The 112,197-nt window shown below is 57.9% G+C and carries 122 protein-coding genes (2 of these 122 only partly in view); 45 read left to right on the plus strand and 77 right to left on the minus strand.

Features of this window, described 5'->3' with window-relative positions; all coding sequences use genetic code 11:
• The 7 genes from recF to ACR0IY_RS18770 form a co-directional block, all read right to left on the minus strand.
• Positions 1-36 carry the beginning of a DNA replication/repair protein RecF gene (recF, locus tag ACR0IY_RS18740; protein WP_480676011.1) on the minus strand. The gene continues 1,062 nt to the left of window position 1, outside the view, so only the first 36 of its 1,098 coding nucleotides appear in the window; the start codon lies at positions 34-36; its stop codon lies off the left edge, out of view.
• Positions 37-75: 39 nt separating this feature from the next.
• Positions 76-1,197 (minus strand): DNA polymerase III subunit beta, encoded by a 1,122-nt coding sequence (dnaN, locus tag ACR0IY_RS18745; RefSeq protein ID WP_480676013.1) that lies wholly within the window; start codon positions 1,195-1,197, stop codon positions 76-78.
• Between the two features lie 229 nt (positions 1,198-1,426).
• Positions 1,427-2,824 (minus strand): chromosomal replication initiator protein DnaA, encoded by a 1,398-nt coding sequence (gene dnaA / locus ACR0IY_RS18750; protein ID WP_480676015.1) that lies wholly within the window; start codon positions 2,822-2,824, stop codon positions 1,427-1,429.
• A 553-nt stretch (positions 2,825-3,377) separates the two neighbouring features.
• Complete coding sequence (rpsT, locus tag ACR0IY_RS18755) at positions 3,378-3,641, minus strand: 30S ribosomal protein S20 (RefSeq protein WP_170430656.1); 264 nt, start codon at positions 3,639-3,641, stop codon at positions 3,378-3,380.
• Positions 3,642-3,878: 237 nt separating this feature from the next.
• Positions 3,879-4,655: an enoyl-CoA hydratase gene (locus ACR0IY_RS18760; protein WP_480676017.1), complete on the minus strand. Its 777-nt coding sequence runs from the start codon at positions 4,653-4,655 to the stop codon at positions 3,879-3,881.
• 66 nt (positions 4,656-4,721) lie between these two features.
• Positions 4,722-5,573 (minus strand): bifunctional DNA-formamidopyrimidine glycosylase/DNA-(apurinic or apyrimidinic site) lyase, encoded by an 852-nt coding sequence (gene mutM / locus ACR0IY_RS18765; protein WP_480676019.1) that lies wholly within the window; start codon positions 5,571-5,573, stop codon positions 4,722-4,724.
• Positions 5,531-6,235: a hypothetical protein gene (locus ACR0IY_RS18770; RefSeq protein WP_480676021.1), complete on the minus strand. Its 705-nt coding sequence runs from the start codon at positions 6,233-6,235 to the stop codon at positions 5,531-5,533. The genes mutM and ACR0IY_RS18770 overlap by 43 nt, the downstream gene beginning before the upstream one ends.
• 135 nt (positions 6,236-6,370) lie before the next feature.
• On the opposite strand from ACR0IY_RS18770, the gene ubiE reads away from it, so the two are divergent.
• Together ubiE and ubiB are read left to right on the plus strand one after the other, a co-directional pair.
• Positions 6,371-7,123 carry a bifunctional demethylmenaquinone methyltransferase/2-methoxy-6-polyprenyl-1,4-benzoquinol methylase UbiE gene (gene ubiE / locus ACR0IY_RS18775; protein WP_480676023.1) on the plus strand — a complete coding sequence of 251 codons (753 nt, stop codon included), beginning with the start codon at positions 6,371-6,373 and terminating at the stop codon, positions 7,121-7,123.
• A 3-nt stretch (positions 7,124-7,126) separates the two neighbouring features.
• On the plus strand, positions 7,127-8,656 hold the full coding sequence (gene ubiB, locus ACR0IY_RS18780) for a 2-polyprenylphenol 6-hydroxylase (protein WP_480676025.1): 1,530 nt from the start codon (positions 7,127-7,129) through the stop codon (positions 8,654-8,656).
• A 75-nt stretch (positions 8,657-8,731) separates the two neighbouring features.
• Here the strand turns inward: ubiB and ACR0IY_RS18785 are convergent, their stop codons facing one another.
• Positions 8,732-9,907: an acetyl-CoA C-acyltransferase family protein gene (locus tag ACR0IY_RS18785; RefSeq protein ID WP_480676027.1), complete on the minus strand. Its 1,176-nt coding sequence runs from the start codon at positions 9,905-9,907 to the stop codon at positions 8,732-8,734.
• A gap of 118 nt (positions 9,908-10,025) precedes the next feature.
• Here ACR0IY_RS18785 and ACR0IY_RS18790 point away from each other — a divergent pair, with 118 nt between their 5' ends.
• The 4 genes from ACR0IY_RS18790 (at position 10,026) to ACR0IY_RS18805 (ending at position 13,831) form a co-directional block, all read left to right on the plus strand.
• Positions 10,026-10,589, plus strand: a complete 564-nt coding sequence (locus ACR0IY_RS18790; RefSeq protein ID WP_480676029.1) for a helix-turn-helix domain-containing protein — start codon at positions 10,026-10,028, stop codon at positions 10,587-10,589.
• Between the two features lie 100 nt (positions 10,590-10,689).
• Positions 10,690-11,874 carry a glycine C-acetyltransferase gene (locus ACR0IY_RS18795; protein ID WP_480676031.1) on the plus strand — a complete coding sequence of 395 codons (1,185 nt, stop codon included), beginning with the start codon at positions 10,690-10,692 and terminating at the stop codon, positions 11,872-11,874.
• Positions 11,875-11,888: 14 nt separating this feature from the next.
• Positions 11,889-12,917, plus strand: coding sequence for an L-threonine 3-dehydrogenase (gene tdh, locus ACR0IY_RS18800; RefSeq protein ID WP_480676240.1), 1,029 nt, complete (start codon positions 11,889-11,891; stop codon positions 12,915-12,917).
• A gap of 86 nt (positions 12,918-13,003) precedes the next feature.
• Positions 13,004-13,831: an alpha/beta hydrolase gene (locus tag ACR0IY_RS18805; protein WP_480676033.1), complete on the plus strand. Its 828-nt coding sequence runs from the start codon at positions 13,004-13,006 to the stop codon at positions 13,829-13,831.
• A 209-nt stretch (positions 13,832-14,040) separates the two neighbouring features.
• On the opposite strand, the gene ACR0IY_RS18810 is transcribed toward ACR0IY_RS18805, so the two are convergent.
• A complete protein-coding gene (locus ACR0IY_RS18810; RefSeq protein ID WP_480676035.1) occupies positions 14,041-14,259 on the minus strand; it encodes a GDCCVxC domain-containing (seleno)protein in 219 nt (72 codons plus the stop codon).
• Positions 14,260-14,263: 4 nt separating this feature from the next.
• Complete coding sequence (locus ACR0IY_RS18815; RefSeq protein ID WP_170447553.1) at positions 14,264-14,587, minus strand: hypothetical protein; 324 nt, start codon at positions 14,585-14,587, stop codon at positions 14,264-14,266.
• 98 nt (positions 14,588-14,685) lie between these two features.
• On the opposite strand from ACR0IY_RS18815, the gene ACR0IY_RS18820 reads away from it, so the two are divergent.
• The 3 genes from ACR0IY_RS18820 (at position 14,686) to ACR0IY_RS18830 (ending at position 16,871) form a co-directional block, all read left to right on the plus strand.
• Positions 14,686-15,075: a MerR family transcriptional regulator gene (locus ACR0IY_RS18820; RefSeq protein ID WP_170637988.1), complete on the plus strand. Its 390-nt coding sequence runs from the start codon at positions 14,686-14,688 to the stop codon at positions 15,073-15,075.
• A 503-nt stretch (positions 15,076-15,578) separates the two neighbouring features.
• Positions 15,579-15,785, plus strand: coding sequence for a cold-shock protein (locus ACR0IY_RS18825; protein ID WP_170430361.1), 207 nt, complete (start codon positions 15,579-15,581; stop codon positions 15,783-15,785).
• Between the two features lie 72 nt (positions 15,786-15,857).
• The gene (locus tag ACR0IY_RS18830; protein ID WP_480676038.1) at positions 15,858-16,871 is read left to right on the plus strand and encodes a fatty acid desaturase; all 1,014 of its coding nucleotides are present in this window, start codon (positions 15,858-15,860) and stop codon (positions 16,869-16,871) included.
• On the opposite strand, the gene ACR0IY_RS18835 is transcribed toward ACR0IY_RS18830, so the two are convergent.
• From ACR0IY_RS18835 to ACR0IY_RS18885, 11 genes are all read right to left on the minus strand, one after another.
• Positions 16,863-17,111 (minus strand): ParB N-terminal domain-containing protein, encoded by a 249-nt coding sequence (locus ACR0IY_RS18835; protein ID WP_170712027.1) that lies wholly within the window; start codon positions 17,109-17,111, stop codon positions 16,863-16,865. The genes ACR0IY_RS18830 and ACR0IY_RS18835 overlap by 9 nt on opposite strands.
• 74 nt (positions 17,112-17,185) lie before the next feature.
• Positions 17,186-17,875, minus strand: a complete 690-nt coding sequence (locus ACR0IY_RS18840) for a hypothetical protein (RefSeq protein ID WP_170485440.1) — start codon at positions 17,873-17,875, stop codon at positions 17,186-17,188.
• The gene (locus ACR0IY_RS18845) at positions 17,875-18,012 is read right to left on the minus strand and encodes a hypothetical protein (RefSeq protein ID WP_170712025.1); all 138 of its coding nucleotides are present in this window, start codon (positions 18,010-18,012) and stop codon (positions 17,875-17,877) included. Before ACR0IY_RS18845 ends, ACR0IY_RS18840 begins: the two co-directional genes overlap by 1 nt.
• Positions 18,013-19,514: 1,502 nt before the next feature.
• A complete protein-coding gene (locus ACR0IY_RS18850; protein WP_480676041.1) occupies positions 19,515-20,147 on the minus strand; it encodes a tyrosine-type recombinase/integrase in 633 nt (210 codons plus the stop codon).
• A gap of 557 nt (positions 20,148-20,704) precedes the next feature.
• Positions 20,705-21,277 carry a hypothetical protein gene (locus ACR0IY_RS18855; protein WP_480676043.1) on the minus strand — a complete coding sequence of 191 codons (573 nt, stop codon included), beginning with the start codon at positions 21,275-21,277 and terminating at the stop codon, positions 20,705-20,707.
• A gap of 378 nt (positions 21,278-21,655) precedes the next feature.
• A complete protein-coding gene (locus tag ACR0IY_RS18860; protein WP_480676045.1) occupies positions 21,656-22,777 on the minus strand; it encodes an alanine/ornithine racemase family PLP-dependent enzyme in 1,122 nt (373 codons plus the stop codon).
• Positions 22,774-24,117, minus strand: coding sequence for an N-acetyltransferase DgcN family protein (locus tag ACR0IY_RS18865; protein WP_480676047.1), 1,344 nt, complete (start codon positions 24,115-24,117; stop codon positions 22,774-22,776). Before ACR0IY_RS18865 ends, ACR0IY_RS18860 begins: the two co-directional genes overlap by 4 nt.
• On the minus strand, positions 24,066-24,920 hold the full coding sequence (locus ACR0IY_RS18870; protein ID WP_480676049.1) for a hypothetical protein: 855 nt from the start codon (positions 24,918-24,920) through the stop codon (positions 24,066-24,068). The genes ACR0IY_RS18865 and ACR0IY_RS18870 overlap by 52 nt, the downstream gene beginning before the upstream one ends.
• Positions 24,910-25,263, minus strand: a complete 354-nt coding sequence (locus ACR0IY_RS18875; RefSeq protein WP_170694906.1) for a hypothetical protein — start codon at positions 25,261-25,263, stop codon at positions 24,910-24,912. The genes ACR0IY_RS18870 and ACR0IY_RS18875 overlap by 11 nt, the downstream gene beginning before the upstream one ends.
• Positions 25,264-25,266: 3 nt before the next feature.
• Positions 25,267-25,575 (minus strand): hypothetical protein, encoded by a 309-nt coding sequence (locus tag ACR0IY_RS18880; RefSeq protein WP_170336653.1) that lies wholly within the window; start codon positions 25,573-25,575, stop codon positions 25,267-25,269.
• A 445-nt stretch (positions 25,576-26,020) separates the two neighbouring features.
• Positions 26,021-26,773, minus strand: coding sequence for a Crp/Fnr family transcriptional regulator (locus ACR0IY_RS18885; protein WP_480676051.1), 753 nt, complete (start codon positions 26,771-26,773; stop codon positions 26,021-26,023).
• Positions 26,774-26,908: 135 nt separating this feature from the next.
• On the opposite strand from ACR0IY_RS18885, the gene ACR0IY_RS18890 reads away from it, so the two are divergent.
• The gene (locus tag ACR0IY_RS18890) at positions 26,909-27,142 is read left to right on the plus strand and encodes a hypothetical protein (RefSeq protein WP_480676053.1); all 234 of its coding nucleotides are present in this window, start codon (positions 26,909-26,911) and stop codon (positions 27,140-27,142) included.
• A 605-nt stretch (positions 27,143-27,747) separates the two neighbouring features.
• Here ACR0IY_RS18890 and infB read toward each other — a convergent pair.
• From infB to pip, 6 genes are all read right to left on the minus strand, one after another.
• A complete protein-coding gene (infB, locus tag ACR0IY_RS18895) occupies positions 27,748-30,222 on the minus strand; it encodes a translation initiation factor IF-2 (RefSeq protein ID WP_480676055.1) in 2,475 nt (824 codons plus the stop codon).
• 8 nt (positions 30,223-30,230) lie between these two features.
• Positions 30,231-30,854: an RNA-binding protein gene (locus tag ACR0IY_RS18900; protein WP_480676057.1), complete on the minus strand. Its 624-nt coding sequence runs from the start codon at positions 30,852-30,854 to the stop codon at positions 30,231-30,233.
• Positions 30,855-30,876: 22 nt separating this feature from the next.
• Complete coding sequence (gene nusA / locus ACR0IY_RS18905; RefSeq protein WP_480676059.1) at positions 30,877-32,490, minus strand: transcription termination factor NusA; 1,614 nt, start codon at positions 32,488-32,490, stop codon at positions 30,877-30,879.
• Positions 32,490-33,080 carry a ribosome maturation factor RimP gene (gene rimP, locus ACR0IY_RS18910; protein WP_152459779.1) on the minus strand — a complete coding sequence of 197 codons (591 nt, stop codon included), beginning with the start codon at positions 33,078-33,080 and terminating at the stop codon, positions 32,490-32,492. The genes nusA and rimP overlap by 1 nt, the downstream gene beginning before the upstream one ends.
• 158 nt (positions 33,081-33,238) lie before the next feature.
• Positions 33,239-34,060 carry an ABC transporter substrate-binding protein gene (locus ACR0IY_RS18915; RefSeq protein WP_480676061.1) on the minus strand — a complete coding sequence of 274 codons (822 nt, stop codon included), beginning with the start codon at positions 34,058-34,060 and terminating at the stop codon, positions 33,239-33,241.
• A complete protein-coding gene (pip, locus tag ACR0IY_RS18920; RefSeq protein WP_480676063.1) occupies positions 34,057-35,034 on the minus strand; it encodes a prolyl aminopeptidase in 978 nt (325 codons plus the stop codon). The genes ACR0IY_RS18915 and pip overlap by 4 nt, the downstream gene beginning before the upstream one ends.
• A 48-nt stretch (positions 35,035-35,082) precedes the next feature.
• Between pip and ubiG the strand changes: the two genes are divergently transcribed.
• On the plus strand, positions 35,083-35,829 hold the full coding sequence (gene ubiG, locus ACR0IY_RS18925) for a bifunctional 2-polyprenyl-6-hydroxyphenol methylase/3-demethylubiquinol 3-O-methyltransferase UbiG (RefSeq protein ID WP_480676065.1): 747 nt from the start codon (positions 35,083-35,085) through the stop codon (positions 35,827-35,829).
• Positions 35,830-35,842: 13 nt separating this feature from the next.
• A complete protein-coding gene (locus ACR0IY_RS18930; protein WP_480676067.1) occupies positions 35,843-36,166 on the plus strand; it encodes a hypothetical protein in 324 nt (107 codons plus the stop codon).
• A 62-nt stretch (positions 36,167-36,228) separates the two neighbouring features.
• Here ACR0IY_RS18930 and ACR0IY_RS18935 read toward each other — a convergent pair whose 3' ends face one another.
• Genes ACR0IY_RS18935 through ACR0IY_RS18950 form a run of 4 tightly spaced genes read right to left on the minus strand, consistent with a single transcriptional unit; the run spans position 36,229 to position 38,537 of the window.
• Positions 36,229-36,669 carry a MarR family winged helix-turn-helix transcriptional regulator gene (locus ACR0IY_RS18935; RefSeq protein WP_366553783.1) on the minus strand — a complete coding sequence of 147 codons (441 nt, stop codon included), beginning with the start codon at positions 36,667-36,669 and terminating at the stop codon, positions 36,229-36,231.
• Positions 36,670-36,683: 14 nt separating this feature from the next.
• The gene (locus ACR0IY_RS18940) at positions 36,684-37,514 is read right to left on the minus strand and encodes a carbon-nitrogen hydrolase family protein (protein ID WP_480676069.1); all 831 of its coding nucleotides are present in this window, start codon (positions 37,512-37,514) and stop codon (positions 36,684-36,686) included.
• A complete protein-coding gene (gene grxC, locus ACR0IY_RS18945; RefSeq protein WP_480676071.1) occupies positions 37,514-37,771 on the minus strand; it encodes a glutaredoxin 3 in 258 nt (85 codons plus the stop codon). Before grxC ends, ACR0IY_RS18940 begins: the two co-directional genes overlap by 1 nt.
• Before the next feature lie 37 nt (positions 37,772-37,808).
• The gene (locus ACR0IY_RS18950) at positions 37,809-38,537 is read right to left on the minus strand and encodes a ComF family protein (protein ID WP_480676073.1); all 729 of its coding nucleotides are present in this window, start codon (positions 38,535-38,537) and stop codon (positions 37,809-37,811) included.
• 16 nt (positions 38,538-38,553) lie between these two features.
• Here ACR0IY_RS18950 and ACR0IY_RS18955 point away from each other — a divergent pair, with 16 nt between their 5' ends.
• Positions 38,554-39,384, plus strand: a complete 831-nt coding sequence (locus tag ACR0IY_RS18955) for a methyltransferase domain-containing protein (RefSeq protein WP_480676075.1) — start codon at positions 38,554-38,556, stop codon at positions 39,382-39,384.
• A 56-nt stretch (positions 39,385-39,440) separates the two neighbouring features.
• Positions 39,441-40,490: a ferrochelatase gene (gene hemH, locus ACR0IY_RS18960; RefSeq protein WP_480676077.1), complete on the plus strand. Its 1,050-nt coding sequence runs from the start codon at positions 39,441-39,443 to the stop codon at positions 40,488-40,490.
• Between the two features lie 90 nt (positions 40,491-40,580).
• Here the strand turns inward: hemH and ACR0IY_RS18965 are convergent, their stop codons facing one another.
• Positions 40,581-40,763: a hypothetical protein gene (locus ACR0IY_RS18965; RefSeq protein ID WP_010442520.1), complete on the minus strand. Its 183-nt coding sequence runs from the start codon at positions 40,761-40,763 to the stop codon at positions 40,581-40,583.
• 140 nt (positions 40,764-40,903) lie between these two features.
• The gene (locus tag ACR0IY_RS18970; RefSeq protein WP_480676079.1) at positions 40,904-41,503 is read right to left on the minus strand and encodes a L,D-transpeptidase; all 600 of its coding nucleotides are present in this window, start codon (positions 41,501-41,503) and stop codon (positions 40,904-40,906) included.
• Between the two features lie 169 nt (positions 41,504-41,672).
• Here ACR0IY_RS18970 and dalA point away from each other — a divergent pair, with 169 nt between their 5' ends.
• Entirely contained in the window at positions 41,673-42,188 is a 516-nt protein-coding gene (gene dalA / locus ACR0IY_RS18975; protein ID WP_480676081.1) for a divisome-associated lipoprotein DalA, read from the plus strand.
• 61 nt (positions 42,189-42,249) lie between these two features.
• Here the strand turns inward: dalA and ACR0IY_RS18980 are convergent, their stop codons facing one another.
• The 7 genes from ACR0IY_RS18980 to ACR0IY_RS19010 form a co-directional block, all read right to left on the minus strand.
• On the minus strand, positions 42,250-42,714 hold the full coding sequence (locus tag ACR0IY_RS18980; protein ID WP_480676083.1) for a PTS sugar transporter subunit IIA: 465 nt from the start codon (positions 42,712-42,714) through the stop codon (positions 42,250-42,252).
• 60 nt (positions 42,715-42,774) lie between these two features.
• A complete protein-coding gene (gene hpf / locus ACR0IY_RS18985; RefSeq protein ID WP_480676085.1) occupies positions 42,775-43,338 on the minus strand; it encodes a ribosome hibernation-promoting factor, HPF/YfiA family in 564 nt (187 codons plus the stop codon).
• Between the two features lie 252 nt (positions 43,339-43,590).
• Positions 43,591-44,349 carry an LPS export ABC transporter ATP-binding protein gene (gene lptB, locus ACR0IY_RS18990; RefSeq protein WP_480676087.1) on the minus strand — a complete coding sequence of 253 codons (759 nt, stop codon included), beginning with the start codon at positions 44,347-44,349 and terminating at the stop codon, positions 43,591-43,593.
• The gene (locus ACR0IY_RS18995) at positions 44,349-44,801 is read right to left on the minus strand and encodes an LptA/OstA family protein (RefSeq protein WP_480676089.1); all 453 of its coding nucleotides are present in this window, start codon (positions 44,799-44,801) and stop codon (positions 44,349-44,351) included. The genes lptB and ACR0IY_RS18995 overlap by 1 nt, the downstream gene beginning before the upstream one ends.
• A 42-nt stretch (positions 44,802-44,843) precedes the next feature.
• Positions 44,844-45,443, minus strand: coding sequence for an LPS export ABC transporter periplasmic protein LptC (locus ACR0IY_RS19000; protein WP_480676091.1), 600 nt, complete (start codon positions 45,441-45,443; stop codon positions 44,844-44,846).
• Between the two features lie 15 nt (positions 45,444-45,458).
• Positions 45,459-46,421, minus strand: a complete 963-nt coding sequence (locus ACR0IY_RS19005; RefSeq protein ID WP_480676093.1) for a KpsF/GutQ family sugar-phosphate isomerase — start codon at positions 46,419-46,421, stop codon at positions 45,459-45,461.
• Positions 46,418-47,032 (minus strand): ribonuclease D, encoded by a 615-nt coding sequence (locus tag ACR0IY_RS19010; protein WP_480676095.1) that lies wholly within the window; start codon positions 47,030-47,032, stop codon positions 46,418-46,420. Before ACR0IY_RS19010 ends, ACR0IY_RS19005 begins: the two co-directional genes overlap by 4 nt.
• A 202-nt stretch (positions 47,033-47,234) precedes the next feature.
• Between ACR0IY_RS19010 and ACR0IY_RS19015 the strand changes: the two genes are divergently transcribed.
• The 7 genes from ACR0IY_RS19015 to ACR0IY_RS19045 all read left to right on the plus strand — a co-directional run bounded on the left by ACR0IY_RS19015 (position 47,235) and on the right by ACR0IY_RS19045 (position 54,034).
• Complete coding sequence (locus tag ACR0IY_RS19015; RefSeq protein ID WP_480676097.1) at positions 47,235-48,467, plus strand: MFS transporter; 1,233 nt, start codon at positions 47,235-47,237, stop codon at positions 48,465-48,467.
• Positions 48,468-48,501: 34 nt separating this feature from the next.
• Complete coding sequence (locus ACR0IY_RS19020; RefSeq protein ID WP_480676099.1) at positions 48,502-48,930, plus strand: Lrp/AsnC family transcriptional regulator; 429 nt, start codon at positions 48,502-48,504, stop codon at positions 48,928-48,930.
• 73 nt (positions 48,931-49,003) lie between these two features.
• Complete coding sequence (locus tag ACR0IY_RS19025; RefSeq protein ID WP_480676101.1) at positions 49,004-49,699, plus strand: lytic transglycosylase domain-containing protein; 696 nt, start codon at positions 49,004-49,006, stop codon at positions 49,697-49,699.
• 9 nt (positions 49,700-49,708) lie between these two features.
• Complete coding sequence (gene flhA, locus ACR0IY_RS19030) at positions 49,709-51,796, plus strand: flagellar biosynthesis protein FlhA (protein ID WP_480676103.1); 2,088 nt, start codon at positions 49,709-49,711, stop codon at positions 51,794-51,796.
• Positions 51,793-52,566, plus strand: a complete 774-nt coding sequence (locus ACR0IY_RS19035; protein ID WP_480676105.1) for a flagellar biosynthetic protein FliR — start codon at positions 51,793-51,795, stop codon at positions 52,564-52,566. The genes flhA and ACR0IY_RS19035 overlap by 4 nt, the downstream gene beginning before the upstream one ends.
• Complete coding sequence (flhB, locus tag ACR0IY_RS19040) at positions 52,563-53,651, plus strand: flagellar type III secretion system protein FlhB (protein ID WP_480676107.1); 1,089 nt, start codon at positions 52,563-52,565, stop codon at positions 53,649-53,651. Before ACR0IY_RS19035 ends, flhB begins: the two co-directional genes overlap by 4 nt.
• Entirely contained in the window at positions 53,648-54,034 is a 387-nt protein-coding gene (locus ACR0IY_RS19045; protein ID WP_480676109.1) for a hypothetical protein, read from the plus strand. The genes flhB and ACR0IY_RS19045 overlap by 4 nt, the downstream gene beginning before the upstream one ends.
• A 29-nt stretch (positions 54,035-54,063) precedes the next feature.
• On the opposite strand, the gene ACR0IY_RS19050 is transcribed toward ACR0IY_RS19045, so the two are convergent.
• The 9 genes from ACR0IY_RS19050 to ACR0IY_RS19090 are packed head-to-tail and all read right to left on the minus strand — an operon-like array spanning position 54,064 to position 58,612.
• Positions 54,064-54,570 carry a flagellar basal body-associated protein FliL gene (locus tag ACR0IY_RS19050; protein ID WP_480676111.1) on the minus strand — a complete coding sequence of 169 codons (507 nt, stop codon included), beginning with the start codon at positions 54,568-54,570 and terminating at the stop codon, positions 54,064-54,066.
• 12 nt (positions 54,571-54,582) lie between these two features.
• Positions 54,583-55,314, minus strand: coding sequence for a flagellar basal body L-ring protein FlgH (gene flgH / locus ACR0IY_RS19055; protein WP_480676242.1), 732 nt, complete (start codon positions 55,312-55,314; stop codon positions 54,583-54,585).
• A complete protein-coding gene (gene flgA, locus ACR0IY_RS19060) occupies positions 55,314-55,730 on the minus strand; it encodes a flagellar basal body P-ring formation chaperone FlgA (RefSeq protein ID WP_480676113.1) in 417 nt (138 codons plus the stop codon). Before flgA ends, flgH begins: the two co-directional genes overlap by 1 nt.
• Positions 55,730-56,515 carry a flagellar basal-body rod protein FlgG gene (flgG, locus tag ACR0IY_RS19065; RefSeq protein WP_480676115.1) on the minus strand — a complete coding sequence of 262 codons (786 nt, stop codon included), beginning with the start codon at positions 56,513-56,515 and terminating at the stop codon, positions 55,730-55,732. Before flgG ends, flgA begins: the two co-directional genes overlap by 1 nt.
• A 22-nt stretch (positions 56,516-56,537) precedes the next feature.
• Positions 56,538-57,248, minus strand: coding sequence for a flagellar hook-basal body complex protein (locus tag ACR0IY_RS19070; RefSeq protein ID WP_480676117.1), 711 nt, complete (start codon positions 57,246-57,248; stop codon positions 56,538-56,540).
• Positions 57,248-57,520: a flagellar biosynthetic protein FliQ gene (locus tag ACR0IY_RS19075; protein WP_170491292.1), complete on the minus strand. Its 273-nt coding sequence runs from the start codon at positions 57,518-57,520 to the stop codon at positions 57,248-57,250. The genes ACR0IY_RS19070 and ACR0IY_RS19075 overlap by 1 nt, the downstream gene beginning before the upstream one ends.
• A gap of 4 nt (positions 57,521-57,524) precedes the next feature.
• Positions 57,525-57,815, minus strand: coding sequence for a flagellar hook-basal body complex protein FliE (gene fliE, locus ACR0IY_RS19080; RefSeq protein ID WP_480676120.1), 291 nt, complete (start codon positions 57,813-57,815; stop codon positions 57,525-57,527).
• An 11-nt stretch (positions 57,816-57,826) separates the two neighbouring features.
• Positions 57,827-58,213 carry a flagellar basal body rod protein FlgC gene (gene flgC / locus ACR0IY_RS19085; protein WP_480676122.1) on the minus strand — a complete coding sequence of 129 codons (387 nt, stop codon included), beginning with the start codon at positions 58,211-58,213 and terminating at the stop codon, positions 57,827-57,829.
• A gap of 12 nt (positions 58,214-58,225) precedes the next feature.
• Positions 58,226-58,612 (minus strand): FlgB family protein, encoded by a 387-nt coding sequence (locus ACR0IY_RS19090; RefSeq protein WP_480676124.1) that lies wholly within the window; start codon positions 58,610-58,612, stop codon positions 58,226-58,228.
• A gap of 105 nt (positions 58,613-58,717) precedes the next feature.
• Here ACR0IY_RS19090 and ACR0IY_RS19095 point away from each other — a divergent pair, with 105 nt between their 5' ends.
• From ACR0IY_RS19095 to ACR0IY_RS19120, 6 genes are all read left to right on the plus strand, one after another.
• Positions 58,718-60,037, plus strand: a complete 1,320-nt coding sequence (locus ACR0IY_RS19095; RefSeq protein WP_480676244.1) for a FliI/YscN family ATPase — start codon at positions 58,718-58,720, stop codon at positions 60,035-60,037.
• Positions 60,038-60,122: 85 nt separating this feature from the next.
• Positions 60,123-60,959, plus strand: a complete 837-nt coding sequence (locus tag ACR0IY_RS19100) for a flagellar motor protein MotB (protein ID WP_480676126.1) — start codon at positions 60,123-60,125, stop codon at positions 60,957-60,959.
• A gap of 98 nt (positions 60,960-61,057) precedes the next feature.
• Entirely contained in the window at positions 61,058-62,353 is a 1,296-nt protein-coding gene (locus ACR0IY_RS19105; protein WP_480676127.1) for a flagellar hook protein FlgE, read from the plus strand.
• A gap of 32 nt (positions 62,354-62,385) precedes the next feature.
• A complete protein-coding gene (gene flgK, locus ACR0IY_RS19110; protein ID WP_480676129.1) occupies positions 62,386-63,837 on the plus strand; it encodes a flagellar hook-associated protein FlgK in 1,452 nt (483 codons plus the stop codon).
• Positions 63,837-64,847: a flagellin gene (locus ACR0IY_RS19115; RefSeq protein ID WP_480676130.1), complete on the plus strand. Its 1,011-nt coding sequence runs from the start codon at positions 63,837-63,839 to the stop codon at positions 64,845-64,847. Before flgK ends, ACR0IY_RS19115 begins: the two co-directional genes overlap by 1 nt.
• A complete protein-coding gene (locus ACR0IY_RS19120) occupies positions 64,844-65,935 on the plus strand; it encodes a flagellar basal body P-ring protein FlgI (RefSeq protein WP_480676132.1) in 1,092 nt (363 codons plus the stop codon). Before ACR0IY_RS19115 ends, ACR0IY_RS19120 begins: the two co-directional genes overlap by 4 nt.
• Positions 65,936-65,974: 39 nt before the next feature.
• Here the strand turns inward: ACR0IY_RS19120 and ACR0IY_RS19125 are convergent, their stop codons facing one another.
• The 7 genes from ACR0IY_RS19125 to ACR0IY_RS19155 form a co-directional block, all read right to left on the minus strand.
• Positions 65,975-66,619 carry a DUF1523 family protein gene (locus tag ACR0IY_RS19125; protein WP_480676134.1) on the minus strand — a complete coding sequence of 215 codons (645 nt, stop codon included), beginning with the start codon at positions 66,617-66,619 and terminating at the stop codon, positions 65,975-65,977.
• Positions 66,620-66,630: 11 nt separating this feature from the next.
• A complete protein-coding gene (locus ACR0IY_RS19130) occupies positions 66,631-66,897 on the minus strand; it encodes a hypothetical protein (protein WP_480676136.1) in 267 nt (88 codons plus the stop codon).
• Positions 66,898-68,235: a DUF6638 family protein gene (locus tag ACR0IY_RS19135; RefSeq protein WP_480676138.1), complete on the minus strand. Its 1,338-nt coding sequence runs from the start codon at positions 68,233-68,235 to the stop codon at positions 66,898-66,900.
• Between the two features lie 255 nt (positions 68,236-68,490).
• Positions 68,491-70,419, minus strand: coding sequence for an AAA family ATPase (locus ACR0IY_RS19140; RefSeq protein ID WP_480676141.1), 1,929 nt, complete (start codon positions 70,417-70,419; stop codon positions 68,491-68,493).
• Positions 70,420-70,441: 22 nt separating this feature from the next.
• Positions 70,442-71,566, minus strand: coding sequence for a hypothetical protein (locus ACR0IY_RS19145; protein ID WP_480676143.1), 1,125 nt, complete (start codon positions 71,564-71,566; stop codon positions 70,442-70,444).
• On the minus strand, positions 71,563-71,883 hold the full coding sequence (locus ACR0IY_RS19150) for a hypothetical protein (RefSeq protein WP_480676145.1): 321 nt from the start codon (positions 71,881-71,883) through the stop codon (positions 71,563-71,565). Before ACR0IY_RS19150 ends, ACR0IY_RS19145 begins: the two co-directional genes overlap by 4 nt.
• Entirely contained in the window at positions 71,884-72,963 is a 1,080-nt protein-coding gene (locus ACR0IY_RS19155; RefSeq protein ID WP_480676147.1) for a hypothetical protein, read from the minus strand.
• 248 nt (positions 72,964-73,211) lie between these two features.
• On the opposite strand from ACR0IY_RS19155, the gene ACR0IY_RS19160 reads away from it, so the two are divergent.
• Positions 73,212-74,687, plus strand: coding sequence for an NAD-dependent succinate-semialdehyde dehydrogenase (locus ACR0IY_RS19160; RefSeq protein ID WP_480676149.1), 1,476 nt, complete (start codon positions 73,212-73,214; stop codon positions 74,685-74,687).
• Between the two features lie 438 nt (positions 74,688-75,125).
• Positions 75,126-75,863: a hypothetical protein gene (locus ACR0IY_RS19165; RefSeq protein ID WP_480676151.1), complete on the plus strand. Its 738-nt coding sequence runs from the start codon at positions 75,126-75,128 to the stop codon at positions 75,861-75,863.
• Between the two features lie 214 nt (positions 75,864-76,077).
• Here ACR0IY_RS19165 and ACR0IY_RS19170 read toward each other — a convergent pair whose 3' ends face one another.
• The 6 genes from ACR0IY_RS19170 to ACR0IY_RS19195 all read right to left on the minus strand — a co-directional run bounded on the left by ACR0IY_RS19170 (position 76,078) and on the right by ACR0IY_RS19195 (position 82,288).
• Entirely contained in the window at positions 76,078-76,545 is a 468-nt protein-coding gene (locus ACR0IY_RS19170) for an Hsp20 family protein (protein WP_480676153.1), read from the minus strand.
• Between the two features lie 122 nt (positions 76,546-76,667).
• Complete coding sequence (locus ACR0IY_RS19175; protein WP_480676155.1) at positions 76,668-77,480, minus strand: trypsin-like serine peptidase; 813 nt, start codon at positions 77,478-77,480, stop codon at positions 76,668-76,670.
• Entirely contained in the window at positions 77,477-78,268 is a 792-nt protein-coding gene (locus ACR0IY_RS19180) for a trypsin-like serine peptidase (RefSeq protein ID WP_480676157.1), read from the minus strand. Before ACR0IY_RS19180 ends, ACR0IY_RS19175 begins: the two co-directional genes overlap by 4 nt.
• A 118-nt stretch (positions 78,269-78,386) precedes the next feature.
• Entirely contained in the window at positions 78,387-79,709 is a 1,323-nt protein-coding gene (gene glcF, locus ACR0IY_RS19185; RefSeq protein WP_480676159.1) for a glycolate oxidase subunit GlcF, read from the minus strand.
• A 4-nt stretch (positions 79,710-79,713) separates the two neighbouring features.
• A complete protein-coding gene (locus ACR0IY_RS19190) occupies positions 79,714-80,814 on the minus strand; it encodes an FAD-binding protein (RefSeq protein ID WP_480676161.1) in 1,101 nt (366 codons plus the stop codon).
• 25 nt (positions 80,815-80,839) lie between these two features.
• The gene (locus ACR0IY_RS19195) at positions 80,840-82,288 is read right to left on the minus strand and encodes an FAD-linked oxidase C-terminal domain-containing protein (RefSeq protein ID WP_480676163.1); all 1,449 of its coding nucleotides are present in this window, start codon (positions 82,286-82,288) and stop codon (positions 80,840-80,842) included.
• Positions 82,289-82,370: 82 nt separating this feature from the next.
• Between ACR0IY_RS19195 and ACR0IY_RS19200 the strand changes: the two genes are divergently transcribed.
• Complete coding sequence (locus ACR0IY_RS19200) at positions 82,371-83,081, plus strand: DUF599 domain-containing protein (RefSeq protein ID WP_480676165.1); 711 nt, start codon at positions 82,371-82,373, stop codon at positions 83,079-83,081.
• Between the two features lie 35 nt (positions 83,082-83,116).
• Complete coding sequence (locus tag ACR0IY_RS19205; protein WP_480676246.1) at positions 83,117-83,464, plus strand: hypothetical protein; 348 nt, start codon at positions 83,117-83,119, stop codon at positions 83,462-83,464.
• A gap of 2 nt (positions 83,465-83,466) precedes the next feature.
• Here ACR0IY_RS19205 and ACR0IY_RS19210 read toward each other — a convergent pair whose 3' ends face one another.
• From ACR0IY_RS19210 to ACR0IY_RS19225, 4 genes are all read right to left on the minus strand, one after another.
• On the minus strand, positions 83,467-83,952 hold the full coding sequence (locus tag ACR0IY_RS19210; protein WP_480676167.1) for a flavodoxin family protein: 486 nt from the start codon (positions 83,950-83,952) through the stop codon (positions 83,467-83,469).
• 1 nt (position 83,953) lies between these two features.
• Positions 83,954-84,424 (minus strand): 23S rRNA (pseudouridine(1915)-N(3))-methyltransferase RlmH, encoded by a 471-nt coding sequence (gene rlmH / locus ACR0IY_RS19215; RefSeq protein WP_480676169.1) that lies wholly within the window; start codon positions 84,422-84,424, stop codon positions 83,954-83,956.
• A gap of 44 nt (positions 84,425-84,468) precedes the next feature.
• Positions 84,469-84,831 carry a ribosome silencing factor gene (rsfS, locus tag ACR0IY_RS19220; RefSeq protein WP_480676171.1) on the minus strand — a complete coding sequence of 121 codons (363 nt, stop codon included), beginning with the start codon at positions 84,829-84,831 and terminating at the stop codon, positions 84,469-84,471.
• Positions 84,832-84,992: 161 nt separating this feature from the next.
• Positions 84,993-86,345, minus strand: coding sequence for a mechanosensitive ion channel family protein (locus ACR0IY_RS19225; protein ID WP_480676173.1), 1,353 nt, complete (start codon positions 86,343-86,345; stop codon positions 84,993-84,995).
• A gap of 90 nt (positions 86,346-86,435) precedes the next feature.
• Between ACR0IY_RS19225 and ACR0IY_RS19230 the strand changes: the two genes are divergently transcribed.
• The 7 genes from ACR0IY_RS19230 to ACR0IY_RS19260 all read left to right on the plus strand — a co-directional run bounded on the left by ACR0IY_RS19230 (position 86,436) and on the right by ACR0IY_RS19260 (position 92,390).
• Positions 86,436-86,534: an isopropylmalate isomerase gene (locus tag ACR0IY_RS19230; protein WP_480676175.1), complete on the plus strand. Its 99-nt coding sequence runs from the start codon at positions 86,436-86,438 to the stop codon at positions 86,532-86,534.
• A gap of 52 nt (positions 86,535-86,586) precedes the next feature.
• The gene (gene leuC / locus ACR0IY_RS19235) at positions 86,587-87,990 is read left to right on the plus strand and encodes a 3-isopropylmalate dehydratase large subunit (protein WP_480676177.1); all 1,404 of its coding nucleotides are present in this window, start codon (positions 86,587-86,589) and stop codon (positions 87,988-87,990) included.
• A gap of 37 nt (positions 87,991-88,027) precedes the next feature.
• Positions 88,028-88,600 (plus strand): HdeD family acid-resistance protein, encoded by a 573-nt coding sequence (locus ACR0IY_RS19240; RefSeq protein ID WP_480676179.1) that lies wholly within the window; start codon positions 88,028-88,030, stop codon positions 88,598-88,600.
• Between the two features lie 42 nt (positions 88,601-88,642).
• On the plus strand, positions 88,643-89,248 hold the full coding sequence (gene leuD, locus ACR0IY_RS19245) for a 3-isopropylmalate dehydratase small subunit (protein WP_480676180.1): 606 nt from the start codon (positions 88,643-88,645) through the stop codon (positions 89,246-89,248).
• A 332-nt stretch (positions 89,249-89,580) separates the two neighbouring features.
• Positions 89,581-90,411: a hypothetical protein gene (locus ACR0IY_RS19250; protein ID WP_480676182.1), complete on the plus strand. Its 831-nt coding sequence runs from the start codon at positions 89,581-89,583 to the stop codon at positions 90,409-90,411.
• Positions 90,408-91,439: an endonuclease/exonuclease/phosphatase family protein gene (locus tag ACR0IY_RS19255; protein WP_480676184.1), complete on the plus strand. Its 1,032-nt coding sequence runs from the start codon at positions 90,408-90,410 to the stop codon at positions 91,437-91,439. The genes ACR0IY_RS19250 and ACR0IY_RS19255 overlap by 4 nt, the downstream gene beginning before the upstream one ends.
• A 57-nt stretch (positions 91,440-91,496) precedes the next feature.
• Positions 91,497-92,390: a LysR family transcriptional regulator gene (locus ACR0IY_RS19260; protein ID WP_480676186.1), complete on the plus strand. Its 894-nt coding sequence runs from the start codon at positions 91,497-91,499 to the stop codon at positions 92,388-92,390.
• Here the strand turns inward: ACR0IY_RS19260 and ACR0IY_RS19265 are convergent.
• A complete protein-coding gene (locus tag ACR0IY_RS19265; protein WP_480676188.1) occupies positions 92,387-92,914 on the minus strand; it encodes a redoxin domain-containing protein in 528 nt (175 codons plus the stop codon). The genes ACR0IY_RS19260 and ACR0IY_RS19265 overlap by 4 nt on opposite strands.
• A gap of 91 nt (positions 92,915-93,005) precedes the next feature.
• Between ACR0IY_RS19265 and leuB the strand changes: the two genes are divergently transcribed.
• On the plus strand, positions 93,006-94,109 hold the full coding sequence (gene leuB / locus ACR0IY_RS19270; RefSeq protein WP_480676191.1) for a 3-isopropylmalate dehydrogenase: 1,104 nt from the start codon (positions 93,006-93,008) through the stop codon (positions 94,107-94,109).
• Between the two features lie 59 nt (positions 94,110-94,168).
• On the opposite strand, the gene ACR0IY_RS19275 is transcribed toward leuB, so the two are convergent.
• Entirely contained in the window at positions 94,169-96,355 is a 2,187-nt protein-coding gene (locus tag ACR0IY_RS19275) for a transglycosylase domain-containing protein (protein ID WP_480676193.1), read from the minus strand.
• Positions 96,356-96,612: 257 nt separating this feature from the next.
• Here ACR0IY_RS19275 and ACR0IY_RS19280 point away from each other — a divergent pair, with 257 nt between their 5' ends.
• Together ACR0IY_RS19280 and ACR0IY_RS19285 are read left to right on the plus strand one after the other, a co-directional pair.
• A complete protein-coding gene (locus ACR0IY_RS19280) occupies positions 96,613-96,951 on the plus strand; it encodes a P-II family nitrogen regulator (protein ID WP_480676195.1) in 339 nt (112 codons plus the stop codon).
• Between the two features lie 33 nt (positions 96,952-96,984).
• Positions 96,985-98,310, plus strand: coding sequence for an ammonium transporter (locus ACR0IY_RS19285; protein WP_480676197.1), 1,326 nt, complete (start codon positions 96,985-96,987; stop codon positions 98,308-98,310).
• A gap of 110 nt (positions 98,311-98,420) precedes the next feature.
• Here ACR0IY_RS19285 and ACR0IY_RS19290 read toward each other — a convergent pair whose 3' ends face one another.
• The 3 genes from ACR0IY_RS19290 to ACR0IY_RS19300 all read right to left on the minus strand — a co-directional run bounded on the left by ACR0IY_RS19290 (position 98,421) and on the right by ACR0IY_RS19300 (position 101,166).
• On the minus strand, positions 98,421-99,605 hold the full coding sequence (locus ACR0IY_RS19290; RefSeq protein WP_480676199.1) for an amino acid aminotransferase: 1,185 nt from the start codon (positions 99,603-99,605) through the stop codon (positions 98,421-98,423).
• On the minus strand, positions 99,605-100,459 hold the full coding sequence (gene sseA, locus ACR0IY_RS19295) for a 3-mercaptopyruvate sulfurtransferase (protein WP_480676201.1): 855 nt from the start codon (positions 100,457-100,459) through the stop codon (positions 99,605-99,607). The genes ACR0IY_RS19290 and sseA overlap by 1 nt, the downstream gene beginning before the upstream one ends.
• A gap of 143 nt (positions 100,460-100,602) precedes the next feature.
• Positions 100,603-101,166, minus strand: a complete 564-nt coding sequence (locus tag ACR0IY_RS19300; protein ID WP_480676248.1) for a helix-turn-helix domain-containing protein — start codon at positions 101,164-101,166, stop codon at positions 100,603-100,605.
• A gap of 106 nt (positions 101,167-101,272) precedes the next feature.
• On the opposite strand from ACR0IY_RS19300, the gene ilvD reads away from it, so the two are divergent.
• Positions 101,273-103,105 carry a dihydroxy-acid dehydratase gene (gene ilvD / locus ACR0IY_RS19305; RefSeq protein WP_480676203.1) on the plus strand — a complete coding sequence of 611 codons (1,833 nt, stop codon included), beginning with the start codon at positions 101,273-101,275 and terminating at the stop codon, positions 103,103-103,105.
• A gap of 179 nt (positions 103,106-103,284) precedes the next feature.
• Here ilvD and ACR0IY_RS19310 read toward each other — a convergent pair whose 3' ends face one another.
• Entirely contained in the window at positions 103,285-104,103 is an 819-nt protein-coding gene (locus ACR0IY_RS19310; protein ID WP_480676205.1) for a sulfotransferase family protein, read from the minus strand.
• 142 nt (positions 104,104-104,245) lie between these two features.
• Here ACR0IY_RS19310 and ACR0IY_RS19315 point away from each other — a divergent pair, with 142 nt between their 5' ends.
• The gene (locus tag ACR0IY_RS19315; protein WP_480676207.1) at positions 104,246-105,823 is read left to right on the plus strand and encodes a DUF5928 domain-containing protein; all 1,578 of its coding nucleotides are present in this window, start codon (positions 104,246-104,248) and stop codon (positions 105,821-105,823) included.
• Positions 105,824-105,859: 36 nt separating this feature from the next.
• Here the strand turns inward: ACR0IY_RS19315 and amaB are convergent, their stop codons facing one another.
• From amaB to ACR0IY_RS19340, 5 genes are all read right to left on the minus strand, one after another.
• Complete coding sequence (gene amaB / locus ACR0IY_RS19320; protein WP_480676251.1) at positions 105,860-107,356, minus strand: L-piperidine-6-carboxylate dehydrogenase; 1,497 nt, start codon at positions 107,354-107,356, stop codon at positions 105,860-105,862.
• Positions 107,357-107,374: 18 nt separating this feature from the next.
• Positions 107,375-108,481: a saccharopine dehydrogenase family protein gene (locus tag ACR0IY_RS19325; protein ID WP_480676209.1), complete on the minus strand. Its 1,107-nt coding sequence runs from the start codon at positions 108,479-108,481 to the stop codon at positions 107,375-107,377.
• Positions 108,482-108,953: 472 nt separating this feature from the next.
• Positions 108,954-109,304 carry a hypothetical protein gene (locus ACR0IY_RS19330; RefSeq protein WP_480676211.1) on the minus strand — a complete coding sequence of 117 codons (351 nt, stop codon included), beginning with the start codon at positions 109,302-109,304 and terminating at the stop codon, positions 108,954-108,956.
• Between the two features lie 33 nt (positions 109,305-109,337).
• Entirely contained in the window at positions 109,338-109,643 is a 306-nt protein-coding gene (locus tag ACR0IY_RS19335) for a hypothetical protein (RefSeq protein WP_480676213.1), read from the minus strand.
• 270 nt (positions 109,644-109,913) lie between these two features.
• The gene (locus ACR0IY_RS19340) at positions 109,914-110,204 is read right to left on the minus strand and encodes a hypothetical protein (protein WP_480676215.1); all 291 of its coding nucleotides are present in this window, start codon (positions 110,202-110,204) and stop codon (positions 109,914-109,916) included.
• 348 nt (positions 110,205-110,552) lie between these two features.
• On the opposite strand from ACR0IY_RS19340, the gene ACR0IY_RS19345 reads away from it, so the two are divergent.
• Positions 110,553-112,197, plus strand: partial view of a YjbH domain-containing protein gene (locus ACR0IY_RS19345; RefSeq protein WP_480676217.1) — the 5' portion only. The gene runs 428 nt beyond the window's last position; only the first 1,645 of its 2,073 coding nucleotides appear in the window; the start codon lies at positions 110,553-110,555; the stop codon falls past the right edge of the window.

The raw sequence follows: 112,197 nt of genomic DNA on the forward strand, positions 1-112,197 counted from the left end.
ATGCGAGACCGTAAGTTCGGTCAGGGCCAAAGTCATGACCCCTTCCTTTCGTTAGAAACCACCCCGCGGGGTCGATCAGACACGCATCGGCATGACAACATAGACCGCGCTTTGGTCATTGCCTTCACGCATCAGCGTCGGATCTCCGGCCGAATTGAACAGGAACACCGCGTTCTCGCGATCCACCTGAGACGCAATTTCGAGCAGGTATTTGGCGTTGAACCCTATCTCAAGCCGTTCATCCCCATAGGCCACGGCAAGTTCTTCTTCGGCCGCGCCACTGTCGGGTGCATTGACCGAAAGGACCAGCTTATCCGCGTCCAGCTGCAGCTTTACCGCGCGCGAGCGTTCTGACGAAACCGTCGCCACCCGGTCAACCGCCTGTGCGAATTCTGCGGCATCCACTTCCAACTGGCGCGTGTTGCCCTGCGGAATGACCCGCGTGTAATCAGGGAAAGTGCCGTCGATCACTTTCGAAGTCAGTGTGATATCAGGCGTTGCAAAGCGGACTTTGGTTTCGCTGACGGACACCGCGATATCCATCTCGTCATCATCCAGCAGCTTGCGCAGCTCGCCCACGGTTTTACGCGGCACGATCACGCCCGGCATATCCGCGGCGCCATCGGGCAGGTCCGCATCAATACGAGCCAAACGGTGACCGTCGGTCGCCACACAGCGCAGCACTTTGCCGCCTTCGGACCCATCGGCCACGTGCATATACACACCGTTCAGGTAATAACGGGTTTCTTCGGTCGAGATGGCAAACTTCGATTTATCGAACAGCCGCCGCAACAACGCGGCCGAAGCGGTGAAATTCGACTGATACTCAGAAGACGCCATCACCGGGAAATCCTCTTTCGGCAGCGTCGCCAGCGAGAAGTTCGACCGGCCCGCCTCCACTGTCAGGCGCCCCGCTGCACTGTCGGCAGTCAGGGTCACCAATGCCCCGTCCGGCAGTTTGCGCACAATCTCGTGCAGCGTCGTCGCGGCGACCGTCGTCGCCCCTGCTTTTTCAACCTGCGCCGGGGCCTTGTCGACCACTTCGATATCAAGATCGGTAGCGCGGAACTGGGCTTGATCGCCTTCGGCCTCGATCAGCACATTGGCAAGTATGGGAATAGTGTTGCGCCGTTCTACAACGGATTGGGCCTGCGAAACGGCCTTGAGAAGGGTGCCGCGTTCGATGCTGATCTTCATACCCTCAATTCCTCTGACTTGCGTGCCGAAAATGGGCGGGACTGGCACGTTAGCGGTTCCACCCTGAGGCACAAGGATTTTTTACGGATTTCTGGGTCGGAATGCTCAAACCGTCAAGGGGCGCGTGGCCCGCCGGGCACAGTTCATTTCCGACCGTGGACTATTGCGCACAAGAAAACGCCCCGGTCGTGAGGCACCGGGGCGTTTTCAAAGCAACTGGGGATGAAGTTCAGGCCTCAAGCGACCGGCGCAGCATCTCTACGTCTTCCGCAATCTGGCCGTCCGTGGTTTTCAACTCTTCGATGCGTTTGACACCGTGCATAACCGTGGTGTGGTCACGTCCGCCAAAACGTCGGCCAATCTCGGGCAGGGACCGGCTGGTCAATTGCTTGCACAGATACATCGCCACCTGACGCGGGCGGGCATAAGACCGCAGACGTTTGGGGCCAATAATGTCCGACAGGCGGATGTTGTAATAGTCCGAGACCTTGCGCTGGATTTCCTCGACGGTGATTTTGCGCTCGGAGGCGCGCAGCACGTCGGCCAGACAATCCTGTGTTAGTTCCATGTCGATCTCACGCCCCACCAGCGAGGCAAAGGCGAACAGACGGGTCAGCGCGCCTTCAAGCACGCGCACGTTTGTCGAAATACGGTGCGCGAGGAACTCCAGGACGCCGTCGGCAATCGTCAGATCGGGATAGGTGCTGCTGTATTGCTGCACTTTGTTTTGCAGAATGCCCAGACGCAGTTCGTAGTCGGTCGGGTGCAGGTCGACGACCAGACCACATTGCAGGCGCGATTTCACGCGGTCTTCCAGATCCTTGATCTCACCCGGGGCGCGGTCGGCTGAAATGATGATCTGTTTGTTCTGATCCACCAGTGCGTTGAACGTGTGGAAAAACTCTTCCTGCGTCGAATCCTTGCCTGCGATGAACTGCACGTCATCCACCATCAGCACATCGACCGAGCGGAACAAATGTTTGAAATCCATCATCCGGCGTTCGCGCAGCGCCTGAACAAAACGGTACATGAATTGCTCTGCCGACAGGTACAGCACATTCAGGTCCGGGCGTTTGGTCTTCAGCTCCCACGCGATTGCGTGCATCAGGTGCGTTTTACCAAGGCCGACACCACCATAGAGAACCAGGGGGTTGAAGGTGACAGGGCCACCTTCCGAAACGCGGCGTGCCGCGGCATGGGCCAGTTCGTTCGGCTTGCCGACCACAAAGCTGTCAAAAGTGAACCGGGCGTCCAAAGGCGCGGCTTGCAAGGATTCTAGCGCATCATTTGCAGGTTCGGCCTGCTGTGGCACCGGCTGGGGCTTGGAATAGTCCTGCGTAATTGCAGGTTCAACATCGGCCTCGTTTGACGGGCGCACTGGTGAATTCGCCGCAACGCGAAATGCCAGACGCTGCACCGGTTCCCCTGCAGTGTTCATCTCGTATAAAATGAGATCCGCAAAGTTTTGGCTCACGTAGTTGCCCATAAAGTTCGTCGGCACCGAGAACACCGCAACACCATCCTGCAGCTCTTGGAATTCAAGAGGTTCGATCCAGGTGGTGTAGTTGTTCTTGCCGATCGCCTTGAGCAGTTTGTTACGCAGTAGTCCCCATTTTTCTTGTGTCATTAAGCGCCTCACGCATCCCATTCTTTATTGGCCTGATCAGCCTTATTACTCTGTCCCGGTTTCCCGGTTTTAGGGACTCACACGCAAAAGGGTATCCTCTCGCCAAACCATATAAGGCTGGCGGGTCTGTCCCCGAAAGTCAGCACGGCCTGGCCATCGGACGCCACAAAAAAGACGTCCCTTAAACCGGGTTGCGCATCGCAATCATTTTTTTTCGACAGGGCACAGGTCGTCGGTTGCCCGAGACCTATAGCAGATCAACAAACCGGTGTTGCCCGGTTGCCGACATTCGTTTCGTGACCGTCCTGATGCCCGTCAGTATGATCGCCGAAACAGCCTGTCCCCCCATGCGAGTGAATCGCTGACTTAGTGGTAACAAGAGGCTAAGGCGCACGGCAACGAAACTCTGATATTGACTCGGGTTCTGAGCCGAAAGAATCTCTCGGTTTCGTGAAGGCGAGGTATTCTGGCAACAGCAAGAAGGGCGCCGCTTGGTGCGACGCCCTTCAAAATAGATCAGCTTTGCTTACGTGACCAAGGGTCAAACGGCTGCTTAGCCCAGCGCCTTCACGCGGGACGACAGACGCGACATTTTGCGGGCTGCAGTGTTCTTGTGGAAAACACCTTTGGTGACGCCGCGCATCAGTTCGGGTTGAGCTGCACGCAGGGCTGCGGTTGCGGCTTCTTTGTCGCCGGATGCGATCGCTTCTTCAACTTTGCGCAGGTAGGTACGGATGCGCGAACGGCGGGCTTTGTTGACTGCGAAACGCTTTTCGTTCTGACGTGCGCGTTTCTTTGCCTGGGGCGAATTTGCCATGTGTCTTTGACCTTTTTCGGTACGGTTATCTAAACGAGCGCGCCACGGACAATCCGCACCTGATCAAAAATCACGAATGTGAATCGGGCCAAGCGGGCCGCACGCGCATATATTGCGGGGCTACTTATCCAAGATTGCAGGCTTTGCCAAGCCGATTCGTGCGCGACGCATACCGGCCATGAAAAAGGCGGGCCAAGCCCGCCTGTTCCGATTCTCGATCTGTATCGAGTACGTGGCTTACTTATCGCGGAACTGGGCCGAACGTTTTTCCAGAAAGGCGGCCATGCCTTCCTTCTGATCTTCGGTTGCGAACATCGAATGGAAGACGCGCCGTTCGAACAGCATGCCCTCGCTCAGCGGCAGTTCATAGCTTCGGTTGACAGCCTCTTTCGCTGCCATCGCGCTCAGCTGCGATTTCTCGGCGATCTTCTGGGCCGCGCCGATGGCCTCTTCGGTCAGCTTCTTGGCAGGTACGACCCGGCTGACCAGCCCGGCGCGTTCGGCTTCCTCGGCATCCATGAAGCGCCCAGTCAGGTTCATATCCATCGATTTGGACTTTCCAACAAACCGGGTCAGACGCTGCGTACCGCCAAGACCTGCAATAACGCCCAGATTAATCTCGGGCTGGCCAAACTTGGCCGTATCCGCAGCAATGATGAAATCACAGAGCATGGCCAGTTCGCAGCCTCCGCCCAGCGCATAGCCCGCAACCGCGGCAATGATCGGTTTGCGAATTGCGCTTATCCGGTCATTGGCATCGCCAAACAGGTTCTGGCTGTAGACATCGACAAAGCTCATCTCGGACATCTCCTTGATGTCCGCGCCGGCGGCAAACGCCTTGTCCGAGCCAGTAATGATAATGCAACGCACCTTGTCGTTGTCGTCCGCCTCTTCCAGCGCCACGCAGAGTTCACCCATTAACTGGGTGTTCAGTGCATTCATCGCATCTGGTCTATCAAGTTTAATAAGGGCGACGTGGTCTTCGATTTCGACGATGATCGTCTCAAAAGCCATGAGGTCTAAGCTTCCGGTTGTTCCGTTCAGGTACGATTCCTTACCACGCGAAAAACTTGGATCAAGCTATCTTTGGCATTGCGCGCAGTAGAACGATGAGCGACCGGACTGGGTGATTCTTTTAATGACATGGCCGCACCCTTGGGTTCTGCACAGTTCTCCCTCGCGGCCATAAACGTCAAAGCTGTGCTGAAAATATCCAAGTTCTCCATCGGCTTGGCGGAAATCGCGCAGGGATGACCCGCCAGCCTCGATGGCCTCTTGCAACACCTGTCGGATAATCGGAACCAGGGCCGAAACTCGGGCCGCAGAAATTTTTCCGGCCTTGCGGCGTGGCGACACGCCGGCGCGATAAAGCGCCTCGCAGACATAGATATTGCCCAATCCGGCAACGATTCCCTGATCCAGAAGTGCCGATTTGACAGGCGTGTTCTTGCCCTTGAACGCATCTACTAGGTGCTGTTCGTGAAAATCATTGCCCAAAGGCTCGGGCCCCAGAACCGACAGCAGCTTGTGCTCATCGGCCGTTACGGTCGGCAGCAGATCCATTGCCCCGAAACGACGCGGATCGTTGAAGGTGACGCGGGCACCGTTGGCCATGTGAAACACGACATGGTCATGTTTTTCCGGCATCGGGTGCTCATGCGCGAACTGCCCCAGCGGATCACCGGATACGGTCATGCGCCCGGACATGCCCAGATGGATCAGCAGAGTTTCACCGCTGCTCAAATCTGCAAGAATGTATTTCGACCGCCTCCGCAGGCGATCCACGCGCTGCCCGGTCAGCCTGTCGGCCATCCGATCAGGAAACGGCCAGCGCAGATCAGGGCGCTTCACATCCGCGCGTTCGATCACCACACCCTCCATCGCGGGGGTTAACCCGCGGCGGACCGTTTCGACTTCGGGAAGTTCCGGCATGCGCTCTCCTGATTTGCTGCAAGGGCACCTTCCAGTGCCTGCACCATTTCATCATGTCCGGTTACATATTTCAGAATCCGCGCCGTCTTCCCATCTGAAAAACGCAGAATATATCTCCCGTCGTTCCTGAGGCTGATCCTGGTGAGTTTCGTGAGGTCAAAATACCGTCGCTGGAACAGCGGCCCCATCGTCACAAGCTCGGACCCGTCGATTGAGGTGGAATTAGCCAGATGAAAGATCAGCGTATAAGCGACCAACGCCATGACGCCCACCTTGATAAAGACCACCATCTCCGCGTCCAGTGACGGAAAAAGCTCGTCTGTCTGTGCCAGTTCCGGTTGGACAAAGCTGATGTAAAACAACGCAACCGATAACACCGCCGTCAGAATGATGACACCGGGCGTCGCACGAAAGGTCAGTCGCGTCAAAGATTGCTGCGCAGGCCGTTCGCTGCCCGCCCGCGAGATTGAGGACGTAAGCAGATCATTCGGGAGATGACCGATGGCTGCGTCCAGCTTGTCGCCAATCCCTTTGGCCTGCCGCACGTTACGGATCGTGCGTAAAACGGCCGCGATCCGCCACCCGATGAAGACAAGGGTCAGAACTAACGAGACTAAGATTGCAAAGATCAAAAAATAGGGCATGCCGGAAGAACCGCTCATTAACGTATATCGGTAGTCCTATTCAGAGACTGAGGAATTTCTGTGACGCGTCATGGCCCCTGCTACCTTTTCGCGCGATTGTCTTCCCAGCAATCAGGCCTATAAGGATGGGCAACACACACAGAGGCGTCCCACATGTCCGACACCAACGACAACACCACCCATTTCGGGTTTGAAACCGTGCGCGAGGCCGACAAGGCCGGTCGCGTGCAGGGCGTGTTCAACTCGGTCGCCTCCAAATACGATGTGATGAACGATGTCATGTCGATGGGCATCCACCGGGTCTGGAAAGATGCGATGATGGACTGGCTGGCCCCGCGTCCCGGTCAGCGCCTGTTGGACGTGGCAGGCGGCACTGGCGATATCTCGTTCCGCTTCCTCAAGCGCGCTGGCCACGGTCATGCCACTGTACTGGACCTGACCGAGCCCATGCTGGTTGAGGGCCGCCAGCGCGCCGAGGCCGACCAGATGGCCGACAGCCTGAACTGGGTGGTAGGGGACGCGATGGCGTTGCCGTTCGAGGCCAACACGTTTGACGTTTACACCATTTCGTTCGGCATCCGGAATGTGACCCGCCCGCAAGAGGCCCTGAACGAGGCATATCGCGTGTTGAAACCCGGTGGTCGCCTGATGGTGCTGGAATTCAGCCAACTGCCCAATGACGGGCTACAGAAACTCTATGACCTCTACAGCTTCAATGTCATCCCGCGCATGGGCAAGCTGATCGCCAACGACTACGACAGCTATCAGTATCTGGTGGAATCGATCCGCAAATTCCCCGATCAGGACACATTCCTGAACATGGTTCGCACCGCCGGGTTTGAAAACGCCAAATACCGCAACCTCAGCATGGGCATCGCCGCGCTGCATTCCGGCTGGAAGATCTGACCTATGCGTGGACCCCACAACATCATCCGCCTGATCCGCACAGGCGCCACGTTTGAACGCACGGGCGCCATGAATGTGGTGCTGGATGCGTTTGAGGCCCCACGCGCGCTGCGCTTTGTCGCCCACGCGCTTGGAAAACCGTTCCAATGGCTGGGCTACAAGGGCGACCCTGAGATGCCTCCAGCCACCCGTGCACTGACGGCATTGGGTCCGGCCTATATCAAATTCGGTCAGATTCTCTCGACCCGACCCGACGTGGTGGGCGAAGATCTGGCGGCCCAACTGCGCGTACTGCAAGACAAACTACCGCCCTTTTCCCGCGCCGAGGCACTGGCCGAGGTTGAAAAAGAACTCGGCCAGCCAGTCGATGAGGTTTTCGCAGAATTCAGCGAACCGATCGCTGCAGCCTCGATCGCACAGGTGCACAAGGCCCGCAGGGTCAGCACCGGCGAATATGTCGCCGTAAAGGTCCTGCGACCGGGCATCGAGAAAGCGTTCCATAAAGACGTAGACGCCTTCTATTTCGCCGCCCGCATCGTCGATCTGTTTGCCCCCGGCGCCCGTCGCTTGCGGCCAATGGATGTGATCGAACATTTCGACGGCGTGGTCCGTGGCGAACTGGATCTGCGGCTGGAAAGTGCTGCCGCCTCGGAATACGCGGCCAACACCAAGGATGACGACGGCTTTTGGCTGCCACCGGTCGTGTGGTCTTTGTCAGCGCGGCGGGTGATGACGCTCAGTTGGGCCGATGGCATCCCACTGGGAGACAACGCCGCACTGGATGCAGCCGGTCACAATCGATCTGATCTCGCCGAACGGGTTCTGCGTCTGTTTCTGCTGCACGCCCTGCGCGATGGCTATTTTCACGCGGACATGCATCAGGGCAACCTGAAAGTCGCCGCGAACGGCGATGTCATCGCCTATGACTACGGCATCATGGGCCATATCGACGAATACACGCGCCGGGTTTATGCCGAAATTCTTTTCGGCTTTATCCGCCGCGACTACAAACGTGTAGCCGAGGTGCATTTCGAGGCCGGTTACGTGCCCGCAAACCAGGATGTCGACGAATTCGCCCGCGCCCTGCGCGCGGTCGGAGAGCCGATCTTCGGTATGGACGCCACCCATATTTCGATGGGCCGTTTGCTGAGCTACCTGTTCGAAGTCACCGAGCGCTTTGGCATGGAAACCCGAACCGAGCTGATCCTGCTGCAACGCACCATGGTGGTGGTCGAAGGCGTCGCGCGCTCGTTAGACCCTCATACGAATATCTGGGAAGTCGCGCGTCCCGTTGTCGAGGATTATATCAAGCAATCCATTGGCCCACGCGCGGCACTGCGCGATTTCGGCAAAACCGCCATGGTACTTGCCCGGTTTGGCCCGCGTCTGCCGGCCCTGGTGGAAAACGCACTGATCGCTCAGACGCAAAAGGAAGAACCTCCCAGCAACGGGCTGATCTCGAAAATCCTGCCTGCAGCCTTGGGCGCTGCGGCTGGCGCAGCAGTCGCCGTCATGATCATGTCACTATACTAACGCAAGTCCGCCTGCTTCATCTGGTCAAAAAGTGTCGGCGCGATGGGGGGCAGCCCGCCCCCCGCCAACCTCAGGTCAAAGCCGCTCGATGGCGATGGCAATGCCCTGACCGCCACCAATACACATGGTGATCAGGCCTTTGGACCCGCCGGTGCGTTCCAGTTCGTGTAAGGTCTTCACGGTGATAATCGCCCCGGTGGCTCCCACCGGGTGCCCCAGCGCAATCGCCCCGCCATTCGGGTTCACCTTGGCACCATCCAGTCCAAGCTCCTGATTTACCGCCAGCGCCTGCGACGCGAACGCCTCATTGCTTTCGATCACGTCAAAATCTTCCACCGACAGGCCGGTCTTTTTCAGCAGGTTCTGAACAGCGGGAACCGGTCCGATGCCCATAACTTCGGGGCGCACCCCGGCATGTGCATAGCCCAGGATACGCGCCCTTGGCTTCAGCCCGGCCTTCGCGGCCGCATCCGCCGTCGCCAGAACCATGGCCGCCGCCCCGTCATTGATCCCCGAGGCGTTGCCCGCAGTCACACGACCGTCTTTCCGGAAGGCGGGTCGCAACCCGGCCAACGCCTCGGTGGTGGTGGCCTTGGGGTGCTCATCAACCTTGAAATCCACCATGTCGCGCTTGACCTTGACCTGTACCGGCACGATCTGGCTCTCGAAAAACCCCGCCTCGATGGCCGCTGCGGCGCGGGTCTGGCTGGTCATGGCGAAATCGTCCATCTGTTCGCGCGTGATCTGATGCTCATCGGCGACATTCTCGGCCGTGATGCCCATGTGACCGGTGCCAAACGGACAGTTGAGAGCGCCCAGCATCATGTCCAGCGATTTTACATCCCCCATTTTCGCCCCCCAACGCGCCTGCGGGACGATATAGGGGCTGCGCGACATGCTTTCCGCGCCACCGGCAACGGCAAATTCCGCGTCGCCCAGCATCAGCGACTGTACAGCTGACACGATCGCCTGAGCACCCGACCCGCACAGCCGATTCACATTCATTGCAGGGGTTTCAATCGGAAGGCCCGCCTGTACTGCAGCGGCGCGGGACAGATACATATCGCGCGGTTCGGTATTGATCACGTTGCCGAACACCACAGTTCCAATCTGCCCTGCTTCAACGCCCGAACGCTCCAGTGCAGCTTGGGTCACCACGGTTGCCAGATCGATGGGCGTTGTGGAGGCCAGCGCTCCGCCAAATGTTCCGATTGCGGTACGGGCTCCGCCCAACAATACGATATCGGTCATGTCACTCTCCATTGGGATTTGGCTGCAGTATGCACCGACGTACGTACCCGTGTCCCGTAAGACGTCCCGTCACAGTTGGAATTGACAACAGTGCGCCGAACACGCAAGGAATTCCGTCATGACGGACAACACTGACGATATTCTGACACGCCTGCCCGCCCGCCTGAAGGAAGCACGCCGGGCCAAGGGCCTGTCGCTCGAAGCCGTGGCCAATCTCAGCGGGGTATCCCGCTCGATGGTCAGCCAGATCGAACGGGGCGAATCCAGCCCGACCATCTCGACTTTGTGGAACCTGACACGGGCCTTGCAGGTGGATTTTGCCGGCCTACTGGAAGAGGCCAAAACCACCGATCAGGTAGAAGTGCTGCGCAATACCGAAGTGCCCAGCATCGACAACATGGGCCAGAACTGCCGTATCCGCATCCTGTCCCCGCCCGAAGAGGCCGGCGGGCACGAGGTTTACGATATCCAGTTTGATACGGATGGCGCCCTCAACAGCCAGCCCCATGCCCGCGGCGCGCGGGAGCAGCTGACCGTGCTGGAAGGCACAGTGCGTGTAACATCCGGCACCGCTTCTCGCGACCTGCAACAGGGAGATACCGCGCGCTATGCGGCGGACGTGGCGCATTCGATCATCGCTACCAGCCCGGCTCGTGTCTTTCTGATCGTAAAGAACGCCTGACGTCCACTTTTGCGGAATTTCATCTTTTATATTGTAATTCCCCAATTCGGGAATTACATCCGTTATGTTAGAAACGCGACTCGCATAAACGGAGACCGCCATGGCAGATGCATTCCTGTCCCACGTAACGGACACCCTCGCGCAGATCGAATCCGAGGGTTTGTATAAACGTGAACGAATGATCACCTCGCCTCAGGGCGGTGAGATAACGGTGGGCGGCAACCGGGTGATCAACCTGTGCGCCAACAACTATCTGGGTCTGGCCGACCACCCCGCGCTGATCGAAGCTGCCAAGGGTGCGATGGAGCCCAAAGGCTTTGGCATGGCCTCTGTCCGGTTTATCTGCGGGACGCAGGATATTCACCGCGAGTTGGAACAGAAGTTGGCCCAATTCCTGAACAAGGACGACGCGATCCTGTTTGCGGCTTGCTTCGACGCGAATGGCGGATTGTTTGAGCCTTTGTTAGGGCCTGAAGACGCCATTATCTCGGACAGTCTGAACCATGCCTCGATTATCGACGGGGTGCGGCTGTGCAAGGCGAAACGCTATCGCTATCTGAACAATGACATGAACGACCTCGAAGCCTGGCTGAAACAGGCACGCGAGGATGGCGCGCGTCATATCATGATCGCCACCGACGGAGTGTTTTCCATGGACGGCTATCTGGCCAACCTGCCGAAAATCCGCGAACTGGCTGATAAATACGACGCCATCGTTATGGTGGATGACTGTCACGCCACCGGCTTCATGGGGCCGAACGGTGCAGGCACGCCGGATCACTTCAGTGTCGATGTAGACATTTTGACGGGGACACTGGGCAAGGCACTCGGTGGAGCAATCGGAGGTTACATCGCCGGGCCGCAGCCGGTGATCGATCTGCTGCGGCAGCGGGCGAGGCCCTATCTGTTCTCAAACTCGCTGCCACCGTCCATCGTTGCCGCAGGTCTCGAAGCCATTCGTCTGGTCGAAGAGGGCAACATGCTGCGCGCCCAACTGTTCGGCAACGCGAAATACTGGCGCGCCGGATTGGAAAACCTGGGCTTTGAATTGCTGCCCGGCGAACACCCGATCATCCCGGTGATGCTCGGTGAGGCGACGCTGGCGCAAGATATGGCCTCAAAGCTGTTTGATGAGGGCGTCTATGTTTCGGGCTTCTTCTTTCCCGTCGTCCCGCGCGGTCAGGCGCGGATTCGAACACAGATGAATGCGGCTCTAACAAAGGACGAATTGGATCGTGCACTGACGGCCTTTGGTAAAGTCGGCAAGGAATTGGGAGTGATCTGATGCGACCCAACACGATGAAAGCCCTTGAGAAATCCAAACCCGAGGAAGGTCTGTGGATGGTGCAAGCCCCGGTGCCGGAAATCGGCCCGGAAGAGGTTCTGATCCGCATCAACAAGACCGGCATCTGTGGCACTGATATTCATATCTGGAACTGGGATGAGTGGGCCGCCGCCACGGTGCCGATCCCGATGATCACCGGGCACGAATTTGCCGGCGAAATCGTCGAAATCGGCCGCAATGTGACCGGGCTGGAAATCGGTCAGCGCTGTTCAGGTGAGGGCCATCTGATCGGAACCGAAAGTCGTCAAAGCCGCGCGGGGAAATTCCATCTTGATCCCGGCACGCGGGGCATCGGCGTCAACGAACAGGGGGCCTTTGCCCAATACTTGAAACTGCCCGCCTTCAACGTGGTACCTCTGCCGGATGACGTTCCTGACGAGATCGGAGCCATCCTCGATCCCTTGGGTAACGCCGTGCACACAGCACTGAGTTTCGACCTGCTAGGCGAGGACGTGCTGATCACCGGTGCAGGTCCCATCGGCATCATGGCCGCCGCCGTCGCACGTCATGCCGGAGCCCGGCACGTGGTGATTACCGACATCAACCCGGATCGTCTGAAACTTGCCGAACATGTTGTTCCCAACGTGCGCGCCGTCGATGTGTCCAAAGAAGACCTTCAGGACGTCATCACCGAGCTTGGCATGAAAGAAGGCTTTGACGTGGGGCTGGAAATGTCCGGTTCGCAAATCGCGCTGGACCAGATGGTCGAGGCACTGGTGATGGGCGGCAAGATCGCTCTGCTGGGGATTCCGCCCGGAAAATCTCCGGTCGACTGGTCCCGCATCGTTTTCAAGGCCATCACCATCAAGGGCGTCTACGGCCGCGAGATGTTCGAGACCTGGTACAAGATGATCGCCATGTTGCAGAACGGCCTGGATGTCAGCCGGGTGATCACGCACCAGATGAATGTCGATGATTTTGCTGATGGCTTCGCCGCGATGAAGTCGGGCCAGTCGGGCAAAGTAGTTCTGGATTGGACCTGAAACTCTGGCGTTGCGCAGATTCAGACTCTAAACATGAGAGAACTCAAGCCATCAGAGCACTGGTAGACACCAGGCAGGAGTAAGCGATGCTGTACCGGGGTTTCTCTCAGGAAGAGTTGGAGCAGGAGTATTCACCCCGGTCGATGATCGGCGGCGACCTGACCCCCTATCTGGATAGCTACGCCGCCCTCAGCGCGCAACACCGCGCCCAGATGGAGATAATCGAGAACCTGTCTTACGGTGACCGTTTGGGTCAGGTTCTGGATTTCTTTCCCGCTAAGGGCTCGGGCGCACCGTTGCACGTTTTTATTCACGGCGGTTACTGGCAGGCGCTCAGCCAACGCGAGTCGGCGATGATGGCTCCGGCTCTGGTTGAGGCCGAACAGTCCTTTGCCACACTGAACTACACGCTGGCCCCCGAGGCGCGGATTGGCGACATGATAGAGGAATGCCGCGACGCCCTGCTGTGGTTGGCCGAGAATGCTCGTGATCTGGGTTTCGACCCGTCGCGGGTCACACTGTCCGGGCACAGCGCCGGGGCCCAACTGGCGGCCATGGTCATGGCGACCTCGGCCGATGCGCTTGCGCGGGCGGGATTACGCGTGCGCGACGTGATCCTGATCAGCGGGGTCTATGATCTGGAACCGATCAGCCTGACCGCAGTCAATGACCCGCTTCAGCTAACCCCAGTCGAGGTTCACGACCTGTCCCCCATCCTGCACCTCCCCGCCCCCGGCCCGCGGTACTACGTGACCGTGGCCGAACGCGACACGCCCGAGTTCATCCGCCAGAGCAGGGACTACGCGGAGTTGCTGCGAAAAGGTGGTCATGCGGTCAGCTTCGACCTGCGGAAGGGGATGCAGCATTTCGATATTATCATGCATACGGCGACGTTTTTGGCAGGATCGAAATAGAGCAGATCATTTGCTGCAACGCCAAGAACGTCTGGTTCGAGCCCAACCTGTACCCTGGATTTTATTGCTGCATGCGCTTGCAGCAGTAACGACACTGCAACTGCCGAATACCTTGTGCGGCCAAGCAGCAAAAAAACTGTCATTCATGCAAATAGCAGCGATGCTCGCGGCGGCGGCTCACAGTTCGCTCAACAAAACCGTCCTTCACTTCATCCGCAACAGCTATCGCCTAGCTGAATTGGTGGACACGGGAGCGTGGCATATGAACAGTAAACACAACAGTCGCCTTCCAACGGCTTCAAAACTGTTTTGCACGACTTGCATTCATAGAACCACTGGCAAGCATCCGTTGGCATTTGCTCGGTTTCACTGTGGCCGCACTTCGGGCAAATCAGGGTGCTTTCTAGGACTACAGTTTGTTTTGTCATAGTCTCACATCTGCATGATCAGGTAATCGTTAATCCATGCCTCGTTAAACACAACGACCCAACCCACGCCGGTGATTAGAGTCGTTCCTGCAAGCCACCATTTCAACGTCGGCAAGGAACCGCGCCGATAAGATACCATCCATGATATCACGACGAGCGCCGTTGACATCGTCAGCACATAGTAACTCGCTGCGGCAACCTTCCCAAAGATTGCCAACCAACTGCCACCCAGCCCCAGTAACATCATCGTCATGGGCAAAACGCAGCAAGTCGCGACGCCAAGCGCTGATAGCGATCCCAAATAGCTGAGGCTAAGGTACTTCTGCATTCTGTTTCCCTGATGGACTACGTCGCGCGGAGTTGTAGAGACAACAACCTCTCGTTTAACTTCTGTAGCCACTACAGGATCAAGACAGGAAATCTCACATGTTTGCGATTGGGGAGGCATCCCGGCAAAGCGGTGTCGGAATTGATACTATCCGCTACTACGAACGCGAAGGGATCGTGCCGAAACCAGAAAGGGCATCGAATAATCGACGCATGTACTCCGCGCACGATGTTGGACGGCTTCGTTTTCTAAGGAAGTGCCGAGACATGGGTTTTTCGCTTGCCGATGCAAAGGTGCTTCTCAACCTATCCGAAGGTGATAGCGAGGATTGCCAATCCGTTAAGGAACTGGCCGAGCTTCATATCTCCAATGTGCGTATGAAGATAATCGAACTTAAGCGATTGGAGGCCGCCCTGAATGAACTTACGGCCAACTGTAACATCGGGAACGTTTCTTGCCCGATGCTTGCGCAGATACGGACCTACTAATGGCACTTTGAGGCTCGCAGTCGCCCTATGCCAACGCAGCATGACCCAAGATTCGGGCCGCGCAGAATCTACCGTTCGTTAGAGAGGTCAACTCGTTGATTTAGCAATGTTTCAATCACTCAATGAACATTTGTGCCTTGCCGCGGTGTTCTTGAAGCACGCGGCGATTTCGGACAGTGAGCCCTACCTGCCGTGCCTGAGCAATCAATTTGCTGCATACGCATTCGGCAGGTTTTATCGGAAGCCGACCTCTGATTTCCGAACCACAGAGCAATGGTTCTGCTTATCTTTGTCCCAAATTGGGCTGGGCAGACTTAGATCTTCTGTTGCTTTCCGTTGTATCAAGGCTTGTATCGTGTGTACTCGAAGTCCATATACACAGGGCTTACGTTTTTCTTTTTCGACCTGCTGTCTCCCAAACTCGGCGTTCAGTCTTTCGATTCAGACCGACCACGCCGAGTCGCCGCAATAATGCGGGCGGCAAGTATTAGGAGACTTCCACCATGGCAAATGGCACAGTAAAATGGTTCAACTCGACCAAAGGTTTTGGCTTTATCGAACCTGAAGATGGCAAGCGCGATGTGTTCGTGCATATCTCAGCACTTGAGCGTTCCGGCATCAGCGAATTGAAGGACGGCCAGAAGGTCACTTTTGACGTCGAAGCTGGCCGTGACGGGCGCGACAGCGCCGCCAATCTGGCACTGGCCTGACCTTTTACGGGCACCCTTATGGGGTGCCCGTTTGCACAATGGGCTGCTAAAAGCCCTTGGAGAACAAGTCAGTTGCAACAGCAGGAATTGACCCGGGCGCTCGCGCAATACCGTGTGCCCGATACGAAGCGTAGCGTTATTGAACTGACAATCACTGTCATCCCCTTTTTCGCGCTATGGGGCGCAGCGTGGTTTGCGCTATCCCTTAGTATCTGGGTCACTGTTCTATTGGCCATCCTGAACGCCGCATTTCTGGTGCGTATCTTCATCATCATGCATGATTGTGGTCACGGATCTTTCTTTAGAAGCCGCACCGTTTGCAATTGGACCGGCCGGGTTCTGGGTGTTCTTGCCCTGACACCCTATGACGTCTGGCGGCAAAGCCATGCGATTCACCACGCTTCAACCGGTAACCTTGATCGGCGTGGTATGGGTGACATTCCTACATTGACCATTGAGGAATACCTGAAACGGAATTGGTTCGGGCGTGCCGCTTACAGGTTAATCCGGAACCCCTTCTTCCTGTTCTGTATCGTACCGGTGTACACGTTCTTTTTTCAAAATCGCTTGCCCTTTGGTTTCATGCGGTCAGGCTGGCTGTATTGGGCAAGTGCGATGGGAACAAACGCTGCAATTGCAGGGGTATTGGCCCTAGTTTTTTGGGCCGGAGGCATTGAGGTTTTAGCGTATGTTTTCCTACCAACCATGATTGTCGCATCATCGATTGGTATTTGGCTTTTCTATATTCAACACCAGTTTGAACACACGACTTGGGAGCGGGAAGAGGGGTGGAACCTTCAGAACGCCGCATTCTATGGAAGTTCTCACTATGCCCTGCCAGGCATCCTGCGGTGGTTCTCTGCCAATATTGGTGTGCACCATGTTCACCACCTTGCCAGCCGCATACCGTTTTATCGGTTAAACGAGGTTTTGCGTGACCATTCCGAGTTGGAAGATTGCCAGCGTATTACTTTATATGAGAGCTTTCATTGTGCGCGATTGCACCTTTGGGACGAAAAAAGTCAGCGCTTGCTGACATTTTCTCAGGCTTTGTCGAACGCCAATCCCAACAAGAGTTTAGTGTAATCTGGCGCGCACCAAAAAGGCGTCGACAGTATCACCGCCGAGGGCGCGAATGGCCTCTAGTCGGTGAAGGCCTTCAATCAGCACGAACCGCTTGTTGTCCGCGCGTATCTGGATCGGGGTCTTCTGGCCGTTTTTCAGGATATCTTCGGCCAGTGTCAGGACTTTTTGTTGATCAAGCGTTTTCGCCCGTTTTACAGGGACATAGATCAGGTCGAGCGGATATGGTCTTTTCTCCAACATAAGCTACGTAGGTAACCTTTCGTGCATTTGTTCCGGTTCAGAGTTCGCTACAAAAGCGGGGGCTGGAACGTACGTCATAGAACCGAACGAACAGCATCGCGCAGTTCCTGATGCATAATCCAAGTTGCTGGCTCATCGACACTTTCGATGTGAGAAAATGCCAGGACCTGAGCGGCGCCATCATTCTGTACCGATCCGGCTTCGGGTAGGTCTAGTTCCAGGTATTCTGCGATCAATAGTCCGATTTTCTTGAAAACTTTGATGGAGGCCTCGCGCGATTTGTAACCGGCTGCCTGAGACAAGTGACCAATGGTCAGACCGTCCTTGCCTGCGATTGTAAGTGCTTTGAGCATTGTGACCTGCGCAGGGGTCAGCCTGATTTGTCGCAGTGCCTCGGCATATTCTCTTTCGCTGGGAACGAGGGTGCCGGAATTTCCCTCCAAACGGCGTTGACCGCTACGTTTCCTGTCTCGTTCACCGAGAATTTCTTTTAATGCTTCGATGGCCAATGCTGGTGTTTCACCGACTGCATCAGCAATCATTGTCTGCGTTTTAGCCGGTGGCTTAGGGAATGCGCGCGCAACGCTGTTACCGCTCAGGATGCCAGCCTTAATCAAGTACTTTCCAAATTCTTCTTCAATCACTCCTGCTACGTCAGCGTTCCGCGGCTCACGAACACTGCGGTCCTGAAATGCTCTTTGTTCCAGACCACGAGCTGACATCTTTGAACCGGGAAGGGTTACTTGAGGGGCATTTTTGCGCATCAGAGAAACACCACCACAATTATGGCCGCAACAAACACCAATAACGCGATAAACATCTTCGCTCTGTAGGACCAGCGATGCGCCCTTTCGGCCTTGAGCATTTTGCCCAGGTTTTCGTCAATCGAGTTATGGTTCACGGCTTGGTCCTTCCGGATTTGTCAGGCGATATTGATTTCCAGCAACCTATTTTCACGGCAAATTTTCGGCGCACTTATCGTTCTGTCGTGTGAACGGCCGATTGCATTCCCAACCATCACCTCTTCGATTCAAATGAGCGTTGGAAGGGATAAGGATCGCAACGCACCTGTCCTGGTTTGAGCGAAAGCCACGTTCACATTTCCATCCAGAGTAGGTTTCAGGTGCAAGGTATGCATGCTGTGGAATTGCCACCGGTTCGCAACCGCTCTCCGTTTCTCTGAAACCTCTGAGGCACACCCAACCATCCGCGCTGTTTTTGTCAGTCAGGCGGCCGTTGCTCGGGACACTAATCGCAACACAATCCTGGTCTTCCTTACGAAATCCCCAGTCACAGTGTACTTCCTGTGCGCCAAACCGGGTTTCGACGTACCCATTTTGAGGCGCAATCAATTCTTCGCATTTTTCTCCGACTCGTCGGAAGAGCCGATTGCACTCCCATCGATCTCCAGTCGATGCAAGATATGCGTTTTTAGGAACTGCTATTTCCTCACAAAGATCTCCAACACGCTGGAATCCATGGTTGCATTCCCAAACTGGACCATAGGAACTGCCGGTCAAATGCGCATTTTGAGGTGCGTTTGCTCTTTGACACGATCCGTTCTTGTTTTCGAAACCTTCGTCACAAACCGATCCGTCGGCATTGCCTGCGACTTGGGCAGGAAGCTGCGTTCCTGAGAGCAACACCAAGAGTGTCGGGATCAGGCAAAGAACGCGGCGCAAAAACACGATGAATGACTGAATGAAGCGGAGCCTGAGACCTGATCTATCGGGCATCAAGCACGCAATTTATGAGCCATGTGCTGTTCATACGGCGCCTTCTTTAATTGGTCACCCGATGACTGGGGCTTGTCAGGTGACAGTTGCGAATGCTTGCGAGGAACGAGCTCATAGCGAAGACCCCAGCGAAACCCGTTCCTATGCTGGGGCACATGCTACAGTTATTCTGAAGGCCATTGGATCATCGAAGCCGGCAGCATCGCGGCGACGAGTAACTTTCACCAATGCACTTTTGTGGTCCTTAGCCAGAATAGAGTCAAGGAAGTTTCCCTTGTCGCAATGCAAGTACCGCCAGGGCAGGTAGTTTTTGAAACTGCCGGTGACCAAGATCCTTGGTGAACTACCGAAAGAAATTGTCTGGCCTGAGTGCGGCGAAAGAGGAGTATGTGATCAAGGCTTCCCCGTGACTATGAATGACTGGCCTGATAACATTGGCTGCAACGCAGCGATTTTCGCGCCGCTTCTGCACAAGTACTCGCGGCGTGATCAAATGGCCGCTCGGTCCCGCACCCTGTAAATTGCGCCTGAGCCGAGAAAACTGTGCTGCGAGCGTACGCAACAAGATTTTGACACTTCCGCTCAGGGCACGCTACGTCCCACTCCTGCGTAAAAGAACTAGAACCACTATGGATTGGCGACCGACAGCGCCGCTCGCCAAACTGTCTCAGATGTCTATGCGCTCTGCAATGCTTAGCGCGTCTTCCAATTCAACGCCCAGGTATCGCACGGTGCTATCGACCTTTGTGTGCCCAAGCAGAAGTTGGACCGCGCGGAGATTTCCTGTCTTGCGGTAGATCTCAGCTACTTTGGTTCGGCGAAGCGAATGCGTGCCATATCCGCTCGGTTCCAATCCGATTGCGGTCACCCAGTCTCGAACCAGCCTGCCATACTGGCGCGTCGAGATGTGTGGTCGATCATGGAATCGGCTTGGAAACATGAACCGGCTAGCAAACATTTCCGGTGATTTTACCCATACCAATACAGTTTCTCGCGTGTTTTCCGTCAGTTCGAATTGAACAGATCGCTTGGTTTTGCTCTGGATCACCGAAACACGCTCACGGACGCGATCGTCTTTGACAAGATCGGTCACAGCGAGTTTGACCAGATCGCAGCCGCGTAGCTTGCTATCAATCGCGACGTTGAACATTGTGAGATCACGCAGATTTCCAGAAAGTTCGAGCCGGGCACGGATCGCCCAGACCTGTTTTGGGAGTAGCGTTCGTTTCTGACCGATGATCCGCCCCTTGTTCCAAGCTCTGGGTTTTGGGGTGACTGCAGGTAGTTGGACTCTTGGCATATTTTGCACTCCGATCCACCCTCCGCACCCAAGCAACAGCACCGCGCTGACCACCGAATAGTACAAGCGGCGTGAATGCCTGCTGTCCGATTATGAATACTGGCATGGTTTAAGTGTGTGCATTAGGCGGCTTGAGCCCATATCACTACGCATAAGAACGGTTCGAGTCCAAACCGCGCGTACGCTTCGTCTTCAGCACCGATTACCGATCGGGTTCCACGTTAAAAGGCCCGGGTCAGCACCAATAAGATAAAATGAGATATGATCAGAAAAGCTGGTAAGACCGGCGTCAGGTTATCAGCGACGCCGAGCTAACCCGGGGCTTACTGATACGCCATTTCGCCACGCGCTCAACCCCTTGCAGCATCGACAAATCCGCTCTCCGAACCCTTCGCTCCAGAATGGCGTTCTGCAACGAAGACACGGGCGTTCTTGCGGCACGTCATTGTGGGCGCGAGCCATGATCGTATCTGCGTCGTTGTCGAAGTCTTCCATCAGTTCTTAGCCTCGATTTCTGTTTTGGTTTATACAGCGTCTGGAAAAGAAAGTTCCGAGCCCTAAGCCTTGAGATTGAAGGAGCTGCCTGGTTCAGACTGTCCGATGGGACGGCCTGTAATCCGAGGGGTTTTAATAGGACGAACTGGCATTCCTTCGTTCTCAGCAGCTTGGACAGCGAAAGCATACCGAGAACCGCTTGCGCATCCTCGCGGTATGGCTCGTTGATCTGATGATCCGTCGTCTGCCTCAGAAATGAGCGACTCAGAGTAGAGGTGCCGAAGTTGAGTCTCAGACACACCATCCGCTTCCATAATCAATTGCACCATGGGATCGGCCAAAAGTTGGTCGAGCAAGAACTGCGACAACTGCTTTGAAGACAGTTTATCCTTCGCGCGGGCTCTCTCCAAATCAGTAAGAGAAACGGTCAAGGTACGCGCCAGACCGGGGTGAGATTTCCGTGGATGCAGAGAGATTAGCACTGATGCTTTCCAGGCTTCTGGATCCAAATAATCTGGTGGTGCGGAAAGCTCAGTTTCTATGTCGTACTCGCCTGCCGGGAGTAATTCGTCGAAGCCAGGGAAAGTAAACGGCCTGGAAAAGACTGCGATTGTCTTGCTGATTATCTGGTTCATTTGGGTAATTCTCCTTTGCTGATACCGCTCGCTCGGAGATGCAGACAAGAACAAGCCACCCACTCCCGGCAGGGTATTATCAGTTTTGAGGTTTAGGCTTTGGTTTTTCGGGGACGACGTCAGGCGCTTCAGACGTAACTTCTTTTTTCGGCGCGTCCGCATCGTTTTCCTTCAGTGCGGCAGCCGCTCTGGTCGTCAGGTCTTTGAAAGACATCATTTTGATCCTTTGATTGTCCGCAACACCCACGAGCCCAGATAGGGTGTGAAAAGTGAATGCGGCTACGTCCAATATAGGGATTGGGTGCCTCATTTACTACGTAAAGCCGTAGAATAAGACGGATGGCTGAAGCAGAACCGAGGCGGCGGCACCTTGGCGCGCTATTTTCGATTCGAGTATGGGCGATCAGTGTTCGCTGCGTTGCAGTCAACCAAAGCGCTATCACCATGGAAGACTTTTGCTACATCGGGTGCAGCCATGCCGCGCGAGAGCGCACTATAGTTCAATTTCAGCTTTACCTCGCCACCAGGGCGAAGCAGACAATTGGTGTTTTCAACAACGATATGATCACCGGTGGCTCCGACGAACGTGACGCCAGCAGGGAATATTAGACCCGCCGCATCAGTGTCCTGGAGTCCAATCGCAAGGATCGACCGAGTATTCGAAGGACTGTCTAAAGTCACACACTGCATTGAAGGTATAGGATAAATCATTTGCAAGGGATTTGGATTGGATTTGGTCTTCGTTTCGATCACTTCCGCCCAAAGCGTAAAAACATCTGTGTAAAGCCCGTCGATCGCGTACCCCGAAACGGGATCGGTACCCAGCAGGATGGCCTCACCCAGACGCAGGTTGTTGATCTTTCCGGTCGCCCCCTTGCCAAGCGCCCATGGCAAACTGGCAGAGCCGCCGCCTGACACTGTTTCCAGAGCGGGTCCACTTGCAAGTTCGGTGTCGGCGGCAAGCGACGAAAGCAATTCCATTGCTCCTGCAGAGGGTGCCACATGACCCAGACAGGCAAAATTTGCGCCAATCCCCTTCAGAGAAATCCCTTCCATTCTAAGAATTTGAGACACAGTGCTTTCAAGGTGTTCAGGCAAGATGCCATCCCGCATATCCCCCATTTCCACCATCAAGATAATATTGTGAGTAATGTTCTTCCCCAGCGCCTCGATGGCCAGGCTGGCGATAATGTCCATCTCAGTGTTGAAGCTGACATCGCAGTTATCAAGGACTTGCGCGACCTGGCTCAGCATGGGCGTTCGGATCAAGGATATAGAGCACGAGATTCCAGCATCGCGCATACGCATGATATTGCTGATCCGCGCGTCCGCCAGCCCTGTCGCGCCACCTTCAAGCATAGCATTCGCAATCTCAGGATGACCGCAAACGGCTTTTGTCACACCTGTCACCGTAATTCCGCGGGGTCTAAGGTGGTCGACCAGGAACCGTGTGTTGTACCGAATTTTGTCCAGATCAACGTCGATACGCAGCTTGCTCATTCAATCGTCGTAGCACGTACGGGTTGCAAGCGCGGAAAGGCAGATAGAACCATATTCACCAAGTTTTTTGGAGGACGGTTCAATGCGTCAGTGACCGGGAGATACAATTTGCAGTTGTAGTCTGTGATGGCCTTTGAAATCTCAACATCATTCATTCCTTCATGGTTGATCGTCATGCCAATTACCTCTGTGTTCGCAAAAGCCTCGATCAGGGTGATTTCATCGCAAGGGTCGGGCATAGTCATGTTGGGGAAATCACATCGACGTTTTCGTTTAGGCGCGTGTTGAAGAATAACTGCATGTGGCTGACTGCCTCGCAGAATGAAGGCTGATGTGCAAAAAGCCGGATGGCTTAGCGCGCCCTGGCCCTCGATCACTATGACATCCGGGTGCTCACCCTCGGATGCCGCAACGACAGCGCGCTCAAGTTCGCCACAACAAAATTGCGGCGGCACCGAATCCATCGCGACACCATACTTGGCGCCCTGCATCAAACCAGTTTGGCCGGTGCCGACCAAAACTGTTTTGATCCCATGCGCGTTAAGGGCACATGTCAGGATTGTCGCGGTTGTACGCTTTCCAATTGCACAATCGGTGCCGAACACCGCGATGCGGATCGCCTGGACGTCTCCAATACTGCCATCTAACAGGCGCAGGTCGGGATTTGGCCGCGGCTTGCGAATGTCGCGTATCGTGACATCGTGAATTTTGGCAAATCCGGCGAGCTCCTTGTCATCGCTAAGAAATTCATGCAGCCCACTGACGATGTTCATTCCGAGCGTTATCGCATCCACAACAACTTCGCGATCCTCAAGGGACATTCTGCCGCTGGCCGGTGCCATTCCGTAAATAAACGTGTCCGGGATCGTAGCTTCATTAGCGACGGCGGCATCAAGATCATCGAAGATGGGAACCTGATTTGCGACATTGTCAAGCACTTTGCCACTGTCACAACCGCCATACGTGCTGTCGATCACCGAAAGAACGCGATAGGCCTGTGAATGTCGAACGAGACCATTAGCCGTCTTGCCATCGATCTTTGCGAAGTTTCCTTCGCAATACACAATTGCAGTCGGTGTATCTGTCACAAGTGTCTTGCGGTGAAGCTCTGGAAAAACTGCTTGTTCAGGCGGCAGCTTTTGCGCATCGCTGGCAATGAACTGCTTGGCATCCGACGCAATGGGTACGGGTTTCATATCTGTTCCTTTTTGGAGTGTGAAACGCGCTGTCCTTGGTAAGAACGGGCACAAATTGTGAAGATTGGAAAGTGGGCTCTCTGTCTGAAACCTCATTCGTTCAGAACGCACAGCCCTTCTGATCGATGATAGTTTTTGTGGCATTGCCACCCATTGCCGGATCGGTCGATATGGGCATTTTCTGGTAACTCGATTGCATTGCAGCGATCACCGGACGCCTCGTAACCACGTTCGCATTTCCATCCAACTCCATGGATCGCGTCATCGTAGAAAGCATTTTCAGGCACAAACACGGCATCGCACTGTCCGTCGCGCTCAAAATACCCACGCTCGCACGTCCAGGGACGCCCGCTGGTTGATGCGTTCAGAAAAGCGTTTTCCGGCACCGCTACTGCCACGCATGCTTCTCCGTCTTTTTCGTAGCCACGGTTGCAACGCCATGCAGATCCATAAGTGCTGTTCGTCAGGTAAGCATTATCCGGCACCACGATTTTCTGGCAGCTATCGTCTACTCTTGTGTATCCACGCAGGCATCGCCACCTCTCACCTGATGGATCGAGATATCCACCCTCAGGCACAATCACTTCAGTGCATGAGGTGCCGCCAACTTCAACAAAGCCATGCATACATGCCCACCCTGAACCATAGGTTCTGTTTGTGGGGTAGGCATTTCCCGGCACGACAATGGCCACGCATTCTTCGCCTTCCAACCGATAGGACAAATCGCATTCCCAACCGTCGCCATACTTTTTGGGATGCGCGTTATCCGGCATCGAATTTGTTCCGGCCGATGCGGGACTTGATGAGATAAAGGAGCCCGCCAAGCAGCTGAAAACGGCAACAATCAACGCAGTCATGAAGTGAGAGCAAAAACAGTGCTGATTTTTTCGTTTTGTCCTAGTGCAAACGGCATCGTCCGAGAGTTGAATTGTTGAATTACGATCCATCCAGGTTCAGCCCCTCGATGCAGGCCTGTGCTAGATCTTTATTAGGAGTTTGAGATCCCGGCACCGTTGCCCAGCCAGCCGCCATGACGGCATCCTTCTGCTTGAAAGAAGAAGCCTCTTTGATCGTCGTTATTTTTTCGGCGCGTTGAGTGTCAGTTCTCGCCATGTCGACGCAGATCGGAACCAACGCAGCGATTACATTATCGCGGGACATGGCGTTGGCCATCTTGTCCGCGCTACCGCCGGTCATCCATCCACCCCATGAAAATCCAACGACGCCTACGAAAACCCCGCCGATCAGAGCACCGTAGATTCCGGGTTTAAGCCATTCGGGCGTGTTCATAATCTATTCCTCCTGCGGGGAAAGCGCCGCATCGCTGTCATTGTTAGATGTGGCCAAGGTCTGGTCGTGCTTAAGCGCCAGTTCAAAATCTTCTGGGTCAATTGGGCGCATTTCCGTGCGGCCTGGCTTGCTGCCTTTGCCCTGAACTGTCAGGTAGGTTCCGGTTCTGCGATATGCTTCGAAACTCAGGCCCTGTAGTAGTTCTTCTTCAACAACTACTTCATACTCGCCTGCAGGAAGTTCATCCGGGTAGCCGGACAAAGAGAACGGATTTGAAAACGTCACCAAAGAACTGGACGATCTCGTGCTCACCTTGGTCCTCCATATAGTTTGTTGGATCTTCCCCGCGCAGTCTGCCGCGGTACACGCTCGTAAGCGCTGCGGTAGTACTGGCGTTGTAATTTAGAATAATGTGCAAATGGCAGACGCGCGCTGATCGATGTTAGTCTGCGGCCAATGACCTGAGATTTTATTGGAATTTCAAATGCATTTGGTGCCCGAGGATCAGGTACTGCCAAAAATTGACTAACCTGCGTCAGTGCAACGATGTTTGGATTCCGGCAACGTGATGTGTGTTGGCGGGATATTTGCTGGCGTGTTCTTAACGAGTAATTGAGAAGCGCAGGAAATCCAGTACCGCAATCGGACTGTATTTATCTTGCGCTTCTTTTTCAGTGAAATCCCAAATCTGCCGAAGCGAATTCCGTCTCTAACAGGCAACGATCATCAAAATCCCGGCATCGCTGTAGGGGTGAACTTATTGCTTCAACAGTGGCCCGGCCTGATCCAGATAAGTGGGGTCAAAACCGGCCAACGTCACCAGTCCGTCATAATCATCAAATACCACTTGCCCGGATTGAAAAGTAACCAGCCCCTTTTCCCGCAGTTGCCGTAGGACACGATTAACATGCACGGCACTCAGTCCCAGCGTATCGGCAAGATGGTATTGTGTCAGTGGGCAGGTATATCCCATCTTGGTTGCCATCCCGACCTGAGTCAGCCTCACACCAAGTTCCAAAAGAAAATGCGCCATGCGCTCACCCGCATCTCGCCGTCCTATGTTGACCAGGTGCTCAACCACCATCGCTTCATCTCTAGAGACCGCCCAAAGGATTGCTGTCGCCAGCCGGGGCGTTTGCGCAAATGCTTCCAGGAGATCATCCACTACTACTTCAATGGCTTGGATTTCCATGATTGGTTCTATGCTGTGATCCGAGGTGTGCAATAGAACGCTTCGCAAGCCCAGAAAGTCACCCGGTATTTGGAAATCGACGATCTGACGCGACCCGTCAGTCTGGGTTTTGTAGGAACAAACCCAGCCCGAGGCCAGAATGTAGGCCGCCTGCTCTGATTGCCCTTGATGCACAAGGTCACGTCCGGCTTTAAAGGTTCTGCGACGCTTGTGCAGGCGTGCCAATACCGCAAGTTCAACCTCAGTCAGAGCGACGAAGTTTGAAAGCTTTCGGGTGAGTGGACTATTTTTGATAGTGCGCAAGTGTTCTTCCTTCATCGATGAGCAGCCCGCGAAACTATCCGACGCCAAGACTGCTTTCGATCAGTTAAGTATACAGCAATCTATGCCAGTATGGTGCAATTCATCGTGGCGCTTCCTTGCTTGGACGCCTGTTAAAAAAGGACGTCTACCATGGCTGACCGGCAAGACCACTCAGGAATGGCCGCACTCTCAATTTGTGAAGCGCTTTTGCTTGCAATCAAAGATCGTGAGCTCCTGCCCGAACATGAAATTGTGGGAGTTCTGCGTGACGCAGCTGCTGCCCACGAAACAGCGGTCGGCAATAACGATGAAAAGGATATGCACCAGGCCGTCGCCTTTCTCATTAACCAGATCATTGCTTCCGGCTATCGCGTTCGGCAGTAACGTTAATTTCTGTGTCAGAAAAACAAGATTACACTCGTCAAAAAAGCATAACAACAAATAGAAGTACTATTGGTGCCTCGTTCCCGATCAATTCAAACACGAAGCAAGAACCGAAGTTCCAATCTCTGCAATATCTCGACTTAATGAAAAATTCCACGACCGCGACTTACTCCCTCTTCCCCGCCGACCTGCATGAGCCACAACGAGAATTTGCTTACTGGCTGAAGGCCCGCATGGCCTGTCCTGCTGCACTGCCTGCGACAACGCAAACGTTGGCTTTGTTCGGCGTCTAAGTTGCTGATCCTATGTGCAGCGAAACTACAGTTTGATAGTATCGCATCATCATAGCTTTGAATGACCGGTCTGGCGACAACAGCTGCAACGCAGCGATGAATGTGCTGCTACAGCAAATCAATGCTGCGTCAGCAATTGCCGCAATCGCACAAGTCCGGTTTGTCCGCGCAACCGACGTTCAGTAATTATCCTGTTGAGGTTAGAGTTCGAAAAATGAGGATTAGTTGTCACTGGAATTGAAATTTTTCGACAAGCTATAGAAAAACGGCGACCCAATGGGTCGCCGCTATCTGTTTCATCGCAATATCAGATCAATCCAGCGTCCGGGTGACCTCTTCGCGCTCGAAGATTTCGATCACGTCGCCTGCGCGGATATCGTCGTAGTTTTCGAACGCCATACCGCATTCCTGACCCGACTGAACCTCGGCCACTTCGTCCTTGAAGCGCTTGAGCGTCTTCAGCGTGCCTTCGTGGATCACCACGTTGTCGCGCAGCAGGCGGACGCCTGCGGAACGGCGGGCAACGCCTTCGGTAACCAGACAGCCAGCAACCTTGCCGACGCCGGTGACCTTGAAGACTTCGCGAATCTCGGCGTAACCGATGAACTTTTCGCGGATTTCGGCGCTCAGCAGGCCGGAGGCGGCCGCTTTCACGTCGTCGACGAGGTCATAGATCACCGAGTAATAACGGATCTCGACACCCTTCTGGTTCGCGGTGTTCCGCGCCGAGGCGTTGGCACGAACGTTGAAGCCCATGACCGGTGCCCCGGACGCTTCGGCCAAACCGATATCCGTTTCCGTGATCGCACCCACGCCCGAATGCAGAACGCGTACGCGCACTTCGTCGTTGCCGATTTTCTCCATCGCCTGAACGATGGCCTCGGCTGAACCCTGCACGTCGGCTTTGACGAGGATGGGCAACTCGGCCACGTTCTCGTCGTCCTTGGCCTTTTGCATCAGCTGTTCAAGGGTGGTCGCGGCACCGGCGGCGGCGCGTTTGTCCTTGGCGGCCTGTTCACGGTAGGCAGCGATTTCACGCGCCTGCGCTTCCGTCTCGGTGACGTTCAGAACGTCACCGGCCTCGGGCGTGCCGTTCAGGCCCAGAACCTCAACCGGAACCGAGGGGCCAGCTTCCTTGACGCGTTCACCCTTGTCGTTGATCAGCGCACGGACCTTACCGTACTGCTCACCCACAACGAAGATATCGCCCTGATGCAGCGTGCCGTTCTGAACCAGAACGGTGGCCACGGGACCGCGACCCACGTCCAGCTGCGCCTCGATCACGGCACCTTGAGCGGCGCGGTCGGGATTCGCTTTCAGCTCCAGAATTTCGGCCTGCAGCGCGATGGCTTCGAGCAGTTCGTCCAGACCCTGACCGGTGATGGCGGACACTTCGACGTCCTGAACCTCACCCGACATTTTCTCGACAATCACTTCGTGCTGCAGCAGATCGGTGCGCACCTTGTCCGGGTTGGCGTCCGGTTTGTCGACCTTGTTGATCGCCACGATCATCGGCACTTCGGCCGCTTTCGCGTGGTTGATCGCTTCGATTGTCTGCGGCATCACAGCGTCGTCTGCGGCGACAACCAGAACCACGATATCCGTGACCTGAGCCCCGCGCGAACGCATCGAGGTAAAGGCAGCGTGGCCCGGTGTGTCCAGGAAGGTCAGCGTGGTGCCACCATCGGTTTTAACCTGATAGGCGCCGATATGCTGGGTGATGCCCCCAGCTTCACCGGCAACAACACGCGCGTCGCGAATCGCATCCAGCAACGAGGTCTTACCGTGGTCGACGTGACCCATGATGGTAATGACCGGCGGACGCGGCTGCAGATCTTCGTCGCTGTCTTCGACCTCTTTGATGACGTCTTCGACATCCGAATCAGAGACGCGGGTGACCTTGTGGCCAAACTCTTCGATGATCAGCTCGGCAGTGTCAGCGTCGATGGTCTGGTTCTGCGTGACCATCATGCCCATCTGCATCAGCGATTTGACAACGTCAGCCACACGCTCGGCCATACGGTTGGCCAGTTCCGAGACCATGATCGCTTCGGGCAGTTGTACGTCGCGGATCACCTTTTCCCGCTCGACCGGGCCGCCCATGGCTTTCTGACGCGCACGCTCCTGCTTGCGCTTCATCGACGCCATCGAGCGTTGACGATTGCCTTCACCGCCAGTGGCCTGACCCAGTGTCAGCTTGCCCGAGCGGCGGTTGTCATCGCGGCCTTTGCCGCGACCGCGCTGTTCGCGCTCACGATCCTGCTTGCGCGGAGTCGCAGCAGGCGCAGGCTTGCTGGCCGGGCTGCGGGCGGCTTTGGGTTCCTCGGGGGCCGGGGCAGCGGCAGCGCGCTTGGCGGCTTCTTCAGCCTCTTTGCGCTTGCGCTCTTCCTCTTCTGCCTTGGCCTTTGCACGTTCTTCAGCCTCACGCTGTTCGCGTTCCTTGGCTTCCTGCTCGGCCCGACGACGGGCGCGTTCTTCTTCACGCGCCTTTTCGGCGGCTTCGCGTGCGGCGGCCTCTTCGGCCTCGCGGGCCTTGGCGGCTTGCAGCGCCTTCATACGGCGTGCCATTTCCGCGTCAGAGATACCCGCAGGACGACGCGACGGATCACCCGACGGCGTCGCTCCGCCACCCGGTTTGCCGGCGCCCGGCTTGGGAACCACGACGCGTTTGCGTTTGGTTTCCACCACGACATTCTTGGTGCGTCCGTGGCTGAAACTCTGTTTCACATTTCCGGGGCGTGCCCCGCCACGAAGACCCAATGTCTTTTTGCCGTCATTATCGCTCATAAAGCTTCTTACCCTTCCGCGCGGCCCCTGCCGCCGTCATCCGTTTCGCGCAAGCCACGCAGGCGCTGCGCTTCCTCTACAACACGTTTGGCGAGTCCGCCAGAGGCCAAGGCCGCATGAATCACCGTTTGGCGCCCAAATGCCTGTCCCAGCTCGTCCGCAGTCAGCCAACCGATGTATTTACCAAAGTGCGGCGTGCTCAATTTTGACTTGCCGCGCCCTGACCCGTCAGTGGCCTGAATCAGCACCTGGGCCTCTTCCCGGTCCAACCACGACTTGACCTTTTCGTAGCCCGCGACTGCGTCACCGGACTTGCGCGCTAGGCTCAGCATCTCGATCACCCGGCGTGTCATCTGCGCCTCGACCTCATCGGCCAGATTCTGAGGCACGCTAACCTGTGCTTTGAACCCGCGCGCAAACAGCTTTTTGCCGATGGCTTTGTCCAGCGCGGCGCGTTCCGCCGCCACATAGACCCCGCGCCCCGGCAATTTGCCCGCGACATCCGGGTAGACCTGACCGTCCGGCCCCGTCACAAAGCGGATCAACCCATATTTAGGTTGAATCTCGCCCGTGGCGATGCATTTCCGTTCAGGCCCCTCGGACCGATCCTTATGGACGCCACCGCGACCCATGCGCGTACCCCGAGGCCTGAGATCAGGCCTCGGCCTCCTCTTCGGCGACTTCGCCGTCTTCTTCGGGCTGCTCCAACTCGGCCGGATCAACCCAGCCCAGCATGATGCGTGCCGTCATAACCAAATCCTGCGCCTCTTCCAGCGATACGCCGAAGGGCTCCAGAACACCGTCATCCTTGACCCGCTCACCATCGACCGTGGTCCAGCCACCGGCCAGTTCCCAGTCGGCACAAGTCGCGAAATCTTCCAAAGTTTTCACGTCATCCTTGGCCAGCGCCTCCACCATCTGGGGTGTCAGGCCTTCGAATTCAATAAGGCTGTCCTCGGCACCCAAGCTGCGAGCGCTGTCCAGAGCCGCTTTGGCCTGCGCTTCCAGAAATTCGCGAGCACGGGTCTGCAGTTCCTGCGCAGTGCCTTCGTCGACGCCGTCAATGACCAGCAGTTCTTCAATCTCGACATAGGCCACCTCTTCGAGGTTGGTAAAGCCCTCCGAAACCAGAAGTTGCGCGAAGAATTCGTCCAGATCGAGGCTTTCCATGAACAGCTGGGTGCGGGCTTCGAACTCTTTCTGACGGCGCGCCGATTCTTCGGCTTCGGTCATGATGTCGATGTCCAGATTGGTCAGCTGGCTGGCCAGACGCACGTTCTGACCACGGCGACCAATGGCGAGAGACAGTTGTTCTTCGGGCACGACCACTTCGATCTTGCCAGCTTCTTCGTCCAGAACCACCTTGGAAACCTCGGCAGGTTGCAACGCGTTCACAAGGAAAGTCGGCTGATCTTCATTCCACGGAATGATGTCGATCTTTTCACCCTGCAGCTCGTTCACAACGGCCTGCACACGGCTGCCGCGCATACCAACGCAGGCACCCACTGGGTCGATGGACCCGTCATACGAGATCACGGCGATCTTTGCGCGCGAGCCGGGGTCACGGGCCACGGCCTTGACCTCGATGATGCCGTCATAGATTTCCGGCACTTCCATCTTGAACAGCTCGGCCATGAATTCCGGCGCGGTGCGCGACAGGAAGATCTGGTGACCACGCACCTCGCGGCGAACCTCTTTGATATAGGCACGCACACGGTCATTCGGGCGATAGCTTTCGCGGCCGATCTTGTCATTGCGGCGCAGAACGGCCTCGGCACCGCCCAGATCGACGATGACGTTGCCAAATTCTTCGCGCTTGACGGCACCGTTGATGATCGTGCCTGCGCGATCCTTGAATTCTTCGTACTGACGGTCACGCTCGGCTTCGCGGACCTTTTGCAAAATCACCTGCTTGGCGGATTGAGCGGCGATACGGCCCATCTCAACCGGGGGCACTTCTTCGACGAAGACGTCACCAACTTCTGGCGATTCCATGTACTGACGCGCCTGTTCGACGGTCATCTCGGCCTGATAGTTCTCAAGCTCTTCATCTTCAACCACGGTGCGGACGCGGGTAAAGGTGGCTTTACCGGTCTTGCGGTCGATCGACACGCGGATGTCCATCTCGGCACCGTAGCGGCTCTTGGCAGCACGGGCGAGCGATTCCTCCATCGCTTCGACGACCAGACCGGGGTCGATCATCTTTTCGCGGGCCACGGCCTCGGCGGTTTGCAAAAGCTCCAGCTGGTTGGCTGAGGTAATTGCCATCAGTTCGTCTCCTCTTCGGACCCTTCGGTCTCAATCTCGTCGAAGGCGTTTTCGTTCAGGGCGCCCGCATCTTTACGTTGGCGCAGCATTTCCTTGATCAGGTCGTCGGTCAGAACCAGCTTGGCGTCGCTCAGCCAGTCGAATTGCAGACCGATGGTAATTGTCTCGTCCCCTTCAGGGATGTTGATCAGAACCTCGTCCCCTTCGATCCCGGCCAGTTCGCCCTTGAAGCGGCGGCGACCGTCGATCAGTTCGGCGGTTTCAATCTTGGCCTCATACCCCTCGAAGGTCTCAAAATCCTTGAGGCGCGTCAGGGGGCGGTCGATGCCGGGGCTGGACACTTCCAGCGTGTAGGCGTCGAGGATCGGGTCCTCAACATCCAGTGTGGCGCTAACCGCGTTGGAAATCTCGGCGCAATCGTCCACTTCGATGCCACCATCGGGCTTGTCGGCCATGATCTGCAGCGTAGTCTGCTTGCCGCTCATCAGGCGGATGCGGACCAGTTCATACCCCAGATCCTCGATCACGGGGGTGATGATCTCGGCCAGTCGCCGGTCGATGGCTGCTTTGGCTATCAGGTCATTTGTCATCAGTTACTCTACCCTTCAATCGGGCACAAAAAAACGGGCGCGCGGCCCGTCGAAATTTCCGGTGGAGCCCCGGACCGAAGCCCGACACGCCGCTGTTGGAAATGCATATACGCAGGCTTTCCCGAATCTGCAACCCCCGGCGAGTGTCCTGACCGGAATTACGCCAACCACCACCGTTCGGCGATACGGCCATCGTCCAGCACGCGGCCCGTTCCGATCTGGCGTGGCATGCCGACATTGGGGGCCACAGCCAGTGCCATATCCGATTCGCCGGGGTAGAACCGCAGACCGCGCTGCCCCTTCAAATCGCCCGAGGCAGGCAGGGCCGCGACGTCCACATAACCATCCCGCAAGGCTTCGGCACGGACGCGAGCGTCGGGGATGACGATGATTTCCACCGTATCAGCCCATCCGGCCGCCCCGTCCTTATAATGACCAACAACCTTGCGCCCCAGGAAATGACGGCCGTCCTCGGCCCGCTCAACGTGATAGCACCCGGTGCCGTTCGCCGCCTGTAACGGCGTGACACTCTGCCCGTCGCGGGTGATCACAAACCGGCTGTCGGCCAGAAGAAAGGGGAAACCCGGATTTGCTTCGTTCAGTTCCACTCGCACCTGGGACGGAGTCAGCGCCTCGGCCTGTCCAACCTCGCCCAAAACCGCGAGCACATCCTGAGCGTCCAGGGTTTCGCCATTGTGAAACAGCACATCCTCGCGCAGGTCGAAATTCCAGACGCGCGCCTCGGCATCGGTTTGCCAGCCGGAGGCCAGCTCACCCCGCAAGGTTCCGTCCGGAGCAATCTCGGTCAGCGTGTCGAACACCGCACCCCTGGCGACCAGCTCCAGACTGTCATCGCGCGGCACTGCCAGCCGCAATGTGCCACCCCTTTTCGGCGTATCCGCGAGCGAGGCCCCTGTTGCTGCCAGCAAAGCGGCGGCAGCACCTGAGGCAAACAGAGCACGGCGGTCGATCCGGGTCATGCTACGCCCTCCGCCACACGATCCATGATGCGCACCAACTCGGCGCTGATGCCGGGTTCGGACAGGGCGTGGCCTGCGTTGCGCACCATCTTCAACTCGGCATTGGGCCAGCGTTCCGCCAATGACCACGCGGCCTGCGGCGGGCAAATCATGTCATAGCGACCCTGCACAATATGTCCGGGGATATGGGCGATCCGGTCTATCTGGTCCAGAATCTGCCCGTCTTTCTCAAGGAATACGCCGTTGATGAAATAGTGGTTCTCAAGCCGCGCAAAAGCCCGCGCGTACTCACCCGGGCTTTCCCCGGTCGCGCCTTGCGAGTGGATTGACGCCAGTGAATTTTCCCACGCCGACCAGGCCCGCGCATAGAGGATTTCGGTGGCGCGATCACCCGAGAACAGGCGTTTGTTATATGCGGCAATCGGATCGGACAACTCGGCCTTGGACAGCAATGAGGTGAACTTAGCCCACTGCTCGGGCCAGAACTTGCCCGCACCGCCGCCGTAGAACCACTCCAACTCGGCCTGCGTGGCCAGAAACACGCCGCGCAGCACCAGGCGGTTCACCCGGTCCGGGTGGGTTTGCGCGTAAATCAGTGCCAGGGTCGCACCCCAGCTGCCGCCAAACACGGTCCAGTCCTCGATATTCAGTAAGGTCCGCAGCCGCTCGATATCGGCCACAAGGTGCCAGGTGGTATTGTCTGTGACCGAGGCATGGGGCCGCGACCGGCCACAACCGCGCTGATCGAAGAGAATCACCCGAAAAATTTCCGGATCAAAATAGCGCCGCATGGCAGGGCTGCATCCGCCACCCGGTCCGCCATGCAGAATCACAACTGGCACGCCGTCGGGATTGCCGCATTGTTCCATATAAATACGGTGCCCGTCGCCCACATCCACCATTCGCTGATCAAACGGGTCGATCGGCGGGTACAGATATTGAACTGCGCGCTTTTGGTCCGGGTACTTGTCCATTATGGCCCTATATAGTCCTTAAACGTAAAAGAGCACACGGAGACAGGAATGCAAGCGCATCCGAACACGGTGGACCCATCCGAGATCGCAAAATTCGAGGCGATGGCGGCAGAGTGGTGGGACCCTCATGGGAAATTCAAACCCTTGCACATGCTGAATCCGTGCCGCCTGGACTATATCACACAGCAGATTGCGGGCGAATTTGACCGTGACCTGAAGGCCCCGCACCCGTTCGAGGGCCTGCGCCTGCTGGATATCGGTTGCGGCGGCGGGCTGCTGAGCGAACCGATGGCGCGTTTAGGGGCCGAGGTTGTGGGTGCCGACGCTGCCGAGGGCAACCTGCCCGTCGCCCGCATCCATGCCGAGCAATCGGGCCTGCAGATCGACTATCGCCACACCACCGCCGAAGACATGGCCGCCGCGGGCGAACAATTCGACGTAGTGCTGAACATGGAAGTGGTCGAGCATGTGGCCGATCCGCTCGGGTTTCTGACTGCATCGCAGCAGTTGCTCAAACCGGGTGGTTTGCTGATCTGCTCAACCATCAACCGCAACCCGAAATCCTATGCCATGGCCATTTTCGGGGCTGAGGTCGTCATGCGCTGGCTCCCGCGCGGCACGCATGAGTGGAACAAATTCATCACCCCTGATGAGCTGTTCGACCTCCTACGTCAGGCCGGGATTGAGCCGGTGGACCGCAAGGGCTTCGTCTTCAACCCGATCCTTTGGAGCTGGTCGATCTCGGACCGGGATTTGAGCGTGAATTACGTGACGGCAAGTGTGAAGGCGGGTTAGGCTCAACACAACGATGAAAATGATAAGTAAGTGGACAAATAAGTGGTTTCTGCCGCTCTATGATCGAAACCCGCTTTTGGGGAGCGTGTTCGGCTTTGCGAGCATGCTTTTTACCTTCTTACCAATTTGCGTTTTCATGCTTGTGATTGAAGAAACCACCGGAATACCAATGCCAATTGTCGCGTTGATGCTTGCGCCTCTTTTCGTCGTGCTGGTGAAACCAATTTTCATGGTGATTTCCCTAGCAAGCGAGTATCTGTGGGCAAATTTTGGGATCTATGCTCTTCTGAAAGTCGAAGGCCGCCCCGTTCGAAACAGCTATGAGACTAAAGGCTAGTGGAAGGTACACCGATGCTTCCTCCAGAATTTTACATCGGTACTGAAACCCAGTTCTCGCCCTCACTCCCCCTCCAACTGCAACCGCAAATCCCGCAGTACGGGCAGCGTGCTGCGGACCCGTTCCAGCCCCAACTCTCCAACCACACGATTGATCAGCGGCGCAATCGAGGAAATCGCCTGATCGCGTGCCCTGCGACCGGCGGGGCTGATGGCGACCATCTTGCGGCGGGCGTCGTCCCAGTCGGGGCGGATGTGGATGTATCCGGCCCATTCCAGCTTGGCCAAGGTATTGGTCATCGCCCCGCGCGTAACATGGAACGTATTAGCCAACTGCGCAGGCGTCCGCTCATCTCCGACAAAGACCAGATGGTTCAACACCGAGAAATGCGAGATTTCCATGCCCTTGGGCAGCACTCGGCTGAGCCGGTTCCGCAATAGCTGGTCAGCGGTCAGGATCTCGCTGAACAGTGTTACTGCAAGGGCATTATGTTCGTCAGTCATGGTCCGGTTCTGAATCAGGGTCCGTCAAAGCGACGGACGTGCGTCAAAGAAGGCACACGTCGGCGCGCCTCTGTCACAGAACTATCATCCAAATCGAAAAAGTGAATGCCCGGATCGGTGCCTGCGTCGATGACGACCTCTCCCCAAGGGGCCACAACCATGCTGTGCCCATAGGTTTGGCGGGTCCTGCCACGGGTTTTCGGGTGCGCGCCGGTTTGCGCCGGGGCCAGCACCCAGCAGCCGTTTTCAATCGCCCGCGCGCGCAGCAGCGATTCCCAATGCGCAGCGCCCGTTACCGGTGAAAACGCCGCCGGAACCGTGAGAATTCGCGCACCCGCCTGCGCCAGCGCCGCGTAGAGGTGGGGAAACCGGATATCGTAACAAATGCTCAGGCCAATCGTGCCGAAATCGGTTTCGGCCAGCACGGCCTTGCCTCCGGGGCGGTAGTTTCTGGATTCGCGGAAGGTCTCAGCCTCCGACACCTGAACGTCGAACATATGTATCTTGTCGTACCGTGCCACAATCTGCCCTTGCGGGTCGATCAGGTAAGAACGGTTGGCAAAACGCCCGTCCGAGTCATGTGTTTTTATAGCCAATGAGCCGATCAGCAGCCAGACACCAAGCTCTGCGGCCTGCTCGCGCAGGCCAGGCAGAGATAAATCTGTTTCTTCGTGCTGCAAAACTTCGCGCTGCCGGGTGGTGCTGGTGGAGACGCAATTCGTCACCTCGGGCGTCAGGATGAATCGCGCGCCCTGTTTTGCCGCCTCGGACATCAGGGCGCGCACCATCTCCAGATTTTTCGCCGGATCATCCGACGAGGTGATCTGCAGCAGCGCGGTTTTCATCAGGCCGCCAACAGGCGATCCAGCTTGCCCTGACGTTCCAGTTCGTACAGGTCGTCGCAGCCGCCCACGTGATCGGTGCCGATGAATATCTGCGGAACGGTGCGTTTACCGCCCGCGCGCTGAATCATCTCGGGCTTGCGTTTAGGGTGCATCAATACGTCGACCTCTTTGAACTCGACGCCTTTCTGTTTCAGCAGACGTTTGGCCGCGTGGCAAAAACCGCATAGCGGCGAGGTGTAGATTTCAACCGGTTTCATATTCCGTCCCTTCGGGTTTCGCGCAATCTTGGGCGAATTAGGCATCCTTGGCAACGCGCGCTAGGGTCAACACGAAAATATGATTTGCGCCAGAGGCAAGGCAGACACGCGCGCAAGCCGCCAGGGTCGCGCCCGAAGTCATGACGTCATCAACCAGCAAGACATCCCGACCTGCCATACGCTGCCGCCGTTTTGGGTGGGCAACAATCGCATCCGACAGGGTTTCAGCCCTCTGAGCCGCAGTTTTCCCATCCAGTACCGGTGTCCGCACCCGCCGAACCAGCAGATCGGGGCAGACATCCAGCCCGGTTTGTCGTCCCAAATGTTGAGCCAGCAACGCAGACTGATTGTACCGGCGCCGGAACAACCGCGTCCAGTGCAGCGGCACCGGCGCTACCAGCATCCCGTCGCGAAATAGATCTCGACCGGCCTGTGCCATCCATCGGGCCGCAGGGCGGGCAAGTTCCGGCCTGTCCCCATGTTTTAGGGCCAAGATCAACGACCTCGCCTTGCCACCGTACAAAAGCGACGCGCGCCCGTCCTGCCATGGACGAGGCGTGCGCATGCAGTCATCGCATTCGATCCGATGGTCGTCCGCCGAACCCGGCAGTGGCAGGCCGCAGCTGTCGCAAACCACACCACCGATGAAGGGTGTTTCGCGCCAGCAAGATCCGCACAGGCCAAAATCGGACTCGGTCAGGTCTCCACATCCCAGACAGCGCGGCGGGTATATCACCTCGACAGCGGTTTGAATCCGCTGCCACATGCGATAATTGCGCCTTATGAAACTGCCTGAATCCAACGCACCTTCTCTGTTTGACCGCCCTGCCCTGGCCTTGCACCGCGTCCGCGCAAAGGATGACGCCCTGTTTCTGCACCGTGCCGCCGTGGACGAGGTGCAGGATCGGTTATCCATGGTTAATAAAACCTTTACGGCTCCGGCGATCGTGTGCCCCTTTGCGCAGATCTGGCAGGACGTTCTGCCCAAGGCACGGATTGTCGCTGATGACGATGTTCTAACCCTGACACCGGGCGCGCATGACCTGCTGATCCATGCGATGGCCCTGCACTGGGCCAATGACCCTGTGGGGCAGTTGATTCAGTGCCACCGCGCCTTGAAACCCGACGGCTTGCTGCTGGTGGTATGCTTAGGCGGTGAAACCCTGCACGAGCTGCGCGCCGCCCTTGGGCAGGCTGAAATTGAGGTTACTGGTGGCCTCAGCCCGCGAATCGCTCCGATGGCCGAACTGCGCGATCTGGGCGGCCTGCTGCAACGGGCCGGGCTTGCGCTGCCGGTTGCCGATACCGCGCGTCTAACGGCAGAATATCGCGACTTGACCCACCTAATGCAGGACCTGCGCGCCATGGGAGAAACCAACAGCCTGAAAGCACGTGTGAAACACGCCACACGGCGACAGATTTTTGCCCGGGCGCAGCAGATTTACGCCGACCATTTCACCACGACCGCGGGCCGATTGGCCGCGACCTTCGAACTGATCTGCCTGACCGGCTGGTCGCCCGACGAAAGCCAGCAAAAACCGCTGCGGCCTGGATCGGCACAGGCGCGGCTTGCAGATGCGTTGGGGACCAGGGAAGGCAAACTGTCCGATTGACGACCCGACAATTCCGGTTATCTCAGCCAGAACAGAGAAATCTTAGGAAGCTCAGAATGTTTGACGCCACTCGCCCATCGAATGCACCCGCCGACCATCCCAAGGTCAAAATGGGCCGCGTCGGCATCTTGCTGGCCAATCTCGGAACACCGGACGATTACAGCTATTGGCCGATGCGCCGGTATCTGAACGAATTTCTGTCGGACCAACGCGTCATCGATTATCCCAAGTGGAAATGGCAGCCGATTCTGCAGGGCATTATCCTGACCAAACGGCCCTTCAGTTCCGGCGAGGCTTACAAATCGATCTGGAATCACGACACGGGCGAAAGCCCGCTGATGACGATCACCAAGGATCAGACCGCCAAACTGAGCGACGCGATGCGCGCGCGTTACGGTGACAAGATCATGGTCGATTTCTGCATGCGCTACGGCAATCCATCTACCAAATCGAAAGTGCGCGAGATGGTGGCCACAGGCTGCGATCGTATCCTGTTTTTCCCGCTCTACCCGCAATACGCCGGTGCCACGACCGCCACGGCCAATGATCAGTTCTTCCGCGCACTGATGGACGAATCCTGGCAACCGGCCAGCCGCACCGTACCCGCCTATTTCGACGAACCCGCATATATCGACGCTTTGGCCGGATCGGTTGAAAAGGCATACGCAGCGATGAAGACCAAGCCGGACATTCTGGTCTGTTCCTACCATGGCATGCCAGAGCGCTATTTGCAGCAGGGCGACCCCTATCATTGCCAATGCGCAAAAACATCACGTCTGCTCAAGGAACGGTTGGGCTGGTCGGACGATCAGCTTGTGTCAACCTTCCAGTCGCGGTTCGGACCCGAGGAGTGGTTGAAACCCTATACGGTAGATCATGTGGCTGAACTGGCACGGCAGGGCAAGAAGAACATCGCCGTCATTGCACCGGCATTTTCCGCCGATTGCATCGAGACGCTGGAAGAGATTAACGAAGAGATCAGGGAAAGCTTCGAAGAGGCGGGCGGTGAAACCTTCACCTATATCCCCTGCCTGAACGACGATGATTCGCACATCGCGGCATTGGGCAAGGTGATCGAAGACAATCTGAAAGGCTGGCTGGACTGAACAGCACCCATCACTCAGACTTGATCTATCAGACATGAAAAAAGGCGGTGAAGATGTCCACCGCCTTTTCTCTAGATGACGCTCGTCAAATTAGCTTGCGGCAACAGCAGCAGCAACAACGACCAGCAGGATCAGCGGCAGGATGATGCCCTGCGACGAACCTTGAGTTTCCTCAACAACAACCGGTGCCTCAACAACCGGCTCTTCCAGGTTGCCAGCATAAGCGGTCGAAGCAGCAGCAGTCAGTGCAGCGGCGAGAACGAGTTTCTTCATATTAACCTCCAGAATTTGCACGGTTCCAAATAGCGAAACCGCACACCCAAGACTTACCTCGTGTTATTTTTCTAATCAGCTATCTGACTGGAATGCAATTGCAACTTGCGCTGCAAGCGGGTTCGTGCGCGAAAATGTCGTCAAATAAGCAACACTTGCGTGCCAACCTGCGTCATTGAGAACAACTCGGCGATATCCTCGTTGAACAGGCCGATGCAGCCATTCGACGATCTGCGCCCGATTTTGCGCGTATCGTGCGTTCCGTGGATGCGGTAATACTTCCACCCCAGATACAAAGCGTGCGTTCCCAATGGGTTATCCGGTCCCGGTGGAATATAGTCCGGCCATTCGGGGTTTCGCTTTTTCATCGACGGGGTCGGCGACCAGCTGGGCCCTTCGACCTTTCGGATCACGCTGGTGCGGCCACGGCGGGTCAGTTCCTCGGTCAGGGGCACTGAAGAGGGATAAAGTTTGTACACCCTCTGGTCATCGGACCAGTAATGCAATGCGCGCGAGACGGTATCGACCAGAATGGCCCCGTTATTTGTGTTCGAAAAATAGGGCTGCCAATCCAGCGCCCGGAAACCCGAGACATTGCGACGCACCTGCGGTTCCGGCTCGGGTGCCGGGCGCAACGGGTCGCCGGGAATGTATTGGGCAATCGCAGGCGAGGCCAGCAGGGCTGACGCACCGGCAAGAAATCCTCGGCGGGTAGAAGGGGCAATGTATTTCTTGACCATGACGGACGATCCTTTGCTACGGCCAATCTCAAAATCTGTCGTATTCTATTGCCAGAATGCTTCAGTCGCAAATCAAACCGGCAGAATCACGCGGAACAGGGCCACTGTACATTTGCCCAAGCCATCCTGTCGCGCTATGCCGTAACACGACACAATAATCAGGTCGATCATGACGCGTATTCTTTCTTTACTGTTTGCTTGCTTTATCGCGCTTGCCGCATGCACCCCCAGCAGCACCCCAACATATGGTGCTGACGGACGGCCATTGCCCACGGTCTACAAAATTCGGGGCAATCCTGAAAAACTTCAGTTCCGCATGCTTGATTCGGTCAACGCACTGCGACAGGCGCAAGGCCTGCAATCGGTACAGCTAAATTCGCAGCTTAACGCTGCCGCAGCCACACATTCCAAGGATATGGCTCGTCAAAACCGCCCGTGGCACTTTGGATCAGACGGATCATCACCGATCGACCGGGCACAGCGTGTGGGATATTTTGGCACCTTCTTGGGCGAAGCGATCTCGGAAACCTACGAAACCGAAACCGAAACCCTGGCCGCCTGGATGCAGGAGCCCGGCCCGCGCGCGGTGATCATGGACCCGAAAGCCACGCAGATGGGCTTTGCGTGGCATCAGGAAAGCGGCGGCAAAATCTGGTGGACGCTGGAAATGGGTGCTGGCGGCTAAGCCCCACCCCTTACAAACAAAAAAGCCCCCGATTTTCGGGGGCTTTTTTGTTTTCAGTGCCTTACGCGGCCTGCATAGACTGCGCTTCGGTCAGGATGGCATAGAGCTTGACCGGATCAGGATTGGCCCGCAATTTCGCACAGACCGACGTGTCACGCAGCGTGCGGGACACCAGCGCCAACGCTTTGAGGTGATCGACCCCGGCCTCTTCCGGAGCAAACAGGGCAAATGCGATATCAACGGGCTGGCGGTCAACCGACCCGAAATCAATCGGTTTCTCCAGCATAAGGAACACACCCGAAACCGATTCGAGCTCGGCCATGCGGGCGTGCGGAAGCGCAACACCATGGCCAACACCGGTTGGCCCCAGGCTTTCCCGCTCCAGCAAACCGTCAACAACAACCTGAGCATCAAGACCCAATGTTGCCTCGGCAACATCGGCGATTTCCTGAAACAGCCGCTTTTTGCTCGACGCTGCGGACAACACGCGTACTGCTTCGGGCTTGAGTATGCTCGAAAGCTCCATGATCACGCTCCATGACGACGCCCCCGCAAACGCAGGGAGCCGCCTTGCTATTCTTGCCTGTTACGGATCGATCCAGCCGATGTTTCCGTCATCCCGGCGGTACACGACATTCAATCCGTCTTTGTTTTCATTTCGGAACACCAGCACCGGTGCGCCAACCAATTCCATTTGCATAACGGCTTCGCCGACACTCAACGATGGGATCTTGGTTTCCATCTCAGCCACAATCATCGGCTGCAGTGAGTCGGGTTCATCAGCCGATGCCGATTCGTCAGAGGCGAGGATATAGGACGAGGCCCCAAAGAGTTCAACAGGCTCAGATCGATCCTTGTGGTGGTCTTTCAGACGACGTTTATACCGGCGCAGTTGTGTTTCCATTTTGTCGCAGCATCCCTCAAACGCCGCGTAAATTTCGGTTGCGTGAGCCTTGGCCTGGGCCGTCAGGCCGGTGGAAAGATGCACTGTGGTTTCGCATACATATTCATGCGCTGAACGGGAAAAGACGACGTTGGCGTCGGTCGGACGCTGGGCATATTTGCCCACGACCTCGCCCAGTTCGGTCTGCACGTGAGTTTGCAGCGCCGCACCAATGTCGATCTGTTTTCCGCTGATTTGGTAACGCATGTGATCTCCTTCGCAATTCACACCCATTCTGACGTCACGTAACGCGACGCACTTGTTTTTATCGGGTGGGGGATATCAGCATTTCCCGCGATAGCCGTACTGCTCTCCCTTCGAAGAAGGAGCATCGTGATCCAGACGGGAACCGAAGAAATGCCATGCCCCAATTGAGGCAAGAGACGGCGGAAGAGTCAATCAAAACAGGTGTGTATATACGTGATTTCCGCCATGCAACCGGCGCATTTCTGCGCAAGCTTATGAAATACGGAAGTTTTCACCCAAATAGACCCGGCGCACGTTCTCGTTCTCGACAACTTCATCCGGGGTCCCGGACATCAGAACCTGCCCGTCATGCAGGATATAGGCGCGATCCACAATTTCCAGCGTTTCCCGGACGTTATGGTCGGTGATCAGCACACCGATGCCACGTTTCTTTAGGTCTGCGACAAGGTGGCGGATATCTCCGACACTGATGGGATCAACCCCCGCAAACGGCTCATCCAGCAGCAAATACTTCGGGTCAGCAGCCAGACAGCGCGCAATCTCGACCCGGCGACGCTCGCCCCCGGACAGCGCCAGCGCCGGTGCCCGCCGCAGGTGTTCGATCGAGAAATCCGACAGCAGCTCTTCCAGCCTCTCTTTGCGGCGATGGGCGTGACGCAACGTAATATCCAGCACAGCGGCGATATTGTCTTCGACACTCATGCCGCGAAAGATCGACATTTCCTGCGGCAAATATCCGATACCCAGCCGCGCGCGACGATACATTGGCAGTGTGGTCACTGTCTGTCCGTCAATCGTGACGGTTCCAGCCTCGGGGAAAACCAGCCCGGCGACGGAATAAAAGGTCGTTGTCTTGCCCGATCCGTTGGGCCCCAACAACGCCACAACCTCGGACCGGTCCAGCGTCATCGACACATCCCGGATCACCGTCTTTTTTCGATAAGACTTGCGCAGTTTTTCAATTCTGAGGCCGGAATTCCCTTCGGCAACAGAGAGCTCGGGACCTGCCATCAGTTGTTACCAGGCTGCAAAATAGTTTTGACATTACCAGTCACCGTCGCGGTGCCAGTGGTCAGATTGGCGTTCATCCGATCGCCGCTGATCGTGCTGGGCCCCTGGGTCAGCAACACATTGCCCTTCATGACGATTACACCCGAGTCGATAGTGTATTCCGCCCAGTCCCCTTCTGCTGCGTCGGGTGGACTGACCAGAACCACATCGTCGGTGGCTTCCATCCGTTCAATGCCCGAGCGTTCAGAGTTGTAGATGACCAGCACCCGTTTGGCCGTCAGGCGCATCTCGCCCTGAATGACAATCACGTCGCCGATAAATTCGGCCGACCCGTCTTCCTGATTGACGTTCAGCGTTTTCGATGTAACTTCGACCGGCAGGCTTGGGTCGGATTTGACCGCGCCGAATGCAACCTGAGCCTCCTGCGCCGAGGCAGAAATAGCACCGGACATCAGAGCGAAACACACAAGAGCTAAACGAAAATAGAACACAGGTTATCTTTCTGCTTTTTGAGGCTCATATACCAGCTTGACACCGTCTGTAAAAAAAAATTGGACCGGGCCGTCTTTTTTTTCAGTACCAAAGGTCATACTGCCCGCGGTAAAATCACCGATGATGCCAGTACCGTTGACCTGGCCGGGAGCATCCCCCCGGATCTCGTCCAGTGCGGTGTTCAGCAGATCGGTTGTAACCACGGTGCCGTCGGTTGAGGTGATCACGACATCGCCGACAAACGTCGCCGTATTTTTATCCGGTCGGATCATGCCGGTGTTGGAATCCAGCGTGATCACACCCCCGTTCGACAGCCCCATCCGGCCCTGAAACTCGGCGGCGGTCGGGATCGCTTCCTCGGTTCCCTGCGACGCCCGGATTGCGTCGATCTGAACCTCTTCGCCCTTACGGGTGGTGCCGCGATAGGTCGGCAAGGTCACCACCTGATCGGCCAGCCGTTCGTCAATATCCTGTTGCGAAAAGGGAACGGTCACGTTGGTTTCAATGCTACGGGACAGCAGAAAGACGGTAGACAAAAGCAAAATGGCCACCAGCGGCAGCAGAACCTTGAAGAATTGTACCCTGCGAGAGTGTCCATCCACCGATCCGCCCTCCGCCTAGCCCAGACCGACGCGCAGGCAGTCGTGGATGTGTAGCAATCCTTGGGCCGGCCCCTGCGTTTCAGGGTCTACCACGAACAACGAGGTAATTTTGCGGTCGTTCATGATTGCGACCGCTTCTTCGGCCATGGCATTTGGCGCAATGGTCAAAGGATCGCGGGTCATGACCTCTTCGGTGGTTTTGTTCAGAAGTCCGTCCATGTTGCGGCGAAGGTCGCCATCGGTCACGATACCCAGCAGATGGCCCGCCTCATCTGTCACGCCGACGACGCCAAAGCTCTTCTGGCTCATAACCAGCAGGGCTTCGCTCATGGGGGTGCCTGCGGGAACCAGAGGCAGATCCTTGTGCATCAGGTCGCGCACGGTGGAAAGCTGCGCCCCAAGCTTGCCGCCGGGGTGGAAGGCGCGGAAATCCTCGGGCTTGAAATCACGGTACTTCATCAGCGCGATCGCCAGTGCATCGCCCATCGCCAGTGTCAGCGTGGTTGAGATTGAGGGCACCATGCCGAACCCGCAAGCCTCACCCATCGAGGGGATCAGAAGATGCACATCCGCCTGCTTCATCAGCGTGCTTTCCGGCTTACTGGACAGGCCGATCAGCGGAATGCCAAAGCGGCGGGTAAAGGCCAGCAGGTTGGCCAGTTCCGGCGCTTCGCCCGAGTTCGAGATCGCCAGCACCACATCGCCCTTGGACACCATGCCCAGATCGCCATGGCTGGCTTCGGCCGGATGCACGAAATAGGCAGGCGTGCCGGTGCTGGCCAGCGTGGCGGCAATCTTGTGGCCAATATGGCCCGATTTCCCGATGCCGCTGATGATGATGCGGCCCGGCGCCTGCAAGATCAGTTGGACGGCCTCGGCAAAGTGTTCATCCAGCCCTTCGGCCAGCACATCCAGTGCACGGGCTTCGTCGGTAACGACCTGTCGGGCGGTTCTCAGGAATGCTTCGGTATCGGTCATGAGTGCGCAAAGATATCCGTTTCGGGCCAACCTGCGAGATCGAGTTTCGCACGCATCGGCAAGAAGTCAAAACAGGCCTGTGCCATCTCAGAGCGGCCTTCGCGGGCCAGTCGCCCGTCCAACGCCTCGCGCAGCTGGTGCAGGTAGAGAACGTCCGAGGCAGCATAGTCCAACTGAGCGTCGGTCAACGTCTCAGCCCCCCAGTCACTCATCTGCTGCTGCTTCGAGATATCGACGCCGATCAATTCCTGACACAGGTTCTTCAGCCCGTGGCGGTCGGTATAAGTGCGCACCAGCCGGCTGGCGATCTTGGTGCAATAGACAGGTGCGGCCAACGCGCCGAACGCGTGATACATCGCAGCAATGTCGAAGCGCCCGAAATGGAACAGCTTCAGGACGTCCGGGTTTTCCAGCATGGCGCACAGATTCGGGGCCTCGGTCTGACCCTTTTCCACCTGAACGATATGGCTGTTGCCGTCTCCGCCCGACATCTGGATCACGCACAGGCGGTCGCGATGCGGGTTCAGCCCCATGGTTTCACAGTCGATGGCCACAACGGGGCCAAGATCCAGCCCGTCCGGCAGGTCGTTTTGGTAGAGGTGGTTGGCCACGGGGGTCTTCCTTTATGCGGTCTCGGTCCCGAGATAGGAGGTTTGGCCCGTAAACTCAACGCCATCAATGGAATGCCGTCCGGTTGCGCAGATTTCTTGACCCCGAACCTATTGATCGCAAAATAGCAATCACACTGGTTGCCCAAAGGCACACGGGGATCACCCGATCAACGCCCCTTCGATTCCGAATGGTTCTTTCGTAATGCTAAGCGTCCTAAAAAACCGAACATACCGCCACCTGCTGTCCGCTCAGGTTGTGGCGCTGATGGGGACGGGGCTGGCGACAGTGGCGCTGGGGCTGCTGGCTTTTGACCTGGCAGGTGACGCGGCCGGGCTGGTTCTGGGCACGGCCCTGACGATCAAAATGGTGGCGTATGTGACCGTCGCCCCCTTGGCCGCAGCCTTTGCAGAGCGGATCGACCGGCGCAGGATGCTGGTGGCGCTGGACCTGGTACGCGCCCTGGTAGCAGTGTGCCTGCCCTTTGTGACCGAGATCTGGCAAGTCTATGTGCTGATCTTTGTTCTGCAGTCGGCCTCAGCCGGATTTACCCCGGCCTTTCAGGCCACCATTCCCGACGTTCTGACGGACGAGCAGGATTACACCAAGGCGCTGTCGCTTTCGCGGCTGGCCTACGACACGGAAAGCTTGATCAGCCCGGCCTTGGCCGCCGCCTTGCTGCTGTTTGTCAGTTTTGACAGTCTGTTCTGGGGTACCGGCCTTGGGTTTGTCGCCTCGGCCCTTCTGGTGGTTTCGGTTGCGCTGCCATCGCCCAAACCGACACAGCGCCGCGGAATCTATGACCGTACGACGCGAGGCATCCGCATCTACCTGAACACGCCGCGCCTTCGTGGGCTGCTTGCCCTCACTTGGACGGCGGCGGCGCTCAGCGCGATGGTCATCGTCAACACCGTGGTCATCGTGCGCGCTGATCTGGGACTGTCCGAAAGCGCCGTTGCTATCGCGCTGGCCGGGTTTGGCGGCGGGTCGATGCTGGCCGCCTTCGCTTTGCCCCCGCTTCTGAACAGATACAAAGACCGCAGCGTCATGCTGACCGGCGCGGCGTTCGGCACCATCGCGATGGGTACCACCGCGTACCTTTTCGCGGCATTCCCCACTTCACTAGCCAGCCTCGTAATCCTGTGGGCCTGTATCGGGTTTGGGTATTCTTCGATCCTGACCCCCTCTGGTCGCCTTCTGACCCGCTCGGCCCAGCCCGAGGATCGCCCGGCGGTCTTTGCCGCCCAGTTCACCCTTTCGCATGCCTGCTGGCTGGTACTGTACCCCTTGGCCGGATGGCTGATGACGACGACAGAGACTGCGGAAACCCTCATGTGGATCACACTCGCCTCTGTACCCGGGCCGATCGCCGCCCTGCTGCTCTGGCCGCGGTCGGATCGGAAAGCCGTTTCAAAAGAACGCGCTGACACATCTTGAGCCCTGTGGCCTCCCTGCTCTACACCTTGGCTTTATGGACCAGCTAGACCGCCGTATCATCGCAGCCCTGCAACACAACGCCCGCGCATCGACCACAAAGATCGCAGCGAAACTGGGTGTGGCCCGGACAACCGTGCACGAACGCATCAATCGGATGGAAGAACGGGGTGTGATCTCTGGGTATTCGGTGATTCTGAATAGCTCAGACGATACACCACGCGTTCAGGTCGTTGTTCTGCTAGAAGTGCAGCAGAAAGAGACCACGCGCATCATTAAACGGCTCGAAGCCTACCCCGAAGTCAAACTCTGCCTGTCGATCAATGGCGAGTTCGATCTTCTGCTGTCGGCCGAGGCCCCGCGGATCGAGGATCTGGATATTCTGGTCGATGAACTGGCCAAAATCCCCGGCGTTCTGCGCACAAATACCAGCGTGGTGTTTGGCCGTCGGATCGATCGAATCTGAGCGTCTGATAACCCTCTGTAAACCGTAGCGCGCCTAGCTTGGCCGGGACTGATCAGAATCTCGGACCGGCAGAATGCCCTATCGTTTGATTTTTGGACTGAGTTTGCTTGCGCTGTGCATGGCGCAGCAAGTCTTTGCCATGCCAGATGCCCGCGCGGCCGGGACTTGCGACGCAGCCGCCCACCGGGCCGCCCTGTCCGAAGGCGTACCGCTGGACGTGCTGCGGGCAATCGCGCGCGTGGAGACAGGGCGCTTTCGGGAGGGACAACTGGAACCCTGGCCGTGGACCATCAATGTCGAGGGGCAAGGGTACTGGTTCTCCTCCGAGTTTGAGGCGAAATCTTATGTCTTCAAAATCTTCAAGGCAGGAAAACGAAGCTTTGATATCGGCTGTTTCCAGATCAATTACCGCTGGCATGGCAAGGCATTCCGATCCATCGACGCCATGTTCGATCCGGACGAGAACGCCACTTATGCGGCCCGTTTCCTGAATGAGCTGTATGCCGAGCTTGGCTCATGGCCTGCCGCCGTTGGTGCTTATCACTCTCGCACACCATCGCTGGCCGATGCCTATTCCGACCGGTTCCAGACCGTGTTGGCGCAGCTAGATCAAACAGTACCCGTCACCCCGCGCCGGGTGGCGCGGGATCCGTTCACCGAAGCTGCAGCTCCGCTGATTCCGATCAACCTGCCGCGCTCCGGCGACGGTGCGATGGGATCGCTTGTGCCGCCATCGGGCACGGCCACTGCCTTTATCTCGTTCAATTAGGAGACCCACGTGCCCAAGATCGACGCCCGTTCCCTGTTCTCTCCGACCGTGCTGCTGGCGCTGGCGTTGATGACGGTCATCGTGATGATGATCCTGCCGATGCCCGCCTGGGTTCTGGATGTGGGTCTGGCGGCGTCCTTTGCACTAGCGATCCTGATCTTCACGCTGACACTGTTTATCGAACGGCCGCTGGATTTCTCGTCCTTCCCGACGATCCTGCTGGCCTCGCTGATGCTGCGCCTGTCGCTGAACGTGTCCTCAACCAAACTGATCATCGGTCAAGGCCACACCGGGCCAAACGCTGCCGGAGACGTGATCGAAGGCTTTGCCGATTTCGTCATGGGCGGCAGTATCTTTCTGGGATTGGTAGTCTTCGGCGTGTTGCTGATCGTGAATTTCATGGTCATCACAAAGGGGGCCGCGCGTATGGCCGAGGTCGGCGCGCGCTTTGCGCTGGACGGCATGCCGGGCAAGCAGTTGGCCATCGACAGCGACATGTCCGCCGGAGCCATCGACCACCAACAGGCCAAGGAACGGCGCGAGCGTGAACAGCAAGAGACGACATTCTTCGGCTCGCTCGATGGCGCATCGAAATTCGTCAAAGGCGATGCGGTTGCGGGATTGCTGATCACGTTGCTGAACCTTGTGATGGGTCTGATCATGGGCGTGATCGTGCATGGAATGCCGATTTCTTCCGCGTTCGAGACCTATGCCATTCTGACCGTTGGCGATGGTCTGGTCTCGCAGATTCCGGCGGTGATCATCTCGATTGCGTCGGCTTTGTTGCTGGCGCGCGGTGGTACGCAGGGGGCCACCGACAGCGCGATTTTCTCGCAGCTTGGGCGGCACCCGGCGGCACTGGGAACGGTCGCAGTGCTGATGGTGCTGTTCGCGCTGGTGCCCGGATTGCCCTTTTTGCCCTTTATTCTGGGTGCATCGGTGCTGGGTTATGCCGCCTTCAACGTCCATCGCAGCCAAAAAACCGCAGAGGCTGAGGCCTTCAATCCAGCCCCGCAGGATGAAGCACCGGCGTCACAGGCCATAGGCGACATTTTGGATCTCGACGATGTTCATCTGGAGTTCGCCCCAGATCTGGTCAGCATGGTTCTGAACCCCGGCACCGGGCTGGACGCCCGCATTGCCAATATGCGCACCTATGTCGCCTCAGGCTTTGGCCTGATCCTGCCCGATATCCGACTGACCGACCGCGCCGACCTGCCCACCGGTACTTATGTGGTCAAGGTACAGGGGGTCGAACAGGCACGTGGCGTGCTGAACCCGGATCTGGTGTTGGCCCTAGTGCAGGACGACCGCGACATGTTGCCCGAAGGCAATGACGTGACCGAGCCGGTCTATGGTGCACCCGCCCGCTGGATTCTGCCCAAGGACCAAGAGGCCGCTGCCATGAGCGGGGCCACCATCGTTTCCCCGCCCGAGATTCTGGCAACACATCTTCTTGAGATCATCAAACAGAACTTCTCGCGCCTGCTGACGCTGAAATCCCTGCGCCGCCTGTTGTCCGAGATGACGCGGCTCAGCGATCCGGGCCGGGCCGAAGCAAACCGCAAACTGCTGGACGAGTTGATCCCCGACAAGGTGCCAATCGACACCCTGCACGCGGTGCTGCGCCTGCTGCTGGACGAACGGGTCTCGATCCGCAACATGGCCCTGATCCTGGAAAGCGTGGCCGAGGCCCGCCTGACCACAACCCAGCCCGAGGGGATCTGCGAACTTGTCCGGCAGCGGTTGGGTTTCCAATTGGTGGCAGAGATGAAACGCGAGGATGGTTCGATCCCGCTGATCCAGCTTGCGCCGGAATGGGAAGACACATTCACAACCTATCAGATCGACGCGCCCAGCAGCGGGCTTGACGTCGCCTTGCCGCCGAACCTGTTCAACAAACTGGCCGATGGGGTGGTCGACAGTGTGGCGCAATCCGCCGATCACGGTCTGTTTCCGGCGCTTGTGACCTCGACCCGACGGCGCAGGCTATTGCGCACCATCATGCACGCGCGCGGCGTGGCCAACCCGGTTCTGTCGTTCGAGGAAATCGGGCTCGAGGCGCGCCCGGCGCTGGTCGGAACGGTGCCCGCGTGATTGCCCTGCCGCCAGAGCTTTTGCCCCATCTGGGCGAGGGTTTTTGGCAGCTATTCGCTGTCTTCCTGCGTGTTTCAGCGATGGTCTCGCTGCTGCCTGCCTTTGGAGAACGCAATGTTCCGACCCGGGTCAAGTTCGGGGTCGCCGCGGCCTTCACCCTGATCGTGACACCAGCGGTGCCAGTTGCGGTTGCGACCTGGGAATTTCTAGCCATTGCGCGGTTGATATTGACCGAGGTTCTGATCGGAATGGTGCTGGGCATGGCGCTGCGGTTGTTTGTGCTGGCACTGCAAACGGCAGGGTCCATAGCAGCGCAAGCAACGTCCTTGTCCCAGATACTGGGAGGCGCGGCCGTCGATCCGGTTCCGGCGATGGGATTTTTTCTGACCCTTGCCGGTCTGGCGCTGGCCGTGCTTCTGGGCCTGCATATCCGGGCCGCCCAATTTCTGATCCATAGCTACACTCTGTTTCCACTGGGTAGCGCCCCCCTGGCACCGGACCTGTCGCAATGGGGCGTGCAGCAGATTACGCGTAGTTTTGGCCTAGCCTTCGCGCTGGCCATGCCGTTCGTCATCGCATCGCTGATCTACAATCTTGCGCTTGGCGTTATCAACCGCGCGATGCCGCAGCTGATGGTGGCTTTTGTCGGTGCCCCGGCCATTACATTTGCGGGCTTGTTTCTGCTGTTCGCCGGCGCGCCCCTGATCCTGTCGGCCTGGTCCGACGCCCTGTTCACCTTCATGCTGAATCCGTTTGGGGCCCCACGATGAGCGGGGCTGATGATGACAGCGACAAGTCCTATGAGCCGACACCACAAAAACTACAAAAAGCGCGGGAAAAAGGTGAGGTCGCCAAATCCAACGACCTGTCTGTGGTTGCCGCCTATAGCGGATTTCTGATCGCCCTGTTTGTGACCGGGGAATTTGGGGTTCAGCATCTGGGAACCCTGTTTGCAATACTGATTGACCAAGCAGATGCGATCAGTCCTTTGCTGACAGATGGTGCCGCCGCCAACCCGGTTGGCGGAATGCTGAAAACGGCGCTGTTGTCTGTTGCGATCCTGTTCGCCCTGCCTGCCACTGCAGTCCTGCTGAGTCTGATCGCCCAGCGCGCGTTGATCTTCACGCCAAGCAAGCTGAAACCCAAATTCTCCCGCATCTCGATCCTCTCAAACGCCAAAAACAAGTTTGGGCGCGGGGGATTATTCGAATTCGCCAAGAGCTTTGTGAAATTGGTGATCTACAGCACCTGCCTGGCCTTGTTTCTGCGATCCAACCTAAATGAGATTCTGTCCGCCAGCGCCGCCCCTGCACGGGCGTCGGTGATGCTGATGATGAACTTCCTGATGCGCTTTCTGTTCATCGTCATCGCCGTGGCACTGGTAATCGGAGCGGTGGATTACCTGTGGCAGTACGCGGAACACATGCGCAAAAACCGTATGTCCCGCAAAGAGATTCAGGACGAAACCAAGGATGCGGAAGGCGATCCTCACGTCAAACAACAACGGCGGCAGCGCGCTCAGGACATTGCGACGAGCCAGATGATGTCGGATGTGCCCTCGGCGGATGTGGTCATCGTTAATCCAACCCACTACGCCGTGGTACTGAAATGGACCAGAACGGCGGGCTCTGCCCCGATCTGCGTGGCCAAAGGCGTGGATGAAGTGGCCTCCGCAATTCGCGCGCGTGCTTCCGAGTCGGGTGTCCCTATTCACTCAGACCCACCCACCGCTCGCGCGCTGCATGCAGCCGTCGAAATCGGGCAAGAAATCGCGGAAGAGCATTATCGCCCCGTAGCCGCCGCGATCCGGTTTGCAGAAGCAATGCGTAAACGGGCGAAGGAACAGTTCAGATGAAAAACTCGGGGTTAGAAAACTTACAGAAGGTGACCGAGGCCGTTTATCAGAGAGAATACACCGCCTTGCGTCCTCTGTTGGAGGCCGAGGCCAAAGTGCGGCAGCAACTGGCGCGGCTGGACACCCAAGCCCAGCAGACACGACAGGAATGTGCGGCAGCGGAAGGGTACCGCGTGACCGGCACCGATGTTCTGTGGAACGGTTGGGAGTCCGCGACACGCCGAAATCTGAATATGGAGTTGGCGCGGCTGCGGGCACAAAAACTGGAGGCACTCAGGACGTTGCGTAGTGCATTTGGCCGTAAACAGGCTGTCAAAACCTTGTCTGAAAGCGAAATTGAGGCGCGAAAACGCGCGCTCAACAAGAAACGATCACCGTTTTAAGACATCGACGCAGAGTTGAGCCGAAAGGATCAGACGTCCTGTCGGCTGACGCTCATGATCAGAACCTGCGACACGTCATCACCCAGATCCTTGCGCGCTGTTTCCAGCAACGCCTTGCGCAGGACTTTCATATTATCGGATTCGGTGAACGCACCATCAAAGCCGCCGGTATTGGCGTGATCGAACATGACCTGCAGAAACCCATCTCGCAGCTTGGGTTCAACGGCATAAAACGCTTCGGCCATACCCGGAGTGATTTCAAGGCTCAGCGACATGGTGACCAGCGCCGCGATCCGTTCGGAATCAACAACCGGAACCACGAACTGTTTCGTCAGCTTAAGGTATTCAAAATCACTGGAGACGTCCGTATTCCCCGCCTTTTCGCCTGTTGATTTGGCAGGCTTGGATTTTTTGGTCTCTGTCTTTTCCGGATTTGCGGACTCTTCCATCGTATCCGACGGGGCAAGTATCAACCCTGTCCCGACACCAACCCCGAGACCAACCAGCAGAAACAAGACGTTCAACAAGTTCTTCATCCGACCCACTCCTTAGTACGGAAGCACAGCGTCGAGGATCTGCTGACCATAACGGGGCTGTTGTACATCGGTGATCTGGCCACGTCCGCCATAGGACACGCGGGCTGATGCGATCTTGTCATATGTGATCTCGTTCTGGCGCGAGATATCCTGCGGCCGCACGTAGCCCGTCACCAAAAGTTCGCGCAGCTCGAAATTGACCCGCAACTCTTGCGAGCCCGAAATCGACAGTACACCGTTCGGCAGCACGTCGACCACTGTGGCCGCAACCCGCAGCGTCAGTTTTTCCTTGCGCTTAACCGACCCTTCGCCACTGCTTTCCGATGCCGAGTCGATCTCAACAGCGTCTGCCAGCGAGGCACCATCCGGCAAGTGTTTGGACGCGCGCTGCGGCAGCCCGAACAGACCCACGATCCCAAGCCGTTCCGAGGCCGAACGAGACCGTTCAGTGTCATTCGAGAATTCGGCCTTTTCGTCCAGCTCGATAACGACAGTCAGGATATCGCCTTTCTTGATAGCCCGCTGATCGCCCAGCAACGACTGCTGCCCTCCGCTCCACAGCGAGGACCTGTCGACGTTGCGCTGCGGTTGCGTGTGCAAGGGCAGACCGGGCCACAACATGGCAACATGCTCCGGTGAATCCTCATGTGGTGTGAAACTAGGGGGTTTGCCCAGGTGACCTACACGCCCGCAAGCGGACATTGCCAACACAGCACACAGCAAAGACTTCGACAGATAAGTCATCATTTTACCTCGATTTGACCGTCTGGCCGAATAAAACCGGTTACGGTTGTTCGGGAGGACAGGTTCATGGCCCGAATGCGATCTCCGGCCGCGCCGCGCCCCAAGGCACGGCCTTCCGCCGTGATCGATAGCGCTTGGCGGTCGAAAATCAGAACAACCAGATCGTTGCGGTCCACCAAAGCAGGCGGCCCGACGTCGCCTGCACGGATTGGGCGTCCGGGGTAAAGTGCGATACGCGCCTCTTGCCCGATCAGAATCTCGGGGTCAGTCACAACGCCCGCGACCTGCTGCGCCTGGGTTTGGAGATCGCTGGCCGAAATAATCTCTTTCGCTCGGATCGTACGGGTCGGCACGACGATATCGGCCTGCGCTAAGATCGGCACAAACAGGGCCAGTATCAGGGTCACACTCCGCATCAGCGCACCTGTGTCGTCGCGCCCATCATCTGATCGACGGCAGAGATGACCTTGGCGTTCATCTCATAGCCCCGCTGCGCCTCAATCAGTTCGGTCACTTCACGCACGGCGTCAACCGAGCTGTCCTCAAGATAGCCCTGCCGCAAGGTGCCGAGCCCGTCCTCGCCCGGTGTGCCGACAACCGGCGCGCCCGAGGCCTCGGTTTCCTTGAACAGGTTGCTGCCAATCGCCTCGAGGCCCTTGGCATTCGAGAAACTGGCCAGCGTAATTTCCCCTAACAACTGCCCTTCGGGCGCGTCGTCGAAATAGGCGTATACCTCACCCGAAGCGTTGATCGAGATCGACCGGGCATCGTCGGGGATGGTGATCTCAGGCGCGACTGCGAACCCATCCGAGGTGACGATCAGCCCCTCGGCCGAGCGTTTCAGGCTGCCATCACGGGTATATCCTGCCTGACCACTGGCAAGCGTCACCTCAAGGTAACCGCGCCCCTCGATGGCGACGTCCAGATCGTTTCCAGTGGCAGACAACCCGCCCTGCGCCAATTGTACCGTCACTGCTGCGGGACGCACACCCAGACCCAGCTGGATACCCGTGGGCAGAACCGTCCCGTCATTGGCATTCACCGCCCCGGCCCGCGCCATCTGTTGATAGTGAAGATCCGCAAATTCCGCCCGGCGCGCGTTGTAGCCGGTGGTGTTCGTGTTTGCCAGATTGTTCGAGATCGTCTCGACCCGCATCTGCTGCGCGGTCATGCCCGTTGCTGCAATTTTCAAAGCCCGCATGTTCAAATCTCCTATTCACAAATCAGCGCATCAGCGCCTTGAGCGCTCCGCGCACACGTTCGTCTTCGGTTTCCAGGAAGCTCTGCCCCAACTCATAGGCACGTTGAATTTCCACCAGCCGGGTCACCTGCTCGATGGCGTTGACGTTGGACCCTTCGAGAAAGCGATGCAGCACCACCGGATTGTCCACTGGATCAATCTCACCCTCGGCCCGGAACTGAGTGCTGCCTTCGCGCACCAGCGTCTTAGGGTCGGCCACACGATAGATGCCGATCTGGCCAAGCAAATGTCCTTCGATACTCAGCGTGCCATCACCGCCCACGTCGATCGAGGCCGCATCCGGGGGGATGAAGACTGGCGCACCGTTGCTGTCCAGAACCCGGTGACCGTCCATCGTGACCAGATCACCCTCAGCGCTGGGTGAAAACGCCCCTGCCCGCGTCAGCCGGTTGCCCGAGGGTGTCTCGACCAAAAAGAACCCGTCACCTTCGATGGCGAAATCGAACTGCCCCCCGGTCTCGGACAGCAAGCCTTGCTGCAGCGACGTATTGCGCACCTCGGCCCGGCTCATGGACAGGGACGGGTTGCCCGGCATGTCCCGCACGAATTCCGAGAACACCAGGCCCTGCGCGCGATATCCGGTGGTGTTGGCATTGGCGATGTTATTCGCCACCAGCCGCATTTCGTTCATCAGACCCGACTGGCGGGACAGAGTGGTATAGGCGGTATCCATCAGCGACCTCCGGCGATCAGTGGGATGAGTGTTGTGGTGAAAAAGGTCACCAGCGTCTGGGTCATGAACCCCATGGAAATCCAGAATACGATGACGATGGCGATCAGCTTGGGCACGAAGGTCAGCGTCATCTCCTGCACCGAGGTCAGCGCCTGAAAAAGGCCGACGATCAGACCCGAGATCAACGCAACTGCCAGGATCGGGACCGAGGTGATCACCGCGACCCACAGCGCCTGACGCACGATGTCATAGAACAGACCTTCGCTGAGCATAACGTCAGACCGGCATCCTCAGGATTTCCTGATAGGCCTCGACGACCTTGTTGCGCACGATCACCGCCGTTTCCACGGCCAGCTCGGTCTGCGCCAGCGCCTGCACCAAGGCGTGCGGGTCGGCCTGACCGGTCATTGCGGCCTGCGACACCTGTTCGGAGTGTTTCAGCGTCGCGGCAAAATCCTGAAAGCTGGACCGCAACCCCTGTGCCAATCCGGCGTGATCGGGATCAGCCTGTGTTGCGGGGCGCGCGCCGGCATAGTTCTGGGCGGCATTGAGAGCTCGGATATCCATTCTGGTGTCCTTTATTTTCTGAGGAGTTCCATCAGGCTCGACGACATCTGACGTGTCTGGTCGAACATCTTGAGATTGGCTTCATAGCTGCGCTGCGCCTCGCGGGCGTCGGCGATTTCGATCATCAGATCGACGTTGGAGCCTTGGTAATTGCCGGTTTCATCGGCCAGCGGGTGACTGGGATCATAGATTTGCGCCCCCGCGCGGCGATCCAGTTTGACGCGCCCGGCGTGCACCACCTGGGCCCCGTTTTTCTGCACGGTTTCAAAAGGTACCGTCTTGCGTCGATAGCCCGGTGTATCCACGTTCGAGATATTCTCGGACACATGCCGCAATCGCGCAGACTGCGCGCGCAGGGCGCTGGTCGAGGCGGCAAGGGAATGGGAAAAATCACTCATTCTTCATGCTCCTTATGACCGGCCCAAACTGTTGCGCAGAATGTTCATCGAGGATTTGTAGATGGTTAGCGCGCGATCATGCTGACGCTTGACTTCGACCGCCTTGAACATCTCTTCCTCAATGGAAACACTGTTGCCGTTAGGATCACCTGCAGGCGCGACCTCGTATTCGGCCCAGAGATGCGGTTCGCTGGCGCTGTTCAAATGGCCCGCCCGCATGGCGGTCATGGTGACTTCTCGTCCTGCGTTTTCGAATGCTTTCTGAAAGGCCTCGATATCGCGCGACCGATAGCCGGGCGTATCCGCATTGGCCATGTTGCGCGCGACGACGGCCTGCCGTTGTCCAGCATGGGTTGCCATTGCGTACGCGGTCTTAAAGACGTTCAGGTCATAGAACATCGGGGCTTCTCCCTCGATCAATTTCAATCAAGGCTTAACCCCGATTCCTTTAGAAAGCGTTTTCAGAAACCCGTTGGAGAACCCACGATGTCCGATTTCGACCCGATGCTTCTGAAATGCGAATTTGACCGTCTGACCGCCATGCGCCACATGGGCCGCGTGTCAGGCGTGGCGCGCGGTGTCATTGAAATACAGGGGTTGGAGCGGAAGGCCCGGATCGGCGACCACCTGACCCTGCGGCGGCGAAACGGGCCCGATCTGCCGGGTGAAGTGCTGCACGTTGAGGCCGACGTGATTCACATGATGCCCGCAGCCGCGCCGGATGGAGTGTGCTTGGGCGACAAGGTGATTCTGGACCAAGTACCCGCATTTGCGCCGGGCATGCACTGGCTGGGGCGGGTGATTGATCCATTTGGAATTCCGCTGGACGGCAAACCCTTGCTGTCTGGCGCGCAGGATCAAGATATCATGCGCGCACCGCCCCCGGCTGTAGAGCGTAAGCCGTTGGGCGCGCGGATGGAGACCGGGCTGGCCATGCTCAATACCATGTTGCCTGTGGTGCAAGGGCAGCGCATCGGACTGTTCGCAGGATCGGGTGTGGGCAAGTCCACTCTGCTGGCAACGCTGGCGAGATCCATGCAGGCGGATGCGGTGGTCGTCGCGCTGGTCGGTGAACGCGGGCGCGAGGTGAACGAGTTCGTCGAACAAGCGTTGGGGGCTAAGGCGATGAAGCGTTCGGTCGTGGTCGCGGCAACATCTGACCAGTCGGCCCTGGCACGCAGGCGCTGCGCATGGTCGGCGATGGCCGTGGCGGAATACCTGCGCGATCAGGGACTGAACGTGTTGTTTCTGGCCGACTCAGTGACCCGCTTCGCCGAGGCGCATCGCGAAATCGCCGTTGCAATGGGAGAGGCGCCATCGCTGCGGGGCTTCCCGCCTTCAGTCACACCCTTGATTGCTGGCCTATGTGAACGGGCCGGTCCGGGAACTGTTGACCAAGGCGATATCACCGCCGTGTTCAGCGTTCTGGTCGCCGGATCGGATATGGATGAACCCGTCGCAGACATCCTGCGGGGTGTGCTGGACGGGCATATCGTTCTGAATCGCGATATTGCCGAGCGCGGACGCTTCCCGGCCATCGATCTCAGCCGTTCGGTTTCGCGCAGCCTTCCGGCGGCGGCGACACAGCGTGAAAACCAGATAATTTCTGAAACCCGCAAGCTGGTCGGCGCCTATGAGCAGTCCGAGGTTATGATCAAGGCGGGGCTTTATAGCGAAGGCGCCGATCCGCTGCTGGATCAGGCCGTGCGGGTGCATGCGGAGCTGGATGCGTTTTTCGGAAAGCCTGAAAATGACAATACCCAGAACAGCTTCAACCGCCTGCAGCTGATCCTGCGGCGGACCAACGCCAACCTTCCAGGCTAGGGAATTCTGAACAGTTTTAAGTGTTAAGCCAGCCTTAAGACCTGCGCTGCTACCCCGGTAGTCGGGTGATAAAAAGGTGGTGGAGATGGGTGCGCAATCCAATGCGGCGCCAATCATCATCAAGAAGAAACGTGTGTCCGGTGGCGATGGCCACCACGGTGGCGCGTGGAAAGTCGCATATGCCGACTTTGTCACGGCCATGATGGCGTTCTTCATGTTGATGTGGCTGCTGAACGCAACGACTGAGAAACAACGCAAGGGTCTGGCGGATTACTTCTCGCCCACGATTCCGGTGAATCCGGTTTCGGGCGGCGGCGACGGGGCTTTTGGCGGCAACAACATGTTTTCTGAACTGACCATGGTGATGGATGGCACCGGTGCCACTAAACGGCACCCGACAATTGCGCGGCAGGCCCGCGGGTCGATCGGCGTGCATCCCGATGGCGGCAAGGAGGTGTCCGAGGAATTCTCGACCCTCGAAGCGCGACTGTTGGGGCGGACTGGGGAAAGCATGGTTTCGGACAAACTGCTTAAACATATCGTCACGCGCGTCACTGACGAAGGTCTGGTGGTAGAACTGTTCGATACAAAGGATCAGTCACTGTTCGAATCGGGCACCAACCAGCCAACGCCGATGATGCGCGCCCTAGCATTGTTTGTGGCTCGATCCGCGGACCTGGTGACGAATGACGTGGCAGTTGAAGGCCATGTCCGCGCCTCGCCGTTGGTTCTGGCGCGCGACCCGTCCTGGGACATTTCGACCTCGCGGGCGCAAGCGGTACGCCAACTGCTTGAAGACAAAGGGTTTACACCATCACGACTGGATCGCGTCACAGGGCATGCCGATCGGGAACTATTCGACGAAAACCCGATGGCGGTGCGCAACAACAGGATCGAGATCATCTTTCTGCGCAATGTCTGAGAACCAAAGGATAGAACGCATTTTACCTGTTAGCGCGCTGTTAAGGCCCAGCGCGTTAGCTGTTGCCTCAAGGATTGACGCAACAGAAGGGCGTGCCAATGACGATTTCCTCCTCGCTGAATGCCGGTGTGGCCTCATTGAAGGCCAACGCCAACCGGTTGGCCACCATTTCAGACAACATCGCGAATTCCTCGACCTTTGGGTACAAACGGGTCGAGACGGATTTTCATTCGATGGTCACGTCTGGACAGGGCGGCAGTTATTCGGCTGGCGGGGTTCGTACAACCAGCCAGCGCCTGATCGACCAACGCGGTTCGCTGGTCACCACGAACAACTCAACTGATCTGGCCGTCCGGGGGCGGGGCATGCTGCCGGTGCGCCCAAGCTCGCAAATCGCCGGTGGTTCGAATGAGATGTTGTTGACCACGACTGGATCGTTCCGCACCAATGAAGAAGGATATCTGGTCACAGAATCCGGCCTCGTCCTGCTGGGATGGCGGGCGAACCCAGACGGCTCGATCCCCTCGGTTCCACGGGATACACCGGCGGCGCTGGAGCCTATTCAGCTCAGCGTCAATCAGTTGTCCGGCGCACCGACCACACAGATGAACCTGCGTATGAATCTGCCAGCCACAGCCACCGATGCCGGGGCACCTGGGGATTCGCAGCCTCTGTCGGTCGAGTATTTTGACAACCTCGGCAAATCAGAAAGCGTTGATATCGAACTGGTACCGACCGTTCCGGCAACCGGAACAAGCAATGAATGGACCATGGTTCTTCGCGATTCAGCCTCGGGCGGGGCAATCATCGGGGAATACACCCTGACTTTCACGGACAGCCGTACGGCGGGTGGCACACTGGCCAGTGTTACAGCTGTTTCAGGCGGGGCCTATGACCCGGCGACCGGCAGCGTTGTAGTTAATGTTGCGGGTGGCCCGATGGAGGTCAATATCGGTCAGCTTGGCGACGCAGACGGGATCACGCAACTGTCCGACACCTTCGCCCCGGTCTCGATCACCCGTGACGGTTCGGCCGTAGGTACAATGACCAGCGTTCAGGTCGATGAAAACGGGTATGTCTACGCCTTTTATGACACTGGTATCAGCCGCCGGATGTTCCAGATTCCTTTGGCAGATGTGCCCAACCCCAACGGCCTGACCGCGCTGGACAGCCAGACCTACGCGCCATCGCGGGACAGCGGGACATTCTTTTTGTGGAACGCGGGTGAAGGCCCAACCGGCGACCTCGTTTCGTTTGCTCGCGAGGAATCGACCACCGACATCGCGACCGAGTTGACCTCGCTGATTCAGACCCAGCGCGCCTATTCCTCTAGCGCTACGGTGATCCAGACCGTCGATGAGATGTTGCAGGAAACCACCAACCTCAAACGCTGATTTGAGCACTGATCTGAAAAGGGGGCTGCATCATGAACATGTCGACGGCATTCAATAACGCCTTGAGTGGCCTAACCGCCGCCAGTCGGGGCGCTTCGGTTGTGTCGGACAACATCGCCAATGCGCTGACGCCCGGCTATGCCCGCAGGTCGTTAGAGGTCACGACGAATACGATCTCGGGTCATGGCGTGCGCACGGTTGGGGTTGTTCGACATCAGGATCCGGTTCTAACCGCCAATCGCCGCTCGACAGACGCAGAACTGGCGCATCAAACAGCATTGGCGCGCTTTCACAGCGGCGTCGAAAACTTGGTCGGCACAGCAGATGACCCCACTTCGCTGGCGACCCGGCTGGCAGAGTTCGACAACAGCCTGATTACAGCAAGCAGTCTGCCAGACTCGGCCGAGCGGCTGGATCAGGTTGCCCGCACTGGCCGTGACCTGGCCACAGGCCTGAACTCGGCGTCCGAGGGGGTGCGGCACCTGCGGTCCGATGCGGATCGCGCCATCGGCAAGCAGGTCGACAGCCTGAACCAAACCCTGAAGGATATCGAGGCGCTGAATGCCAAGATCCCATCGGTAAAAAACTCGGGCGGGGATATCGGCGGCCTGCTGGATCAAAGGCAGGTGTTGATCGATAAGGTCAACGAATTGGTTCCGGTCAACGTGGTTCCGCGCACGAATGATCAGGTGTCGCTGTATTCGGATGGCGGCCTGATCCTGCTGGAAAACACGGCGGCTGAATTCTCGTTCACCACCACCGGCGACACCAAGCCCCATATGACGTTGGGAAACGGATTGCTGTCCGGGCTGGAAATGAACGGCAGGCCCGTGCGCACCAGCGGTGACAGCGCCCAGATACGCGGCGGGGCGCTTATGGCGCATTTCCAGATTCGCGATGAACTAGCGGTACAGGCACAGGCCGATCTGGATATGGTCGCCCTCGACCTGATTGAACGGTTCGAATCCCCAGGGCTGGACCCGACCTCTCTGCCAACCGATCCGGGACTGTTCACCGACGCCGGGAACCGGTTCGATGTTACCGCACCTTCCGGGCTGGCCTCACGTATCAGTCTGAATTCTATCGTAGATCCCAACAATGGCGGTGACAGCTGGCGTTTGCGGGCCGGGCTGGGGGCAACCACCGCCGGTGATCCGGGCGATGCCACTCAGCTGCAGGCTTTCAGCGCGATCCTTAGCGCCACGCGCGCCGTTTCCGGTGCGCTCTTTGGCACCGGCGACATGCGCGCTTCTGACCTGACCGAGGCGCTGGCGTCCAGGGTCGGGGCTAATGCCCATACGGCAAATCAACGCCTGAGTTTTGCCAACAGCGCCCAGTTGGAAATGGCCCGGATTGAAGCCGAACAGGGCGTAGACACTGATCATGAGATGCAGCGCCTGATGGAGATCGAGCAAGCTTATGCCGCAAATGCCAGAATCATCTCGGTCGTGGATGAGCTGATGGATACATTGTTGAGGTTGTGATGATGAATTTAACGTTTAACGGTGATCTGGCGCGGGGCATGGCTTTGCAGGCCCGCTCTACCGAACTTAAACACCAAGTCGAAACCCTGTCCTATGAGATGTCCACGGGCATGGTTCAGGATGTGCCAGGCCGCCTCGACGGCGACTACTCGCACCTGTTGGATCTGGATCGCAGCCTGTCTCGGCTGGAGGCCTATAAAGTCTCGACAACTGAGGCCGGTTTGTTCACGGATGCGATGCAGCTGAGCCTGACAACGGTCGATGAATCCGTCACCGAGTTCACCTCCGCCTTGCTGTCCTTTGGGACGTCAAACCAAGTGGCCAGTCACGAAAACGCATCGGTTCAGGCCCGACATGAGCTGGACACGATCGTTTCGGCGCTGAATACACGAGCGGGGGGGCGCAGCCTGTTTTCAGGCACGGCGACAGATGTCTCACCATTGCCTTCCGCCGATACGATTTTATCAGCGTTAGAGGCAGAATTGACCGGTCTAACCACGGTGGCGGATATCCGGCAGGCGGCCGAAGACTGGTTCAACGACCCGACCGGTTTCGACGCGGTGATTTATCAAGGTTCGGACACGGAGCTGGCCCCGATGCAAATATCCGAGAATGAAAGCGTGCGCGTACCTATCACGGTGACAGATCCGGCACTCAAGGATGCGCTGCGGGACATTGCCGTTGCCGCCGTGGTGTCGGACGATGCTCTGAACCTGTCGCCTGGCCTGCGCACGTCTCTGTTCACGGAATTGGGTATTGATCTGGCCAATACCCAGAGCGACGTTGTAAATCTGCGCGCTCAGGTCGGTGTCGCCGAGGCCCGGATCGAACAGGCCGCAACACGCAACAGCGCGGCGCGAACAAGTCTGGAGTACAGCCGAAATAAGCTGATTGCCGCTGATCCGTATGAAACTGCAGCGCAACTGCAGGCCGTCCAGTTCCAGCTGGAAAGCCTGTATACCGTCACCGTTCGCAACGCGAACTTGTCGCTGGTGAATTTCCTGAGATGAGAATTCTTGTTTTCCTATTGATGCTGCTGCCCGGGCTGGCGACCGCGGGTACGATTCGTCTGAAAGACCTAGTGAATTTCGACGGCGTACGAGGTAACGATCTGGTCGGCTACGGCCTTGTTGTCGGGTTGAATGGCACCGGCGACGGGCTGCGGAACTCGCCTTTTACCGAAGAAATCATGTCGAACATCCTCGAGCGGCTGGGCGTGAACGTGAACGGCGAAGATTTCCGCCCAAAAAACGTGGCCGCGGTGCTGGTGACCGCCAGCCTACCGCCCTTCGCGCGGGTCGGGGGGCAAATCGATGTGACCGTCTCTGCCATCGGGGATTCCAAAAGCCTGTTGGGCGGGACCCTGATCATGACGCCGCTCAACGCAGCGGACGGTCAGATTTACGCGGTTGCACAGGGCACCGTTCTGGCTGGTGGCGCTGTGGCCGAGGGCGACGCGGCCTCGGTGGTTCAGGGCGTGCCCACATCCGGCGTGATCCCGTCAGGTGCTCGGGTCGAGCGTGAGATTGACTTTGAACTCTCCGCGCTGACGCAAATTCGTCTGGCCCTGCGCGAGCCGGATTTCACCACTGCTGGTCGCATTGAAGCCGCCATCAACACCGAATTCAACCGGACCGTCGCTATCATGCGCGATTCCGGGACGGTCGAATTGAACATCGCGGCCACGCAAGCGATATCACCGGCCCATGCCTTAGGGCGGATCGAAAACATCCTGGTCGAACCGGAAACCAAGGCCCGTGTCGTGGTAGATCAACGCTCGGGCACCATCGTCATGGGGCAAGAGGTTCGCATTTCTCGTGTCGCGGTGTCACAGGGAAATTTAACGCTGACGGTGGAAGAAGCACCAATCGCGGTTCAACCCAACCCGTTCGCGCGCGGCGAGACCGTTGTAGTCCCCCGGACAATCGCTGGCATCGAAGAAGACGGAACTGGCCTGGCCGAGATACCCGAAGCAACCACCCTGTCCGAGGTCGTAGCCGGGCTGAACGCGCTGGGGGTATCGCCTCGCGACATGATCGACATTCTGAAGACGATCAAAGCCGCAGGCGCATTGCATGCCGAATTTGTAGTTCGTTAATCCCCAGCAATGGCTTTCTCAGCTCAGGTGATCCGCTCCCTACTTGGACTTCCAGCTGTCCAGCCACCGTTTGATCCTGCTACTGCGTTCCTCGATCGCGTCCCCGGCCGCGTAGAGCCCATCCTCCATATTCTCGAGCACCGGATCGACCCGCGCCTCGCGGAAACGGCGCCAGCGCACCCAGATGGCCCAAATCAGGGCAAAAAAGATGGTCAGGAAGATGATGTTAAACCACGGAATGATCCGCATATCCGGGTTATCGACCTGCCAAATTTTCACAGCATTCGGAAAGATCGAGAGGAATTCGCTGCGCCATCCATAGTGGCGCACCACAACCCAGCGCGGATTTTCAGTCGCGGATTTTAGATCGGCCGCCTCGGCCTGCAGGTTTGAGGAATTCAGCTTGAAATACGGTGGCCAGCCCCAGCCCGTATCCTCATTCCGGTACACCATGACCTTGCCGTTGGTCTTGCGCGTCTGGATGAAAAACACGTCCCGGTTTGGCGTGGTCGGATCGCTGCCCACATCCTGAACCGACCAGAAGATGCTGTTTTCACCGGGGTCGATACGCTTTTCGTAAGTATCTGAAATTCTGACCACATCGTGTTGCGGCAGGGTATAGTTTAGCACCGAGGCAACCGTGCCCCAGAACAGAATGATGATGGCCCATTTGATGTAACGCATAAGCGAAACCCTCACATGAAATTCGAAACGTAAATCAGGATCGCGATCAGGCCCAACGGCACCACATAGATCCCCAGGATCAGTTTCCTTCGAAACGACCCGTCATATTTTTGCAGCCCCCGTTGAACAAAGGCATCGCGGTCGCCGGTTAGCCCCTTTTTCTCCCAGTGCGCGATCAGCTTACTGCGCCGCACCCAGCGGGAATAGATCGACACGCCGACATAAAGAACAGTCAGCACGATCAGTAACGGGATCAAAAAGCGGAGTGCGACAAACATTTAACTTCTCCCAACCGCACCCCAGGGCCCAACGCGTGCGATAATGTCCTCGCTGACCCTGTCATTGCCGCTCATGTCCGGTTCATGGCCGAACAGCGCGGCGCGGGCACCTGCCTTGTCCACCTGATACTCGCGCGCAAGGAAGTCGGCAACATAGGCTTTCTTGACCTCGGGCCAGCGGGCATAGGTACTGTAGAACAATTCCTTGTGGCAGATGAACATCTGGCGCGGGTCCAGCGGGGCAAGCTCGGCCAGCAGCATGTTCACCAGATCGCAGTTCGGGGTGTCCGCCGCGCGCAGCGTGTAAAAATAGGCCGCATGGTCTGAAGTGATGCGCGGCCAGCGTCCTCCATCGGTTGCCCAGCGCATCAACTGCGCCAGCCCATGATAGGCCTCGGGCAATCGATCCGCGTGGTTACGGGCCAGCCGACGCATGTCGCTGCGGTCCAAACCGGTCAGGTCCACGCCTGAATTTGCAGCGGCGTTTACAGTCAGGAAATCCATCTTTTGCTGCAGGATCGCAGCCGCGTCCACGCCGCGCGCCTTGACGATCGGTTCAACCAAATCGTTGTACTCCAGGAACTTGGCGATCTGGTTCCGCTGCGATGGATCAAATACGTATTTGATCGGCAGGTCGTCAGGTTTTTCGCCCATGCAGATCGCCGCCGGGTGGTCCATATCCGGAAACAGGTAGAGCCCGCCGAAATGCGCCGTCCAGAAATTGCGCTGCTCGAAGGCGGTATGGCGCAGGCGGACGGGGTTGCGGGTGACGTCACCGGTTTCCCTGGCGGTTTCGATCATCTTGGCGATCAGCACATCGTCGAACCAGGCGTCTTCCTCGGTTTTGAACCGTTCGACCATGCCCGCCAGTTGCTGGGCCTTGCGCAGGGTGCCGCCCGCGGTGTCGGCCTCAATCTCGATCTTCCGGATGTTGAAAAGGTCGCGCGGGGTGCTGAGTTTGATGACAGAGTTCACCAGCTCTCCAGCCACCGCATCGGTGGCAGTCAGGGCGAACAGCTGCGCCTCGTTCATCTCGATGAATTCACGCAGGATATCGCGCGAGGTTGAGAATTTCACGTTCAGCAAAGGCGCGCGTTTCTGCTCGGTCGTCAGCAGGATGAACTGCCGGTTGACCCCGTTGGGGTTGAGGTAGAGCTCATCCTCAAGTTCAATCCCCACCTCCGGCGAATAGCCCGAGATATCGACATGGAAATCCGTCAGCGCCGTGGCCTTGCCCGCCAGATGCTGCAGCGCGCGGTTATACCGCTCGACCAGAGCCGGGCTGGAGATGTGGACGAGGTTTCCGAACATCAGGCCTTTTTCGATGAGGCGGATCATTTTCTAGTCAACAAGTGTTTCCGAACCAGTTTCATACCTATCCACAAGAGCAGCAACCAAACGACCATTCGTGCTATCCCGACCATAGCAGCGAAGCCAACGTCAGCATCTTGGGGTGCATTTGCGGTAAGAGGTATCGTCAGCAACTTTGACAGTAAAAAACTGCCAACGAAAACAACAGCCCAAGGTATTACATTTAGAAGATTTTTCATTCTCTTTTTCCGTTCGTTTTACTATTTTTACGTGTAGAGCAACCTAATTCCCCTCCAGATACCGCCGTTTGGCCTCTTCCATCCGGCCCATCTCGCGGACGGCGTTCTCGATGGCGACCTCGTCGCTTTTGTCGGCATAGCGGAACTCGCTGTCGGCGTAGCGGTTGATCTCTTGAATCACCATCTCGACCGTGATTGGCTGCCGCAGGTCCTCTATCATCGCCTTCTTGGTGTCGTAGTCGCGGAACAGGAACAGGTCGGGGTTTTCCATCCACTCGTCAGGCAGTTCGAAATCCATCGCGCGGACCTTGACCGCGTCGGTGATGTTCTTGATCGCCCGGCCGGTGAAGCGCTCATCCGCCTGTTGGATCGCCTTGAGATAGGTGCCCAGCTTGGCAATCGTGTCCATCTGACCAATATCGCCGGATACCCGGTCATAGACCTGCAGCAAGGCGTCCTCATGCGGGCGGGAATGGCTTTCGAAACTGGCGGCGACGGCCTTTTTGATCTCCTGCGCGGCATAGGCCTCGTGCGCGCCCAGCGGGATGTCGTGGTTCCGGCCCATCAGCAGGTGCAGGATGTCGATGTAATCCTCACGCGTTTGCGGCCCGTCCACCAGGAACCGCGCGCCCGCCCGCTGGCGCAGGGCGTCGTCCACGTTCTCGGGGTAGTTCGAGAACATGCCAAAGGTGCAGTTGCCGCGCACCACGGTGTTGGCGCCTGCAAAGCTCTCCATCAGCACGGCGGTGATTTCCAGCTGACCGGCCGAGGACTGCCTGTCGCCGCGTTTGCCCGCCAGCTGGTCGATATCGTCGATAGTGCCGAAGCCGATGACCGAGGGGTCGATGATCGTGTTGATAAACGCCTTGGCGTTCTGACCGGATTTGCCCTGATAACTGTCGATATTGTCGGTGCTCAGGTTCTGATAGCGGAACGGATAGCCAGCGTTCTGGCAATAGTCGTTGATCAGCCCGGCCATCATCTGGATCAGGGTGGTCTTGCCGGTGCCCGGTTTGCCATCGCCCATGAAAGTGAAGATGAACCCGCCAAGCTCCGCGAACGGGTTCAGGCGGCGGTCGAAATCATAAGCCATGACCATCTTGGCCAGCTTCATCGCCTGATACTTGGCGATATGGTTGCCCACCACCTCATTCGGTTTCTTGAACGTCATGGTCAGGGTGGTGGATTTGGCCTTGGAGGCTGGCTCAAAACCCCGGATCGTCAGATCATCCGCCTCGATATGCCAGGCGGCGTTCTGGAACGGGGCCAGATGGCCGGCAGACTGGGCGCGCAGAGCGGCCTTGTCCATTAATTGCTCGGCATAGGCACTGGTAGCCGCGATCAGATGCGCGTCGTCGGGGGCGTGTTTGGCAAGGGTCTGATCCAACTCCCACAAAGCACCGTGCAGGGCGAGTTGGCCGTTATCGGTCAGGACCTCTTCTATCTCTCCGATATCCGCGGTGGTTTCGCCCAGATGCGAGGACATCAGATAGGCCAACGCGTTGCCGAAGGTATGCGACGTGATCAGAGCCTCAGCCGTCAGCAGTTCGGAAAACTCAGTCTTACGGGCGGGTGGCAGATCACCGGCAAGGTTTGCGCGTTTCAGATCGGCCAGCGGGGTCTGTTCCGCATAAGCCTCAGCCACGGCCAGAGCGATGGCGATGGCACGCCGGATCGCCTGCTGCGTAGTCGCCTGCGGCGGCGAGACCAGCGTGTCGCCATCATCCGAAGCCTCGATCCGTTCGACCAAATGCACTCCGTCGGCCCGCACGGTGCGGCGCGTCACCAGCCCCGGCGTTGTGGATCGAAACCGTCGGCCCGTAGACACACCCGGCGAACGCTCTACGGCGGCCTCAACAGGTTTCGCAATCCGCGGTGCGTGTTCGAACCCGTTCAGCAAAGCGGTCGCCGCCGGATAGTGTTTGCGAATGTCGTCTTCGCGCAATTCCATCTGATCTGACGTCAAACTCATTTCAAAATCGCCTTTGCTGTCTTCAATATCTCAACACCTGCCCGGCCTTGCTGACGACGAACTTACGAACGTCGGCAAAACCCGGCGGGTTGCGTTCGGCCAGCACCTGAAACGGGCGCTGGGGCAGGATGATCGACCGTTGGGTGCGGGTGGCCCCGGTTTCGGCCCCCTGCCCGCCGAAGGGGTCCAGTGCAAAAACCTCGCGCTCGACGGTCGAGAACCACCCGGCGCGTTCTTCGATGACCTCTTCGCTTTCCAGTTCCTCAGTGGTCCAGGCCAGCGCCCAGTCCTGCCCCTCGGGCGCTTGTGCATCCTCAAGCACCTGCCGCAGAGGGCCGGATTGCTCGGTATAGGCCGAGGAATACATCGGTCCCACATGAATGCGGCGCAGGTGTTTGGGGTGCAGGTCGTCGAAATCCTGATCGAACCCCTTGGCGATCGTCACCAGTTTCAGCCCGCCCAAGGACTGCGCCATCAAATGTGCCTGCACCTCGGGCCAGCGGCGCTGATCTTTTGGCAGGGCTGTCTTACCGCTGTCTTCTAGCTGCATCAGGTAGATGACCGGCAGGTTGATCTGGCTGTCATAAACCGCCCAGTGGATCATGAACTTGCGCCGGTCGCCTTCATTCCCGATCCAGTGGCATTCGGGATCGTTGCGGGCCCAGAACAGCTGACCCTTCAACAATTCCTCGTAATAGAGCCTTTGGGACAGCGCGAATTGCAGCTTGGTCGGAATTTCTCGGTCGCCAATGATCGTCCGCACCATATCTGTTTTCAGATCGTCTTCCGAGGGCATATTCGCCAGATGCACCTGCGCCTGCTGCGCGTCATTGGCCATAGTCAGCAGTTCAGCCGCCACCGGAAACCCGCTGTCGCGTTTGTCCATGGCGAGGCTGCCAAAGAACCGCCCCGTATCGCGCCCGACCAGTAGGTACTTCATGCTGAGCGCGCGGAAGGTGTAAAGCAGCCCCGAGAGATACCGCGACACGATCCGCACCTCTTGCTTGCTGATCGCGCCCTCCGCCTCCATCGTCGCAGCCACGCGCAGGAGGTGGACAGTGATCACCTCGAATTTGCGGAAATAGCGGCGCGAGGCGAAGGTGTCGGTCAGGCCAACGTGGTCTTGGATGGGGTTTGTGTCGTTCATCTTGGAGCGTCCAAGTCCTTCCCATTTTTGTCGATGTGGAACCACCACCGATATAACGGCGAACCTTTACTATTCAGAACCACTTCGGGATTAACTCCAACTAAGCGTTGAAACCGACGCCCCCGTTCACTGCCCCAGCTGAGCCAACACAGCAGCCGTATGAACGAAGCTGCAACGACCATCATCAGCAGCGCCTGTACGACTTCTGGATAAGCTGGTTTCTCGTCGATGAACCCCAATCGCTCCAGTATTCGCGGCAGTTCCAATGGTCCAAGACTTGCAGCTAGCAAGAGGAATTGCTGGTGAGCGAAACGCACTTAGCCCCCATACAAATTCTTATCATGCTTCTCGACAATCGAGGCAAAGCGCCGAGCGAACCGTTCGTCGGCCTTGGCCTTTTTCTCCAGCACGTCGCGGGCAAAGACCATGTGGTCCTCATGCGCCTCAAGCATGTCGGCCATCTTTTGGTTGGTGGCGGTACCGATGGCGGCCATCGCGGTTTGCGCCTCTTGGTCGGTCTGCACGCCGATCTCGTTGATGCGGTGGGCCACGTCCTGCTGCTGCGCGGTTTTCAGCGATTTGGTCAGGGCGTCATACAGCACCACGCGCTGCTGTGTGTCTGTCTGCAGCTTGTTGATCAGCACCATCTGCGTCGCCGCCTGGTTTTGCAATGAGTCGACCCAGGTCTTGCCCTTTTCGATATAGCGCTCCAGCGTTTGCGATTTGGCCAGCTTGACCTGCTCTTCTTGAACCTTGGCGTTATATTGCTTGTTCAGCTCGGCCAGTTCGGTTTCCAGCTGGGTGCGCGCGGCGGCGTCCTGTTCGACGCTGATCTTGTTCTCCAGCGTGATGATCGTCGGGTCCATGCCCTGTATTTCGGCGCGCAAAGCCTCCAGCTCGGCCACGGTGGCCTCACGGTCGTCCAGAGTGCCGCTCAGGTTGTCCTCTACCTTCACGCGCTGTTCCTCCAGCACCGCCAACTGCCCTTCCAGCAGTTTCACGATCACGTCCGATTTGGCGATCAGGTCCTGCAGCTTGTCGTCGATATTGGCAGTGCGCATCCGCTCCTGCCGCATCGACTCGGATTTGGCCTTGGCAAAGATGCCAACAAACGATTCCCACCCTGTTTTCGAGCGCATCTCGTCAAAATCTTTGGAGAACGCATTGGTGACGTCGTCCAGACCCATGATCAGCTCGGCAATATTGGCGTTCATCACCTCGGTATGGGCGTGCACATCTTCAAGCGTGGCGTTTTCGATGTCGATATCCGCTTCAGCCGTTCCGATCTTGGCCCGCGCCGCTTCGATCCGGCTGGTTAGCCCTTCGATCTGTGACTGGCTTTCGCGAACTTTGGCCTGTGTTTCCTCGATCAAGGCGTCGAACTGATGGTCAGACATCTCTGCTATCCCTTTTTTCTTTAATTACCCAATAAGATAGGGAATGTTACGTCTATTTACATCCCTCTGGGCTCAAAAAATCAACTGAACCTTGGCAAACTCAGGATGAAAATGAAAGGCGCGATGTTCCCCCAGATCGTTTGTTTTTTGATCAAATCTGGATTGATCCGACGGCCATAGTGGACATAGACAATCCAGACCCCACCTGATTGGGTGCACCAAACCAAATTTCTGCCGGAGGCTGACCCATGCTGGACGCGACAACTGACCTGAAATCAATTCTGAAAAACCCCGACCTGCTGGCAACCAAGGCCTATATCGGCGGCCAATGGGTAGATGGCGATAATGGCACCTTTGCCGTCACCAACCCCGCGCGCGGCGATGTGGTGGCCGAGGTCGCCGATGTCAGCCGCGCTCAGGTCGCGGGTGCAATTGCGCAGGCTGAGGCCGCGCAAAAGGAATGGGCCAAACTGACAGGCAAGGAACGCGCTGCGATCCTGCGCCGCTGGTTCGACCTGATGATGGCAAACGCCGAGGATCTGGGCAAAATCCTGACTGCCGAACAGGGTAAACCGCTGGCTGAGGCCATTGGTGAGATCGGCTATGGTGCCTCGTTCATCGAGTTTTTCGGCGAAGAGGCCAAGCGGGTCTATGGCGAGACCATCCCCGGCCATCAGCGCGACAAGCGGATCATGGTACTGAAACAGCCAATCGGCGTTGCAGCCTCGATCACGCCATGGAATTTTCCCAACGCGATGATCACCCGCAAGGCCGCACCCGCGCTGGCCGCCGGCTGTGCCTTTGTCGCGCGGCCCGCCAAAGAAACCCCTCTGTCGGCGCTGGTCATGGCCGTTCTGGCGCATGAGGCAGGTGTGCCCGCAGGTGTGTTCAACGTGGTGCCATCGTCGCGGTCCAGCGAGATCGGCAAAGAGTTCTGCGAAAACCCCGGCGTGCGCAAGCTGACCTTTACCGGCTCGACCGAAGTAGGCCGTATCCTGCTGCGTCAGGCGGCGGATCAGGTGATGAAGTGTTCGATGGAACTAGGCGGCAACGCGCCGTTCATCGTTTTCGACGATGCCGATCTTGATGCGGCAGTAGAAGGCGCGATGCTGTGCAAGTTCCGCAACAACGGGCAAACCTGTGTCTGCGCCAACCGTATCTACGTGCAGGCCGGCGTCTATGATGAGTTCGCCGCCAAGCTGAAAACGGCAGTCGAGGCGCTGAAAATCGGCGATGGCCTGACCGATGGCACCACCACCGGCCCGCTTATCAATGCAGACGCTGTTGCCAAAGTCGAAGAGCATATCAAGGATGTGACCAACAAGGGCGGTGCGGTTCTGACCGGCGGTCTGCCGCATGATCTGGGTGGCACCTTCTTCCAGCCCACCATCGTGACCGGCGTGACGCAGGACATGCTGGTGGCACAGGACGAAACCTTCGGCCCGCTTGCACCGCTGTTCAAGTTCGAGGATGAGGATGACGTGATCGCTATGGCCAACGATACGATCTTTGGTTTGGCCTCTTATTTCTATGCCAAAGACCTGAGCCGCGTCTACAAAGTGGCCGAGGCGCTGGAATACGGCATCGTCGGCGTGAACACCGGCATCATCTCGACCGAGCTGGGCCCGTTCGGTGGCGTCAAACAGTCCGGTCTGGGCCGCGAAGGCAGCCATCACGGCATGGAAGACTACCTGGAAATGAAATACGTCTGCATGTCGGTCTGATCTTTCCCGGTCTCTGCCCCTAGTGTGCGGGCAGAGACCAACCGCTGACCGACATCTGTGCACCCGCGGGCGATCCCGGAAAACGCTGACTTCGATAAAGCCATGAGCCATTCAGTTTTGGGCCGATGGGCGAAGTAAAAATCTGGGACGAATAGATAAAACCGTGCGAATCTATCCCTTTCTTTTCTGGTAAGGGGTCCTTCTTTCGTCATTTTAGCTATCGAAACAGCGACTTATCCACATTCGGAAGCTTGGTTAAATTGATGTCATTGCGGGAAAATTTCCGCAAACCACTAAGCCTGTTAAGGATTCAGGCTACAAACTTTACGAAATTCGTGTTTTCAGCTAGACTTACGGCAGTCAATGTGGGGTAAAATTCTATTTCGACGTTCGGTTGAGGTAAAATTCTATTTCGGTAGTCAGTGTGGGGATAACTCCATGAAGTTCTTTAAGGTATTTTTAGCGGCCAGTTTGGTGACCTTTGTGTCTACAAGCGCCCAAGCGTTGACGATCAATGTAATAGAACATGATGGATCAGCCTACGGAAACGGATACGGGGTTTTCGAAGGGTTTGAAACGCATGGTGCAGCCCACGGCGAAGGTGAGGTTTCGAACGGATTTTCAACCAGCGTTGGAACATTCTCGACCTTGGGTGGAGTCGGCACAGGTGGCACCGTTACCGGCCTGCCTGGCAATACCGGTAGTATGCTGGCCTTGCGCGATGGTAACGTTTTCGGGCGCGAGAATGTTTCACCCGAAGGGGGGTCCTGGTTTTTGGACAGCAATGACACCTGGGGGTTGAGTTGGGATGTCGCCCTTGCCGGTGGGAAATCATTCAGCAAACTGATGTTTGCCCTTTCCGATGCCAGCGATGTTGGCGGGTATCTGCGCATTTCCGCCGGTGGCGAAAACCACGAAGTCAGGACTGGCAACAGATTGTCAGACGGCAACGTACGGCTGGTCACGATAGATTTCGGTGCACCAACCAAGTCAGCGAAAATTACGCTCGCAAACTACGCGGGCCTTGGTGGCGATCGTCCATTTCGGAATGATGGGTTCTCGATAGACGGTGTGCAGGTTGCCGCAGTTCCGTTACCGCCATCCCTCCTGTTATTGGGTGGTGCGCTGTTCGGCTTGGGATTCGTGTCATATCGCAGACGGCGCGCAGTGGCCTGATCGCAATTGGTGTGACAGGTTCCTTTCAGCTTAGCAACAACCTAATTCAGAAGAACGAGCGTTCGCGATAAGCGGGCGCTTTTTCCGTTTCTTGACCGGCAACATCTGCCCGATACCTGACCAGACAACAACGCCCCGCGTCTGGAGGAACGCGGGGCGTATGGTGCGATGACCCAGAGAGGAGAAGATCATCGCGGCGTGGGGATCGGCCGACTTAGTTCACGGCCTTGGCGTCGACCACATCCTTTTCGATGGCATTGGCCGAAGAAATTTCGATCCGGCGCGGTTTCAGGGCCTCGGGCACCTCGCGCTTCAGGTCGATGTTCAGCATGCCGTTTTCATGACTTGCGCCGGTGACGCGGACGTGATCGGCCAGGGCAAAGCGGCGCTCGAACGCGCGGGTGGCGATGCCACGGTGCAGATAGCTGCGGTCTTTGTCCTCGGCGGCTTTTTTACCCGCGACAACCAGCGAATTCTCTTTCACTTCGACCGACAGGTCATTTTCCGAAAAACCAGCAACAGCAACCGAAATACGGTAGGTGTCGGCATCGGTTTTTTCGATGTTATAAGGCGGATAGCTGGGCTGGGCGACGTCATTAGTTAGAACGCGGTCCATCATGTCGGCGATCTGGTCAAATCCAACAGTGGCGCGGTGCAGGGGTGCAAAGTCAAATGTACGCATAGGTCATATCCTCATATCAGAGCGATGTACGTTTTGCCCTCCGTTCGGACGGGCGGTGATCTATCCCGGACCCCGTTTGCGGCGATCCGGTACAGTTCACATGGGGAACGATTTGACCGAGTTCAAGACCCGCCGGAAGAGATGAATTTCGCCCCCGAACTTGCCTTGTCCGACCCCACCTGCAGCCGACGGATGGCAGCCTTGGGCTGGGGCGCATCGCGGCGCAGAATAGTTTTGAGCTGATCGACTATGCCCGTCAGTTCCATGCCGAACCCTACCTTCCGGCGGCCATCGGTGCCCACAGCGGACACCACTGACAAGATCTGCCAGCGGGGGCCGTTGCGCGCCAACAGCGCCGACCCGGATGAGCCGAAAGTGACATCGCAGTTAAAGGTGATCAGCCCTTGATACCGTTCCAGAATACGGCAGGACCGTTCCCGCGTGATCGCTTCAGACCGCCCACGTCCGTAGGAGGCGAGGCTGACCTCATTCCCCGCCACACGCCCACTGTGCAGTGCAAACGGGTCGGCCACGGAATAGGGAATTGGCCTTTTCAGCCGCATCAGAGCCACATCCGCCCGGACCCCTTCAGCCGAAAGCGACGGGCGTTTGGTGTACTCCGGATGCACGGCGATCTGCACGACTTCACGGTCGGCCAGTGACGTGCCGTTACTCAGCCCCGCGCGAAACGTCACCTTACCCGGTGCATAGGGTCTGCCCGATCCGTCCAGCGCGCAATGTGCAGCCGTCAGTACCAGATCCTGGGCAATCAACGTGCCCGTACAGAACCCTTGCTTGCCGATATCCAGCCGTCCAATGGCTTCCCATCCATACAGGTCCTCTCGATCCGTCAGCTTGCGTTTGGCGCTTTGGGCAAAAGAGGCGGGTGACATAACTGCAAGGCACAGCAAGATGTACAACAGAATGCGGGTCATGGCTTGATGAACCTCGCGCCGATATTCCTGTCGGACCCTCCCTGCGGCGCCGCCGAACGAAACCCGCGCCCGGCCGACAACTCAGCCTGCAACAGGGTTAAGGACCCTTCAACCGGCGTACCGACGGCCACGCGCTGACCGTTGAATTCGGCTTTTGCTGCGACCACAGATACAATGCGCGGGCGGTCGCCCTCAAAGCTGAAAACGGGCGCCCCGGAAGAGCCGAACTCAACATCGCACGACATCACCATAACCTCGGACCGGCGTGTCATGACCGAACAGACCTCTTGCAGCGAAGGCGCTTCGGCCCGATCCTTGGCGTAAGAAACAACCCCCACCTCGTCGCCTCGGGCCGGTCGATTTCCCGTTTCAAAGGGAATCACGGTTGTGTTCCGAATTGGTTGCCACAGTTCGATCAGGGCAATGTCATTGCTCAGCCGGGCGGCCGAGGTTTCGTTGGCATACCGGTATTGTGGATGAATAACCGCCTGCCGGGCAGCCCTGTAAGCCGAGGCGCGTCCCAGTCGCCACGCTGCCAGAAATTCAACCTGCGAAAGGTCGATCCGCCGGCCGGTCGTCTTGTCGTACAGGCAATGAGCCGCGGTCAACACCAAAGTCGGTGCAATCAACGTTCCGGTGCAGAACCCCGCGCCGTTTATGTCGAGACGGCCGACAGCCATCCAGGCCCGCCCGGCATCGGTCGTGTCCAGGCTTTTCAGCCCGCTGTCCTGCGCCATGGCGGCCATCGGCATCATTGCCAGCGCAAAAGCCCTGATCAAGTTTCGCAAACGGCTCTCCGGTGTTGGTTTAGGGCTACTGTGTTACGCACCGGGTAGGGCGAAAATAGGGCGGTCTGCGTACGCGCGGTTTCCGCCGTGAACTGATGCACCTCTGCATCAGCTACGGTTATTTGAGGATGGGAACCTGTGACATGCGCACGAGCTTTTGACGCAAGGCCCTTGGCTCAGGTCCGCCTGTCGCCCAATCCAACAACTCGACCGTGTGCAGGATCGGAATATCCGTGCCTGATCCGATCTGCATCATGCAGCCGATATTACCGGCTGCGATCACATCCGGTTCTTTCGCCTCAAGCGTTCTAACCTTGCGGCGCTTCAATTGCCCCGAGATTTCAGGCTGCATCAGGTTGTATGTTCCGGCGCTGCCGCAACACAGATGGCTATCGGCGGGCTCGACCACAGTGAACCCTGCACGCTTCAACAGTGTCTTTGGATAGGATTTGATTTTCTGCCCGTGCTGAAGGGAACAGGCGGCATGATAGGCAACAGTCATACTCTTTTCAGCCCCCTCGGGCAGGTCTAATTGCACCAGCAGTTCGCTGATATCCATTGCAATATCCGACACACGCTCCGCGTCCCGGGACAGCAGGTCATCCCGGAGCATATGCCCGTAATCTTTTACGGTGGTCCCGCAGCCACTGGTATTGATGACGATAGCGTCCAATCCATCCCCATCCATTTCAGAAATCCAGGCTCTAATATTGGCCTTTGCCGCATAATAACTGTCCTGCACCTTGCCCATGTGATGCGTCAGCGCGCCACAGCAACCGGCGCCTTCGGCGATAACAACCTCGCATCCCAGACGGGTCAACAGGCGGATCGTGGCGTCATTTATGTCGGTGTTCAGCGCCTTTTGCGCGCAACCCGTCATCAGAGCCACTCGCATGATGGGCGACCCCTCGGGCGCGAAGTTTTGCGGATCGTCGTTGCGGCTGACCGGCGGGATGTACTTTGGTGTCATGTCCAACATCGCCCGCAACCGAGCATCTGGCATCAACGATCGGAACGGGCGGCCCAACCTGGCCGCGAGCAGCGCCAATCGAAACCGCATCGGGTAGGGGAGAATCCGGGCCAGAAGCCAACGCAGAACGCGATCCGAAGCGGGGCGCTTGTACGTCTGTTCGATATATTCCCGCGCGTGGTCGACCAGATGCATGTAGTGCACCCCCGACGGACAGGTGGTCATGCAGGCCAAACAGGACAGGCAGCGGTCGATATGTTTGACTGTCTTTTCATCCGGCACTCGGTTGTTTTCGAGCATGTCCTTGATCAAGTAAATGCGCCCTCGCGGGCTGTCGAGCTCATCACCCAGCACCTGATAGGTTGGGCAGGTGGCCGTGCAAAATCCACAATGCACACAGCTGCGCAAAATCTCATTCGACCTCTGGATCGCCGGATCCTGGAGCTGTTTTTCGGTAAAAGACGTCTGCATCTGCCTACCCCATAAGCCCCGGATTGAATATACCGCGCGGGTCAAAGTGCCTCCGCAAACCCTGTGTTAGAGCCGAAATACCTGCAGATTCAGGCTGAAACCGTCCCAAAGCGCTGACAGTCGCAGCATCCCCCCGTACCAGCGTCGCGTAACCAGAAAACGCACCCAACCGGGCGCGCAGGTCCGTGCCGTTGGGAACCAGAGCCCAAATCAATCCGCCCCCCCAGTCGAATAGGAGGCGATCAGCTTCCAGCCGAGCCGCTATTTCGGGCGCATCGGTGGGTTTGACTGAAACACGCCAAATATCGCCATCCTGACCATGAAAGGCCCCGACGTCCCGCACTCTGAGCCACCGTTCTGCGGAGTCTGACACCTCGGCCAGTTCACCAAAGGATGACAGCGCCGATTTCAGCTGTTCGGCCCGGTACACCACCGATGCAGAAAACCCTTCTACCCGCAACAACGCGTTTCCTTCCTGCGGGTCATAAGCGGCGGCGCTGACCTCGTACGGTGACTTGAGCGCGGCAGACATGGCCCGAACCGCCTCAGCGGCATTCGCGACCTGGATCGCCAAAGTCGCGACCTCCTCGGGCGCAGGCAGCACTTTCAGCGACACTTCGGTCAGAACCCCCAACGTACCCCAGGACCCTGCCATCAGCTTGACCAGATCATAGCCGGTCACATTCTTCATCACGCGGCCACCGTTTTTGACCACCTGTCCCATTCCATCGATATAACGCACGCCTAGCAAAAAATCCCGGCAGGCACCGGCCTGTATGCGCCGAGGCCCCGAGATATTCCCAGCCACGGCGCCGCCAATGGTCGGTTCGCCAGCGCTGCCCAACAACCCGCGATGATCCATTGGCTCAAACGCCAGATGCTGGCCCTCGGTTTTCAGCACCGCTTCAATCTCGGTCACTGGTGTCCCGACCTGCGCCACAAGGGTAAGGGCGCCAGGTTCGTATAAGGTGATGCCTTTCAGGCCGCCGGCCCGAACCTCTTGATCAGGCCCGGTAATGCCGCGGGTATCCCCGCCGACAATGCGTACCGGCTCTTTCAGTCCGGCCACCAACTCGACCAGTTCGGCTTCTGTCTCAGGATTCATCGCAATTCTTCTGTATTAGAGCCTGCTATTCTACTGCAACTCGTGTTTTCCGTCGCATATCCGAAGCCTCCAGCGGGAACACTTTGGCCGGGTTCAGCAGCCAGTTCGGATCGAACACATCTTTGACCGCCATCTGGGCCTCAAGGTCGGTAGGTGTGTATTGATGGGTCATCAGATCCCGCTTTTCGATGCCCACGCCATGTTCTCCGGTCAAACAGCCCCCCACATCGACGCAGAGCTTCAGGATATCGGCCCCAAACGCCTCGCACTTCTCAAGATCACCGGGCTTGTTGGCATCAAACAGGATCAGCGGGTGCATGTTGCCATCCCCGGCATGGAACACGTTGCCAACAGGCAAGCCGTATTCCTCGCTCATCTCGCCGATGCGTCGCAAAACTTCGGGCAGAGAGAACACCGGAATTGTACCGTCGAGACACATGTAGTCGTTCATCTGCCCCATCGCACCAAAGGCCGACTTCCGCCCCAGCCATATTTTCGCACTTTCCTCGGCCGACTGGCTTTCGCGCAATTCGACCGGATTGTGCCGCCTGGCGATTTCGATGATCTTTGACAGCTGGTCGTCGATCTCGGCGTCAGAGCCTTCGACCTCGACGATCAGCAAGGCCGCGCAGTCCGGGTACCCCGCCTGAGCGAAGTTTTCACAGGCTCTAATACAGAGGGTATCCATAAATTCGATGGCGACCGGCAGAATGCCCGACTTGATGATGTCGGACACGCATTGCCCGGCAACTGCATTGTCATCGAACCCCATCAGAACGGGTCGAGCCCCTTCGGGCTTGCGCAGGATGCGCAGCGTCGCTTCGGTCACGACACCCAACTGACCTTCGGACCCGCAGATGACACCCAACAGGTCCAATCCGCCCGCGTCCAGATAGGCGCCGCCAATCTCGACGACGCTGCCATCCATCAACACCATTTTCACGCCCATCAGGTTATTGGTGGTCACCCCATATTTCAGACAATGCGCCCCGCCCGAATTCATCGCGATATTGCCTGCAATCGCGCAGGCCAGTTGCGAGGACGGGTCGGGGGCGTAAAAGAAATCCTGTTCTTCGACCGCTCCGGTAACACTCAGATTGGTGCGGCCGGTCTGAACGCGGATAAAGCGGTTGTCATAGTCAACTTCCAGCACATCGTTCATGCGGGCGATACCCAGGATAACGCAATCGGCTGTCGGCAACGCGCCACCCGCCAGTGATGTGCCAGATCCGCGTGGCACCACCGGCACGCCTTCTTCGTTACAAATGCGCAGAACATCCGAGACCTGTTGCGTCGTCGATGGCAGAACCGCCAGCATCGGCGGGCACCTGTAGGCGGTCAGCGCATCGCATTCATAGGCCCGGGTTTCAGAAGGGTCATGGATCACGGCGTCTTTGGGCAGAACGCCCAACAACCTATGCAACACAGCGGATTTTCGGCGCAGGACGTCGGGGTTTGGCGGCGGCATTTCCATGGCGGGTCCTCATGTTTGGTAAAATAATATTACCAATTCTCACATCTGGCAAGTTCCATCGGCAACACGTAGTGTCGCGGGCATGACTTGGATTGAACGCGCCTTGCTGTTTTCACCTTTTGACTATGCCGCCATCGGATTGCTGCTGGTCGCCTGGATTTGGATCGGGTGGCGGATTGAAAACCCTGCACCCGGCAAGCCGTCGGTGTCGATGGTAATGGATGATTTCCGGCGCGGCTGGATGCATGAGATGGTGACCCGGGAACCACGCATGTTTGACGCGCAGGTGGTGGCCAGCATGCGGCAGGGCAGCACCTTTTTTGCCTCAACCACGATGATTGCCATCGGCGGCGGGTTGGCGTTGCTGGGCAATACCGAACGTCTATCGGGGGTGGCGCAGGATCTGGCGATAGGCAGCGCCCCGGCGATGGTCTGGGAAATCAAAATCCTGATTGCGCTGATATTCCTGTGCAATTCGTTTCTCAAATATGTCTGGGCGCACAGGTTGTTTGGCTACTGCGCCGTCCTGATGGCTGCCGTTCCCAATGACGCCAAAAACCCGCAGGCTTATCCCCGCGCCATGCAGGCCGCTGAGATTTGTGTCACCGCCGCCCGCAGCTTCAACCGCGGCCTGAGGGCCACCTATTTTGCGCTGGCCTCAATCGCTTGGATTTTGGGACCGGTTGCCCTGATGGTCGCCACCCTCGTCACCTTTGGAGTTCTGTACCGTCGGGAATTCGCGTCCCATTCGCGGTCTGTGCTGTTGAATTTGCCAACTCACACAGAGTCGTGATGACGCGCTCGCGTATCCGTTCGTATGGTGCGCCCATGCGATACCTGATTCTGTGTGCTATTCTGGCCAGCCCCGTCCTTGCCGATCCTGCTGTCATCGAGAATGTCTCGGCAAGGCAGAGCGGCGATGCATGGCGTTTCGATGTCACGATCCGGCACCCCGATACCGGTTGGGATCACTACGCCGATGGCTGGCGTGTTTTGGACATGGACGGCAACGAATTGGGTATGCGCGTGCTGCACCACCCGCATGAGAATGAGCAGCCCTTTACCCGGTCGCTTAGCGGTGTGAGCATCCCAACGGGCGTTACTCAGGTGCAGATTCAGGCGCGTTGCAGCGTGGAAGGATGGGGCGATGAGACGGTCGTTGTCACACTGCCCTGAATTTAAAACAACCCCATTTGCAGACCAGCCGCCATGGCCAGCCCGATCTCACGACATTTGTCCAGTTGATCGTCGGGAATGGTTTTGTCGGCCAAAATCGCCTTTGGCGTTTGCGCGTGTGTGCAGATGATCAGGGGTGGCTGAACCTCTTTCAGTCGCCATCCGGTCGCAATCCGAGCGGTTTGGCGCGCCGCGTTTTCCCCGTCGGACCCGGCGCAGATCATCTGTGCATAGGGACGCCCTTCTATCCGACCGAGGACCGGGTAGTAACACCGGTCGAAAAACTCTTTCATCAAACCCGAAATCGCGGCCAGATTCTCTGGCGCGCAAAAGATGTAGCCATCGGCGTGCAGCAGGTCTTCAGGGATCGCCTGATCCGCGGATTTCAGAACAACGTCCGATTCCTCTCGTCCCGCGGCGGCAGCGGCTTCGGCCATCTGCCGAGCACCGCCGGTGCGTGAATGATAAACGATCAGAAGCTGCGCCATGTCAGACCCGGTGATAGGGACCGCCTGACAGGATGGTTGCGGCCCGGTAGAGTTGTTCGGCCACCATCACACGAACCAGCATATGCGGCCAGACCATCGACCCGAATGAAATGGAAAAATCGGCCTCAGCCCGAAGATTAGGGTCTATTCCGTCTGCACCGCCAATGATCAGCGCCAGGTCCTGCCGTCCTGCGTCTCGCCAGCTGCCCAGCTTTTTCGCGAAATCCGGCGAGGACATTACCCGCCCGCGCTCGTCCAAAGTGCAGATGACCGCCCCCTTGGGCAGCGCCTTACGCAGCAACGCAGCCTCGGCCCCCATGCCCGCGTTTTTCTTGTCTTCAACCTCGATCACACGGGCGGGGCCCAGGCCCAGCGCGCGGCCGGTCCGGTCAAATCGGGTCAGGTAATCATCAAGCAGGGTCTTCTCCGGTCCGGCACGCAATCGCCCGACCGCACAAATGCTTATACGCATATATCTCTCGCCTCCGGCCTGTTAATGCAGGCCGGGATGGCGCCTCAGTTGGCTGAGGCGCTGCCGCCCTGAGGCAGCCACATCTTTTCCAGCTGGTAGAATTCACGCACTTCGGGGCGGAAGATATGAACGACCACGTCGCCCGTATCGATCAACACCCAGTCGCCGGCATCCTTGCCTTCGACCTTCGAGGTGAAACCGAACTCCTGCTTGATGCGATCCGTCAGCTTTTCCGCCATGGCCGAGACCTGACGGGTCGACCGACCCGAGGCAATCACCATGTGATCCGCTACCGAGGACTTGCCCTGCAGGTTGATCTGCACGACATCTTCGGCCTTGTCGTCGGAAAGTGAGGAAAGGATACGTTCAAGCAGCTTGTCGCTGATTGACTGAGAGTGAGCCATCATGTTGGCCCGATCATCGGCGGGCAAACCCGCCTGAGAATGTAGAGACAGAACATAGTCCTCCTTTATTGCACGCCGCCAAACCCCGGCGCCGGGGTACTAATAAGGTAACAAGGGGAATGCAACATTTCAATGAACGGGCGATTGTGGGGCCACACAGGCAGTCACTCTTTGGCGATCTGTTGCCCAGCTGCGCCGTCGGGCAGCAGCCGAACTTCGCGCTGCGGGAAGGGAATTGAGATGTTTTCTTGTTTGAAAGCGTCCCACAAGGCCAGGTACACATTGCCCCGGATATTGGTCAGCCCCTTGGTCGGATCACTGATCCAAAACCGCAGTACGTAATCAACGCTGCTGTCTCCAAAGCCAGTTATATGGCACACCGGTTCGTGCGAACCACCGCTCAACACCCGCGAGACCGCCTTGACCGCCCGGATCGCCGTTGCACGCACCTTGTGAGGATCGTTGTCGTAGCTGGTGCCAAATTCCAAATCCAGCCGCACGAACTTGTCCGAATGGGACCAGTTCACCACCTGATTGGTGATCAGGTCCTCGTTCGGGATCAGATATTCCCGCCCGTCCCGCGTCACAACCGAGACATAGCGCGCGCCAAGCGCGTTGATCCATCCGAAGGTGTCGCCCAGCGAGATCACGTCACCCGGCTTGATCGACCGGTCCATCAGGATAATGATCCCCGAGATCAGGTTCGACACCACCTTTTGCAGGCCAAAGCCGATGCCGACACCGATGGCCCCCGACAGCAGCGCGATGCCGGTCAGGTCAAACCCCAACGTGCGAATGGCCGCCATAAAGACTGCACCATACAGAATAACCTGGATACCCTTGGCCAACAGAACCTGCATCGACGGGGTGATATCGTCGTTGTTCATCAACCCCCGTTCGGCCGCGCGTGTGCCGACACGGGCCAGAGTCAGCAGGATACCGATCAGCAGAACAGCTTTGAGAATCCCCAGCGCCGAGATGTGCAGATCGCCGATGGAGATCGCCACACCATCCAGAAACTCGGCCACATCATCGGTCAGATTCAGCGCAACCAGCGTTGCATAGACCCACATTGCCCATTTGAAGATACGCCGCAAGGTGCGGTTGCGCACCAGCCGCGCCACCAGCGCAATGGCCAGCCACGCCAAGGCCAAAGTCGCAACAACGCCGATAATGTAACTACGTGACGGCCACGTAATATGCTGCATCAGCAGGTACAGCGACCAGGACATCACCACGAAATACACCAGCGTCAGGCGCTGCATCAGCTGAACCAGAGTACGCAGACGCCATTTCGGCCAGCCGGAACGGGCACGAGCCCAGGCTTCCCAACGGCCTTGTGTCACCAGCTTCAGAACATAGGCCAGCGCCCACAAAACCAGGATGATGACCAGCTGATGCTGCCGCCAACCCGGTGTTACGACCAGTTCGACAAGGTTTTCGAATTGCACGGAAAAGCCCGCGACCATGTTGTCATAGAGGTCCGACAGCGAACTGGGGATCAGGTCTTGGTTCATGAGCCCAGCTTGGACAGCGTGGCGGCGCGATGCAAGCCCATTGCCGGATTGAACCTTGATTGACGGCACAGCCCGATATATCTGAGGCCCATGAGACTCAACCTGGCCCCAGTTCCGACGTTGCAAGACCGCACGCGCCTGCGTGAACGGTTCTTTGGGGCCGCCCGCACGGTTCTGGCCCGCCTATAAGCGGCGACCAGCCACTCGCCAGCTATTTCTCATTTAATACGGGAGAGGACCTATGTCCCCCAAAACACTCTATGACAAGATCTGGGATGCTCACGTCGCGCACGAAGCCGATGATGGCACCTGCCTGCTTTATATCGACCGCCATCTCGTGCACGAAGTGACCAGCCCGCAGGCGTTCGAAGGCCTGCGCATGGCGGGCCGCAAGGTGCGCGCGCCGGAAAAGACAATCGCCGTGCCGGACCACAACGTGCCGACCACTCCGGACCGCGTGAACGGAATTGAAAACCCGGAATCACGCATTCAGGTCGAGGCGCTGGATAAGAACGCCAAGGATTTCGGCATTCACTATTACCCGGTGCATGACGTCCGTCAGGGCATCGTCCACATCGTTGGCCCGGAACAGGGCTGGACCCTGCCCGGAATGACCGTGGTCTGCGGCGACAGCCACACCGCCACCCACGGCGCATTTGGCGCATTGGCCCACGGCATTGGCACGTCTGAGGTCGAACATGTTCTGGCGACTCAGACTCTGATCCAGAAGAAATCCAAAAATATGAAGGTGGAAATCACCGGCAAATTGCAGCCGGGCGTGACCGCCAAGGACATCACTCTGGCTGTAATCGGTGAGACCGGCACGGCTGGCGGTACCGGCTATGTGATCGAATATTGCGGCGAAGCGATCCGCGATCTGTCGATGGAAGGCCGCATGACCGTCTGCAACATGGCCATCGAAGGCGGCGCACGCGCTGGCCTGATTGCCCCGGACGAAACCACCTTTGAATATGTCAAAGGCCGCCCCCATGCGCCGAAAGGCGCGCAATGGGAAGCGGCGATGGACTGGTGGAAAACGCTCTACACCGATGACGGCGCGCATTTCGACAAGGTCATCACCCTGCGTGGTGAAGATATCGCACCGGTCGTGACCTGGGGCACCAGCCCCGAAGACGTGCTGCCGATCACCGCATCTGTGCCTCACCCCGATGATTTCGAAGGCGGCAAGGTCGACGCAGCCCGCCGTTCCATCGAATACATGGGTCTGGAAGCTGGCCAAAAGCTGAGCGACGTGGAAATCGACACCGTCTTCATCGGCTCGTGCACCAATGGCCGGATCGAAGATCTGCGCGCTGCGGCTGAAATCCTGAAGGGCAAAAAGATCAAAGACGGTCTTCGCGCCATGGTCGTTCCGGGGTCGGGTCTTGTGCGTGCCCAGGCAGAAGAAGAAGGTCTGGCTGACATCTTCAAAGAAGCCGGTTTCGAATGGCGTCTGGCGGGATGCTCGATGTGTCTGGCGATGAATCCGGATCAGTTGCAACCGGGCGAGCGCTGTGCCGCGACCTCAAACCGCAACTTCGAAGGGCGTCAGGGCCGTGGCGGACGCACCCATTTGCTGAGCCCGGCGATGGCTGCCGCAGCGGCAATCACAGGACGGCTGACAGACGTCCGTGAATTGATGTAAGGTCCCCTCATATCTAGATATTTGAGGGATTGAAAACATGAGTGACTGGGTCAAATGGCTCTTGCTGGGGCTACTATCCATAGCGTTCGGCATTTTCGTGCTGGGCGCGCCTGCTGTGGCGTCCATCGCGGTGACGGTGGTAACTGGCGTGTTACTGCTGGTCTCGGGCGCCTTGCAGGTTGTTGGCGGGTTCACGGTTGAGGGAACCGGCAACAAGATTCTGTCACTCATTATGGGTGCGGTCATGCTGTTTCTAGGCTGGTCCTTTCTGGATCACCCGCTGCAAGGAACACTGACGCTGGCCACAGTGGTGCTGATCCTGTTCCTGGCAGGCGGCATTGCTCGGGTTATCCTGTCGTTCCAGATGAAGGGGACGCAGTATTTCTGGGCCACTCTGATCTCGGGCATCGTGTCGATCGTTCTGGCAATGCTGATCTGGCGTCTGGCCGCCACCGATCCTGCGGTGCTGTTCCAGCTGCTGGGTATTCTGCTGGGCATCGAGATGCTGTTCAACGGGTTCGGATTGGTCTTCATGGCGTTCTTCGTCAAGAACGCACCCAAAGACGACAATGCGCCAACTGGCGAAACAACAGAAGCAAAACAGGCTTAAACGCGGGGCACGGGCGCGGCCCTCTCCCGCAGGAGTGTAGACATGGAAAAGTTCGACAAAGTCCACGGGGTGGCCGCCCCAATGCCGCTGATCAATATCGACACCGATATGATCATTCCGAAAGTGCACCTGAAAACCATCAAACGGTCCGGCCTGGGGGTCGTGCTGTTTGACGAGATGCGCTATCACGATGACGGGCAGGAAAACGAAGAGTTCGTCCTGAACAAACCCGCCTATCGCCAGACCGAGATACTGGTCGCCGGCGACAATTTCGGCTGCGGCTCGTCGCGTGAACACGCGCCCTGGGCGATCAAGGATTTTGGCATCAAGGTGGTGATCTCGACCAGCTTTGCTGACATCTTCTTCAACAACTGCTTCAAGAATGGCATCCTGCCTATTGTGGTCGCCGAAGAACATCACGCAGTTCTGATGGAAGATGCACACAAGGGCGAAAATGCGCGCATGACCGTGCATCTGGAAGATCAGCAGATCACCACCTCGGACGGGGTCGTGATCGAGTTTGATATCGACCCCCACCGCAAGCACTGCTTGCTGAACGGTCTGGACGATATCGGCCTGACGATGGAGAAAGATCATCACATCGACAAATTCGAAGATCACGCAAGTCAAGCCCGCCCCTGGGTGTGATTCTGAGGACGAATCTGTGGATACTCAACCTAATGGGGTCGCCAAGGCGGCCCCATTCGCATTCTTGGGGTCTCAACACTAGCAACCACAACATGTAGAGAGACACCGGCTCTACACGTCGGATTTGCGTCAGAAATGATGCAATCTCGCACCAGTTTTGCCATCTTTTTGCCCAAAATGGCGTGTTTTCTGTAGCTTGGCTTGAGCTGATTGTCGCCTACGGCCAATGTTGGTGCTCAAGAGGTATCCGCTGAAAACAACCAAATGGCGGAAACAAGTTGGAAAGAAGTCGGCGAAGAATCGACTGATCCAGTTTGGAAAGGGTTCGGATAGTGATTGCGCGCACAACAGGGGCGGCGATTCGGGGAATATTGGTCGCATTAATGGTGCTGACCCCCGCGTTGTACCTGCCCGTATCATCTACGAACGGCACCGAGGTCGTCGTCTTTCTCGCCATTCTTGCGTTCTTTCTGACTTTCGCCGAATACAACTCGGCCTTTCCCAGCTTTATTGAATTCCGCGACGCCCCGCCTGTGAACCGGTTGCGCTTTGTTGGCCTGATGTCGATGGTCACTTTCCTGACGCTGATCTGCAAAAATGCCTACGCGCCGACAGAGCTGACCTCCGCAGTCTATGCTGTAGCTCTGGGCGTGGCCAATGTGGTTGATTTCCCCTATTCACCCGTTCGTCTGATCGTTTTGATGCTGCCCGCCGACGCCACCCCGGCCCTGACCGAACTGGTGCGCATTTCGGCCAGCGTGGCGTATGTGGCGGCGCTGGTCACCATCGGCAGCTTTGCCTATGCCGTGAAACTGCGCGGTTGGCCCACCGGTAATGGTGCCTTCAATGTCTGGACCAACTTGCCATTGTTCGACCCCACCAAAGGGGGCGATGTCGTTGCCCGCCTGCAGCGGGACGGACGACTGAATATTTCAATCGGTGTATTGCTTCCCTTTCTGATCCCGGCGCTGATCAAATTGCTGACCGACTATGGCAATCCGATCTCGCTGAGCAATCCCCAAACCCTGATCTGGACCATGAGCGCATGGGCCTTTCTGCCTGCCAGCATGATCATGCGCGGTATGGCAACGTTGCGTATCGCCAACCTTATTGTTGAGAAACGCCGCGCCTATTCCACTGCCGAGTCTACACAAGCTGCATGATCCGCGCCCTGCTTCTGGTGCTATTGCCTGTGATGGCTCAGGCCGAGACAGTACGCATTGCCACGTTCAACACGGAACTCAGCCGCGACGGGCCGGGGTTGTTGTTGCGCGATATCCTGCGCGGCGATGCACAGGTGCAGGCTGTCGTCGATGTGCTGGTGGAAACCGGGCCCGATATCGTCAGCCTGCAAGGCATTGACTGGGATCTGGAAGGCCGCGCCCTTGCTGCATTGATCGATCAATTGCGCGAGGCCGGGCTTGTTTACCCCTATTACTATGCCGCGCAACCCAACGCGGGGGTCGAGACCGCAATAGACCTGAACGGCGACGGGCGCACAAACGGTCCGGCAGATGCGCAGGGCTGGGGCCGGTTCACCGGCGAAGGTGGGCTTGCGGTATTGTCCCGCTATGCCATCAACGAACGCGCAATACAGAATTTTACCAATCTGCTGTGGCGGGACCTCCCGGGCGCTCAACTTCCATTCACCGAAGACGGCCCATTCCCGTCGGAGGAAGCCCAGCGTATTCAACGTCTGTCGGCGGTAGCCCACTGGATCGTTCCAGTCGAGACCCCCATTGGCCTGATCGAACTGATGGCCTTTCACGCGGCACCACCGGTTTTTGACGGACCCGAAGACCGCAACGGACTGCGCAATCGTGACGAACTCCGCCTGTGGTCCGCTGTGCTGGACGGAGAGGTGGGCCGCCCCCCTTCCGGTCCGTTTGTTGTTGCAGGGGACGCCAATCTGGACCCGCATCGCGGAGAAGGGCGTCATGAGGCGATGCAGGCGCTGTTGGCCGATCCGCGGTTGACAGACCCCCATCCCGGCAACCCAACCACCGTGATCTGGAAAGCCGTGGGCGAAATGCGCGTGGATTACGTGCTGCCCTCGTCAGACTTACAGGTAATAGAGGCAGGTGTATTCTGGCCGGCAGAGGGAGCACCCCTGCGCGACGCTGCCGAACAGGCCAGCAGGCACCGTTTGGTTTGGGTCGACGTGGCCTTGACAGATCCACAATTGAATTGACCCATTCAGGAGTCGAAGGGAATTGCCGTCAAACGCGGAACGTGTATTCATTTCTGAATGGATAAATCTCTAACCCATTCCGACTGGTCTCTGATTCAGAGCTTTCTTGCGGTAGCCGAAACCGGCTCGCTTTCGGCGGCGGCACGACGGCTTAGCCGCAGCCAGCCCACGCTGGGCCGCCAGATTCACGCGCTGGAAGATGACCTCGGCGTTTCGTTGTTTGACCGCCATGCGCGTGGCCTCAAACTTAGCGAGGTGGGCGCGCAACTACTGCCGATGGCGCAGCAAATGCGCACAGCCATGAACGCCTTCAACCTGACCGCCGCAGGCCAGTCGCAGGATTTGAAAGGGTCGGTTCGGATTACCGCGTCGGTCTTTGCCTCGCACCATCTATTACCTCCGATACTGGCCGAAATTCGCGCGCGGGAACCTTCCATTCAATTGGAACTGGTTGCGACGGATGCCACAGAGAACCTGCTGTATCGCGAAGCCGACATTGCCGTTCGCATGTACCGCCCCGAGCAGATGGACATTATCTCACGTTACCTGGGTGACGTGCCGCTGTGCTTTTGCGCCGCCACAACTTATCTCGACCGAGCCGGACGGCCGGAAAGGCCGCAGGATTTGTTTGATCACGATCTGGTCGGCTTTGATGCCAACGAACAGATCATCACAAAGATGCGGGAAAAAGGATGGCCTGCAACTAAGGACAGTTTCGCCACCCGCTGCGATCTGCAAAGCGCGTACTGGCAACTGATCCGAGCCGGGTGTGGGATCGGGTTCACCCAGATACAGGTGGCCGAGGCGGACCCGCTGGTTGAAATTCTGCCGCTGGATGTCGACGTGCCGGTTCTTCCGGTCTGGCTAGCCGCACCGCAGGCCATGCGCCAGACTCCACGCATCCGCCGAGTCTGGGACTTGTTGGCCGAGGGCCTGAAGGCCAGTCTTTAAAGTGCACCGGTATAGGTGCCGCGCGGCGGATAATTGTTGCCCAGCGTAAATTTCAAACCACCGACGATGTCAGACATGGCGGGACGAGCAAAGGGCGTTGTCTGTTGCCACGCATAATAGAGTGTTCGGTCCGGGGCGACGAAGAAATGCCCGGGTTCGGCAAACAGATCAGGTTCGGCACTGCCTTCTCGGGCTGTTGAGATATGAAGCTTCCAATTCTCGCGCGCTGCCGCCAGTGGCAGGCTGTGGCCAACCCGCAACCGCGATACCCCGGCTTTTTTGACCGTTTCCGCTGCGCGGTCCGCGGTATCGGTGGTAATCATAATCACCTCGATACCCAACGCCGCGAAATCGTCCAGCGCGGCCTCGACCTCGGCCATTTGCTTGATACAGATCGGGCAATGCAGACCTCGATACTGAATCACCAGCGTGCCCTTTTCACCTTTGTCAGCCTCCAGATCGAAAGTTCCGTGGCTTACGGTTTCGATTTTCAGGTCTGGAACGGGATTTCCCGGTATCAACATGTGTTTTCCTTGTGATTTGGCCGGATCGTCTCATTGACCCGATGCGGCACAGACGCTAGGGCCTTTGCGACGAAACGCAAGGAGACCGTTCATGTCCAACCCCTCGCTCCTCATCCTGCCCGGTGACGGAATTGGCCCGGAAGTCATGGCAGAAGTGCGCAGAATTATCGACTGGTTCGGCGACAAGCGCGGTCTTCACTTTGACGTGAGCGAGGATCTGGTCGGCGGTGCCGCCTATGATGCCCACGGCAAGCCCCTGTCGGACGAAACCATGGCCCGCGCGCAAGAAGTGGACGCGGTTCTGCTGGGCGCCGTTGGCGGCCCGAAATATGATGATCTGGATTTCAGCCTCAAGCCTGAACGCGGCCTTCTGCGCCTGCGCAAGGAAATGGACCTGTATTCCAACCTGCGCCCAGCCCAGTGCTTTGATGCACTGGCCGATTTCTCGTCGCTGAAAAAGGATATCGTCGCCGGTCTGGACATCATGATCGTGCGCGAGCTGACCTCGGGCGTCTATTTCGGCGAGCCACGCGGTATTTTCGAAGAAGGCAACGAACGCGTCGGCGTCAACACCCAGCGTTATACCGAATCCGAGATTGAACGCGCTGCGCGCTCAGCCTTTGAACTGGCGATGCGCAGGAACAAAAAGGTCTGCTCGATGGAGAAGGCCAACGTAATGGAATCGGGCATCCTGTGGCGCGAGGTCGTGGACCGTGTGGCTGCGGAATACCCCGAGGTTGAGCTGACCCATATGTATGCCGATAACGGCGCCATGCAGTTGGTACGCGCACCAAAACAGTTTGACGTGATCCTGACGGACAATCTGTTTGGTGACATCCTGTCGGACTGCGCGGCGATGCTGACCGGGTCGCTGGGCATGCTGCCTTCGGCGTCCCTAGGTGCTCCGATGGCCAATGGCCGCCCCAAAGCGATGTACGAACCGGTTCACGGCTCGGCACCGGATATCACCGGCCAGGGCAAGGCGAACCCAATTGCCTGCATCCTCAGCTTTGCCATGGCGCTGCGCTATAGCTTTGACCAAGGCGCCGAGGCCGACCGTCTGGAAGCCGCGATCGAGAAGGTGCTGGCCGACGGCGTCCGCACCGGAGACCTGCTGGCCGACGAAGGGGTTCAGCCGGTTTCGACCAGCGAAATGGGCGACGCCATTCTCAAGGCTCTGGACGAGAGCCTCTGATCGCGCCTCAATCAAGACAAAAAGGCGGTGCCCGCTGCACCGCCTTTTTCTTTGCCCTATCAATTCCCGAAGATGTTGTTCAGCAGGTTGTTGATGGCCCGGTCCAACCCGGTTTCCTTCCTGCGACGCTGTTGCTTGGGCTGAGCGGTTCGCACCGGTGGATCAGGGGCCAACATCGGCAGCGGCGTGGGCGTCATGCCTTCGGTCACACGCAGCATGGTTTCCTTCCAAATCTCGGCAGGAAGCCCGCCGCCAGTCACACCGGACAGCGGCGTGTTGTCGTCGTACCCCATCCACACACCGGCAACGTAGTCCGCCGTGAATCCGATGAACCACGCATCCCGCGCGGCTTGGGTCGTACCGGTCTTACCCGCCACTTGCCAGCCAGGCAGCTGCGCCCGCGCGCCGGTGCCTTCAGAGACCACACGCTCCATCATCCACGTCAGCTGTTTGGCCGCCTTGTCATTGATCACCCGCTCACCAATACCCGAGGTCGTCACCATCAGCGGGGTCTCATCCCCCAAAAGCTTCAGTTCAGACAGGCCGTAGGGTTCTACGGCCGAGCCCCCGTTCAGGATACCGGCATAGGCCCCGGTCATCTCGATCAGCGTACTTTCCGACGCGCCCAGCGCCAGCGCAGGACCTTCGGCCAGATCGCTTTCGATGCCAAACTCGCTGGCCACTGTGCGGACATTGTCCAGCCCGGCCACCTCTGCCACTTTTACCGCCGGGATGTTCAAAGAGTTCTTCAGCGCGTCCGCCAGAGTGACCCGGCCATAATACTTGTTGGTATAGTTCTTGGGGCACCACTGGCCCGAGCCGGGGATGTTGATGCAATAGGGTTCGTCCACTACCGTATCCAGCGGTGAATACCCTAGTTCCAACGCGGTGGCATAGACGAATGGCTTGAAAGAAGATCCGGTCTGGCGCAGCGCCTGCGTGGCCCGGTTGAACGCCCCGGACACCCGCGTCTTGCGCCCGCCCACCATCGCCCGCACAGCACCATCCGCCGACATCACCACAATCGCGGCCTGCGCCTTTGAGCCTTCGCGTACCTTCTCTTGGAAGATGTATTTCAGCGCCTCTTCCGCCGATTTTTGCAGGCGCTGATCCAGAGTGGTGCGGATCACCACGTCATCGGTGGTGTCGGTGCCAAAAAAGCTGGGCAGCTCGGTAATCACCCAATCGGCAAAATAACCTCCAGCCCGCGCGGCGGCGGCCTCGGACAGCTGCGCTGGGTTGTTGCGGGCACTGCTGGCTTGCGCGGTGGTCAGGTAACCCTGCGCCTCCATCAGCCCAAGGACCAAGCGCGCCCGGTCCTGCGAACGCTGTAGATTGTTCGTCGGGGCATAGCGCGTAGGAGCCACCAGCAGACCGGCCAGCATCGCGGCCTGTGCCGGGTTCACCTCGGCGGCGGAAATACCGAAATAACGCTGGCTTGCAGCCTCAAAGCCTCGTGCCCCTGCCCCTAGAAATGCTCGGTTCAGATAGATGGTCAGGATTTCGTCCTTGGAGTATTTCACCTCCATCGCCATTGCATAGATCGCTTCCTTGGCCTTGCGCCACAGCGACCCCTGACGGCAATCGGCCTCATAGTCAGCCTCAGATTCCCACTCGCTGGACACAAAGGGTACACCCAGACACAACAGCTTGGCTGTCTGTTGCGTGATGGTCGAACCCCCATGGCCGGACAGCGGCCCACGCCCTTCGCTCAGGTTGATGCGCACCGCACTGGCGACACCACGGGGACTGACACCGAAATGACGGTAGAACCGTTTATCCTCGGTCGCCACCACAGCATTTTTCAGATGTGGTGAGACGGTATCGGCGGTAATCACTCCGCCGAATTGATCCCCGCGCCAGGCAAAAACCTTGCCGTCTCGATCCAGCAACGTGACTGACCCCCGCGCACGACCGTCCAGCAAAGCGTCCACATCGGGCAGCGAGGTGTAAACAATGCCCACTGCCAACGCGAGCAACAGTGCGGCCACAGCTCCGACGCGCCACGTGATCCCCCAGATCAGCCGCCAGACCCAGCGGAACAGCCGACGGAAAAACCCGCCGCCACCGCCACTGGATTTCTTGCGCGTCTTTTTGCGGGCCGTCCTGCGCGTGGTCGTTTTGCGCGAGACAGCCTTTTTGCCTGCGGGTTTCGCAGTGCTTTTTTTCGCCGTGGGTTTACGCCCCTTCGACGGGTATCTCTTATCTGCGACAAGCGGAGCCTTCCGGCGCCTGGACTCAGTCATGCTCAAACTCTGCCCGGTTATCGTTTTGACGCACCATACCCTGCCACGCCTGTGAAGTAGAGGCATGAAATTCCCGATACGCGCCTCCCTGAACTGCGTATTTTTTAATCATGTTGCCAATTTTGTGCAAAAATTGTGCACCTTCTCCCTATTTTTCCAGCAACTCCCCCACGCAAACGTTCCTTGCAGCGGTCAGGCACGCTCTTTTTCTGCAGGTGCAAACAAACCGGATTGCCGGGCAAGCAGAGGGGAAAGACGTGAAACTGATCATTGCGACAATCAAGCCGTTCAAGCTTGAGGAGGTGCGCGAGGCACTGACCGACGCGGGCATCCGCGGCATGATGGTGACCGAGATCAAGGGCTTCGGCTCGCAATCGGGTCACACGGAAATCTATCGCGGAGCCGAATACGCCGTGAATTTTGTACCCAAGATCAAGCTGGAAATCGTGGTGCCCGCCGCGATGGCCGACCAGATCGTCGAAACCATCACCAAAACCGCCAAGACCGGCAAGATCGGTGACGGCAAAGTTTTTGTCCTCGAAGTCGAGCAGGCCCTGCGCGTGCGAACCGGGGAAACGAACGAAGAGGCGCTGTAAGCGCCACCACTCACAACCATTCGAGGATTGACTATGAACCTGATGAAATCTCTCATCCCTGCCGCCGCGATTGCCGCGCTGCCGCAGATGGGCCTTGCGCAAGAGGCCGCCGTCGGCGAGACCGCGCAGCATACGCAATTTATCCTGACCTCGTTGCTGTTTCTGGTCGGCGGCTTTCTGGTGTTCTGGATGGCAGCGGGCTTTGCCATGCTCGAGGCCGGTCTGGTGCGCTCCAAGAACGTAGCAATGCAGCTGATCAAGAACATGGGTCTGTTTTCCTTTGCCGCCATCATGTACTGGCTGGTCGGTTACAATCTGATGTACCCTGGCGATGGTTGGATGATCCCCGGAGTTCTGGGCGCCATCTCGCCCGCTTCACTTGAGCCAGTCGGCCTGGACGGTGTGAATGCAGACCTGTCCTACGCCTCTGTCGGCTCAGACTTCTTCTTCCAGCTGATGTTCTGCGCGACCACTGCCTCGATCGTGTCGGGCACCATGGCCGAGCGCGTCAAGCTGTGGCCGTTCTTCCTGTTCGTGATCATCCTGACTGGTATCATCTACCCGATCGAAGCGTCCTGGCAGTGGGGCGGCGGCTGGTTGTCCGAGATGGGCTTCAGCGACTTCGCCGGCTCGACTCTGGTACACGCCGCAGGTGGTTTCGCCGCGCTGGCCGGTGCCATCGTGCTGGGCCCGCGGATCGGCAAGTACAACAAAGACGGCAAAGTGGTTCCGATCCCCGGTTCGAACTTGGCGCTGGCAACCCTGGGTACATTCATCCTGTGGCTGGGTTGGTTCGGCTTCAACGGCGGTTCGCAGCTGGCCATGGGCACCATCGGTGACATTGCCGACATCAGCCGCATCTTTGCCAACACCAACATGGCCGCCGCCGCCGGTGCCGTCGCTGCGCTGATCCTGACGCAAGTGATGTTCGGCAAGGTTGACCTGACCATGGTGCTGAACGGAGCGCTGGCCGGTCTCGTCTCGATCACCGCGGAACCGCTGGCTCCGTCGCTGTTCCAGGCTCTTATCATCGGTGCCGTGGGTGGCGTAATCGTGGTCTTCGCTGTCCCGATGTTGGACAAGATGAAGATCGACGACGTGGTCGGTGCGATCCCGGTTCACCTGATCGCCGGTTTCTGGGGTACCTTCATCGTCGCCTGGACCAACGATGGCGCATCCTTCGTCACACAAATCATCGGCTTTATAGCGATCGGCATCTTTGTCTTCGTGGTCAGCTATGTGCTCTTCATGATCATCAAGGCCACCACCGGCCTGCGTGTCGGAGAGGAAGAAGAGATCAATGGTCTGGATATGGGCGAGCTGGGTATGGAAGCCTACCCTGAGTTTTCCAAGGGCTAAGACCTGAAACAACCACTTGAAGGCCGGGCGTTCGCGCCCGGCTTTTTTGGGCGCAAAACCAAAAAAGCCGCGCTTGCTTGCACGGCTTTTTTCTTTTTTGGTAGGAAGGCTCAGACGCCCACGTCAACAATCGCCTGTGCCAGAATTGGCACTGTGGTCGCGTTCAGGCCGGCGATGTTCAGGCGGCTGTCACCGACCATGTAGATGCCGTGATCGGCGCGCAGCTTCTCGACCAGGTCCGGAGCCGCACCCAGACGCGAAAACATGCCGCGGTGCTGGGCGATGAACCCAAACCGGTCAGACCCGCTGAGGCGCTGCAGTTCATCTGCCAATTGCTGACGCAGGCCCAACATGGACAGGCGCACCTCTTCCAGTTCGGCAGCCCAGTCGGCGCGCAAGGCGTCGTCGGTCAGGATCGTGGTCACAACCCGGGCACCATGATCCGGCGGGAACGAGTAGTTCTGACGGTTCAGGAAAGCCAAGGTACCCTGATTCAAAGCGGTTTGTCCGGCGTCATCACTGATAGCCATCAGCAAACCAGTGCGTTCCCGATACACACCGAAGTTCTTCGAGCATGACGCCGCGATCAGACAGCGCTTGACGGACGAGGCCACAAGACGCGCACCTTGGGCGTCTTCTTCAAGGCCGTCTCCGAAACCCTGATAGGCAATGTCGATCATCGCCACCAGACCGCGTTCGTTGATCAGATTCACGACCTCTTGCCACTGCACCATGTTCAGGTTGGCGCCGGTCGGGTTGTGACAGCAGCCATGCAGCAGCACCACATCGCCCGCCTTTGCGGTCTTGAGGTCTTCGATCATGCCGTCGAAATCGACACCTCGAGTTTCGCCATCGAAGTAGCGATACTGAACCGTCTCCATCCCCAGATAGTTCAGGATCGACAGGTGGTTCGGCCAGGTCGGGTTTGACACGAACACGCGCGCCGAAGGGTTGGCCATACAGATCATCTCAAACGCCTGACGGCAGGCACCAGTACCGCCCGGAGTCGCCACGGCTGCGATGTTCCCGCGCGGAACGGACGTACCCAGGATCAGGTCGATCATCGCGTCGGAATAGGCCGGGTCACCCGCCAAACCGGTGTAAGCCTTAGACACTTGCTCTTCCAGAATACGCTTTTCTGCGGCCTTCACCGCGCGCATCACCGGGGTCACGCCCTCGGCGTTCTTGTAGACACCAACGCCCAGATCAATCTTTTGATCGCGCGGGTCCTCGCGATACATCTGCATCAGCGCCAGAATCTTGTCGGCAGGCTGGGGTTTGAGGTTTTCGAACATCAGTTCTCTCCGGTTGCGACGGGCAGGGTCGGGAACGCACCCCATTCGGCCCAGGAGCCGTCATAAAGCGAATGATCTTTCTTACCCATGCGCTCAAGCGCAAGGCTGAGGATTGCAGCGGTCACGCCCGATCCGCAGGATGTGATCGCCGGTTTCGACAGATCTACACCGGCGGCCTCGAAAATGGCGCGGCAGTCTTCGGGCGATTTCATCGTGCCGTTCTTGTTCAGCAGATTGCCGAACGGCACATTGCGCGAGCCGGGAATGTGGCCCGAACGCAGGCCTTCACGCGGTTCGGCCTCGGTCCCGGCGAAACGTGCCGCCGACCGGGCATCGATAATTTCATGATCCGCCAGCTTGGCCGCAGCAGACACGTGGGTGACATCGCGGACCAGGTGGTTTTGGACCCTCACGGTCATGTGGCGATCGCGGATGATCGGGGGCAGATCCTCGACTTCACGCCCTTCAGCCTGCCATTTAGGAAAACCGCCATCCAATACGGCAACGTTGTCTTGTCCCATCAGCCGGAACAGCCACCAGACTCGGGCCGCAGACATCAGACCTGCGCCGTCGTAGACCACCACTTGATGTCCGTCGCCCACACCCATAGCCCGCAGCCGGGACATGAACTTCTCAACCGGTGGCGCCATGTGTGGCAGATCCGACCGCAGATCAGAAATCTCATCGATATCAAAGAAGCGTGCACCCGGAATATGAGCAGTCTCATACTCTGCCTTTGCATCCCGCCTTTGTTGCGGCAGGTACCACGATCCGTCCAGAACCCGAAGATCCGGATCCTTTAGGTGAGCGGCAAGCCATTCGGTGGAAACAAGTGTTTTCGGATCGTCCTGCATCAAAGCCTCCCCAAAGCGAGCTTGGATTTTCCCTATACGCGCGCGCATTTGGGTTCAAGGCTGGATAGCGCTAGCGTGCTAGGCTTAGAAGGATTTATCGTGCCCGGTGCAATAGGAATACCGGAAGGCACCATCCGATCAGATCAACCGATCGCGGCCAACGCATCAAGCTGGGCATAATGATGCATGTTCAGAAACGCAGCCCCCTGATCCCCTGCGCGGTAACCATGTGGCAGGTCCGCCGCAAAGCGCAGCCCCTGCCCAGCCTGCAAAGGTACCCACTCTCCATCGCGCAGAATATCGAGCGCGCCGTTCAGCACAAAAACCTCTTCGGTCACGCCAACGGCATGGGCGGCGGATTCGTGGCTCTGGTTCGGAGCAAGGTCGACGTGAAAGGTCTCGGCCCGCAGCGCAGGGTCAAACGGAAAAACGATCTTGACCTCGATGCTGCCGGGAAAAGTCACGGTACGGAAGACCTCGGAACTTGAAGTGTCGCGCAGGGTTTCCGAGCCAATCAGCGCACTCAGCGGCAGTTGAAACCCTTTGGCGATTTTCCACAAGGTCGCGATTGTCGGGCTGGATTCGCCGCGTTCGATCTGACCCAGCATGGCTTTGCTGACGCCTGTCATCTCGGCCACTTTGGACAGGCTCAGCCCGGTGGCGGCGCGCACATCCCTGAGTTTCAGTGTAATATCGTCAGGTGCCATCTTATCGTCTTTCGAATCCTCTTGTGCGTTATAGCGCACATGTGGTACGTGCGCTATAACGTACGCACCCCGAATATCGCAACCGGGGCAAAAGGGAAACAGCATCATGCCAATGTACCGATCCAGAACATCCACCCATGGCCGCAACATGGCCGGTGCCCGCGGCCTGTGGCGCGCCACCGGTATGCAGGATGACGATTTCGGCAAGCCGATCATCGCCATCGTCAACTCGTTCACCCAATTCGTGCCCGGCCACGTCCACCTGAAGGACCTAGGCCAGATGGTTGCGCGCGAGGTCGAGGCCGCCGGCGGTGTTGCCAAAGAGTTCAACACCATCGCGGTGGATGACGGCATTGCCATGGGCCATGACGGAATGCTGTATTCTTTGCCCTCGCGCGAAGTGATCGCGGACAGCGTGGAATACATGGTTAACGCGCATTGCGCCGACGCCATGGTCTGCATCTCGAACTGTGACAAGATCACTCCGGGCATGCTGATGGCCGCCATGCGCCTGAACATTCCCGCCATCTTTGTTTCAGGTGGGCCGATGGAGGCGGGCAAGATCGACATCGCCGATCTGGACGTCAAGAAGATTGACCTTGTCGATGCGATGGTCGCTGCCGCCGATGATCACTACACCGACGAGCAGGTGAAGCATATCGAGGAAAATGCCTGCCCCACCTGCGGGTCGTGCTCGGGCATGTTCACCGCCAACTCGATGAACTGCCTGGCCGAGGCACTGGGTCTGGCGTTGCCGGGCAACGGCTCGACTCTGGCCACCCACGCCGATCGTAAGGACCTGTTCCTGGAGGCCGGTCGCCGCATCGTCGAGATCACCAAACGCCATTATGACCTGAACGAAAAAGGCTTCCTGCCACGTGAAATCGCGACCTATGAGGCGTTTGAAAACGCCATGAGTCTGGATATCGCCATGGGCGGCTCGACCAACACGGTGCTGCACCTGTTGGCCATCGCGCATGAGGGCGAGGTGCATTTCACCATGTCCGACATGGACCGGCTCAGCCGGAATGTGCCCTGTCTGTGCAAGGTCGCGCCGAACACCGAAAATGTGCATATGGAAGATGTTCACCGCGCGGGCGGCATCTTCTCGATCCTGGGCGAACTCAGCCGCGCGGGTCTGCTGCACGAGGATTGCAGCACCGTGCATTCCGCCACAATGGGCGAGGCGATTGCCAATTGGGACGTCAAGGTCGCCAACAACCCCAAGGCGCAGGAACTGTTCAAGGCCGCGCCGGGTGGCGTGCGCACCACACAGGCCTTCAGCCAGTCGAACCGGTACAAGGAACTGGACACGGACCGCGAGGGCGGTGTGATCCGGTCGAAAGAACACGCCTTCAGTCAGGACGGCGGTCTGGCAGTTCTGTTTGGCAACATCGCCCGCGACGGCTGTATCGTGAAAACCGCAGGCGTCGATCCGGCCAGCCTGACCTTCACCGGTACTGCCTATGTCTGCGAAAGCCAGGATCAAGCGGTCAACGACATCCTGACCGGCAAGGTCGAAGCGGGAGACGTGGTGGTCATCCGCTATGAAGGCCCGCGCGGCGGCCCGGGCATGCAGGAGATGCTGTACCCGACCTCGTACCTGAAATCCAAAGGGTTGGGCAAAGCCTGTGCCCTTCTGACCGACGGGCGGTTCTCGGGCGGCACCTCGGGGCTTTCGATTGGCCACGTCTCACCCGAAGCGGCCGAAGGTGGCGAAATCGGTCTGGTGCGCCAGGGCGACAAGATCGAAATCGACATCCCCAACCGATCCATCCACCTGGCCGTGTCCGACGAAGAACTGGCGGCGCGTCGTGAAGAACAGGACGAAAAAGGTTGGGCGCCAGCCGAGCCGCGCAAGCGCAAGGTGTCCACAGCCCTGAAAGCTTATGCCAAACTGGCGACCAGCGCGGCGAAAGGGGCCGTGCGTCAGGTCTGACCTGCTGGAACCGGCCTCTGATCCGGTCGGTTCCCACCAACCCCGGTACGCCTCATCGGCTGCGCCGCTGAACTGTTCAGACGTGAGCCCGGCACCACACTTTAAACGGTGCAGGGCCCAATCAAAAGAAATCTCTCATCAGAAACATCGCAACAGACGCGTGCGCCTGCTTTTTCGGATTAATCACCCAGCTTTGCGTGAACCTCGTCCAGATCGATCTCACCAATTGGCATCTTGTTGGCCGGGTTCTCGAAATCGTATTTGAACAGATCGAAATCCTGTTTGTAGATTTCGTAAACAAGGTGCATCGACAGATCGTCGAAATAATCCTCGACCGGATGCGCGCGTTTGGGGCCATGTCCTTCGGATTCGTTAAAACGTGGAATTCCTGACAGGTCTATGGCGTGCGGTATGTCCACATGATCCAGAACGCCTTGCATCCCGTCATTGAATTGCTCGGTCCAGAAAATCCGGTCGTACCGCCCGCCGTTCACGATGAAGGTCGAGACATGGCCTGACATGGCGGACCAGTGAATATCGGGGTCCATCGGCCTGCGCCACCGGATCGTGTCCCGCGCAAACAGTAGGAAACGGCGAAAACTGGCGATCTGGTCGAACTCACCCTTGCCGTCATCGCCGCCCACTTCGATTCCGTAATTGTAGATCAGCGTCGGGACCAGATTGCCCCGGTATCGCTTGCCGTTTCGCTGAATGCCGCAGATCTTGTCGAAGAACGAGCTGAGAATCCGGGTATACGGGTTGCGCACGCATGTGAATGAATAAGAGGCATGGTCACGGACATTGCTGGAAATCCGGCCCTGACTGTCGTCAAAGGCCCATTTGTGCATTCCGTCCTTTGCATCGTGAATGTCACCGTCAAAAAAACGGCCATGATCCGAATAATACATGATCTGCCCGATGGTCGAGCAGGCACATTTCGGCACGACACGGTAGACCATGCTTTCACTTTCGGTCATCCAGGTTCCGGGAAAACCCATCTGTTGTGCCTCCTCAACAGGTCAGAACTCGCTACACACGCTCGCTTTTGTAGCCAAAGAACCAAAAATATTCTGTTTATTCAATCGCTCATCCTCAGTATCACGGTTGGACACAGGCAGGAACAGGTATCAAAGAGACACAATGGCAAGGATTGCCTATATTCTATTGTGCCATAAGGACCCTGACGCAATCATTGCGCAGGCCGAGCAACTGACGGCCGCGGGGGATTGCATGGCCATCCATTTCGATGCCCGCGCCGACGCCCGGGCCTATGATCGTCTTCGGACGGCTCTGAAAGACAATCCAAACGTGACCTTTGCGGCCAAGCGCATCAAATGTGGCTGGGGTGAGTGGTCACTGGTGCAGGCGACCCTGAATGCCCTTCAGGCCGCGGTCGACGCCTTTCCACGGGCCACGCATTTCTACATGCTGTCCGGCGATTGCATGGCGATCAAAACCGCCGAATATATCCACTGGTTTCTGGACGAAAACGACCGGGATTTTGTGGAAAGCCACGATTTCTTTGCCAGCAATTGGATCAAGACCGGCATGAAAAAGGACCGCTTGATCTATCGCCATTATTTCAATGAACGCACCCAGAGCAGGTTGTTCTATACCTCATACGACCTGCAGAAACGCTTTGGTCTTACCCGCGAAATACCGGCGGACCTGCAGATCATGATCGGCAGCCAGTGGTGGTGCCTGCGCCGCCGCACCGTCGAGATGATCCTGGACTTTCTGTCCAAGCGCCCGGATGTGATCCGCTTTTTCTCGACGACCTGGATTCCCGATGAAACCTTTTTTCAAACCCTCGTGCGTCACCTGATCCCGAAGGGTGAGATCGAGAACCGCACGCCGACCTTCCTGATGTTCTCGGATTACGGGATGCCGGTGACCTTCTACAACGACCATTACGACATGCTGCTGGGGCAAAACTATCTGTTTGCCCGCAAGATCAGTCCCGAAGCCCACGAGCTGAAAGAGCGGCTTGGCAATCTATATGCTAGCGAAGGGGTCGAATTCAGTATCTCGGATGAGGGGCGGAACCTTTACGGATTCCTCACCGGGCGCGGGCGGGTCGGTCGTCGTTTCGGGCAGCGTTTCTGGGAAGCCGGAAATACGTTAGGGCCAGAGCGCGATATTTTTCTGATCGCGTGCAAGAAATGGCATGTTGCCAAACGTCTGGTGGATCAGATTGCGTCTGAGACCGACATTCCTTGCGTCGAATACCTGTTCGATGAAGAAGACACGGCCCTGCCCGATCTCGGTGGCATCGAATCTACCCTGGTCAAACGGTCCCGTCACCGCCGTGCGGTTGTACGCATGCTGTTCGAGCATTTCGAAACCGACAAGCTGGTGATCTGCGTCGATCCCGCCAATCTTGAGATCATTCAGGATTTCTCCGCCGATCAGGCCAGAGCCCATGTCCTGGAAATAGAATGTGACTATTCCGACGAGTACCTGATCGGCCACGCTCGCCGTGTAGGCCTGGCCGGAGAAAGTAGCCCGGCCGAGACAGTAGCGCCTCTTGTCCCGACCCTGCGCAATTCGATGGCTTACGAATCCGAGTTGATCCGGGGGGCAGGCTTCGACGGGTTCCTGCGCCTAAGGGAATCCAGCCCGCGGGCCGAGAACGAAGCCGCCGTGGCCGAGTTTCTGGGTGTTTCACAGGACAAGGCGCAAGCCGTAATGCGGCTGGATTACCTATTTGCGGATTGACCCGGCGACACCGTCTGGCACCGCCGGGACATGTAATCAAATGTCGAACTTGACGCCCTGCGCCAGCGGCAGCTCGGCCGAGTAGTTCACCGTATTGGTCTGCCGACGCATATAGCCTTTCCACGCGTCCGAACCGCTTTCGCGTCCGCCGCCGGTTTCCTTTTCACCGCCGAACGCGCCGCCGATCTCGGCCCCGGAAGGCCCGATATTGACGTTGGCAATGCCGCAATCCGAACCGGCTGCGGTCAGGAACTGTTCCGCCTCACGCATATTCAGGGTGAACACGCAGGACGACAGGCCTTGCGGCACATCATTTTGCAGCTCAATCGCATCGTCAAAGTCATCATAGCCCATGACATAGAGGATCGGGGCAAAGGTTTCAGTTTTAACCACATCGGTCTGGCCGGGCATTTCGACGATGGCAGGCTCCATGTATACGCCCGCCGGCACGTCTTTGGTCACGCGATTGCCGCCGAACACAGTGCCACCTTCGGCTTTTGCAGCTTCTAGCGCCGCGGTCATGGCCGCACCCGACGCCTCATCCACCAACGGGCCGATCAATGTTCCTTCGGTCAGCGGGTTACCGATGGGTAGGCCGGCATAGGCCTTTTTCAGACGCCCCACCAACTCCTCACGGATCGAGTTGTGTACGATCAGACGGCGCAGAGTGGTGCAACGTTGACCTGCGGTGCCCACGGCCGAGAACACAATCGCCCGCACCGCCATTTCCAGATCGGCCGACGGACCAACAATCATTGCGTTGTTGCCGCCCAGTTCCAGAATGCATTTGCCAAACCGCTGCGCCACAATCGGGGCAACAGCCCGTCCCATACGGGTGGAACCTGTGGCCGAGATCACCGGAACATCGTCACTGGCCACCAGCGCCTCGCCCAGCGCGGCGCCGCCGATCAGGGTTTGCAGCAGATTGTCGGGCGCATCACCGAACCGCACCAGTGCACGTTCGAAGATCTTTTGGCAGGCCATCGCCGTCAGCGGAGTCTTTTCAGACGGTTTCCAGATCACGGGATCACCGCAGACCAGCGCCAGCGCCGCATTCCACGACCAGACCGCAACGGGGAAGTTGAAGGCCGAGATCACGCCGACCGGACCCGCCGGATGCCAAGTCTCCATCATCCGGTGGCCGGGACGTTCGGACGCGATGGTCAGGCCATACAGCTGGCGCGACAGGCCAACGGCAAAGTCGCAGATATCGATCATCTCCTGCACTTCGCCCAGACCTTCGGATGTGATTTTGCCTGCCTCCCAGCTGACAAGCGCACCCAAATCGTCCTTGGCGGCGCGCAGTTCTTCGCCCAGAAGGCGGATCAGTTCGCCGCGGCGGGGGGCCGGAACGGTGCGCCACGCTTTGAACGCGGATTTGGCGTTGGCAAAGATGGCATCCATGTCGGTGACAGGCGTTTCATGCACATCGGCCAGAACACTACCGTCAATCGGGGACGTCACCCTGAGCGTACCACCGGTCAGGTCCGCCTCAGTCAGGTCCAGATTTGCAAGGGTGGTTTGCGCAGTCATAACGATGTCTTTCATATCTCAGGCCGCCTTGTTTTGTTCGGTTACGTCACCGGCGCGATAGAGCCGGCCAAATTCAGTGTTCAGGAAATCGGTCAGGTTCACCTGCTCCTGCCGGATGAAACCTTTCGCAGGAAGGCCCCCGGTTCGCATCAGATCGACCACACCCAGAACGCCTGCGGCAGTGGTGACCTGAATAGCGCTCCAGACCTGACCATTTATGGTGCGGGCAAAGCTCTTGTTGATCAGAGATTTTTCGCGCAGCGCGCCGTCGATCATGCCCTTGGCAGTGCAATAGACCAGAACTACATCCTGATCGGTGCGCGGCAGAGCGGTCTCGAAAATGTCCTTCAGCAGATCCCGGCGGCGCTCAAGCCCCAGATCCTTAAGCAACAACTTCAGAATGTCGCAATGACCCGGATAGCGGATCGAGCGATAGGACACCGCCCGTGCCTTGCCCTCCAGCGTTTCGGGCAGCGTGCCCAACCCGCCCGAGGTGTTGAAGCATTCGTATTCGACCCCGTCATGGCCCAGAACTTCGTAATCCTCCAGCGGTGCGGTCTTCACGCGTTCGCCATTCACGATGGCATCGCAGGGGTTGCAGTACTCGTTGATCAACCCATCGGTGGACCATGTCAGATTGTATTTCAACGCGTTGGTCGGATAGAGCGGCAACGCACCCACCCGCATGTGCAGGCTGTCCAGCTCATCAAATTCTGCCGCCAGCGAAGCCCCCGCGATACCGACAAACCCCGGTGCCAGACCGCATTGCGGCATGAACGCCGTGTCGCTGTCCGCCGCCAGGTCGCGCACCGCATTGGTGGCGGCGACGTCCTCTGTCAAATCAAAGTAATGCGCGCCTGCCGCCTTGGCGGCCTTGGCGATCTTTGGGGTCAGAAAGAATGGTGCCGCCGAAAGGACAGCGTCAAACCCGGCCAACCCTTGTGTCAGCTGGGCTTCGTCAGCCACGTCGATCTGCCGAGTTGCAATACCCAGTCGATTCAGCACTGACAAAGCCGCCAAATCGCGGTCGGCGACTGTGACCGAATAGTTCGATGATGATTGCAGCAGGCTTGCGATCATTTGACCGATTTTACCCGCACCTATGACACAAATATTCCAGCTCAAGACGCGCCTCCTCTTCCCTTTTTTGAAAGTATGGGGCCAGGAGTGTTCGAACCGCAGGGGGTATCTTGACGAAAACGTTGTTGTTTACGTCATATTGACGGAAGTTTTGTCAATATGTTCACCCTCATTCTATCTGCACCAATCGGGACGCCACCAACTCGGCAGGCGGCGCTGCGCTGGTCACCTTCATCAGATTGTAAAACTGGTCGAAGACGAAATTCGGGTCAGCAGGGCAAAAGAAGGTCACGATGATCGGCGAAAGCCACCCGTCCGACAAAAGCGTTTCAAACCCCGCGCCCGCATGCCCGAGACCATGACATCCCGGTTTTGCGTGTACCTTTCCCCGCGCCGGGCCACACCACCTTCGACTTCGTGTTCGGCCAATGCCTACAGGAACGCAGCAACAACATGGGTCGGCGGCGTAAAACGCCACTGGCCTGTTTTCTCCATTGCGTCCCATTGCGCATGCAGTTCAACTCTGAGCGACGGGCAATTGCCTTAGGCGTCGATCAACGCTGACTCGCGGGCCAGAACAAATCCGAACCCCGGAACTCCTTCGATACATTTGTTGGCCGATGAAACCATCGCCTCGAACGGTATTCACTGGGCTAAAGGGGGTCGCGCCGAAGGCCGGCATGCTGTCGATCAACAGCTTGCGCCCCGCTGCCGTCGTGGCCCGGGCAATCTCGGCCAGAGGGTTCAAAATACCCGAACTGGTTTCGCAGTGGATCGCAACCACATGTGTGATCGCAGGGTCGTCGTTCAGATTCTGCGTCACCTCAGCACCGCGCGGCGGCAGGTAGTCACCCTTGTCCAGAACCACATGTGCCCGCCCGGCATAGGCCAGAGTCTGCGCCTAACGTCGGCCATAAGCCCCGTTGGCCAGCACCAGCGCCTTGCCAGAGGGCGGGATCATTGAGGTCAATATCGCCTCGACCGCGAATGTACCCGACCCTTGAATCGGGACACAGTCATAGGCTTCCTTTCCATTCCCCAACATGTCCAGCAAACGGGTTCGAATTTCTGCGGTCATGCTGCGAAAATCGCTGTCCCAGTCGCTCCAGTCGCGCAGCATCGCCTGTTTGACTGAATAAGCGGTGGTCAGTGGACTAGGCGTCAACAAATAGGGCTCGCCGAGTTCCGGTCGGGGACAGGATGGCATGGCTAGTGGCCTCTCACACGCGATGTTTCCGGGGAAAGCCTATTTGTCGGACGCTGTCTTTCACAGCTGCCATAGCTTTTTTCTATGACTTGGACATTGTCAGAAAACTGACATCATCAAAAGATCACGCCTGCGCCGGGTCAGAATGTCTCGGCCGACAGTGCTGCAGACCCTCGATATAGTCTCGTGATTGATTAGCGTTGTTTCTTCAGGGCAAGAAAAAAAGCGCGCCGGGCTGGCGCGCTTTTTTCTGTTGGGTATCAGACGAGATCAGTTGGTACCGACCGTGCTTGTTGTGCTGTTCGTTGATCCACCGCCACCCGCGGCGGCTGCCAAACCGACGCCCGCAGCAACGACACCCAGTGCCGGTGCGACAAGTGGTACAAAGCCAGTGACGCCTGCTGCAGCGGCGGCGCCTGTCGCACCTGCGGCGGCGCCACCTCCTGCCGCGCCACCGCCGGCACCTGCACCGGCCTGAGTCGCCGCTGCGTCAACGGGAACGTTCTGTGCATATACACTTGTGGTTGAGAGGGCCAAAACCAGAATAGTCGATCTGATCATCGTGAATCTCCTGAAGTAAACTTGTCCGGACGCTATCACACCCGATTTCAGGAGAAAACGCTGAAGTCGAAGAAATTTGCAGAACTATCTAAAAAATAACACTTTTCAAGGAACCTCATTTGCTATAACGGCCTAATTTTCAGCGCGACACGCCCCAACACGTCACTTGACCGCTTTCCATAGCAGCGAAACTGCGATAACCGGCCCCCGGAACGCGAAGATTCGCCAAAAAGATGTATGAAACCTTCTGATTTTGAACCGGATAAGACGCGGTCGGCACACCGGCCCAACAGGCACCAAAACTAAATTGAATGGCAAACTGACGTGAAGATTCAAGCGGTATGGAAAATGCGCGCCGGCCTGCTTGCGTTGCTGTGTGTTGCTGCCGCGGGCAAGGGGCAGGCCCAGTCGGTATCGACCTATGGCACTCCGGGCCTGCTTGAGGTTCCAACGGCAGAAATGTTTGACGACGGCACGCTGGTCTTCACGGCAGCAGGGCTGCGGGATACTGGGCGGGCGACGATGACCTTCCAGATGCTGCCCTGGGTTCATGGCAGTTTCCGCTATGCTTTTATCAAAGGGTTGGACGGATCAGCGGGTGACCGATACGACCGCAGCTTTGACCTCCACTTCCGGCTGCGCGAAGAAAGCAGGCACAGTCCGGCCATCGTGATGGGGCTGCGCGATTTCGGTGGTACCGGCATATATGCCGCAGAATATTTCGTGGCCACGAAAACCTTTCGCGAACAGTTCAAACTGACCGGCGGCATCGGCTGGGGGCGTATGGCGGGCCGCGGTGCGTTCTCGAACCCGCTGGGTATATTCGGCAGCCGGTTTGACACCCGGCCCGACGCAAACTCGAGCGGCACCGGCGGGCAGGTGGAATTCGGCAACTGGTTTCGCGGTGACGCGGCCCTGTTTGGCGGGGCCAGCTGGCAGTATAATGACCGGCTGACTTTTCTGGCCGAATACTCGCCCGACCTCTACACCCGTGAACACGATGACATCGGGTTTGACGTCCGTTCACCAATCAATGTCGGGGTGCAGTACCGGTTCAAAAACGGGACACAGCTGACCACATCGTACCTTTACGGCACAACGCTGGGGCTGACATACAGCTATTTCATCGACCCGCGCAAATCGGCGGTGCCGGGCGGGCAAGGCGCAGCGCCGCCGCCCTTGTTGCCGGCATCTCAGACCGCCGCCGCAACGCACCGCATGCCCGGCGACATCCGCGACCGGATGCAGGCCGCACTGGGGCAAGAAGGGTTGCGGTTGGTCTATTTGTCTGAAAACAGCGACACCGTCCGTGTCGGGGTCGAAAACGACAGGTATGGTCAGGCCGCGCAAGCTCTTGGACGCACCGCCCGCGTGCTAGCCAACGAACAGCCGCCCAAAACCGAACATTTCGATATTGCGCTAATGTCAGACGGCGTGCCGCTCAGCGCGGTTCGGGTCAATCGCAACGACCTTTATGAGCTGGAGCATGATCCCGACAACGCCTGGCGCAGCTTTGCCCGGGCCGAGGTTTCGGACACGCTGCCGCTGATCCAGGGTGGCATCCTGACCGATGCCTTTCCGCATTTCTCCTATCGGTTCGGACCCTACCTGAACTTTTCGTTCTTCGATCCCGATGACCCGCTGCGATACGAGTTGGGGGCCGCGCTGGAACTGGATTATACCCTGTCGCCCGGTTTTACCCTGTCCACCGGCCTGCGACAGCCGATCCTGAGCACGCTGGATGACAGCACCCGCGTCTCGGATTCCCCACTGCCGCATGTTCGTTCGGACTGGGCGATTTATGCCCGCGAATCCAACCTGCGGATCGATCACATGACCGCAAATTACATGTGGCGACCGGCAACAAACCTCTATGCCCGCGCCACGTTGGGTTATCTGGAGACCATGTTCGGCGGATTCTCAAGTGAGCTGCTCTGGTACCCCACCAACAGCCGACTGGCCCTGGGAATCGAGGCCAACTACGCGGTACAAC

This window comes from Ruegeria sp. BC1, assembly GCF_056539305.1.

Coding starts and splice junctions, on each gene's coding strand:
- dnaN (WP_480676013.1), bottom strand. CDS start 1,197: ATGAAGATCAGCATCGAACGCGGCACCCTTCTCAAGGCCGTTTCGCAG.
- dnaA (WP_480676015.1), bottom strand. CDS start 2,824: ATGACACAAGAAAAATGGGGACTACTGCGTAACAAACTGCTCAAGGCG.
- rpsT (WP_170430656.1), bottom strand. CDS start 3,641: ATGGCAAATTCGCCCCAGGCAAAGAAACGCGCACGTCAGAACGAAAAG.
- ACR0IY_RS18760 (WP_480676017.1), bottom strand. CDS start 4,655: ATGGCTTTTGAGACGATCATCGTCGAAATCGAAGACCACGTCGCCCTT.
- mutM (WP_480676019.1), bottom strand. CDS start 5,573: ATGCCGGAACTTCCCGAAGTCGAAACGGTCCGCCGCGGGTTAACCCCC.
- ACR0IY_RS18770 (WP_480676021.1), bottom strand. CDS start 6,235: ATGAGCGGTTCTTCCGGCATGCCCTATTTTTTGATCTTTGCAATCTTA.
- ubiE (WP_480676023.1), top strand. CDS start 6,371: ATGTCCGACACCAACGACAACACCACCCATTTCGGGTTTGAAACCGTG.
- ubiB (WP_480676025.1), top strand. CDS start 7,127: ATGCGTGGACCCCACAACATCATCCGCCTGATCCGCACAGGCGCCACG.
- ACR0IY_RS18785 (WP_480676027.1), bottom strand. CDS start 9,907: ATGACCGATATCGTATTGTTGGGCGGAGCCCGTACCGCAATCGGAACA.
- ACR0IY_RS18790 (WP_480676029.1), top strand. CDS start 10,026: ATGACGGACAACACTGACGATATTCTGACACGCCTGCCCGCCCGCCTG.
- ACR0IY_RS18795 (WP_480676031.1), top strand. CDS start 10,690: ATGGCAGATGCATTCCTGTCCCACGTAACGGACACCCTCGCGCAGATC.
- tdh (WP_480676240.1), top strand. CDS start 11,889: ATGAAAGCCCTTGAGAAATCCAAACCCGAGGAAGGTCTGTGGATGGTG.
- ACR0IY_RS18805 (WP_480676033.1), top strand. CDS start 13,004: ATGCTGTACCGGGGTTTCTCTCAGGAAGAGTTGGAGCAGGAGTATTCA.
- ACR0IY_RS18810 (WP_480676035.1), bottom strand. CDS start 14,259: ATGACAAAACAAACTGTAGTCCTAGAAAGCACCCTGATTTGCCCGAAG.
- ACR0IY_RS18815 (WP_170447553.1), bottom strand. CDS start 14,587: ATGCAGAAGTACCTTAGCCTCAGCTATTTGGGATCGCTATCAGCGCTT.
- ACR0IY_RS18820 (WP_170637988.1), top strand. CDS start 14,686: ATGTTTGCGATTGGGGAGGCATCCCGGCAAAGCGGTGTCGGAATTGAT.
- ACR0IY_RS18825 (WP_170430361.1), top strand. CDS start 15,579: ATGGCAAATGGCACAGTAAAATGGTTCAACTCGACCAAAGGTTTTGGC.
- ACR0IY_RS18835 (WP_170712027.1), bottom strand. CDS start 17,111: ATGTTGGAGAAAAGACCATATCCGCTCGACCTGATCTATGTCCCTGTA.
- ACR0IY_RS18840 (WP_170485440.1), bottom strand. CDS start 17,875: ATGCGCAAAAATGCCCCTCAAGTAACCCTTCCCGGTTCAAAGATGTCA.
- ACR0IY_RS18850 (WP_480676041.1), bottom strand. CDS start 20,147: ATGCCAAGAGTCCAACTACCTGCAGTCACCCCAAAACCCAGAGCTTGG.
- ACR0IY_RS18855 (WP_480676043.1), bottom strand. CDS start 21,277: ATGAACCAGATAATCAGCAAGACAATCGCAGTCTTTTCCAGGCCGTTT.
- ACR0IY_RS18860 (WP_480676045.1), bottom strand. CDS start 22,777: ATGAGCAAGCTGCGTATCGACGTTGATCTGGACAAAATTCGGTACAAC.
- ACR0IY_RS18865 (WP_480676047.1), bottom strand. CDS start 24,117: ATGCCACAAAAACTATCATCGATCAGAAGGGCTGTGCGTTCTGAACGA.
- ACR0IY_RS18870 (WP_480676049.1), bottom strand. CDS start 24,920: ATGGATCGTAATTCAACAATTCAACTCTCGGACGATGCCGTTTGCACT.
- ACR0IY_RS18875 (WP_170694906.1), bottom strand. CDS start 25,263: ATGAACACGCCCGAATGGCTTAAACCCGGAATCTACGGTGCTCTGATC.
- ACR0IY_RS18885 (WP_480676051.1), bottom strand. CDS start 26,773: ATGAAGGAAGAACACTTGCGCACTATCAAAAATAGTCCACTCACCCGA.
- ACR0IY_RS18890 (WP_480676053.1), top strand. CDS start 26,909: ATGGCTGACCGGCAAGACCACTCAGGAATGGCCGCACTCTCAATTTGT.
- infB (WP_480676055.1), bottom strand. CDS start 30,222: ATGAGCGATAATGACGGCAAAAAGACATTGGGTCTTCGTGGCGGGGCA.
- ACR0IY_RS18900 (WP_480676057.1), bottom strand. CDS start 30,854: ATGGGTCGCGGTGGCGTCCATAAGGATCGGTCCGAGGGGCCTGAACGG.
- nusA (WP_480676059.1), bottom strand. CDS start 32,490: ATGGCAATTACCTCAGCCAACCAGCTGGAGCTTTTGCAAACCGCCGAG.
- rimP (WP_152459779.1), bottom strand. CDS start 33,080: ATGACAAATGACCTGATAGCCAAAGCAGCCATCGACCGGCGACTGGCC.
- ACR0IY_RS18915 (WP_480676061.1), bottom strand. CDS start 34,060: ATGACCCGGATCGACCGCCGTGCTCTGTTTGCCTCAGGTGCTGCCGCC.
- pip (WP_480676063.1), bottom strand. CDS start 35,034: ATGGACAAGTACCCGGACCAAAAGCGCGCAGTTCAATATCTGTACCCG.
- ubiG (WP_480676065.1), top strand. CDS start 35,083: ATGCAAGCGCATCCGAACACGGTGGACCCATCCGAGATCGCAAAATTC.
- ACR0IY_RS18930 (WP_480676067.1), top strand. CDS start 35,843: ATGAAAATGATAAGTAAGTGGACAAATAAGTGGTTTCTGCCGCTCTAT.
- ACR0IY_RS18935 (WP_366553783.1), bottom strand. CDS start 36,669: ATGACTGACGAACATAATGCCCTTGCAGTAACACTGTTCAGCGAGATC.
- ACR0IY_RS18940 (WP_480676069.1), bottom strand. CDS start 37,514: ATGAAAACCGCGCTGCTGCAGATCACCTCGTCGGATGATCCGGCGAAA.
- grxC (WP_480676071.1), bottom strand. CDS start 37,771: ATGAAACCGGTTGAAATCTACACCTCGCCGCTATGCGGTTTTTGCCAC.
- ACR0IY_RS18950 (WP_480676073.1), bottom strand. CDS start 38,537: ATGTGGCAGCGGATTCAAACCGCTGTCGAGGTGATATACCCGCCGCGC.
- ACR0IY_RS18955 (WP_480676075.1), top strand. CDS start 38,554: ATGAAACTGCCTGAATCCAACGCACCTTCTCTGTTTGACCGCCCTGCC.
- hemH (WP_480676077.1), top strand. CDS start 39,441: ATGTTTGACGCCACTCGCCCATCGAATGCACCCGCCGACCATCCCAAG.
- ACR0IY_RS18965 (WP_010442520.1), bottom strand. CDS start 40,763: ATGAAGAAACTCGTTCTCGCCGCTGCACTGACTGCTGCTGCTTCGACC.
- ACR0IY_RS18970 (WP_480676079.1), bottom strand. CDS start 41,503: ATGGTCAAGAAATACATTGCCCCTTCTACCCGCCGAGGATTTCTTGCC.
- dalA (WP_480676081.1), top strand. CDS start 41,673: ATGACGCGTATTCTTTCTTTACTGTTTGCTTGCTTTATCGCGCTTGCC.
- ACR0IY_RS18980 (WP_480676083.1), bottom strand. CDS start 42,714: ATGGAGCTTTCGAGCATACTCAAGCCCGAAGCAGTACGCGTGTTGTCC.
- hpf (WP_480676085.1), bottom strand. CDS start 43,338: ATGCGTTACCAAATCAGCGGAAAACAGATCGACATTGGTGCGGCGCTG.
- lptB (WP_480676087.1), bottom strand. CDS start 44,349: ATGGCAGGTCCCGAGCTCTCTGTTGCCGAAGGGAATTCCGGCCTCAGA.
- ACR0IY_RS18995 (WP_480676089.1), bottom strand. CDS start 44,801: ATGTCCGGTGCTATTTCTGCCTCGGCGCAGGAGGCTCAGGTTGCATTC.
- ACR0IY_RS19005 (WP_480676093.1), bottom strand. CDS start 46,421: ATGACCGATACCGAAGCATTCCTGAGAACCGCCCGACAGGTCGTTACC.
- ACR0IY_RS19015 (WP_480676097.1), top strand. CDS start 47,235: ATGCTAAGCGTCCTAAAAAACCGAACATACCGCCACCTGCTGTCCGCT.
- ACR0IY_RS19020 (WP_480676099.1), top strand. CDS start 48,502: ATGGACCAGCTAGACCGCCGTATCATCGCAGCCCTGCAACACAACGCC.
- ACR0IY_RS19025 (WP_480676101.1), top strand. CDS start 49,004: ATGCCCTATCGTTTGATTTTTGGACTGAGTTTGCTTGCGCTGTGCATG.
- flhB (WP_480676107.1), top strand. CDS start 52,563: ATGAGCGGGGCTGATGATGACAGCGACAAGTCCTATGAGCCGACACCA.
- ACR0IY_RS19045 (WP_480676109.1), top strand. CDS start 53,648: ATGAAAAACTCGGGGTTAGAAAACTTACAGAAGGTGACCGAGGCCGTT.
- ACR0IY_RS19050 (WP_480676111.1), bottom strand. CDS start 54,570: ATGAAGAACTTGTTGAACGTCTTGTTTCTGCTGGTTGGTCTCGGGGTT.
- flgH (WP_480676242.1), bottom strand. CDS start 55,314: ATGACTTATCTGTCGAAGTCTTTGCTGTGTGCTGTGTTGGCAATGTCC.
- flgA (WP_480676113.1), bottom strand. CDS start 55,730: ATGCGGAGTGTGACCCTGATACTGGCCCTGTTTGTGCCGATCTTAGCG.
- flgG (WP_480676115.1), bottom strand. CDS start 56,515: ATGCGGGCTTTGAAAATTGCAGCAACGGGCATGACCGCGCAGCAGATG.
- ACR0IY_RS19070 (WP_480676117.1), bottom strand. CDS start 57,248: ATGGATACCGCCTATACCACTCTGTCCCGCCAGTCGGGTCTGATGAAC.
- ACR0IY_RS19075 (WP_170491292.1), bottom strand. CDS start 57,520: ATGCTCAGCGAAGGTCTGTTCTATGACATCGTGCGTCAGGCGCTGTGG.
- fliE (WP_480676120.1), bottom strand. CDS start 57,815: ATGGATATCCGAGCTCTCAATGCCGCCCAGAACTATGCCGGCGCGCGC.
- flgC (WP_480676122.1), bottom strand. CDS start 58,213: ATGAGTGATTTTTCCCATTCCCTTGCCGCCTCGACCAGCGCCCTGCGC.
- ACR0IY_RS19090 (WP_480676124.1), bottom strand. CDS start 58,612: ATGTTCTATGACCTGAACGTCTTTAAGACCGCGTACGCAATGGCAACC.
- ACR0IY_RS19095 (WP_480676244.1), top strand. CDS start 58,718: ATGCTTCTGAAATGCGAATTTGACCGTCTGACCGCCATGCGCCACATG.
- ACR0IY_RS19100 (WP_480676126.1), top strand. CDS start 60,123: ATGGGTGCGCAATCCAATGCGGCGCCAATCATCATCAAGAAGAAACGT.
- ACR0IY_RS19105 (WP_480676127.1), top strand. CDS start 61,058: ATGACGATTTCCTCCTCGCTGAATGCCGGTGTGGCCTCATTGAAGGCC.
- flgK (WP_480676129.1), top strand. CDS start 62,386: ATGAACATGTCGACGGCATTCAATAACGCCTTGAGTGGCCTAACCGCC.
- ACR0IY_RS19115 (WP_480676130.1), top strand. CDS start 63,837: ATGATGAATTTAACGTTTAACGGTGATCTGGCGCGGGGCATGGCTTTG.
- ACR0IY_RS19120 (WP_480676132.1), top strand. CDS start 64,844: ATGAGAATTCTTGTTTTCCTATTGATGCTGCTGCCCGGGCTGGCGACC.
- ACR0IY_RS19125 (WP_480676134.1), bottom strand. CDS start 66,619: ATGCGTTACATCAAATGGGCCATCATCATTCTGTTCTGGGGCACGGTT.
- ACR0IY_RS19130 (WP_480676136.1), bottom strand. CDS start 66,897: ATGTTTGTCGCACTCCGCTTTTTGATCCCGTTACTGATCGTGCTGACT.
- ACR0IY_RS19135 (WP_480676138.1), bottom strand. CDS start 68,235: ATGATCCGCCTCATCGAAAAAGGCCTGATGTTCGGAAACCTCGTCCAC.
- ACR0IY_RS19140 (WP_480676141.1), bottom strand. CDS start 70,419: ATGAGTTTGACGTCAGATCAGATGGAATTGCGCGAAGACGACATTCGC.
- ACR0IY_RS19145 (WP_480676143.1), bottom strand. CDS start 71,566: ATGAACGACACAAACCCCATCCAAGACCACGTTGGCCTGACCGACACC.
- ACR0IY_RS19155 (WP_480676147.1), bottom strand. CDS start 72,963: ATGTCTGACCATCAGTTCGACGCCTTGATCGAGGAAACACAGGCCAAA.
- ACR0IY_RS19160 (WP_480676149.1), top strand. CDS start 73,212: ATGCTGGACGCGACAACTGACCTGAAATCAATTCTGAAAAACCCCGAC.
- ACR0IY_RS19165 (WP_480676151.1), top strand. CDS start 75,126: ATGAAGTTCTTTAAGGTATTTTTAGCGGCCAGTTTGGTGACCTTTGTG.
- ACR0IY_RS19170 (WP_480676153.1), bottom strand. CDS start 76,545: ATGCGTACATTTGACTTTGCACCCCTGCACCGCGCCACTGTTGGATTT.
- ACR0IY_RS19175 (WP_480676155.1), bottom strand. CDS start 77,480: ATGACCCGCATTCTGTTGTACATCTTGCTGTGCCTTGCAGTTATGTCA.
- glcF (WP_480676159.1), bottom strand. CDS start 79,709: ATGCAGACGTCTTTTACCGAAAAACAGCTCCAGGATCCGGCGATCCAG.
- ACR0IY_RS19190 (WP_480676161.1), bottom strand. CDS start 80,814: ATGAATCCTGAGACAGAAGCCGAACTGGTCGAGTTGGTGGCCGGACTG.
- ACR0IY_RS19195 (WP_480676163.1), bottom strand. CDS start 82,288: ATGGAAATGCCGCCGCCAAACCCCGACGTCCTGCGCCGAAAATCCGCT.
- ACR0IY_RS19200 (WP_480676165.1), top strand. CDS start 82,371: ATGACTTGGATTGAACGCGCCTTGCTGTTTTCACCTTTTGACTATGCC.
- ACR0IY_RS19205 (WP_480676246.1), top strand. CDS start 83,117: ATGCGATACCTGATTCTGTGTGCTATTCTGGCCAGCCCCGTCCTTGCC.
- ACR0IY_RS19210 (WP_480676167.1), bottom strand. CDS start 83,952: ATGGCGCAGCTTCTGATCGTTTATCATTCACGCACCGGCGGTGCTCGG.
- rlmH (WP_480676169.1), bottom strand. CDS start 84,424: ATGCGTATAAGCATTTGTGCGGTCGGGCGATTGCGTGCCGGACCGGAG.
- rsfS (WP_480676171.1), bottom strand. CDS start 84,831: ATGATGGCTCACTCTCAGTCAATCAGCGACAAGCTGCTTGAACGTATC.
- ACR0IY_RS19225 (WP_480676173.1), bottom strand. CDS start 86,345: ATGAACCAAGACCTGATCCCCAGTTCGCTGTCGGACCTCTATGACAAC.
- ACR0IY_RS19230 (WP_480676175.1), top strand. CDS start 86,436: ATGAGACTCAACCTGGCCCCAGTTCCGACGTTGCAAGACCGCACGCGC.
- leuC (WP_480676177.1), top strand. CDS start 86,587: ATGTCCCCCAAAACACTCTATGACAAGATCTGGGATGCTCACGTCGCG.
- ACR0IY_RS19240 (WP_480676179.1), top strand. CDS start 88,028: ATGAGTGACTGGGTCAAATGGCTCTTGCTGGGGCTACTATCCATAGCG.
- leuD (WP_480676180.1), top strand. CDS start 88,643: ATGGAAAAGTTCGACAAAGTCCACGGGGTGGCCGCCCCAATGCCGCTG.
- ACR0IY_RS19255 (WP_480676184.1), top strand. CDS start 90,408: ATGATCCGCGCCCTGCTTCTGGTGCTATTGCCTGTGATGGCTCAGGCC.
- ACR0IY_RS19260 (WP_480676186.1), top strand. CDS start 91,497: ATGGATAAATCTCTAACCCATTCCGACTGGTCTCTGATTCAGAGCTTT.
- ACR0IY_RS19265 (WP_480676188.1), bottom strand. CDS start 92,914: ATGTTGATACCGGGAAATCCCGTTCCAGACCTGAAAATCGAAACCGTA.
- leuB (WP_480676191.1), top strand. CDS start 93,006: ATGTCCAACCCCTCGCTCCTCATCCTGCCCGGTGACGGAATTGGCCCG.
- ACR0IY_RS19275 (WP_480676193.1), bottom strand. CDS start 96,355: ATGACTGAGTCCAGGCGCCGGAAGGCTCCGCTTGTCGCAGATAAGAGA.
- ACR0IY_RS19285 (WP_480676197.1), top strand. CDS start 96,985: ATGAACCTGATGAAATCTCTCATCCCTGCCGCCGCGATTGCCGCGCTG.
- ACR0IY_RS19290 (WP_480676199.1), bottom strand. CDS start 99,605: ATGTTCGAAAACCTCAAACCCCAGCCTGCCGACAAGATTCTGGCGCTG.
- sseA (WP_480676201.1), bottom strand. CDS start 100,459: ATGCAGGACGATCCGAAAACACTTGTTTCCACCGAATGGCTTGCCGCT.
- ACR0IY_RS19300 (WP_480676248.1), bottom strand. CDS start 101,166: ATGGCACCTGACGATATTACACTGAAACTCAGGGATGTGCGCGCCGCC.
- ilvD (WP_480676203.1), top strand. CDS start 101,273: ATGCCAATGTACCGATCCAGAACATCCACCCATGGCCGCAACATGGCC.
- ACR0IY_RS19310 (WP_480676205.1), bottom strand. CDS start 104,103: ATGGGTTTTCCCGGAACCTGGATGACCGAAAGTGAAAGCATGGTCTAC.
- ACR0IY_RS19315 (WP_480676207.1), top strand. CDS start 104,246: ATGGCAAGGATTGCCTATATTCTATTGTGCCATAAGGACCCTGACGCA.
- amaB (WP_480676251.1), bottom strand. CDS start 107,356: ATGACTGCGCAAACCACCCTTGCAAATCTGGACCTGACTGAGGCGGAC.
- ACR0IY_RS19335 (WP_480676213.1), bottom strand. CDS start 109,643: ATGCCATCCTGTCCCCGACCGGAACTCGGCGAGCCCTATTTGTTGACG.
- ACR0IY_RS19340 (WP_480676215.1), bottom strand. CDS start 110,204: ATGATCAGATCGACTATTCTGGTTTTGGCCCTCTCAACCACAAGTGTA.